Raw genomic sequence first — 109,478 nt, 5'->3', positions numbered from 1 at the left:
CCAAGAAAGGGTCACTTCCATGCGTAAAAAAATCAGAATCATTGTGGTGGCAGGCGTCATCGCAGCCGTCGGGGGGATAGCGATCGCTGCCCGCGACGCCAAGGACGAGGGCAAGGCCGCGGCGCCCCCGGCGGGCGCGCCGATGGCGCCGCAGGTGCCCGTGGCCGAGGTCATTACCCGCACGGTCGCCGGGATAAGGGCTATGCGCAACGGCGGCGTTCCCCATCGTTGCGCACGGAGAACCGGATGAGGATCGGTGAACTTGCGCGCTTGACGGGCACCCCCCCGGAGAACATTCGGTTCTACGAGCGGGAGGGCCTGTTGCAAGCCCCGGAGCGGTCACGCAACAACTATCGGCGCTATGGCCCGGCCCATGTCGAACGGCTTCACCTGATTCGCAACTACCGTGCCTCGGGAATCGGCCTGGATGACGTGCGCCGCCTACTGGGTTGGGCACATGAGGGGTTCCTGGAACCTGAGCTGCTAAGGCAGGCTGTCCAAGGCCATCTCGCCTGTGTTGAGGAACGCATGGAGCAACTGATCCAGGTGAAAGAGCACCTGCTCGCATTGGCCCTGCACGGTGCTGCTTCCGCCGGGGCTTCCGAGGATGGACCGGCTCGCGATGGTTCGTGAGCATCGCATGTCCATATAACTGAATATATATTCATGCGTGTAATATTTCCGGCCAGACAAACGAATAAGAAAGACGCCCATGACCGACCAGAGCATCACGCGCCGAAACATCGGCGTTCTCACCGCCGCGCAGGCGCTCGGCGGCGCCAGCGCGCCCATCGTGATGTCGCTGGGTGGGCTGGTCGGCCAGCAGCTTGCCAAGAATTCGGCCTGGATCACCTTGCCCGTGAGTCTGTTCGGCCTGGGTCTTGCCATCGGCACCTTGCCTGCCGCCTTCATCATGCGGCACCATGGCCGCCGCAACGGATACGTGGTGGGGGTCGGCTTCGGCGTGGCCTCGGGCCTGATCGCCGCGTTGGGCATCATGCTGGCCTCGTTCTGGATCTTCTGCGCCGGCACCTTCCTGGCGGGCTTCTACGGCGCGTATGTGCAGAGCTACCGCTTCGCAGCCGCCGACACCGCCGAGGACGCGCTTAAGGCCAAGGCCATTTCCTGGGTCATGGTGGGCGGTCTCGCGGGCGCCATCATCGGGCCGCAGTTGGTGATCTTCACGCGCGATGCGGTAGCGGGCACGCCCTACGTTGGCAGCTTCCTCAGCCAGGCGCTGCTGCCGCTGATCGCCTTGCCGATCCTGCTGATGCTGCGCACGCCGAGCCAGACCCAGGCCGAAGCAGTCGCCGATAGCGGTCGGACGGTGCTGCAGCTCTTGGCGATGCCGCGCTATCTGCTGGCCGTGGCTGCGGGCGTGGTGTCCTATGGGGTGATGGCGTTCGTGATGACGGCCGCGCCGGTGGCGATGGTCAACCACGGGCATTCGGTGGACAACGCCGCCCTAGGAATACAGTGGCACCTGCTGGCGATGTTCGGGCCGAGCTTCTTCACCGGGCGACTGATGGTGCGCTACGGCAAGGAGCGCGTGACCGCCGTCGGCATGGTGCTGCTCGCCGCCTCCGGGGTGGTGGCCCTGGGCGGGCTCGGCCTGTCCCACTTCTGGGGCTCGCTGGCGCTGTTGGGCATCGGCTGGAATTTGAGTTTCATCGGCGCCACGGCGATGGTCACCGACTGCCACACCCCGGCCGAGCGGGGCAAGGCGCAGGGCATGAACGACTTCTTCGTCTTCGCCGCCACGGCGGCCGTGTCGTTCCTCGCGGGGTCGATCCTGCACAGCTCGGGCTGGCAAGCGGTCAACTGGATGATCTTCCCGGCCTTGGCGCTGATCTTGGTGCCGCTGCTGTGGCAGGGGCGGTACGGTTGCAACTGACTTGACTTGGGGCATTGATCGAGGACTGGAAGCCGATAAGTGGCCCGTTCCGGCACTACACGACTTGTCTCCACTGCTGAAACTTCGGAAAGCTACTTTGCCGTTCCACCTTTATTGATGGTCAAAGAGTTGTATGGACAGATGAATTTAGTTAGTTAGTTAGTTAGTTAGATTTATCAAGAAGCAGTTTAACCACGGCTTTGGCTTTGCGAGCAGCGTGCAGATCTCCAAGAACGTGAGCCTGAATAATCGCCCCTTCAAGCAACATAGCAATTGTTTCAGAGATTTGAACTATCGATTCTCTGGACGTTATGACAAGTGAAGTGTGGTGTGTGATCCATCGCAGCATAGCCTCTTTGTTTCGGGCGCAAAGCTTATGTATATCATGATCCGGATTGCTGAATTCGGCGCTGACATTAATGAAATAACAACCCAAGAAAAGTGGCTTGGATTGATCGAGACCCTGAAACAGATCGTCAAAAGCATCAAGCATGGCATACAAGGCGTCCCTACCTGGCGTCGCTTCGTGCAAACGCAAATCGAGCCAAGAGAAATACTGCTGATCACAATATTCGACGGTCGCAGCAATTAGATCTTCCTTGCTGGAGAAATGGTTATATAGCGTTTTCTTGGCAATGCCGGACTCTTCAAGTACCCGATTGATGCCAACAGCATGAATGCCGTACTTATAAAAAAGGTTAAAGGCAGTTGCGACTAACTGTTCTTTTTTGTCCATGATGTTATTCATCGTTGTGAGGATTCATACGCGACATGTTGACACAAGGAGACAGGGTTGTCTACAATCCCTCAAGGAGACCGATCTGTCTCTTTCTTTGCAATTTCCTTGAGGCTTCTTTTATGAACACGACAACAGCGGCTTCCGCACAACAGCCCTCCGTCATCTATGATCTAGTCACGATAGGTTCCGGTTCGGCGGCTAGAGCCGCAGCGAACGAAGCACGTAGGCTCGACAAAACAGTCGCCATGATCGAACAGGGGTTGGCAGGAGGGACCTGTCTCAATGTAGGATGCGTTCCTTCAAAGACGTTGCTTGCGGCGGCTTCTGCTCGCATGTCTGCTGCGCATGGGAAGTTCCCAGGTATAGCGACCTCGGCCGGGCCTGTCGACTTGTCTTTGCTTGTCAGAGATAAAGATCAAATGATCGGGCACTTCCGGCAGTCTTTCCATGTACAAGCACCCAAGGATGCAGGTATTGCGGTATTTCGCGGCAAGGCGACCTTTGTAGCGTCAGATGAGCCAGATATCGTAGCGCTCGTCGTCGCGGACTCAGACGGAAACACAAACCTGGTGTACGCCAAGCAGGTACTGATCGCCAGTGGGGCAGCGCCATTCATTCCTTCCATTCCTGGCCTCAGTGAGGTGGACTTTCTCACTTCCGGCTCGGCCATGTCCCTTGAGCAGGTGCCTGAGTCCATGCTGGTCGTCGGCGGCAATGCGATCGGTCTGGAGCAAGGTCAATTGTTCGCTCGACTGGGCAGCAAGGTTGAAGTGGTCGAGATAGCTCCTCGAATTGCACCGTTCGAGGATCCCGCGATTTCTGCGGCACTGGAGCAGGCGCTGTCAGCGGAGGGCATCATGTTCCATACTGGCGCCAATCTGACAAACGTCGTACCACACGAGAGCGGGGTGCTTGCAACTGTCGTCGCCGAAGGACGTACTCAGCAAATTTTCGCCCATAAGATTCTCATAGCGACGGGGCGCCGTCCGGCAACTGAAGGACTCAACTTGGATGCTGTCAATGTGTCCAGGGGCGATCGAGGCGAAATAATTGTGGACGAACATCTGCGAACCTCAAATCCTCGCATCTGGGCAGCGGGCGATGTCACTGGTATGGCTCAATTAGTGTATGTCGCTAGTGCGCAGGGGACCGTGGCCGCGAGCAATGCTCTGGGCAACGAGCCTCGGTCCCTAGACTACACCGCCTTGCCCCGCGTCATTTTCACGTCGCCCGAGATGGCTGCTGTCGGCATGACTCCTATGCAGGCTGAGGCGGCCCAAATTGCCTATGATGTTCGTGAAATTCCGGTTTCCTTTGTTCTACGTGCTATTGTAAGTCGTCACGACAAAGGGATAATCAAGATGATATCCGAGCGTGAGACAGGAAGGATTCTGGGTATTCATATGGTAGGCGAATCTGCTGGAGAGGTTATTGCAGCTGCAACCTATATTATCTCCGCAGGACTTACGGTTGACCAACTTGCAAAACAGTGGTCTCCGTACTTCACTATGGCGGAGTCGCTTAAAAACGTAGCAAGCAGTGCGCCAACTTTGGAAGATTCGGCTAATGGCTAAATCTTATTATTACTATGCGCTTAAATTTCAAGGGATCGTTTCAGGGTAAAGTTTCCTGATGTGAGCATGTTTGAGTTTTTTGCTATGGCGGGATCGCTCAATGGGCTTCCCGCCTTTTTTGTGGTGAATCATTAAAGAATTTGCCGATCTTGAATATATGCATAAAAACTCAGGGGGTGCCGTTCAGTCTGTTGACGAGAAAGATAGGATTCTTTTACTGAGAAATTCCCGTCAGAACTTCAATTTATCTTCTCTAAATTTGAAAGGTTGTCAGGCAATTCATGCGCGATGAGTAGACACGCTGGCCTGCTTCAGTGCCCCCGAGTACTGCGACCAGAAGGAAAGGGGTTATTCGTTTCATAGTTCGATTTCCTGCTGTGGGCTACTGCTTCGCAGCCGCCGTCACTGACCTGCTCCCCCCAGGCCGTACCAGTGATTAGGTTGGGGTCCTGGGGTTGAAGGTTAATGGATTTGGGCAGGGATCTCATGACGAGCTGCGTCGCCTGCGTGCTGACGCAGTTGCTGGGCATACCTGGCTGGCGGTATGCGGCCAATGCTGCTGTGAGGCCGAACCTCGTTGTAGTCCCGACGCCATGCGGCAATCTCGGTGCGTGCCTGGCGCATGCTCTGGAACCAGTGCTCATTGAGGCACTCGTCGCGGAACTTGCCGTTGAAGCTCTCGATGTAGCCGTTCTGCATGGGCCGACCTGGCTCGATCAGGATGTGCCGGATGTGGTGTTCCTGCGTCCAGGCGATGAAGGCCCGGCTGGTGAACTCCGGGCCGTTGTCGGTTCTGACGGCGGCCGGGTAGCCCCTGAAGCGCGCCGCCTGATCCAGCAGCCGGGTGACGTACAGGCCGCTGATGCCGTAGTCCACAGCGATCTCCACGCATTCGTGGCTGAAGTCATCGGCCACGGTCAGGCACTTGATGCGCCGGCCACTGGCCAGGCTGTCGCTGACGAAGTCCATGCTCCACACCTCGTTGATGCGTTGGGCGATGTTTAGGGGCGTGCGCTCCATCACGGGGCGCTTGGCCTTCTTGCGCTTGCGAACCGCCAGATTGGCCGCTCTGTAGAGCCGGTACACCCGCTTGTGATTGACGCCAGGGAAGTCGTTGCGCAGCAGGTCGTGCACGCGCCGGTAGCCGAAGCGCCGACGCACATGCGCGATCTCGACGATCTTGTCCTTCAGGGCCTGGGTCTGTGCGCTGGGCACCGGTGGGTGCCGGTAGCTGTCTCGGCTTAGCCCCACAAGCCCGCACGCGCGACGCTCGGACAGTTGGTGCTCCTGCACCAGCTGCGTGATCAGCTCGCGCCGGGCTTGTGGGGCTACCTTTTTACCCCGAGCACGCTCTTGAGCGCATGCAGATCCAGGTGCGCCTCGGCCAGCAGGTGCTTGAGCTTGGCGTTCTCCGCCTCCAGCTCGCGCAGCCGTCTGGCCTCTGACACCTGCATGCCGCCGAACTTGGCGCGCCACTTGTAGAACGTGGCGTCGGAGAAGCCGCCCTTGCGGCAAATCTCCGCCACCGCCATGCCGACCTCGGCCTGTTGGAGGAACCCGATGATCTGTTCCTCTGTGAACTTGCTCTTCCTCATGTCTGCGATTCTCCTGAATGGCGGACCCCTTGCTACTTCACATTGGTACGGCCTGGGGGGAGCAGGTCACTGGCGCTGATCCTGGTGCCGCTGCTGTGGCAGGCCGCGCGAAAGCCGGCGCTGCCAGCTCCGGTCTGATCGGAGCGGTGCAAGAGGCGCTCCGCGCAGTGGGTCGCCTCGGCCGCTACAGCACCTGCTTCCACTGGCGCAGCCTCGACAGCGCGTCGTCGTAGGCGGTGGAGGTGAAGAACTGGATCTTGCGCCCGAGGGTCTTCATCGGGCTCAACGCGGGATCGAAAAGCGAGGCGTTCGAATGGTGCGCCACGCAGTCGAGCACCCGGTCCTGTCCCTCCGTGAGCATGGCTTCCAGCTCGCGAAGGTCTCTGCCCGCGAAACGGCGCTGGAAGCCGGCAGAAAGACGCTCGGCCCGCTGCGCCATCGCACTCGGCGAGTAAAAGGACGCCGAAGGTCCAGGCGTCCGATCATGCGCGAACTGCAGGATCATCGTGTTCCAGACGATGACGTCCACCAGGACCATCGCAGCGTTGGTATGCAGGCGCGGCTCCTGCCAGATCATGGCCGTGTGCCGGTAGTGGCTGGCGGGAATGGTGGCAGCTTCTACCCCGAGCTTTCGGTGGCTGGCGCGAACCTTGTCAAGGAGTTCCTGCTTCGTGGTTGGTAGTTTCATTCGGGATTTCTATTTCATCGAGACAAGGCTCGATAACCGGCGTGTCAGATATTCATCAAGTCACCAGCGCAATTACCTTGGATTGAGGAAAAGCGCTTGCCTCACCGCTGCGCTGGCGGCGCCGAGGGCTTGTGCATGATGAAGCGGGACATGTCGGTGATTTCCTGTTTGCGGATTTACGTTACTGCTGAAGCTGCTTCTGCATGGTGTTGTGGTTGTAGTAGTCGCTGGCATAGACAATCTTTCCGTTCGAAACACGGAAGAAGCTCGCGCCGAAATAACTGATGGTCGAACTGGAGGGCGACGTCCCGCCATTGCTGTTCTTGGTGGCGGTGAATTCCCACTCGATCGCCACACCATCGCCGGAGGCAACCGGCTGCGAACGGATTTTCATTTTTCGGTCGGGCAGGATTTTCATCAGAAACTGCGAGACTTCGGTAATGGCTTGAGGCCCAGTGCGGGACGCTTCATTGCTGGTATTGAAATAGACGACGTTGGAATCGAGCACTTTTTCCATCGCGTCGGTTCGCCCGCCATTCCAGGCGTCAAGGTATTGCCGGACCACCTTCACGTTCTCTGGCTCATCTGCCGCCTGCGACGTGACGCTATAGGCGAGTGAAGCCAGCCCGAGGAATATCGCTCCCAAAGCCTGCACCGGACGGCAGCGCAAGCCGTCTGAAGAACGAAGGGGCCTGAATGACAGGGCGTGCTGCATGTTGTTCATGGTCGAAATACTCCAAAAGGTGTTGAAAAAAATCCCGCTCGCACGGGCGTGGTGGAAAATCGCATGTCGCGCGCAACGAAGCACAGGCCGTCGGCAATTGCTCTTTTGTCAAATACATAGAATCATCCTATGTATAAGGCCTGAGTTGCTACAATCGAGGTCCGATGGGCTCCCGTCTCTACGTCATTTGAGAACCGCGATGAATAACCGCTTCACACTCCCACAGGCGCCGCGGCGTTCGCTCGTCGATTCGACGATTGAGCTGATCCGCGGCCAGATCGAGGGAGGCGCCTGGAAGGTCGGCGAGCGCATCCCCAGGGAGCAGGAACTGGCCGAGATGCTGGAGGTTGGCCGCAACACGGTGCGGGAAGCCATTCGCGTGCTCTCGCACGGCCAGGTCCTGGAAGTCCGCCAGGGTGATGGCACCTACGTGCGAACCAATATCGATCCGGCCGAGGTCATGCGCCGTGTCGGGCGTTCCGGCTTGCGAGAGCACTTCGCGTTGCGCTGCATGCTGGAAACCGAGGCGGCCAGGTTGGCCGCGGTGCATCGGTCCAAGGCGGACGTTGGGCTGCTGCGCCGACTGTTGAAGGCCCGCGGCGAGCAGGAGCAACACGCATCGAGCGCGGCCTTTGCCGAGGCCGATACGGCTTTCCACTGCGCGATCGCCGGGATGTGCGGCAACGGCGCGCTGGCTGAGCTGTACCGCTACTTCGCGAACTCGGTCCGCATGAACACGCTGACTGCGCTGAAGGACAAGGAACTGCCCGAGCCGGGTCTCGCGACCCATGAGGCGATCGTGGATGCTATCGAGCGCCAGGATGGAGAAGCAGCTGCGGCGGCTGTGCGGAACGTGGTCGCTCCGCTGATTGCGGCACTTGAGAAATCGGGTTGATCCGAGCGCGACTCCCGCGCTGGCAATGCCGCTTTCCATCGAGCAGCCGGTCGCCGGCCCCGTTGATCGGAACGCGGGTTGTTTCCCGGAGAGCACGCGGTAGCCGGTCCTCATGGATAGGCCCTTGGTGCGCTACAGCGACCGGACGGTGCTGTTCATATCGAATCTTCGACGCGACCACCCGCCAGGACATACCGGGCCAGCGCCTCGGCATCGGCGTGGGTGGCCCGGGTGGACTGCGGTGTACCGAAAGCCTGGACGAGCTTTGGCAGCATGGCCTCCAACTGGGCTCGCTTATCCGAATCCGGTTCGACGTGGATGAGCGCGAGCAATGTGCCGCCAAGCGTCTCCTTGTGAGTCTTCAGCCAGACGCCGCGCTGAGCGCGATCGTCGAGAGTCTCTTCTGGCCCTCCCGCGACGTAGATAAGCACGAAGGGCTTTCCGCAGGCGACGAGTTCATCCATTTCCGCGCACCAGGCGCTGCTGTATCCGTTGTAGATGCTTGCGCCGTCGAAGCGGACGATGGGGAAATCGCTGGTGTCGTGAACTTTCGGTTGCTGGGACATGATCCTGGACTCTCGCTATTAACGTCCTAACATCCTACCTTTGTTGAGAATTACTTGCAACTGAAATGGGCATGGGCACACCGCCGTGCAGCGCCAAGTGACGGGCGAAATAAGGGCTTGACCTTCCAACAATGGGAGGCCCTACAGTGAACCCATCAACCTCATTCAAGGAGTTTTTTCATGAAGGTCAACAAGTTCAGCCTCTTGTTCATTGCGGGCGCCGTCGTGGTCGCCGCCGGCCTGATGGCCGTCCAGAAGAAGGTGGTCGTCCCGTCGGGTGAAGCGATGCAGGCCAGTGCGGGCGGAGGTCACCAAGGGCACGCGATGCCCTCCAGCGCCTCGGCCAATGACAGTCCTTCCACGACCGCGTATCGCGCCGTGAACGACCAGATGCACGCCGGGATGGGAGCGCAGTTCACTGGCAACGCCGACGTCGATTTCATGCGTGGCATGATCCCGCACCACCAGGGCGCGATCGACATGGCCAAGGTGGCGCTGCAGTACGGCAAGGACCCGGAGGTTCACAAGCTGGCCCAGGAGGTCATCACCGTGCAGGAAGGCGAGATCGCCATGATGAACAAGTGGCTGGGCGACAACGGCCAGCAGGCGGCGGCCGGCAGCTCGGGCGATGCCTCGACGGCCGCCTACCGTGCCGGCAACGACCGCATGCATGCGGACATGATGATCGACTTCAGCGGCGACGCCGATGTGGACTTCATGCGCGGCATGATCCCGCACCACCAGGGTGCGATCGACATGGCCAAGGTGGCGCTGCAGTACGGCAAGAACCCGGAGGTCCGCAAGTTGGCTCAGGAGGTCATCTCCGCGCAGGAAGGCGAGATCGCCATGATGAAGAGTTGGCTTGTCGCTCGGGGCAAGTGAAGGCACGACCATGAACCAAGCCAACACCCCGCGCATCCTCATCTATAGCACTCCAACTTGCCCGGACTGCCGGGCACTAAAGGAGTGGTTGTCCCAGCAGGGCATCGCGTTTGAAGAGCGCGACCTGACCGACCCGAAGATTTCCGCGGAGGCCAAGTCACGAACCGGCGTGCGCGTGGCCCCGATCACGATCGTCGGCGACGAGGTCTTCTATGGCACCTTCGCGAGCCAGAAGCCGAGGCTGATGAAGGCGCTCGGTCTTCAGTGAGCCGCTGAAGGAAGACCGTGGTCACGGGCGGAGTCGCCGGTGCGGACCCCGGTCGGACCCTGTAAGCGCTGTTGTGGACGCGTCTGCACGCAAAGCTCAAGACCGTGAGGCATTCTTCGCCGACGACGCTCGGCGCTTTCGCCTGCGGTCGTTGACATCACGAGAGGAATTTTTATGCGATCGACATCATCAGCCACCTCCCTGCACGTCGCCATTTCCGAGGGCATCACAGTCGCCAACGACCTGCCGTTCGTGCTGTTCGGCGGCATCAACGTCATCGAGGATCTCGATACGACCCTGGCTGCGGCTGAGCACTTCGCGGAGGTGACGCGCAAGCTGGGGATACCCTTCGTTTTCAAGGCGTCGTTCGACAAGGCCAATCGCTCGTCGATCCATTCTTTCCGAGGTGTCGGCCTGGAGGAAGGGCTGCGGGTCCTCGATGCGGTCAAGTCGCGGTTCGGATGCCCAGTCTTGACCGACGTGCATGAGGTTGAGCAGGCCATGCAGGTCGCTGCCGTTGCCGACGTACTGCAAGTTCCGGCCTTCCTGGCCCGGCAGACCGATCTGGTGGCCGCCATTGCCCGCACCGGTCGGGTAGTGAATGTCAAGAAGCCGCAGTTCCTCAGCCCGGGCCAGATCAGGCATGTCGTCCACAAACTGCACGAGGCTGGCAACCCGCGCGTCCTGCTGTGCGAGCGTGGCACGCAGTTCGGCTACGACAATCTCGTCGTGGACATGTTGGGCTTCCGCGAAATGAGCGTTGCCAGCAGTGGCCTGCCACTGGTGTTCGACGTAACCCATAGCCTGCAGCGGCGAGAAGCGGATGCGTTGGCTTCGGGTGGGCGTCGCCAACAGTTGCCCGAACTCGCGCGGGCCGGCATGGCGGTCGGCATTGGCGGTTTGTTCCTCGAAGCACACGCCGACCCGGCGCATGCACGTTGTGACGGACCCAGCGCTCTGCCACTGGACACGCTCGAACCGCTGCTGCGGCAGGTCAAGGCGGTGGACCAACTCGTCAAGTCGTTCGAGCCTCTTCGGATCGACTGAAGCCTGCCACCCGTTCAAACAGAACGTGTGGCACTTCCCCTCTTAGTCGGCTATTTGAGCGACAGATAAGGATTGTTCGGTGGAACGGCATCGAATATGTGCGATGGGTCTTCGAGCAAATAGCCATGCACCTGGCGCGTTTTGCGCGGTCCCATGACCTCGCACGTCCTGATGTTCAGACCCGATGGCTGTTTCCTGTGGAGTCCGAGTTTTTCAAAGCGCTTCTGCACCCACTGCCAGTCCTGCAGGGCCGCGTCCTTCGCAAGCGGCCCAATGGTTGGATGCTCTTGTGCGTAGCGCTGGAAAACACCAGGGCTGATCAGGTAAACCGTGTCGGACACGGTATGTACCAGGGCCTTGGCGTCATTGATGATGAGCTTGCGGGTCTGGACGGCCTGTTTCAGCCAGGCCATGAAATGCTCGCCCGATGGCCGCCCGGTAAATGAGGCGAAATCGTGCGGCGCAGGCGCGGCGGTCGGCGCCGAAGGACCTGGGGCCGATGCGGGAGGGTCGAGCGGCACCGCTGCATCGTCGGCACCCTCTGGCGGGGCTTCGACGGACTGCTCCGGCTCAGGCGTTGTCTCGAACATCGCCAGCATGCTTTCCAGTGGGTCGGCCGGATTGCGCTGCGTGCTGGGAGGTATGGCGTGACTTCCGCCCGACTGATCTGGACGGCTGCTTGCTGCGGGCTCCTTCTCCGTTGCCACCGCTGCTCCAGGTAGCAATGCAGCGTCGGGTGCGGACGGGCGCGGCCCGTCCTCGGCCTCGCCGGCGTTGTCCACGGTCACGGTTCCCGCAAATGGGCTGGGTCGCTCCGAGGGCTCCCAGATCAGCGCCGGGGCCAGGCGCAGGAGCGTGAAGGCATGGGACCAGCCACTCTCACTGGTAATAGTTGCGCGCCAGATGGCCTTGCCGGAGGCGGTGGGCTGCAACATGGCATGATCCTGTAGCACGTTGAACACGGCCGTGTTGTTCGCGGGGATGCCATCGACCCCCTGGGACAGCAGGTGCGCGCGCAGCTTGTCCGAGACTGTCTTGCTCACCAGCCACAGCGCGTCCTCGGTGAGCCAGCCATCGGAGGCCTCCGGCTGGTTCAGTTTCAGCTCTTCCTTGAGCAGGTAGCGCAGCCCGTTGACCAGCTTGCGTTGGAGCGAGTGCTTGGGCGCGGCCATGGCGCGCGCGGGATCGCCGCCCAGCTCCTGGGCGACGGAGGCGCGGTCGGCCTGCACGACAAGCTCGCCCAGAACCCCGGCGTGCTCGTACTGCCCAGCCAAGACGTAGAGCAGCGGCGCCCACAAGGATGGATAGCCACTGAGCCAGTCCAGCAGATCGCGATTGAGCAATTGCTGGTACAGCAAGCCTGTCGCGGCGCTATGAAGCCGGTACTCGCGGTCGTCGCGGTAGCGGAAGCGGTACGGTTGGCGCAGCGGGCCGTGCCATGGGTGCCAGGTGCTGCCGTCGGCCAGCTCGACGTGCAGATCGACGGCCACCTTGCCGATGTCATGGAGCAGTGCGGCATAGGCGACGGCCGCAGTCCAGGCTTCGGCCTGCGCCGCCTGGTCTTCGGGGCTGGCCCCGATGGGCAGCAGATGGGACTGCCGCAGCTTTAGGCTGTAGGCGACGATTTCGAGGCCATGGTCGAGCATGCCGCCCGGGTAGGCATGGTGATGCGCTTCGGAAGCCGGGAAGGCCTGGACCAGCTCGGCGTAGCGCTCCAGCGGCGCGCGGTACAGGGAGGCGAACTGCTTGCGCGAAAGCGAGGTGCGCTGCCAGATGTGTTCCAGCAGCTTCTGCCGGCGCGGGGTGGCGAGCAACGATGCGGCCGACTCCGGCCGCATCAACCCTTTCGGGAGGTCGGTGGCGGGTGCTGGCGACGGCGCGGCAGCGACCGGGGGCCGTTTTCGCTGGAACAGGGAGAGCATGTCGGTGTCCTGATGGCGGGCCGGGCGGGAGGCCTTTTGGCCTTTTCAAGGTAGGGCCTTTCCCCTTGCACCCCATTCCCTTGCCGTTTCGACCCTTTGGCCTTTAACCGTTTCGGTATAGCGGGGCCTGGGCTGCGGCTCCAGCGTCAATGCGGAACCCGCACGAATGGATTAGACGGCGACCTGGCGCTGGGCCCCGGCCTATGCTGCCGGGGCGCTACACCGCCAGGTAGGCTCCCACCCGGGCGACTAAGTTGACAAATGCGACAAAGGAGACTAGAGTGAATCCTGTCTCAAACCTACCTGGGAGCTGACCATGCCCACTGCGATCGAATTCATTGCCGACCGGCTGCCGCGAGTCACGGTGGAGGATGTGCGACGCTTCGCCGATACCGTCGAAATCCGGGATGCACCGGCGTTCGCGGCTGAGTTGCAGGCGTTCATCCACGAGCGCGTGGAGGCGGTGACGCTGCCCGCCAACCTGGAAGGTGAAACGGTGGCGCAGGCCTTGCAGCGCAAGGCGGCCGCGTTGCGCTCCGACACGCGCTGGACACCGGCTGAAACCGATGTCCAGCGAGGCCGCGCCTTGCTGCTGGAAGCCTTCAACCAGCCGGACAACCTGCCGCCTGCCGAGTTCGCCAAGCTGGCGGACAAGTCGCGCCAGCAAATCTACAAGGACATCCTCGCCCGTCGGCTGCTGGCGCTGAACGTGGGGCCGCGCGGCCAGAAGCTGCCCGACTGGCAGCTCGACCCGGTGAAGCAGCAGTTGACCCAAACCGTGCTCCAGGAGGTCGAGGGCATCGACCACTGGACGATCTACCGCGCGCTGTCCGAACCCCTCGAAGGCCTGGGTGGTCGCTCGCCCGTGGATGCGGTGACGCATGGCACGATCGATGACGTGGCCGAGGCCGTGTTCAACGTGCTGGGCGTCCAGGTGCATTGAAGCGAGACCGCCATGAGCCACGAGCTGCCTTCGTTCCTGATCGATGCCGGTGAACTGCTCCAGCATGTGAGCCGCGTCGTCTATCGGGGCAGCCCGCTGTACTATGGCCGCAGCAGCACGAATCGCTACGATGACCCAGCGGGGGCCTACGGCGTGCTCTACCTGGGGCGCGACCTGCCCACGGCGCTGATGGAGTCGGTGTTTCACAAGCACCAGTGGCTTGCGGACACGCAACGCTCGATCGCGCTGAAAGAAGTCCAAGCCCGGATGGTGCGCGCAGTAGGCGTGATGGACGACGTGTTTCTGGCCGATCTCACGGCGCAGGGCGTCATGGCGGGCTACTTCGGCCTGAACCTGGAGCAGTTGGCCAGCCGCGACTACACGCACACGCAGCGGGTGTCCGCCCAGGTGCATGCGATGCTCGGAGATGATGGCCAGGCGCTGTTCGACGGGGTGCTCTATCCGTCGCGCAACAACTATCCCGCCAAGAGCATCGCCCTGTTCGAGCGTGCGGGAGCGAAGGTTGGCGTCATCGAGGACATCGACCTGGTGGACCATGTGGACTGGCCGCGTTTCGTTGTTACCTACCGCATCGGCGTTGAACCCGACCCCGGCCCGGTGGGGCCGGATGACGAAGCGTCCTGAAGCAGCAAGAAAACACATTGAAGCCGCAAACCGAATGAAGTGGAGCAAACTGGAATAGGCATTCCTCAACAGCAGGAGACGACCATGAACACGACGACCCGCACCAGCACCGCAGAACGCCTCGGCCGCGCCTTTGGCCGCGGATGGCGTGCCTATGCGCGACGCGAACGGCGGGCGTCGAACTGGTTGGTGTCCAAGGGCATGCCGCGAGCTGGCGCTACCGCGCTCGTGTGGGTAGCCAAGCTGGCTGTACTGGGGGTGCTGCTCTACGTTGCGTTTTGGTTTGCACTCGTGATGCTGGGCGTTGCGGCGGCGGGATGGGCTGCTGCTGCAAATACTTCGGATGAGGACGAGTGGCCTTTCACCGACCTCACCGAGCTGCGCAAGACGCCGGGCTACGATCCCAACCTGTACAACGACACGTCGCACGAGTTGTACACCGACGACTGACCGGCCTCGCGCTATTTCAGTTTTCCTCCGGTGAGCGCCCCGGCACCCTTGCCGCCAGCTTGGCCGGCGCTCTTGCTGCCATCGGAAAGTCCCTGGATGACGTGCCCGGCCCGAATCCCAACCCAGGTAAGGCTCGCCAGCCAGAATCCCGGCAGAACCAGGAACATCGTGCCCATGACGAACATCAGGAGCATGTCGCCGAAGGCGTTGTTCAACCCTACCAGCGGGTCAAAGTTGGTGTGCGGCCGGTTCCAGCCAAAGCCCCAGCCATAAAGCGCGTCCAGAATCGTTGAATCGATCCAGCGTGCGAGCTGGAACCAGAAGTCCGTGAAGAACAGCGCGAACTGCACGACGCTGACGGTGACGACCGTCTTCAGGTCGTAGGTGCCCACAACCAGCACGAGCGGGATGCAGATGACCAGCGCCATCTTCAGTAAGGCGAGGATCATGGGCAGGGATTGGCGCACGACATCCATGGCAGGAAACGCGGCAATCGCGCCGACTGCCATCCCCACGTCGCCCGTGGCGCGCGTCACGATGTTCGGCAGGGTCTTGTCGATCTGGCCGCCGTAGTCCGTATAGACGCTGCCCTGGTTCAGTTTCTGCTGCCGCGGTGACGCGATGGCGCGGATCACCGAATCGTCCACCTCGGCCCGGCTGAGGAACCCGGCCCAGCCCGCCAGGCGATTCAGCAGGGTCGGGTCCACTTGCCCCAGCAGCCGCGCGCGCAGGCCGTTGCTGCCGTCTGACCACCACTGCCTGCAGGTCGGGTAGCCGCCACCATTGGCAACCTGCGCGAGGCCTGCATCGCGGGTGTCGTCATAGGGCCATGCCTCGCGCGCCGTGCTGGAGCGGTAGCTGTCGTAGTAGCCACCCGTGTCCGTGAAAAAGCGCGAGCCGATCCAGGTTACGTCGTGCATCTGCTGCTCATCGAGATCCGGGCGCTGCATGAACAATTTGGCCCGCGCAGGCCCATAGCAATCCCGCGAGAAGTCCGCGACCTCCTGAGCCAGTACCGGGTCGTCAATGCGGGTCGCGTCGATCTCCATCCTCATCTGCCGCAGGTCCGTACCGCACGGGATCGCCGCTACCGAGGCGCTCGTGACGGCGCGCGAGAGCGCGTGCATGAAAGCCCACCAGACCGGCACCTTCGCCGACTGGTTGTTGATGGTGCTGAAGGACTGCGACCAGCCGGTTTCCGTGGGCTGCGGCACGCTGACCTGGCACTGCGCCGAGCGCGAGCTGTCGTACTGGATGGTGCTGAGGTCCACGTCGATGAACGGAATGCCCGCGAACATCACCACCACGATCGCGACGAACACCCGGTTCTCGATACGGGCGGCACTCAGAACGCCTTTGTTGCCCTCGTCAGCGCCTTCCGCGCGGGCCTTCAGCCACTCCTGCACGACGATGGCGACGAAAGGCAGCGCGAACACCCCGCTGGACACCAGCACGGCCCAGATACCGTTGTTGACGATCCAGGACACGAGGGTGAGGTAGTACTCCAGATAGTCGGTCGTGAAGAGCGTCATGGCCCCGATCTCCCCTCAAGCGGCCTGCATCAACAGGCTGGCTTCCAGCGCGACGATGGCGACGACGCCGGCGACCTCGGTACGGATCAGCCGGCGCCGCGCCTGCCCATCTGTCCCGCTTTGGTCTTCGCGGGCCAGCACCCGGCGGCGCATCCAGAACCATCCATAGGCCGTTGCCGCGTACACGCACAGCCGCCAGATGAAGAAATACCCTGCGGAGGCCGCCAGCCACCGTTCCCAGCCTGCAACGCTGCCGACCAGGTTGATGCCCGCGACGTTCGCCCCCACTGCGGCGGCAACGATAAGCACCAGCCACAGCAGCGTCTTCGCCGCGCGCCGGCTGAACAACCAGCGCAGCGGCCGCCAGGCCATGCGCGCCGGGCTCATGGCCGACTCCCCGGATTGCCCTTCTGGAGCTGGTCGAGACGGTCCGGCACAGGATCGCCCTCGTAGATGCCGCGCGAACCGGCCGCGCGCGCGCCGTGGCGCTGGATGATCGCCATGGGCGAGTTGTTCGCCAGTTCGCGCCGCAGCTCCAGTTCGGTCTTGAGGTTGCGAATCTCACGGTCGAGCGTGTCGCTCTCGTGGTTCACCGCCTCCACGGCAAGTTCGTTCGCCGCGACGTTGGGCTCCTTCTTGCCCGTGAGCAGCGTGCGCTGCAGCAGCAGCGCTTTCTCCAGCACGGATGCCAGCGCGACCTCGGACGCGAGGCGCTGCGACAGCAGGTGCTGGTCGGGCTCGTCGCGCAGCGCCTCGATCACGCCGCGCGTGATCGGCAGCGACGCACTGCCAGCTTCGCGCAGGTTCTCCGGCGTCGTGTTCTTGGCCTTGGTTACCAGGTCCTGGAGCGCCTGCAGCTTGGCGTCGTACTCCTCCTGGATCAGCGGCGTGAGCCCGACGCCCGGCGTCGTCTCGGTCTTGGTGCAGGCATCGCACGTGCGCTGCTCCTTCTCGCCGAGCACGCGCGTGGCCCACTCGACGGCAGCCTGCGGCGAGGTCCAGGTCTGGCACGAGAGACTGCTGCAACTGGCCGGCGCAATGGACGAGGTGTCGGTCACGCCGCGGCCGTTGACCAGGTTGTAGCCAGCGCGGGTGACATCGCCGACGACCTTGATCGCGGGCTGGCCGGAGCCGCCCGCGTTGCTGCCCCCGACCCACGGCACGCCGTCATTGCCGCGGCGCGTCTCGGCCTGCTCGATGGCCGAGACCGCATCCGTGCTCGACACGGCATCGCGCAGCGCCAGCCCTTCGGCCATCTGGCTCCAGCCGAGTTGGCCGCCCGCCGTTTCGGCCATCTTCTCGGCCATGGCACGGCACGTCAGCTTGCTGCGGTCGAAATCCAGCCGCGCCTGCAGCACGCCATTGGTGAGCAGGTTGTACAGACCGGGATCGGCCCGCTGGATGATCAGTGCGGGCAACGATGCCACCGCACTGGTGGCACTCTGGATCACCGACGACATGATTTGCTGGAAGCCGTTGGTAATGCCGTTAAGTTGGTTCTTCAACGTGGTCTGGATGCTCATGTCGCCGCAGATCAAGTTGCTGTTCCAACCCACGCCGACACCGATGGAGCGCATGCCGGCTGCACGTCCCATCGACACGGCGTTGCCGCCACCGATCGAGTACATGACGTCATCGCCGATGACGCTGCCGCTGGTCTGGTATCCCAGTTGACCCCAGGCCACGCCGCTGCCCAGCGCGAGCGCGCCGGCCAGTGCCAGGACGATCTCCGTGCGACGTACCCGGCGGGAGAACGGATTGAATGCAGGACGGAACTTCATGGCACCCCCTCAGAGGAAATCGACGCTGCCCAGGAACACCTGGCCCCGGCGCTCGCAGCAGGCATACGGCCGCCACAGCGCCCATGCGTAGTCGCCTTGCTGGGCCTGGGTAAGGAAGCCGCTGCGCGGGAAGACCGTGCAGGACGAGGACAGGACGGGCGTGAGTTCTTGCCACTTGCCGGTCGAGGCATCGCCCTCCATCAGCGCGCCGGCCGGCCAGTAGCCGTCACGGGAGTTGGCAAGCAACGGCTGATAGACGTGGATCTGCCCGCGGCGCGTGACCACATCGCCCGCACGCTGGGCCACCACTGCGCCGGCCTTGAAGTCGTCGGTCTGGTGCAGGAAGCCGCCACGGGGATACACGTTGCCCCAGAGATTCATCGTGGTACGGGCACCGACTTCGCGCCGGCCCGGAATCAGCGCTTCCGGGTAGGCCATCTCGGGCACGTTGTAGCGCCAGGCCAGCGTATCCAGGGTGCTGAGCAAGTACGGCATAAACGCCGTGCCCGCGCCCTCACAGAAGTAGCCTGACGAAGAGACGAACTGGTTGAACACCTCTGCGCCGGGGTGACCGATGACATCCGCGTTCTTGAATTTGGCGAGGCTGTTTTCGTGATCCTCGTTCGTCGTTCCGTCGCCGCCAGCTTGGGCGGACGGGTTGGGCGTGCTCATTGCCTGGACTTCGACCCAGGGGTTTTCTCCGGTATTCGAGTACGACGACACCACTGCATCGGGGATGTAGTGGCGCACCTTGATCGACGTGCGCACGGTGCAGCCCGTCCATGTGCAGTAGAGCCAGTAGCAGATGCCGACGACGCGGTATTCGAGGCAATCGGGCGATGCCACCGAGCCGATGATGGTCGCTGTATTGAGGGCGTAGCTGCCCGTGGCGCTGAGCAGCAGCAACGAAGCCACGCCAGCGCGCAGGCGGCGCATCAGGTCGAATGGTCGGGTCACGGCTGGGTCCTCCGGTGCTGCTCGATGCGCGCGACAGCGCGAGCCACATCCGGCTCGCCATAGACCACATAGCGCCTGTCCACCACCACGGCCGGGAGGCTGGTGATGCCGAGGCTCCATGCGTCGGTAACGCCTTGGTATGCGGAAGCGATGCGTCGCTGCAGATCGGCACCGCCGCCATTCAGCCGGCGCTTGACGATGGCCGTCGCCTGTTCGGGGTCGGTGGGCAGTCCCGCGGAAAGCTCCGCTTCAATCCTGTGGGCTTCGTCCAGCTCGATCAGCCGCTCGCCGCCCATGGTCTTGACCGGGTGGCGGCTGTCGGTGACGACCACCACGTCGGCGGCGAAGGTGGCCGGGCTGAAAACGGCCAGGGCTGCCGGCAGCGCCACGGCCCGGCCGAGGGTTCGCCAGCCCGGCGCGAACCTGGAAAGGGATGCTGTCATGTCGCGTGCCCTTGAAGTTGATCAGAGCAGTAGTCAAACGCGAAGCCGACGCGGCCCCAACAAACAATGCGCATCGCGCACTGCCCGCATACCTGCTTGTCTCGCGCCCATGAAAAAGCGGAGGCCGAAGCCTCCGCGTGGATCAGGGAGCCGATGCCGTCGCTACAGCAGGCCGGATTCCGCGAACGAGTACGGCGTGCCCTGGCCGACGATGAGGTGATCCAGCACCCTCACGTCGATCAGCGACAACGCGGCCCTCAGCGTTTGGGTCAACGCACGGTCCGCGCTCGACGGCTCCGTGCAGCCCGAAGGGTGTTGGTGAGAAAAAATGACCGCTGCCGCATTCAGTTCCAAGGCACGCTGCACGATCGGACGCGCATGCACCGAGGTCGAATGGATCGTGCCTCTGAACATCGGCTCGTAGGCCAGCACCTCGTGCATGCTGTTGAGGAACACGATGGCGAAGACTTCATTGGGCTCGGCGGCCAGTTTCAGGCGCAGGTAGTCCTTGACGGCGGCAGGCCTCTCCAGGGATGGCCCCTTCTTGAAGACCCGCTGCTCCAGCAGCGCGATGGCTTGCCGGATGATCCAGTCATCGGATTGGGACATGGGGGCAAAACGTGGCTCCACGCAGGAGTCGTTGGCGACGAGAGACATGGCGGACCTCCAGAAAGTGAGCGGAGGGCGCCACCCTGGGAGGGCAAGCCCTCCTGGGGATGGAAACAGCGGAACAAGGTGCATCCATCACCGCGCGGCGGTGATTGTTCGCGGCCAGGATGCGAAAGCGAACGGGTAGCGGTCAGCGCGGCGAGCCGCGCCGTAGCCTTCAAGACCGAGGGCTACCTGGGCATGTCGCCGACAACGTCGGCAGGCATTTCGGATGTGGGGGTGGCGGGCGAACCCGGCGCGTCGCTGGCCATTTCCCCGGCCGCCAGCAGGTCCATGGCCGAGAGCAAGGCATCGCCCTCGATCGGCCCCTGCAACAGGATGGCCTGGCCCGTCTGGCGATCGAGCAGTCGCAGCGACGGCGTGGCGGTCACGCCGCTCTTGGTGGCTTCCGCGGCCTGCGCGCGGATGGCCACGTTGGGGCGCTCGCTAGCCATGCACTGTTCGATGGCTGACGTTGTTTCGGGGTAACGCAAGCCATCGGGCAAGCCCTGGCCGTCGCTGCGCGTGTGGGCATAGACCCATTCGACCGCCTGCCAGAACGCCGCATGCCCGCCCGCTTCGGCGGCGCACTCGGCCAGACGTGCCTCGGCCGACGCGGCAGGCTCGTGCGCGGCCAGCGGCTGGTGATGCCATTGCAGCGCCACGTCGGTGTTGTTGCCGACCCAGCGCTTGAGCTGCGGGAAATACTCCCGGCAGAACGGGCATTCCAGGTCGGCATAGAGCGTCAGCGTGAAACGGCCTTCCGGGTTGCCCATCTGCCAGGGTGGCCCAGCGACCTGCGCCGTGCTGACCGGCGCGCGCGACGGCGCTGAGGATTCGCCGGGCGTCCGGGACACCAGCCAGATCAGCAGCAGCGCGACCAGCGCAGCAGCCAATACCCAGGGCCAGCGAGGCCGCCAGCGGCGACGGCGGAACGCCTGGACCTGCATCGGAATGGAAGGACGTTTCTGTTCCATGGCGTTCTCCGGTTTACGACAGTTCCAGGGCCGGCGACTCGATGCCGCGGGCCTGGTCGATCTTCTCGGCCACCTTGAAAGCCGCTTCCAGTTCGGTGCAGCCGTACTGCTGCATGAGCTGGTAGCGTTCGGCCTTCTCCTCGGGTTCTGTCTGCGCGAGGGCGAGGTACAGGGACGGCGGCACGGCGCGGAACAGCACTTCCATGCTCTTGGAGAGGATGACGCCTTCGGTGAATTTCCCCGCTTCCTTGCGCGCCGAAAGCATCAGCGCCTTCTGCGCGGGCGAGAGTTCGCGGAACCGCGCGATCTTCTCAACTTCATCGGGCGGCATGCTGAGACAGATCCACCACTCGATCATGTTGAGCATGGGCTCCGCGGCGCGCGGCAGGTCGTCGATGTTCTGCGTCGCGAGCCAGAACCAGGCCCCCAATTTCCTCCACATCTTTGTAATTTTCACGACGTAGGGCGCGAGCAGCGGGTTCTTCGTGATGATGTGGCCTTCGTCGGTGACGTTGATGATCGGGCGTCCCAGGTATTGGTCGCGCTCGGCGATGTTGTTCACCGTGCTGATCAGGCTGATGTAAGCGATGGAGAGCTGCGCGTTGTAGCCCTCGCGGGCGTATGTCGCGAGGTCAACCAAGGTGATGTCGGCTTCGGGCCACGGCGTGCCGTCGCGGTCGAACATTTCGCCGTCCGTGCCTTGACAGAACATGTCCATCGCATCCGCCATCTCCAGCAGCCGCACGCGGCGCATTTCGGGCAGCGTCGGGTCCTGGCCGCGGGCGCGCAGCGCGTTGCGCACGTCGCGAGTGAGCACCGTGCGTTTGTCGGCCACGCAGTGCTCGGCGGCGTCGAGGATGCACTGACGGATCAGCGAGCGGTCAGCCCGCGTCATCCGGGCTTCCTCCTTGTCCTCGCCGCCGGTGATCATCAGCCGTGCCGTGATCTCCAACTCGCCCAACACGTCGCGCTGCTCGTCCGCCTCCATGGCCGAGGCATCTGGTGGCGGGTCTTCATCCAGCGCGTCGGCGTCGAGCGTCTGCACGTCGCTGGGCGTCTCGATCAGCCGACGCGCGTCTGCGAATGGCGCGAGGCTGATGCCCGAACCTGGGGCCAGCTTGACCCGGTTTACCGTCAGCCCGAGCATGCGTGCGAAGTCGCTGAACAGGCCGAAGCTGTTGCCAGCCTCCACGATGAACAGCCGCGGTCGGTAGATGGCCGTGACCTGGTTCAGCAGGTTGTTGAGCGTGGCGCTCTTGCCCGAGCCGGTGGGGCCGAACAGGAATAGATGGGCATTCATCTGCCTGTCTAAGCGGTTCAGCGGATCAAACGTGATCGGCCCGCCACCGCGGTTGAAGAACGTGTTGCCCGGATGGCCCGTACCCTGGCTGCGACCCCACGCCGGCGAGAGATTCGCCACATGCTGGGCGAACATCAGTTGGGTGAACCAGTTTCGCCGATCCTGCGCGGGGTTGTAGCAGCACGGTAGCCAGCGCAGATAGCTGTTGAGCGGCGCGACTTCATCGTCCTCGCGAACGGGCTGCAACCCCGCGTTGAGCATCACGTTGGCGAGGTCCAGACCGCGCCGGTCAAGCTCGGCTTCGTCGCGTCCGCGCAGATAGAAGGCCAGCGTGCCGCGGTAGAGTTTGTGCGCGCTGCCGATGAGCGAGCGCGCCTCCTGCACGTCCTTGAGCGTCTGCTCCGATGCCAGTGTTTCGCCGACTGCCTTCTTCGCCAGGTGGTTCAGGTGCGATTCGAGAATGTCCTGGGGCGTCGCCACCATGGTCAGACACATCGTCGTGTCCTCGGGCATCTGATCGAACAGCGTGTTGATCGCATCGCCCTTGCGGGTTTCGCCAGTCAGGTGTCCCGTTCCGGGCGGCATGCGCAGCCGGTCAGTGACCAACACACGGTGCGGTATGCCGTCGAAGTGCCAGGTGCCATGCTCCACGTCCGAGCGTGGCTGGCTGAAGAAAAGCCGCTGGCTAAAATCCCGCCCGCTCGCCAGTTCGATCTCGCCAGCCTCGGTGTCGGCGGGGTAGCGCGCGAACGCATAGAAGCGCTCCCGGTCCTCGACCCCAGGCCCGAGCAGCGTCGGACGCGGGTTGAACCAGCGCAGCAGCCAGTCATGGACGTCTGCCGCACCCAGGCGGCGAGCCTGGATGCCGGCGTTCGCCAGCCCGCCGCACAGGCGGTCGCAGACGATGTTCAGCATCTGCTCGGGTGTCTGGCCCCGGCGGTTTGCCTGGCCCTGTCCTTGTCCGGTCACGCGGCGATAGACGACCATGCGCACACGCCTCGTCTGGCCGCGCCAGCGCAAGCGTGTGACCACCGTGTCCTGGAACAAGCCACCGGGCTTGGCCACCGCGCGCAGATGGTGGGCAAAGAACCGCAGGTAGAACTCCGTGAACACCGTGCCACGGGCGCGCGGCTGCACGTAGTCGCGCAACGTCTGCATGTACTGGTCGAAGCTCGGTTCGTCCTGGGCGTAGAGCTGCAACACCCAGGGGTTCTCGTCCAGTTCATCGAAGCTGTCCTGGAGCGCGTTTTCTAAGGCGTCGCGGGCGTGCGCGAGCCAGCCGGGTTCCCGGCCCTCGGTCCCCAGCGGCACCAGCTCGAAGAAGGCGGCCACCGATTGGCCGTCCTCCAGGAGCATCGATTTCGACTCGGGCAAGAACTCCACCCAGGGCAGCAGTTCCACGAAGGACGGTGCGACGTCGTACAGCGCCTGCTCGTCGGCCTCCGTCGCCGGCTTGCGGCCCCGGACTGCCGAGCCGGGTTCGGGGATGCCGACCTGCCGCAAGGCCTCGACGTGGCGCTGCCAGCCGTCCGGCTGCTCATCATCACCAGCGCCGGATGCGGCCAGCTTCGGCGCGGCCGGCTTAGGCCAGGGAAGTTTCCACCGCATCAGTAGGCCTCCACGCGCTCGCCTGGCATGGCGTACTGGATGCGCTGGTTGAGCGGGAAGACCGTCGTGTAGCCCGGCACCGGCACGGGGTCCGTGCCCGCCAGGTGCGGATACACGTACATGACGAGATCGGGATTGGGCAGACGCTGGAACTGGCGGTGGACCTCATTGCGCGCGGTGCGCGTGTAGCGCATCTGCTCGACGGGTGCGACCTGCACGTCGGCGTCGGTCAGGGGCCGACGCAGGCTCTGGCGCGCATCGAGCAGCTGGCGGCCGGCGTTCCGTCCGGCTGCGCCACCGCCGTCGCCGGCCTCCTGCTGCCAGATGTCCATCATCGTGCGGTCACCGTGGGTCAGCAGCTTTTCCTTGCTGGTGGCGCAGCCGCCAAGCACCGCGACGGCGAGGGCCAGTGCCAGGCCACGGGCCAGGTTAGTCAAGTTCGAGTGCATGGCTTTCTCCTGCGCGGTGATCGACCTTGCGGCCTTCGGGATCGAAGTCGATGGCGAGCGGCTTTTCGAGGTGGACGGCAACCTTGGCGCCGGGCTGCACATAGACGGCGGCGAAAGCCTGTCCGTAGAGCTTGTTGACCCAGGTCGACATGTCCCGGACGCCGCCCGCGAGGATCTGGCCGACTGCTTCCTTGCCGCTGATGCCCACGGTGCCGATGGCGCCGTCCGAGCCGACGTAGGACATGCGGCCGCTGTCGCTCTCGATGAGCGAGGCCACGCCGGCTCCGGCCGCGGTGATCAGAGCTTGCGACCCGAGGTACTGCTGGGCGTTGCTGCGCCGTTCGCCGCTGACGCACGGGATGCCGTGCGGGTCGCTGATCCAGCCCAGGCCGTCGCGCTGCTGGTTGTTCTGCTGGTTGCCTTCGCGGTCTTCGGGAATCGTGCGGATCGTGCCGTCGTTGAAGACGAAGGTGATGCTGCGAACCTGGCCGCGCACGCACGAGAGCGTCCAGTCGCCCGATGCGGTTCCGGAGAACACCGCGCCGGCCACGTCGGGAATGTCGATGCCGTTGGCAGTCAGATTGTCCGGCCCGACCAGCACCTTGAAGGGGTACGGATCGTTCACCGTCCCGTCGATCGGCACGCGCCCAATCAGCGCCGTCATCGCCACGGAGCCCATCAGTGTCGAGTTGGTCGGCACGGTATAGACCGGCTTGGCGCTCTTGACGCCTGCCGCACCTGCGCCGGCGTTCGCCACGGTTTCCGCGGTGGTTTCCAGTGTGCTTTGTGCCGGGCCGAAGCTCGTCGGGAAGCTCATGCCGCTGCCTGCGCCACGACTGCCATTGCGGCCCTCGGCCTTCTTCGCGTCGTCCGGTTCGACCCAGCGCATGCCGCCTTCCATGCCGGCCTCGTCGCCGCCGCGCAGCCCCAGGCCCACCGGCAGATCAGCGTGACCGCCGCCGCGCCCGCCAATGCTGTCCAGGCGCCGCTGCAGGTCGGCGAGCAGCCCCTCGGTCTGCTGGCGCGCGCTGGCCGCCTGTTCCTGGTCGCGGCGCAGGTTGGAGCGCTCGGATTCGAGGGCCGAATTGATGCGCTGATCAATGGAGTTCTCCCGCTGGCGCAGCCGCTGGTTTTCCTCGCGCTGCGACTTGTTGTCGGTCAGCGCGGTCTGAAGCTCGGTGCGCAACTGTTTCACCTGGGCGACGAGCGTTGCCACGGTATCGCGCGGGGTATCGCCTTCGATGCCCAACGCCTTCATTTCCTCGGGCGTGAGCTTGGAGCCAGCATCCGCGGCGGGCGGTGCCGACGTGCTTCCACCGGAGAACAGCCGGATGGCAACGAACAGCACCAGCAAGGCGACCGGGATCATCAGCCACTTGAGCAAGCCGTTACTGCGCATGGCGGGCCTCCTTGCCATCGTCGGCTTCAGCTTCCCGCTGCGGCAGATGCACGGCCGGGTCGAAGCGGTGGATCGCCGGCAGCAGCGATTGCGCGAGGCCGTGCCCGCGCGTCACCAGGTACAGGACGGTCGTGTCCTCGGGCGTCCCGCGCGGTCCGAGCGCTTCGTGCTGGAAGGTGGCGGTGAGGAAATCGCCTTGCAGCACGCGCGGGTCGAGCGTGACCCAGCCGCTGCTGCTGTTGGTCAGGCGCACGGCAGTGACCCACTGGTCCTCCAGGCGCCACGACGCGAGTGCGACCGCGCGCACGGGCAGCGTTGGCATCAGTGTGTCCAGGTCGAGGTCACGGCGCAGGTTCACCCGCATGACGCCAGGCAGCGACTCCACAGTGCGCAGCGGCGCGTAGAGGTTCTGCGCGGCGAAGCGCGTCAGGACGACCGGAACCGGGGTTTCGCGCCGGGTCGCCCGCGTACCTGCTTGGTCCTGGGCGCGTGCCGGGGCCTCATCGGCACCGCCTGGCTGATCGCCGTAGCGCGCAGGGGTGCTGCTGCCCTCGACGATGCGCACCGGCTCCAGCTCGGCTTCGCCGTCTTTGGGCGGCTCGGCCGCAATGTCGAGCAGGATCAGCGCGCCCGTGTCGGCGTCCTGCAATTGCAGCCGCGTGGGCTCGATCGGCTCGCTGGCGCGCAGGTACACCGCGCCACCTGCGCTCTGCACGCGCAGGCGTTCGCCCACGCCTGCGGGCACGCCCACGCGGACGTTCCGGTCGATGAACACGATGCGCTCCTGGCCGACCTTCAGCGGCACCGCCAGCGGCATGCGTTCCCACCGCAGAATCTCCACAGCATGGGAGACGGGTGCCGCGGCCACGGCCAGCAGCCCCAGCAGCACGAGTACAGGATGCTTCATGGGGTGTTTCCTCCTTGGGGCGCTTGCGGAGACAGGCCGCCAGGTGCCGGGCGAGTCGGCTCCGGTGCGCTGATGCGCTGGGGCGCGCCGTCGTAGCAGTCCAGCGCCAGGCCGAAGGGGTTGCGGGCGGGATCGACGTCCACCCGCGTGACCTTCACCGGGTAGCGCACGAGCGCGCGCTTGACCTGCTCGGCGCCGTAGTACTCGTCGGCGGTGATGTCGAGCGTCACCACCCAGTCGCGGTCGGAGACCACGCGCACGCGCGCCGTGGGGTCGTCGCCGTAGCCGCGGCCGGGGATCTCATAAATCCCGCGCACGCGCTGGCGCAGCTCGCCCGTGGAACGGCGGTAGTCGTAGTCCGCGCGCAGGAAGGCCTGGCAGGACGGGGTAAGGTACGGCGAGAGCGTGTGGAGGTTGCGCGAGTAGTCTTCCTCGCCATTGGTTGGCCAGCGGTTCAGCGTCTGGAACACGTAGAACGTGAACGCATAGACCGATTCGGGCGGCACTTCCCACCACTTGCGGGTACTGCCAGAGCGCAGGTCGGGCGGGACGTGGATGGTCAGGTCGCGCGGCGCGCTCCACCAGCCGCCGCCCATGACCAGGGCGACGACGACCAGCGCGCCCGCGGCCAGCCGCAAGGTCTTGATGTGCGCCTGCAGGTGGGTGATCTCGTTTTTGAAGCGGCTCATCGCATGCTCCTGCGGGTGGACCAGAAGCCCGAGCGCGAGATCAGCACATGGCCACCCACCCAGCCGGCCATCAGCGGATGGCGCGTGGCGATGCGCCATTGCAGTTGCCGATACAGCCAGGTGTCGGGACGCCCACGCTTGAGGCGGCGCAGGATGCCGCCGCCGATGAAGACGCCGAGCGCCACGCCCAGGACGACGAAGGTCGGCGCCAGCGCGATCGTGCGGAACACCCAGGACAGCGGCGCGCCGACCAGCAGGCCGGCGGCACCGGACAGGCCGCAGCAAATCCAGAGTTCGTCAGCGGTGAGGCCGCGCACCACAACGGGATGGCGGTTGAGCCGGTGCGGAAGGAAGGTGACCGTTCCGTCCGCACGGACGTGCTGCTGCTCGGACATACCGGCCTCGCTTACAGGATGCCGGTGGCTTCGGTGAGCAGCCAGATGCCGATCACAAGCAGCACGGCGCCGATAGCGACCGTGAGGCCGAACTGGCCCCACGTCTTGCGGCCGGTGTGGATCTCCGCGTAGGTCCCGTAGGCGTGGTAGCAGACGCCGATGAACATCGACGCCACCACCAGCAGGGCCACGAGCATGATGATGTCGTAGCCGTAGTTGCGGATCGTCTCCATGATGCCGTTGCCGGTGCCGCGCGTGGGGTTCTCCAATTGCGGCAGACCTTGCGCGAACGACAGCGCCGGCAGCGCGGCGGCGCCCAGGGCCACGGCGGCGCGCTGGGCAAAACGGGAAGTGAGGTTGCGGTTGTGCATGGTCGGGCCTTTCAGGTCAGGACAGAAGGAAGAAACTCAGGACGAGGTACATCGCGACGAAGCGGATGCAGACGCCGAGGAACTGGCGCTGGTTGAGGCGGCTCTCGGACCACCCCACGTAGGCCGTTCGGATGGCCCAGACGCCCCACACGAGCAGGACCGCGAACACGACGCCGACCAGAACGGTCGCCATCGCGGAAGGCGCGATACCGCTGTTGGCTTGAAATGCCGAGACCTGGGCGCCGTTCATTGCTTGCCCTCCGCAGTCGTCGCCGGCAGCGGCTCGGTCGCCCGTTCGGTGCGGTATTCGCCGGCCAGTTCGGAGGGGGCGCGCGGTTGAGCGCGCGATGGCGTCAGGTGAAATTGGATGCCGGCGCGCACGCGCGCCAAGTCAGCCTGGAGCCGCGGGTAATCGAAGTGGTAGCGCTCGCCCGGTGTGATGGGGGTATGCGCGGCGCTGTCCGCGACGGTGCGTTCCAGCGCGTCGAGCTGGCGCAGCGCGGCGACCAACTCCTGGCGCTGCGCCGGGGACTCGGCCAAGGCCATCGGGGACCGGCCCAGCACGAGGGCCGTCACGAGAAAAGTGGGCACGCCGCGATGCGCGGCGCGCAGCCAGATCGAAGCCAACATCGCGCCATTCCTGTGTGATCAGCAATGGGTTGATCGTGGAGATCAGGGCTGTTTCAGGCCGCAAACAATAGGAACCCGGAAGCGACCGGATTGATGGCCTAGAGGTACTTTTTGAAGCTGCCCGCGGTCAGGCTCACGGCCAGTCCCAGCAAGGCTGCGCTGGGCAGCAGGATCAGCAGCGGATGCACCGAGATCGGCAGCGCGAGGTAGGTGATCCAGGGCAGCACGGCCAGCGGCATCAGGCTCGCTTTCGCGCGGTGGTAGATGAAGCCGGATTCCCGGCCCGCGCCGAACCGCCGCACGTCCCGCCGCACCAGGCCGTCGATCAGGCCGACGAATGCCGCAGTGAGGATCAGCGGCAGCGTGAGCACCAGGACCAGCAGGCGCACGAGGAACGTGAGCGTCGTGAAGGCCGCGGCGATCAGGTAGCTCTCGGCCCAGACATAGGCCTGGCTGATGTAATAGCGGAAGTTGCGCGTCGGCTCGCGGCTGGGCGCACGGGCGCGCTCGGCGGTCTGGCTCATGCGCTCCAGCAACCCCGAGCGCACGAACACCCACCCGTACCCGGTATCCACCAGCTCGTGCGCCGTGCGCCCGGGCTCCTGCACCACCACGCTGCGCGTGAAGTGGTTCGACAGGTGCCCGAGTTCGTACTGCAGCATCTGCTGGGAGTGGCGCCAGCCCTGGTCCTTCCAGAACAGGTGCATGCCGACGCACTCCACCACGATCGAGAACAGCAGCGAACCGATCAGCACCCCGAGCAGCCTGAACGGCAAGGTGATGGTGCCGACGATCAGCCCCTGGCGCTGGTTCTGCTCCCGCTGCGCGGTCGAGGCGGCATCCTTCATGGTGCGGCCTCGCCGGTGCTGTCGTCGGCGCCGGTGGCCACCGCGTCAGGCTTGGCCGGAGCGGCGTCATCCAGCAGGTCGTCGGGCAAGGCAGCCTCCTGCAAGGCTGGGGAACTGGTGAACTCCCACCATTGCGTGGCCTCGCTGTAGCTCTGACGCATGTACCCAGCCAGTTGCTGCAAGTCCGCCGGCATCACTTCATCGGGGTCAGGCGCTGGCAGTGGCATCCGGACCTTCCAGAGCTGACCACCCTGCAGCAGCGCGAAGCATTGGCCTTTGGGCAGGCCGACGACGTGGGATGGCTCGATCATCGGCACGCTCGACATGCTGATGCGGTCTTGCGTGTTGCTGGTGAAGTCCGTCGTCCCGCGGATGTCCGAGGCATCGGTCGCGCCGGAGACGATGGTGGTGGTATAGACCTCCACCTTGGGCAATTGACGGGTCAACAATTCCGCGGTGGCGGTTTCCCGAACCCGCAGCATGAACAGGTTGTTGAAGTTGCCGATCACCTGGCCGGCCTTCGCGCGGTTGCCGATGCGGGCCTCGATGTCCGAGAGCGTCTGCGTATACGCGGTCACCTGCAGCCCGGCACCGCCGCCCTTGTTGATAAGGGGGATGAACTCGTCGCCCATCAGTTCGTTGAACTCGTCGGCATGGACGTTGATGGGAATGCGCGTGCCAGCCGAGGCACCCGGCAGGCCGTCGTCGATCCCGTGCTTGTAGATGTGCCCGGCTACCGACACCAGGTCGGAGAACATGGAGTTGCCGACCGCCGCGGCGACTTCAGCATCCGACAGCGCATCCAGGCCGACATAGACCACGGCGCGCTTCCTGATGACTTGCATCCAGTCGAAGATCGGGCGCGCGTCAGACAGGTCGGAGTAATTCGGCGCCAGGAGTTGGGCGATCTTGCCGCTGGTGAGCTTTTCCAGCAGCGGCAGCAGCGATGCAACGATCTTGTCGAAGTAGGTCTTGTCGTAGCGCACCGCCGAGCGCAGGCCATCGAGCACAGGGTCGTAGTTGCGCGCCTGGGAGAGGTATTGCTCCAGCGCCACCACACGCTTCTCGCGCCCGATCATGTTCCTTGGGATGTTCTTCTCGTTGAGCTTGGCCTCGATCTGGACGATCACCTCCCAGGTCTTGGGCTCGGTCTTGGCGAAGTAGTGTTGGGCGTACTCCATGAACAGCGCGTCGATGTTGATTACGTGCCGCTGGATCAGCATGTAGTCCGGGCGCTGCCCCAGTTCCACCAATGCGCGCGCAATGATGTTGACGAAGCGCCATGCGAACTCGCGGAACGCTGCACTGTTGCCCTCGCCGGAGAGTTGCCCGGCAATGCGCGTGGCGACTTCACTGATGCGTCCGAAGCGCCCCACCGCGTTGTAGCGTGCAGAGAACTCGGGCCAGCCGAGGTGAAAGACGTAGAACTCGCCCTCGCGACCCGCTCGCTTGGCTTCGACGTACATGCGTTTCAAGAGATCCGCGTCGCCCTTGGGGTCGATGACGATCACGACCTCATGCTCACCGTCTGCATTCGTGCGACGGATGTCCTGGGTGACGAACAACTCGGCCAGCCGCGTCTTCCCCACGCGCGTGGTGCCCAGCACCAGCGAATGGCCGACGCGCTCACCCAGTGGCAGGCTGACGTCGACCTCGTCGGGTTCGATGCCGTGCAATCGCGGCAGGCCGCCTACCGGTGGCAGTGGCCGCACGGGGTTGAATGACACATCCCAGCCCGTGAGCCGTACGAGGCGAGACAGTGGAAACGGTGCGAACTCCAGCCGCTCCTCCAGGCGTCGCGCCAGCCGGTATGCCGGTGTTGGCTCGACGTAGCGGCGAAATTCCGGCCGGTACGTCTGCATCAGCCTGTGGGTGTGCTTCTGTTCCCACAGGAAACCGCGCCCCACGAACAGGCGCTGCTGGCTGACCGGCACGTCCCTGCTCGTCATCACGTAGCGCGGCAGGCGCCGGATGTTGCGGCGGTAGCGCAGGATCACCCGCGCATCGCGGTAGCGGATCGCGCCATAGGCGCCGAACGCCAGTGCGGCACCGACGCCCATGGCTGGGCTCAGCGCGAGCGACCACGGGGCCACCAGGGACAGAAACGCGGCGCCCGCACATGCCGCGACGGTGTATAGCTCCACCGCTGGGCGCAACAGGACTTCGACGGGCTGTTTCCCCGACATGGCCTCATTGCTCGATGCCGGTCGCCGTGATCAGCGCCGGGTAGTGCCGCAGGCCCAGGCGTTCGGCCAGATCATCGCCGGCCACGGGGGCCATCGGCACGCCAGGCGCCAGTGCGCGCAACCGCGCCAAAGCCTGCGCGGTCTCGACATTGACCACCAGGCCGACCGCGCCGCGGTCGTGCAGCGACGCCGCGTGACGGCGCAGCCAGGCTTGCGAGGTCTCATCGTCGCCGATGACCACGAAAGGCCGCAGGCCCGGTGCCTCGATCACGCGCCGCGCGACGAAGCCGGGCATCAGCTTCGCGCTGCGTACCGGCAGCATCGCTGCCTCGTCAGCGGGGGTGGCGGGAATCTGCGGCGTCGGAATGGGAGGCCGCAACGCGCTGTTGGCGCGTGGCTGCAGGTTAAGCGCTTCGTAGTACGGCAGCGCCGACGCGCCGCCGCGGTCCTCGACCACGATCAGCGGTTCGGCGGCATGCGCGACCAACGGCAGCGCCGCCAGCAGCGCGAGCAGGCCCCGCAGGGTCCAGAGCGGTTTCGTCATGGGGTCGACTCCTGACGCACGGCTCGCGCCGTGGCGATTGAGTGCGTGCCCTGCACGCGGGCGAGGTGTCGGGATACGCTGCGTCGATAGCGGGCGGCAGGCTCACCGCCCGCGGGCCGGTGGTAGCGGCCCATGGCCAGCAGCCAGTCTTCACCGGGGGTGTACTGCTCCTTGAGGATCTCGGCGGCGCTGGCGAGATTGCGGTACGGGTCCAACAAGTCGCAGGCATGGGTGTAGCGGTGCGGGTGGTAGCCCAGGTTGATCTGGCCCAGGCCCGCGTCGATGCGCGTGGGTGGCGTAGATCGCATCGCCTGCTGCAAACCGGCGCAGGCATCGGCACGGGTGGCGAAGCGCCGCGACTGGCCGGCGACATTCAGGGTCCACGGCCATGGGACGATGCGTCCATTGCGTCGCATGCCGCTCTCCTGCAAGGCCACGGCGTAGAGCACCGTCGAGGGAATGCCCGCGCGCTGTGCGGCAAGCTGGTAGGCCGGTGGCGGAACCTCCTGGGCATGGGCGGCGCAGGCGAACAGGCCCGCAGTGAGCGCCAGTGCGCGCAGCAGCGCCGTTACGGCTGGCGTTGCCATTGGCCGTTCACTTCGCGCACAACCGCAGGCAAATCGCCGGGCAGGCTCAGCGACAGCCAGCGGCCGCCGTCGTGGTTGAGCGTGATGCCGCCGCTGCGCACCCGGGCCGGGTCGATCTGGGCGCGCTTGGCCCAGTCGCGGATGCGCGCATCGTCCTGGCGGCTGCCGACCATGTAAAGGTCGAACTCGGCACCCGAGGATTGCAGGCGTTGGACGAGTTGCCCGCAAGCCGCGCAGCCGTCCTTGATGAACACTGCCGTGCGACCGCTGCCCCGCGCAGCGGCGGCGCCTGGCCTCTCGTCAGACAGGTTCACCCGCTGCATGCCGGGGTTCAGGCGCTGCCAGGCCTCGTCGTAGGCGCGCTGGTACGCGAGCAGCTTCTCCACGCGGCGCGCTTCGACTTGCACCTGCAGCTCTGCGTAGCGCCGCCGTTCTTCGTCGGTGCGCGCCTCGATGCCCAGGGCGGACAGCGGGTCCAGATTTGGCGAGTAGATGCCCAGCGGCCCATCCATCAAGTCGCGATAGCGCGCCCATTCCTGCGGTTGCAGGCCCCATTCGCCTGCCACCCGGTCGTCCAGGATGCGGGCGGCCAGCGGGCGCTCCTGGCTCTGCGCATTGCGGGCGGGGGTCGTGGCGGGCTGCTGCGCCCAGGCGGGCAACTGCATGGAGCCCAGCAGGAACGCGTACAGGATGATCGACGGCTTCATGTGGTGGGCTCCGGTCAAGGAATCGCCACGCGACGGGTCTGGTCGCCGGCCTGGAACACCGCGGCAGTGCCCTCGATCGCCTGCAGGCGCCACGGACCCAGCGCATCACCCGGCAGCAGCACCTGGAGCTGATCGGGCGTGAAATCTCCGGCACTCGGGGCGACGGACACGCTGCGCTGACCCGCGCGCAGCTCAGCGCCGACGACACGAAATGGCAGCGGCGGCGGTTCGGACTTGGCGGTGGCCGGTTGGCTCGGGGTGCGCCGCTGGGTAGGCGCCGCTGCACGCGCAGTCGCTTGGCGCACCTTGATCTGCTCGACTTCGGTACGCAGCGCCTGAACGTCCTCGGCGGTGGCATAGCCACCCAGCGCCTGTTCGGCTTGAACGATGCGCGCCTCCATTGCCTGCCGAGCGTCTTGCAGGCCTGCGGCGGTGGCGGCTGCGGGCTGCTGCTGCAAGGCCCGCGTGGTCTCGGCCAGCCCGGTCACCTGGGCTTCGAGGCGCTGCAACCGGACATCGAGCTGCTGCTGGTCGGCCTGATCGGTCATCGTCTGGTGGCCCAGGATCGCGAAGACACTGAGACCCAGCAGCCAAAGCCAGAGCAGGCTTTGCAACACCACGGCGGCGGTCGGGCGCCGGAGCGGCTGTGCCGCGTTCATGGCTGGCCTCCCGCAAAGGGGAACGTCTGCACGGCCTCGGCAGCAGGCGGCTCGGACACCGGCTCGGCACCGGTGTCGCGACCAGGCCGCTCGAAGCAGACCTGCCGCGTCCGGTCATCGGCGTGCAGTTCCCAAGCCGGACCGGCCAGGGTGAGCAGTGCATCGCGCAAGGTCATGGGGCCGAGATGCAAGTGCGCCGCCGGCAGCGGCAGCGCGTACAGCTCGATCACCGCATGCGGGGTCTCGCAAAGCTGGTAGCCGCTGCGTTTGAGCACATGCCGCAGCCCGTCGCCGACCGTGGCGCGGACCTCCTCGGGCATGGACACGTCGATGGTCTGCACCAGCAGATCGCGCTGCGCCGCCATCGGCGCCAGCTCCACCAGGGTGTAGCGGCCATAGCGCACGACGGGAATGAACTCGGGCGGTGCAGCCTCGGGCGCGGGTGGGACGTCCTCGACGGTGCTGGCGGCCAGCGGCGGTGGCGTGGTCGCGCAGCCGCTGGCCAAGGCTGCGGCCAGGAGGCTGGTACCGACCAGACACCGGGATACATGGATTGCAGGCATGGCATCGGCTCTTCTGTTGCGATGCCGATACCTTGGCTGCGCGCGGCTGCGCGGTCAGTCAGAAATGCGAACTGGGGGGTGCCCGCTTTTGCAGTCCAACACATAGCGCAACCCGCAAATCCAACTGTGGTTTGCACATTAATTCTATAAATGTTGTATTATCGAATCATGAAAGAGGATCAAGCCATTTCCGCCTTAAACGCCCTGGCTCACACCCAGCGCCTGCGCGTGTTCCGCGCCTTGGTCGTTGCTGGCCCGGGCGGACTGACGCCGAGCACGCTAGCTGACCAGCTCGACGTGGCCCGCAACACCTTGTCCTTCCACTTGAAGGAACTGGCCCATGCTGGCCTCGTCAGCATCGAGCAGCAGGGCCGCAACCTGATTTATCGCGCCGAGTACGGCCGCATGGACGGTCTGATCGGTTACCTGACCGAGCATTGCTGCCAAGGTGGCGTATGCGAGGTTTCTCCATCCAAGACCTGCTGCTGACCATGACCGATACCACTTACAACGCCTTGTTCATCTGTACGGGCAATTCGGCCCGCTCCATCCTCGCCGAAGGCATCCTCAACGACATGGGCCAAGGGCGGTTTCACGCCTGGTCGGCAGGTAGCCATCCGAAAGGCGAAGTTCACCCGCTGGCACTCGCCACGCTGGAGCGGCTGCACCTTCCGACAACGGGCTACCGCAGCAAGAGCTGGGACGAGTTCGTGAAGCCCGATGCGCCGGTGTTCGATTTCATCTTCACCGTCTGCGACAACGCAGCCGGCGAGGCGTGTCCGCTGTGGCCGGGCAAGCCGGTGTCGGCGCATTGGGGCGTGCCTGACCCGGCAGCCGTGGAAGGCACCCTGGAACGACAAAGCAAGGCGTTCTTCGATACCGCCATGACGCTGCGCCGACGTATCGAGTTGTTCCTGTCGCTTCCGATCAAGAGTCTCGATGCCATGTCGTTGCAGCGTGAACTGCGCGACATCGGCCGCCAGTGAGGCCCGCCCGATGAGCGCAACCGATACTGCCGGCCCCGCGCCAGCAAACTCCGCCATGAGCGGCTTTGAGCGTTACCTGACGCTATGGGTGGCGGTGTGCATCATCGCGGGGATCGCTCTGGGCCAGTTCGCGCCCGCCCCATTCCAGGCCATCGGCCGCATGGAGATTGCCAAGGTCAACCTGCCGGTCGGCCTGCTGATCTGGGTAATGATCATCCCCATGCTGCTGAAGGTGGACTTCGCCGCGCTTGGCCAGGTGCGCCAGCATTGGCGGGGCATGGGGGTCACGCTGTTCATCAATTGGGCCGTCAAGCCGTTCTCAATGGCGTTGCTGGCGTGGATCTTCATCCGCCACGTCTTTGCCGACTGGCTGCCCGCCGATCAGCTCGACAGCTATATCGCCGGCCTGATCCTGCTGGCTGCTGCACCGTGTACCGCAATGGTTTTCGTTTGGAGTCGGCTGACTGGCGGTGATCCGGTATTTACGCTGTCGCAAGTGGCCTTGAACGACACCATCATGGTGTTCGCCTTCGCACCCATCGTCGGCCTGCTGCTGGGCCTGTCGTCGATCACGGTGCCGTGGGACACCTTGCTGGTGTCGGTGGGTTTGTACATCGTCATTCCGGTCATCCTGGCCCAGCTCTGGCGCCGGGCGCTGCTGCGCAAGGGGCAGGCCGTGTTCGACAGGGCACTGGAACGCATCGGCCCATTGTCCATCGCCGCGCTGTTGCTGACGCTGGTGCTGCTGTTCGCCTTCCAGGGCGAGGCCATCATCCGGCAGCCGCTGGTGATCGCCATGCTGGCGGTGCCGATCCTGATCCAGGTGTTCTTCAATTCCGGTCTGGCGTACTGGCTCAACCGCCAGGTGGGCGAAAAGCACTGCGTCGCTGGGCCATCCGCGTTGATTGGTGCCAGCAACTTCTTCGAGCTGGCCGTGGCCGCCGCCATCAGCCTGTTCGGCTTCCATTCCGGCGCAGCACTCGCAACAGTGGTCGGCGTGCTCATCGAGGTGCCGGTCATGCTGCTGGTGGTGCGCGTGGTCAATCGCTCACGCGGCTGGTACGAACGCCGCGCGACCACTTCGTAACCTCCAAGAGGCATCCATGAGCACCATCACGATCTACCACAACCCAGCCTGCGGCACCTCGCGCAACGTGCTGGGCCTGATCCGCAACAGCGGCGAGGAACCGACCATCATCGAGTACCTGAAAACGCCGCCCGACCGCGACACGCTCCAGGCGCTGATCGCGGCGATGGGCGTGCCGGTGCGAGACGTGCTGCGCGAGAAAGGCACGCCCTATGCCGACCTCGACCTGGGCAACCCGAAGTGGAGCGACGACGACCTGATCGGCTTCATGCTCCAGCATCCCATCCTCATCAACCGGCCTATCGTGGTCACGCCGCTAGGCACGCGCCTGTGCCGGCCTTCGGAAGCCGTGCTCGACCTGCTGCCGCAGCCGCAGCGCGGCGCGTTCAACAAGGAAGACGGCGAGCCGGTGGTCGATCAGGACGGCCGCCGTGTCTGAATCTCGTCTCGACCTGCCGAACATCGACACGGCGCTGTTCCAGCAACCGGACACCGAACATCTGTTCGCGCCGGCACGGGCCACGCACGCGCCGCGCTTCCTGCTGCTCTATGGTTCGCTGCGCGAACGCTCGTTCAGCCGCCTCGCAGCCGAAGAAGCCGCACGCATCTTGCGGGCGCTGGGCGGCGAGACCCGATTGTTCAATCCGTCCGGGCTGCCTCTGGTGGACGATGCGCCGGCCGATCACCCGAAGGTCAAGGAACTGCACGAACTGGTGCAATGGGCCGAGGGCATGGTGTGGAGTTCGCCGGAGCGCCACGGCGCGATGACCGGCCTGATGAAGACCCAAATCGACTGGATTCCGCTGTCGGTCGGCGCGGTGCGCCCGACCCAGGGCAAGACGCTGGCGGTGATGCAGGTATCGGGCGGCTCGCAGTCGTTCAACGCCGTCAACCAGATGCGCGTGCTGGGCCGCTGGATGCGGATGCTGACCATCCCGAACCAGTCCTCGGTCGCCAAGGCGTACCAGGAGTTCGACGAGGCCGGACGCATGAAGCCCTCGGCCTACTACGACCGCGTGGTGGACGTGATGGAAGAACTGATGAAGTTCACGCTGCTCACGCGCGACGTGGCGCCGTATCTGGTGGATCGTTACAGCGAGCGCAAGGAAAGCGCTGAATCACTGTCCAGGCGTGTACGGCAAGGTGCAATTTGACGCTGCGAGGCGCTGAAAAAAGAGCCGACGACCTCTCGGTCGTCGGCATTGCGTGAAGTTCAGGCGGCGACCAGTTGCCGGGCCAGTGCGACCTCGACGGAATCACCATCCTGGTTCAGGACATCCAGCCCCGATTCGGGCACGTCGCCCGAGGTGGACTGCGAGACCATGATCTTCTTGGCCATCAGTTCCAGGCAGGTCATCTGCGAAGAACCGGCGTAGCCGAGGTAGATCACGCGCACCGGCAACTTCTGCCCGATGCGCCAGGAGCGGCGTGCCGCCTGCTGGAGCGAGTACACGTTGTAGCCCGACTGCATGAACACGATCGTCGGAAACTCCAGCAAGTCCAATCCCGTCTTGACCAGCTCGGGATTGGTGATGAGCACGTCGATGCCACGATCCAGTTGCTCAGCGATCCAGTCTTCGCGGCGGCTGGCATCCACGCTTGCGCGCAGCACCGCCACCTTGAAGCCTTCTTGCTCCAGCAGCACCTTCAGGCGCGACGTGGTGTCCCGCGTGCCGGTATAGACCGTGTAGGCCAGAACCTTGCGGCCCTGCGCCTTCTCCGCTTTGCAGATGTCGATCAGCTCACGCTCCTTGGGGCTGATCTCGAACTCGTTGAACTGAGCCGGGACAAACGCCAAGGTGTTGCGCGTGCGCGGATGCACCACGGTCTCCGACCGGAAGCAGCAATCCGGCCAGGCCAGCAGCACGTTGAGGACCACACCCAGCAAGGTCGTATCGCGTCGCGCCAGAGCCTGTTTCAGCTCCGCGGTCAGCCGACCCGCCAGATCGCGGTAGGCCGCGGCTTGCGCCGTGTCCATCGCGACTTCACGGAACTCCTCGTCATACGGCGGCAGGACGTTGCCACCGATGTCCTTGAGCTTGAGAAAGATCGTGAACGGCAGGATGCAGCGCAGCACGCCCTTGGGGCCAAACCCCGGGGCCTTGACCGTGCGCACCGATACCTTGGTGCCCTTGGCCGTCTTGTGCGCCGTGCCGGTGCTCTCGGAGTAGATGTCCTTCAACACCCCGTGATCGCGCATGAACGCCATCGCAGCCGAGGTCATGCTGCCGCTCGTGGTCGGGCGGTAGCCGTCTTCGATCATCCGCCCCGGAAGGGCTCGGAACAGCAGGTGGAACAGGTCGTCCCCGTAGCCGCCCATCAACGTGCCGGTCAGCAGCAAGGTCTTGCGAGCCTTCGCCGCCAGCACGCCCATGGCCTGGCCCTGGGCACTGCCCCCGTTCTTGTACTCATGTGCCTCATTGGCGATGAGCAGGTCGAACGTGCCTTGCGGCAGGTAGCGTTTGATGAACTCGGACGGCTGATAGCCGCCCTCGCCAAAGCCGAACTCCATGTTGGCCATCGCACGTTCCATGCGCGTGGCCTGACGGTCGGAAAACACCAGCTCGCCGTTGCCATCCATGAGGTTGATGAACTCATGGATGTTGTCGCCGAGCATCGACGCCAGGAACCCGTCACCGAACTTTTGCATCAGCTTCTGCGCGGTGACCTCTCCGATGGTCGGTATGCGCTTTAAGGCTTTGAGCACGGCCGAGGACTGGTCGCTGCCGGACAGACTGCGCGGGCGGATCAGTGTCCACAGGGGCGCGGCGCAGTGGCCGCACTTCCTGCGGCACTCCTCGGCTTGGAGCGCGATCGGGTTGACCGGCTCGCCGTCGAGGTCGGTGATGACCGTGCCGCAGTCCGGGCAGGCCGCCACGTCGCCGTGGCGGGTGCGCCGCGTGGTGAAGACAGGCTTCCAGTGAAAGCCCATCCGCATCCTGACGCGCCCCAGGACGAAGAACTCCTGGCCCGTGGGCTGCACGCCCAACTGCTCGCGCAGCTTGATGAGCTTGACGAGCGTATCCGGCCCGTTGAGTACCCACACCTTGGCACCGGCCACCGTCTCCTGGATCTCGCGCCGCCACTTGTAAACCAGGTGGGGCGGCGACAGCACCAGAGTGCGGCGATAGCCTTCGGCGTTGAGCACGGCGGCCGTGGCAATGCCGACGGTCGTCTTGCCGCAGCCCATCTCGCCATTGACGATCGCAGCACGTTCGCCACGGTCGATCAGCAGCTCGGCGGCGGCGTGGACGACTTCGGCCTGGGCTGGGAACAGCTTGCGCTTGAGGCTGGCGACCACCAGTTGCCGGTGCGCCTGCGGTTGGCCGGTATAGACCGGCGGATTAGCGCTGTTGAGGGCGTCGAGTAGTTCGTCGCCGAACTCGCCGACAAAATCCTGAAGGCTCAGGGTCAGAGGGGAAGATTCCGCGTCGAGCAGTTCGCCCTGTACGGGCGCGGATTCAGCGGCAGTGGTTTCGAGATCGAGGGACATGGTGATGCTCCAAAGAAAAATGGGGCATGCACCACCCCCAGCGGGGCAATGGCATGCCCCGTGGTGGGAAGAGAATCGACGCGTGGCTGAGGGTGGTTGAAGGTGCTGGCCTGGGCGGCCCGCAGGTGAACCGTGCTCAGTCTTCGGACGGAAGCACGATGACGGTTGCGCAGCGCTGCGAATCGGTGACGATGCGAATGGCGAGCCCCGGATGGATCACGTAGTGCGATTCCAGCGACGCGCCCGATTGAAGCGCGCTGCTGTTCGTCTGCCATTGCTGGATGTTGACGTCGCCCCAGTCGCCACGGGTGTGGCGCCTGAAGTACGGGATCGGGTCCAGGCGACCCGCGCGGACCAGGCGGTCTACACCTCTGCTGAAGATGAGCGCCCCGATGGGGAACGCCAGCCGCTGGCAGTAGGTTTCGATGCGATGCGATGCCATGGGCTCCTCCTTGATGAGTCATTGAGCCACGACACCCCTGCCGGAGTGAAGTGGCTCCGTCAGGTGGATGAGGATGACGATGTGGGGCCTCAGATCAGGTCCCGCTCTTCGGGAAGCTGGACCACCGTGGTCTGGTGGTCCTCGCTGGTCTTGACGATCAGCGCCAGGTCCGGCGTGATCCTGAACTGCGAGATCATTAGGTTGTCCTGTTGGATCGCCACGTCGTTGGCTTGGCGTGTGGCCTCATCGATCTCGCCCCAGTCCCCGCGCACATGGCGCTGGACATAGGCCAAGGGGTCGATCAGGCCTCGCCGGGCCAGCCAATGCACCTTCTCGCTCAACTTCAACGTACTCGGTGCGAACAACGGTTGCTTGTGCGGCGCAGGCCGCTTGAACGGATTGGGGATCATGGTGTTTCTCCTTCGAGTTGGTACAGCAGGACGGCAGCGCGTCCGGTGGATCAGCGAATGGTCAACACCTCGCCCCGTGTCGCGGAGCCAGGTGTCATGTCCCACGCGCGGATGACGGGAACGAACTTGTCGGTGAGGATGCGGGTCTCGGCGATGGAGCCGTCTTCGCGTTCGGTGAACTCCCGCTGGAGCGTCTTGTCCTTGTGGGTGTCACCTTTGACGACGAGCACGCGCCCGGTCTTGGAGCGCACAACCCCCGAGATCGCACCCGCGGCCAGAGCCAGGGCGAGATGCCAGCGGGACAAGGCCCGCGCCGGTGGACGCAGCGATTGCTGCGCAGCCCCCAGGTGCGTGTCCTGCGATGGCCACAAGCCTTGCAGCCTGCCAACCTCATCGGCGAACTGCTCGGGCTCCATCGTCACGCGGAAGAAATGCTCTGGCTCGGCCGGGCTGGCGGGGACGATGTACGGCAGGAACGGCCACTCGCTCGGCAGTTCCTCGGCTTCGACTTCGCCTTGCCCTACCTGCAACAGCAGATTGCGCACGGCCTTGACGCCATCGGGCACCTGCTCGCGCTGGCGCACCCGGCGTCCGAAGATCACCACCTGCTTGAACTGCGTCTCCACCGCTCGGTAGATGCGCAGGTCCGTGTAGTGGCGCGTCAGCCAGCCGACCAACTCCGCGTCGAGCACGTAGCCGGGGACGATGAAAACCAGCACGCCGCCGTATTGCAGCAGCGAGAGCGTGCGCTGGTAGAACAGCTTTTCAAGGCGGGCACGGCCCTGGCCCTGATAGCCGATGTTGCCGTTGACGTCCTTGGACAGGTCCCCATACGGCGGGTTGAGCCAGAGCAGCCCGAAGGACTGCTTGGAGACCATCGTGTCCATCAGGTCCGCGTGCAGGCAGTGATCGACCAGGCCGCGGGCATGGCGCGCCCGCTCCGCGTCGAACTCGACGGCGAACGCCTTTGCCTGCTCGCGCCCGAGGGCATGGGCGGCTTCGGCGATCGCCACGCCTTCGCCGGCGCAGGGATCGAGGATGCACATCGGCCCGTCGCTGGGCATCAGTGCGTTGAGCGCTCTTTCGAGCGTGGGTTCGTCGGTCGGGAAATATCCGTTCTTGACGAAATTGCGGGCGAGCCGCGGGAACATGAGGGCCATGGAAGTCTCCTGGTTGGCGGGGATGAAACACGGAAGTACGCCAAGGCGTGCCTCCGAGGGTGGGTCAAGCCGCTACCGCTTCCGGCGTCCAAATCTTGGCCGGATACGGATAGGCGGTGAGCGCGTCGCTGCGGATCAGGGAGCCGAGCGCCAGGGTCAGCGCCGGCACGTCGATGGCGAGCCGATGGCCTTCCAGCGGCCCGAGGGCGAACGGAAGGCGGGCCAGCATCTCGCGGGTTTGCAGCAGTTCCAGCACGGTCTCGCGCCAGTGATCGAGCAGCGGCAACGGGCAGGTGTCCCGCACCAGCATCCACAGGCGGTCAAGCCTGTGGGCGCTGTCGCGTGGCAGCAGTGCCAATGCGCTGGCGTTGGCCTTGTCGGGCTTGACGCAGCGCCGGTCGAACAGCCACACGTTGGACAGCGAGCCGAACAGCGTCCGCCGGTACGCGCGCGTGATGCGCTTTTCCAGGCGATCGACGTTGCCGATGAATACCGGGACGCTGCCGCCCTGGTCGGTGATGACGTGGAACTGGTCCAGTCCCTGCTCGTCGCGCCCGAGGGTCAGGCGAGCGAGGAACTGCTGGACGGCGGTGTCCCGCGCCCAGATGGACAGGAAGATCAGGTTGCCCTGGTCATCGCCGACGCAGGCGTCGGCCATCACGTCCGGGCATTCGTCGATGCGGTACAGCGTGGAAGAAGTGTTTGCGGGCATGGTGGTGTCCTCGGATGAACGGGAACAGCACCGCCCGCTGGGGCAAGTACTGCCCCAGGGGGTGGAAGAAAACCGCTCAGTCCGGCTCGAACTGCCGGGTGTGCGGGTTGAAGTGAAGCGGCTCGTCCGCCGAAGTGATCGGCGTGAAGCCTTCCAGGTAGATGTTGTTGAGGTACTGGTCGCGGTAGGTCAGTGCCTGCCGTGCCTGGTCCTCGGTGAGGCCGTTGTCGATGAAGTACGCCAGCATTTCCTCGTCGGAGGACACTTCGTCGTTGGACAAACTCCCTTCAACGAGTGCCAGCAACGAGGGCGGAAGCGTTGCCAGGATCGGGTCCATGTCGGTTCCTCCTGGCTCAGGCCATCGACGCCGCGGCGGATGCCGCGGATGCCGTGGGTGTGCGCCGCCGGGCGTGGTAGGCGCGAACGCCTGCACGCCAGTCGGCGGACTGCTCCGGTGCGAGGTCCAGATAGGACAGCGGGCACGTGTAGTAGTACGGGTGCATGGACTCGTCCAAGGACTTGTAGCCCCACTGGCCGCCGCTTCGTTCAAGCAGATCGCAGCGGATGTAGCGCAGGGACTGGCCCGGTGCGAGATCACGATGCACGCCTTCGACCTTGGCGGTCACTTCGGCGACGGACCACAGCACGTTGCCGCGCAGGGTGTGAGCGATGACCTTGACGCTGGCGCGCTCGGTCTCTTGCGGTGCGATCAGTTCCGCGATCAGTTCGGACCGCGATTGGTTTGAGAAATACCAGCCCATGAGAGGCCTCCTCGAAAAGTTGAGCTGAAGGCCTCCCCGTGGGGAAGAACCCCCAGCGGGTGATGGAATGCCGCATCTGCGGCGAAGGAACCTATGCGTCGCCCTCAATCCCAGTCGTCATCGTCTCGATCACAACCGGCCGGGCAGTAGCCGAACTCGATCCCGTGCGAGCAATAGCCATGCTCCGCATTCCAGTCCTGGGTTTCCTGCCGTTCGGCAGGTGTTGCGTAGTCCCATTCCTGGGCCGCGATTTCGAGAGCCTGAGCACGTTGCTCATCCGGCAAACGATTGGCCTGTGCGTCGATCGCCGAACTGAAGAGCGTCACGTAGTGGTCGTAGGACAAGCCGCAACCGCGCTGGGCGTGTGCGGCGGCCGCTTTGCAAAGGTCCCGCCACGCGGGTTCATCCAGCGTTGAACGCGGGGTATCGCAAGCGATGGTGGACATGATGGAGACCTCCAGAAAATGGCCAGGGCCTCCCCCGCATGGGAAAGGAACCCCGGCGGGTGGATGAAGAACACCGCGCATGCGGCGTCTGCGATCACGCAGGTTTTGGTTCGGCCTGGCGGCTCCACTCCTGCGTCTTGAAGTCCAGCGCGTAGCCCAGCTCGCCCAGGCGGGCGATCTGCGCGCGCAGGGTGCGGCGGTCGATGGTCGAATCCAGTTTCACGGACTCGCCCAGCGGCCACAGCAGGCCGAAGAGCGCGGCGTCACCGTCTTCGGTGCTGCCGGGGGCAGCGGCCGTAGCAGGCGGTGGCGCATCCACGCCGAAGGGCGTGGTATCGACCAGCGGGTCCGCGGACGCCTGCACGGGTGCGGGCTTGGCGGGCCTGGACGCTTTGGTGGGCTTGGCCGGCGTTGCCGCAGGCTGCGCCCCTTGCTCTTCATCGAGCGGATCGACGTCCTGGGTGGCGAAGCTGCGGGCTTCGTCGCGGCTGAGTTTGTCGATGCCGTTGAGCGTCATGCCGTCGAGGCTGGCACGGATCTCGAACCGCATGCCGCCGCCGACCGGATAGGACTTCGGGAAGATGTACCTGATGATGAATTCCCCGTCGTACTTGCCTTCGGGGTACTGCTCCAGCTCCGGGTCTTTGACCTCGAAAGTACCGAGGTGCGTCGCGAGGCGGCCAACCGTGAACGGGCCGTTCTTGCCGCGGATGGTACGCAGCGTGAGCTGGCCGGGGACGACGATGGGCGCAACAGATTTCTCGGAAGCCGATGGGGTTGCCATGATGGTTCTCCTGATGATGAATGACGGGCCGCCGACGGCACCCGGTGGATGAGAGGAAATGGCCTCGCCCGAGGTGGGCGAGGTCCGCGTGGCATCACGCCTTGAGCTGGCGCATGCCTTCGGCCAGCAGCCACAACGCCCGGTTCAGGCGCAGGTTCTGGTCGATGCCTTGCACCGGACGGGTGCGCTGATTGCGGCCGTTGGCCGTGCGTCCGTTCAGGCCCCCTTTGACTAGGTTCTCCTGGACGCGGTTGAAGACGGCCCACAGGTCGTTCTTGCGGTCGTCCCATCGCCGAGGGGCCAGCAGTTGGCTCTCGGTGACAGGCGTGGACTTGGCCGGATCGTCGTACTTGAGTGCGAGCGCAGAGTTCGCAAAGACCTCCGCTTCGCCCTCATCGAGGGTGATGGTGCGCATCGCATCGCGCGCGTTCTGCACGCGCTCGAAACCTTCGAGGACTCCGTAGGCACCTTCGATCACCTGGCTGGCCACGTCGCCCTTGTGGGGAACGCGGATGTCTGCGGTGGTGTCACCGCAAACCAGGCCGTTGTGGCAGACGAACCGGAACATGCCGGCGAGCATCTGATAGCTGCTCGTGCCGTCATGGCTGTTGAGCAGGATGATCTCGTTCGCCTCGTCGCCGTTGATCTGGCTTGCATGGCGAAGTCGGATGAGGTGCTTCGTGTACTCGCGCCGGTCTTCGTTGCGCACGCGCGTCTGACACACCATGAAGGGCTCGAAGCCCTCCTGGCGCAGCTTGGTCAGCACGGTCGAGGTCGGTATGTAGGCATACCGATCGGACCGGCTCCCATGTGGAGCGTCGGCGAAGATCGACGGAACGACGGCACGAATGCGGTCGTCCGAGAGTGGGCGATCAGAGCGCAGGATCGGGGATTGCGGAGCAAAGCGGGATACCAGAGACATGGCTGATCTCCTTTGAGAAATTCGACAACCGCGTGGCCGTGAGACCACGCGGAACTCGGGGGATGAAATGCGCAAGCACGCGTCCTGGGGACGCGGCGTACGTGGGGAGGAAAAGCGACAAGGCCCCGTGAGAGGCCGTGCCGGATCAGAACGAAGCAGCCAATGCCGGCTCCTGCTCCTGGACTTGCGCCTCGGGCTCGCGCTCGGCGGGCTCGGTGGCCGTGTCGATGGCATCGTCGGCTTCGGACGCGGATGCGTCTTCGGCCGGCGGCGCCTCGGCTTGCGCCTGGCTCGTCGGATAGACCTGGGTGCCGTCGATCTTGATGAGACCGATGTGGACCAGCGTCGATTCCAGGCTGGCGGCCGGTTCCCCGGCGTGCTCACCCTTGGTGCGGATGTACGGATCGATCTTCATGTCGTTCAGACGGAAGGCGATCAGCACCTTGCGGTCACCCTCGACGGCCTGAACGCACCGGCGAACCAGGTGCTCGGCTTCCGGGGTGGCGACGATGGTGTCGAAGTACCGATACTCCGGTTCATCGACAGGCCCGGCCAGTGCCGCGACGGTGCAAGAGAGGAACGAGTCGCCAGCTTTTGGGGTGACGTCCTTCACACGATTGAGATAGCCGATGCCGCGGGTGATCAACTCGTGCTGCTCGATCGAAGCCAGTTCGGCCCGGTCGATCAGTTCGGCCTTGAGCAGTCGCGCCTTGAGGGACGCGGCGGCCTGACCCTTCTGCTCACCCTTGTCGCGGATGTACACATCGCCCCACAGGTCACCGAGGCGAAAGCGCACCAGCGGGCGCTGCTTGGGATCGTCAACGCCGATGTAGCGCTGAACGAGCTTCTTGGCCTCGGCACCCGAGACCTTGACGTCGAAGTAGCGGTAGCTGGGGTCCCGGGCGGGGCCGACCAGCGCGGCGATGGTGCATGCCAGGAAAGGCTGCGCACGGCGGCCGCCCCGGACGGGCACTTCACGGACACGCTGGATGTAGCCGATGCCCGAGGTGTGGAGGTCGAAATACGATTTCTCGTTGGACGTGGTGTTCATGGTGAATCTCCATTGGGATGAAGCGGAGACACACCGGCCCACGCATGCGGGGAAGGTGCGTGACCCCGCGGTGGGTTGATAAGGCGAAAGCATCCGCCACCAGAGGCTGGTGGCCGCTCGCGGAAGGATGCGGTGCGAGCTGGCTCGGTCACGCAGTGGGAACTGCGCCGCAACCTCGAAGACCGATGGTTGCCTGGCATGTCGCTGACGACGTCAGCAGGCATGGGGCCAGCATGGCGGGGCCTCGCGCGCGCGGCAGCAATCAATCGGCACCCGGGCGCTTCCCTTTGTCCGCGCCACCCGGCGCCTGTCACAGGCACTTGGCGCCGCGCAGGTGCTCGGGGGTATCGGCGCGCGGACGGCCGGGACGGCTCCAGGCGCCGCCACCGCGCGCGCCGATCAGCCGCCAGCCGGCGGCGCGCAGGCTGGCGCCACCTTCGTCGGGCATGGTGTAGGTGAGCAGGCGTATGTAGCCCAGCGCCCTTGCCGCCTGCCAGGCCGCGCCGTAGAGCTTGCTGCAGGCGCTGGGTGTGCCGTCGGTGCACAGCCGCGTGACTTCCAGCGTCCAGGTGCCGCGCGACCGGGCGGCCGACAATGGCCACGCCGTGGATCAGGTCGCTGTCGCTCAGCGTGACGGCCAGGGCGAACTTCGCGCCCTGGACCGGGCGGTGGTGGCGATGGTGCGACAGAACGAATGCATTGGCCGTGCGCAGCGACACCGGTAGGAGGTGCAGCCTCGGCGAGGTCGATGGCGTGTTCATGCGGTTGTCTCCGGTGGCATGCCGGCGTTGTGGCCGGCGGGGCGTGCCTCGGCGGCTGGAGACAAACGCGCACGCGCGGCGATGGCGGCGGTGCGAACAAAAGAAGGCCCCCGATGCGGGGGCTGCGAGGCGGTTGCCGCGTCAGGCGGGAGGCACCACTGCTAAGGACAGGTGCGTGGCGGTGGCGGAAAGCACGAGATCGTCCGCCGAGTGCTGGAGGCGCGTGAACAGGCCGTCCTTCGGGTCGAAATACTCCGCGAAGTCATCGCCGCCCAGCTCGCGGCCGGCGAGGTGCCACCAGTCATCGAACGGGTCGGTGTCCGGGTTGCATCCGACGGCGTAGGCGAGCAGTGCCTGGCGCCCATCCGGGCGACGCTCCCCACGCTCGGCGAGGAAGTACACGCCCTGATCCTTGACCAGGACAATGCGGCACTGATTGGGGACGTCTCAGAAAACGGAAAAAATCGTACGCTAAGCCGGTTGCAGCGGTCGTAGCGGCCTGAACTTGCCCGCGCCGATCTTGGCGCTGCTGCGCCAGAGGTAATCGCCGGTCAGGTTGATGTGCTCCCAGCCCAGCGGCGACAGGTACTGCAACAGGGCGTCATCGACAGTCTGGCCGTGACCGCGTAAGGCGTTTGAGGCCCGTTCCAGATAGACCGTGTTCCACAACACTATGGCCGCCGTCACCAGGTTGAGGCCGCTGGCCCGGTAGCGCTGCTGCTCGAAACTGCGGTCGCGGATTTCGCCCAGCCGGTTGAAGAACACGGCGCGGGCTAGCGCGTTGCGGGCTTCGCCCTTGTTCAGTCCGGCATGCACGCGGCGGCGCAGCTCGACGCTTTGCAGCCAGTCCAGGATGAACAGCGTTCGCTCGATGCGGCCCAGCTCGCGCAGCGCCACGGCCAGGCCGTTCTGGCGCGGGTAGCTGCCGAGTTTCCTGAGCATCAGCGAGGCCGTCACCGTGCCCTGCTTGATCGAGGTGGCCAGCCGCACCTTGGCGTTGATCGCCTTGCCGGACGCCTGGAACTGCTGCTGATGCTTGTGCTTGGCAGCGTTGAACAGCTTGCCCAGGATGCGGTCGTGCAGGTCGATGATTTCGTCGGTGACGGTGGCCATGCCCTCGATGGCGAGCGCACCAGGGTCGCGTAGCGGCGCTGTGCCTCGAACTTGGCCAGATCGGCGGGCGTCATCTGGCCGCCTTCGCGGGCGATCTTGAGCAGGCGGTTCTGGTGCACCGACCGCTCGATGCCGGAAGGCAGGTCGAGCGCCTGCCAGGCTTTGAGGCGCTCGATGTGTTCGAGTATGTGGCGCGAGTTCGGCTTGACGGGCGACTGGCGCAGCCAGGCCAGCCAGGTCGTCTTGCCGTTGTCGTGGCGCTTGAGCAGATCGTCGAGGCGGTGCCGGTGGGTGGCCGACAGGGGATCGGACAAGGCCGCGTAGATGCGGCGGTTGGCGCGGCTGTAGGCGTTCATCGAACACCTCCCTTTTCCTCATCCGGCGCAACAGGACAGTTGCTTCACGTCCTTGTTGAAGGTCTGCGCCGCGAGCTTCAGTCCCTCGACCATGGTCAGGTAGGGGAACAACTGGTCGGCCAGCTCCTGCACGGTCATCCGGTGGCGGATCGCCAGCGCGGCCGTCTGGATCAGTTCGCCCGCTTCCGGCGCGACCGCCTGTACGCCGATCAGCCGCCCTGAGCCAGCTTCCGCCACCAGCTTGATGAAGCCGCGCGTGTCGAAGTTGGCGAGCGCCCTCGGCACGTTGTCGAGCGTCAGCAGCCGGCTGTCGGTCTCGATGCCGTCGTGGTGCGCTTCCGCCTCGCTGTAGCCCACGGTCGCCACCTGCGGATCGGTGAACACCACCGCCGGCATCGCCGTCAGGTCCAGCGCCGCGTCGCCGCCGGTCATGTTGATCGCGGCGCGCGTGCCGGCCGCCGCCGCCACATAGACGAACTGCGGCTGGTCGGTGCAGTCGCCGGCAGCAAAGATGTGCGGTGCGCTCGTGCGCATGGCGCGGTCGATGACGATGGCTCCCTGCGCATTGACTTCGACGCCTGCCGCTTCAAGGTTCAGGCTGCGCGTGTTCGGCGCGCGACCGGTGGCGACCAGCAGCTTGTCGGCGCGCACTTCCCCCTGCCCGGTGGTGAGCACGAATTCCCCGCCCGCATAGGCAACGTGGCTCGCCTGGGTGTGGTCCAGCACCTCGATGCCCTCGGCGCGGAAGGCGTCTGTTACGGCTTCCCCGATGGCCGGGTCTTCTCGGAAGAACAGCGTGCTGCGCGCCAGGATCGTGACCTGGCTGCCCAGCCGGGCGAAGGCTTGCGCCAACTCGACCGCCACCACGGAGGAACCAATCACGGCCAGCCGCTCGGGGAGCGAGCTGCTTTCCAGCGCCTCGGTGGAGGTCCAGTGGGGTGTGTCCGCAAGGCCCGGGATTGGCGGAAGCGCCGGGCTCGCGCCGGTGGCAATCAGGCAGCGGTCGAAGTTCACCTCGTGCGTGCCGCCGTCAGCGGTCGCCACGGTCAGCGTGCGCGTGTCCCTGAACCGGGCCTCGCCGCGCAGCACGGTGATGGCCGGAGTGCTTGCCAGGATGCCTTCGTACTTGGCATGGCGCAGCTCCTCGACGCGGCCTTGTTGCTGGGCCAGCAGCCGCTCGCGCAGTACAGCGGGCGCTGCGGCCGGCAGGCCAGCATCGAACGGGCTTTCGCGGCGCAGGTGGACGATGTGCGCGGCGCGGATCATGATCTTGGACGGCACGCAGCCGACATTGACGCAGGTGCCGCCGATGGTGCCGCGCTCGATCAGCGTGACGCGGGCGCCTTGCTCCACGGCCTTCAAGGCAGCCGCCATCGCCGCGCCGCCGCTGCCTATCACAGCCACGTGCAGCGCTTGTTCACCGCCAACATGCTTCGTTTCGCCACCGAGCCAGCCCAGCGCCTTGTCTAGCAGGCCGGCAGGCTTGTTCGGCGTGTCGGTAAGCCGTGCGCGATAGCCGAGCGTGGCCACTGCGGCAACCAGCGGGGCCACGCTCACGCCTGCATCCGCCTCGATTTCGGCCTGCCGCTGCGGATAGGACACCGAGGCCGCGCGCACGCCGGGCACGTTCGTCAAAGCCTGCTGGACGTGCTCGGCGCACGACGTGCAGGTCATGCCTTCGATGTGGAGGGTGATCGCCTCGGCCATGATTACGCCCTCACTGCTTGACGCTGGACGGGTAACCCGCGTTTGCGGTGGCCTTGGTCAAGGCGTCGGCATTGGTCTTGGCCTCGTCGAAGGTGACGACGGCCTCCCGCTTCTCGAAGCTGACTTCGGCCTTCTCGACGCCGGCGACCTTGGACAGAGCCGTCTTGACCGTGATCGGGCACGCGGCGCAGGTCATGCCGGGCACCGACAGGGTGACGGTCTTGGTGGCAGCCCAGGCGGGCGCGCTTAGAGCGGCGGCCAGGGCGATGAGGGTGGTGAGGGTGGTGAGTTTCTTCATGGTGATCTCCTTTCAGTAGAACAGCGGCAGGACGTAGGGAAACGCGAGGGCAACCAGAACCAGGGCGGCCACGATCCAGAAGATCACCTTGTAGGCAGTCCGCACTTGGGGCACGGCGCAAACGTCGCCGGGCTTGCAGGCATGGGCTGGTCGGAAGATGCTGCGCCAGGCGAAGAACAGCGCGATGAGCGCTGCGCCGATGAAGATCGGCCGATACGGCTCCAGCACGGTCAGGTTGCCGATCCACGCGCCAGAGAAGCCGAGCGCGACCAGGACAAGGGGGCCGAGGCAGCAGGCCGAGGCGAGGACGGCCGCGACGCCGCCGGTCGCCAGTGCGCCGCAGCCGTTCTTGGGTTCCGACATAAGGTTCTCCTTCCGGGACTTCGCTTGATGCTGTAACGTTACTTCCGTAGTCAACTACGGAGTCAAGCGCCATGGAGAACGCTCAAGAGAATCTGACCATCGGGGCCTTCGCCAAGGCAGCCCGGGTCAACGTGGAGACGATCCGCTTCTATCAGCTCAAGGGCTTGCTACCCCAGCCGGAGCGGCCCTACGGTCGCATCCGCCGCTACGGGCAGGCGGACGTGGCGCGGGTGAAGTTCGTGAAGTCAGCCCAGCGCCTGGGATTCAGCCTGGATGAAGTCGGCCAGCTCCTGAAACTGGAGGACGGCACCCATTGCAGCGAGGCGGCCGAACTGGCTGCTCACCGGCTGGCCGATGTGCGCGCACGCATGGCGGACCTCACGCGGATGGAAGAGGCCCTGTCGACGCTAGTGAGAGAGTGCAACGCGCACCATGGCAATGTTTCCTGCCCGTTGATCGCAGCTTTGCATTGCTGCTAAAGGGCCCACTTCGGCTCTTAGCGTACGATTTTTTTCCGTTTTCTGAGACGACCCCTGATTGGCGATGGCTTCGGTCAGCACGGGGCGCAGGTCAGCGCCTTTGAATCGCAGTGACATGGATGAAATCTCCTGTGTGGAAGAATGAGAAAGGCCTCCATCCGATGGGATGAAGGGCCTGTAGTGCACGCGGCCGGAACGGCTGGAACGCCGTGGCGGATGCCTCGGGTCAGCCGCAGGACCGCCCGGTTTCGCTGCGGGGCGTCATGCCGGGACGGCCTGGCGCTTGCGGGCCGCTTTCGCGTCGAGGATGCTCACGTCGATCTGGCGCCAGCGCCCGTCGTCGATGAGCCTCTCCAGCACTTCGCCGAGCATGTCGAAATACACCTCGTCGTGCCGATCGACCAGTTCGACCGATTCACCGTTCTGACGGTGCAGTTCCACCACGTAGGTGTCTCCGCCGCGGTCGTAGAGGATCGTCACCCGGCCCTCGAACTTCGCGGTCGAGACCGTGAAGCTGATCGCCGGCGGGGTCTCGATGATCTTGGAGGGCGTGGGATCGACCCAGGTGAAGTCGCGGGCACCGGCATCCACCAGCATGTGGGTGATGCGCCGGAAGCGATCGGGGGCCGGCATCTCCTCCAACTGCTCGATGAGCTGGCCCAACTCCATGCACTGCGGCGTGGGAATGGGCAGCTTGGCCGGCGCCGAGCCGAGGATGTGCCTCGTGATGGTGTACGGCGTGCCGTCCGAAGTCTCCTCGGTGATGACCTCCGGCGTGTCCGCGCGCAGTCCGTCGAAGCGACGACGGGCATAGGGTTGGACATGCACCTTGGCGCCTTCGGCAGGAACCGTGGTCACCAGGCTGGGATCGAGCACCGCGAACTCGGAAGGCTTGAGCTTGACGACGATGGCATCGTCGGTCGCGGCGACCACCTTGCCGTCGAAGGGTTGGGGGTCGATGGCGAAGCCCAGCGTTGAGGACAGCGGCTGATCATCGAACACGCGGTACTTGAACGACCGCACGTTGCGGGGCACATGGCCTGCGACCAGCGAAGGCATCATGGATTTGATGAGGGAACGATCCATGGGGAAACTCCTTGAGGAAAAACAAGGGATTCCCCGCCCGCAAGGGAGAGGTCCCTTGTGGGTGGCGTGGATGGACGCGGTAGGTCCGTAGGAAGAAACGACCAGCACGGTTTCCCGCGCTTGCAGCCTCGAAGGTCTCGACTGCCTGGGCATGTGCCGGCAACGCCGACGAACATGGGGCAAGCATGGCCCTGGGGCGGTCTGCCTGCCCGCAGGAAACGGCACCGCACCACAACCGTTTTCCTGTGCTGCGGGCAAGAAAAAGCCCCTCGAAAGGGGCTGGAGGAATCAGGCTTGGTACACGAAGTAGTGCTCGCGCTGACGCGGAAAGAACACGTGTTTCCACGTGTCGCCGCTTGTGTTGCCACCGTCGAAGACGACCATTTCGTAGTCGTCCACGTCGGTGTCCACCAGGTCGGCGCTGGCGATATGGCGCATGTGCAGCGTGCCGCTCATGCGCTCGAATACCAGGATCTGGCCGATGGCATCTTCCTGGCTCATGGCGTTGACGCAGGCTCCGAGTTGGTGCTCGAAGTCGGATGCGGGTGTGATGAGGTCGGGGAACATGGGATCGCTCCTGTGAAAGTGCGCCGGCCCGGCTCTCTGGCGGGAGACCGGGCCGGCATGCGGTGAGGACAAGGAAGGCCGGGGATGTGTGTGGCAGCTATTCGCCGGCCAGCGATAGGCCCGGCAACACGGGTGCGTCGGCATCGAGGATGAGGATGCGCACGTCGGCCTGGCCGGCCAGTTCAAGGATCTGTGCCAGCTCGTCCGGCATGCCCTTGCTGCGGTGCTCCTGCCGAAGCTGCTCGGCGGCGATCCCCTCGACGTCCTGCAGGTGCTGGTCCGTCCAGGGCGTGGAGATCAGCTTGACGCCGATCGCCGGGCTGTAGGGAATCCGGAACGCGATGAACAAAAAGGCCTCCGGCGTCGCGAGGTCAGCCAGGTTGGCCAGGTACTGGCCGGTTTCGCGGCTGATGTGCGCGCTGCTGATTTCCCAGCACCGGCTGTAGTAGCCGGTCTCGAAGCTCAACCGCTGCACGACTTCCCGTGCGGCCTCGGCCGAATAGGTGTCGCCAATGTGGACGGGGCGGCCGTCGAAGTCGTCGCCGTGGATCGCGTACACCACGGCACCCACCATGCCTTCGCCGCTGCCCCCTTCAGCCGCGTCGCATTCGGCGATCAGTGCGGCGCCGACAGGTTCGGTGCCAGTCCTGACCACCGCGAAGTCGCTGGTGATGATGCAAGGAGAAGAAACCAGCGCCGCGTCGCAGAGGTGCTGCTGGCTCGGGTGGATGTTTCGCCAAACATGCGGGCTTCCGTCCTCGTAGCTGATGGACAGCGTGCGGACGATTTTCAGATTCCAGTAGCCGCGTAGAAAGGGATTGGGATTCTGGGACATGGGATTTCTCCAACAGAATAATGATGGAGCAAATCCCCGCCACCGGGAATTGACCCCGGTGGGTGGAAAGAAAGGAAACAGCGTCAGGTGACGCTGATCGTTGGCGTTTGGGCCAATCGCTCGGCGACGCGCCGGCGCAAATTCATGCGGAATGGCTCGTCGCTGACGCCCGCCAGCAGATTGATGGTCTCCAGCGCGATCAGGGCCGAAGCCTCTTCGATGTCGGCGGCCACAATGGTCTTGCGCAATTGGTCGCCGAGCTGGAGGGCCTGGGAGGAGGAGCTGATGAAGCGGACCTCGCGGCTCAGGTAGCAGCCGTTGCCGCCGAACTCGAACAGCCGCGGCTTGCTGCAGTACCAGCAGCCCTCGAACTGGATGGCGGTCAGGTGGTGCCCGTCATCGAACCGGGTGGCGATCAGAAACAATGCGTCGAGATCGGCGGTGTCCTCGAACGAATGACGGTCGATCAAGTTCCCCAGCTCTTCGTCCTCATCGGCACGGAAGTGCACGGCGAGCAGTTCGAGCAGCGGCGGGATCGACAGCCCTTCGTCGTCCGGCATCGGAATACCGAGTTGCGTGGCCAGGTCTTCCAGGCCATCGAGCACGTCCGGCCATTGCGGATTGGTGGTCTCGGCGATCTGGGCGATGTAGGCCTGCCCGTTGCCGGGGTGGCTCTCGTCCAGCGCGAAGGCGCCGAACAGCGCCTGGATGACGGGCGTCACACGGTCGAGCACGAGAACGCCGGTGGCTTCGTAGTAGTTGTTGGCCATGAAGGCTCCTTTCGATGAATGAACGGAGCCAGCCCTTGCGGACGATGGCATCCGCAGGGGAAACCGCCTGATGCCGGATGGCGCTGGGCGGGGAGAAAACGCGAGGGACATGGCCTCGAACGAGGCGCATGTCCCTCATGGGGTCCCGTGAACGCAGTGATGAAGGTGTGCCAGGGACCGGCTCACCAACCGCTGTAGTTCAGCAGCAGGTCGGCGATCACCTGGCGACGTTGCAGATCGAGACCATCGAAGTCCGACAGTCCTTGGAAGTGGCAGCGCTTGAGCATGGCACCGCCCTCGCGCGCGTTGTAGAAGCTGAACATGGCGGACAGGAACATGCGTTCCCCGCTGCTCAGGACGCCGAGTGCGTCGTTGGCACGCAGCATGTCGGGACGCAGATCCCACTTGCTCTTTGCCTGGTTCAGGCCTTCGCGCGTGCCGTCGCCAAACCATTGCGGGCCTGCGATCTCGACGCCGCGCTTCCAGACCTCGAAGAAGGCTTGGGGCGCGGCGGCGAAATGCTGCTCTTCCCGCATGATCTGATCGACGACTTCCTGGGGCAAAAGCTGGTTCATGACGTGGTTCCTCCAGTTGGATCAGGGTGTGGCGAGCTGGGACCAGCCGCCTCTTTCGAGGGCACGTTGAGCCGCGGCATAGCTGCGGAAGTACTGGCAGGATTCCCGCGAAACGGGACCTTCTGTATCGCGCGTGCCGATGTAGTGGCCGGCGGCGCTATGCAGGATTTCGAGCGGCAGGAACTTGCCGCAATGGATCAAGGCCAACTGGCCGAAAGAGGCTTGCTGGGACATGGATGGGCTCCTTGGAAAAAGCGGGGCCTCGTCCCTCACGGGATGGCAGCTCCCGCACGCGGTTGAGAAAAAAGCATCGGCGTCACGGGTGACGCGCGTCCGCAGACTCGATGCGATGGCGGACTGGCGGGTAGCGCGGAAAGAATCCGCGGCAGCCTGGAAACTCTGGCTGCTGGCATGGTGCTGACGAATCAGCGACACATGCGGGCAGCTTCATGCGCGAGGCGAGCCGCGTCAGCCGGAAATCGGCATTTGCAACAGCCCCGATTGGCGAACGCGGAAAAAAGAAAGCCCCGCAATAAGTGCGGGGCTGTCAGGAGGATGAGGCGAAACTGGGTCAGCGAGGCCTGTCGCCCAGTACATGCTGCTTCCACAGGGCGAATGCCTCGTCCGGTCCCAGCTCTGCGAGGATGACGATGGGCTGGCCCCGACGGGCACGCAGCGATGCGAAATACGCTGGCCGGTCGGCGATGGCGTTGAGCTTGATGCCCTTTAGGAACAGCAACTGGCGGGGGCGAACTTTGGTGGTAACGCAGGCATGATTGCGCTTGTTTGGGGCAAAAGGGCCAGCGAAGCGGGCGGACACGGCCAGAAAACCGCGACGAACTACTTGTACTTGCCAGGCGAGGCGAACGGGTGACATCAGCATATCGCTATGCGGTAAAGAAGACCGTCCTAAAGCTTGCAGGATCCCGGCATAGCTTCATCATCACCTCTCCGTGACGGCTCATTGGAACGAAAAAGGCCAGCATCGCCGTGATGGACTTTCATAATTGCCAGGTCAACTGGCTTGCGTGCTGTTTATTCACAGCAAGGCATTGCGACGTCGTTGCAGCAATCGCCGCCATCGCAACAGGGCGTTGCAGCAAAAGCGGCGGTGGGCGCTAGCATGAGGGCCAAGCCGCGGCCGCTCATGCTGGGGGCCGTTCTCTTCAGATTGGTGTCCTGCACCGTGTGCATTGCGAATTTCCGGATCGTCCCAATGTCACTGGGACTCCTTTGTGGCGGCCGGGTTCTCCACGCTCATGAACGACTGGGCCACCAGCGCGATCGCCCCGCCCACGATGGCCATGTCAGCGATGTTGAAGGCGGGCCAGTGCCAGCCGTGCAGGTGAAAGTCGATGTAGTCGATAACGTGCCCGCGCGTGGCGCGGTCGAACGCGTTGCCCAATGCGCCGCCCAGAATGAGGCTGTACGAAAGGCCTTCCGTTTTGCGCAGCGGCCGGGAGAGCAGCCATGCGAGCCATGCCGATATTGCGAACGCGATCGCCAGAAAAAACCACCGCTGCCAGCCGCCCGCGCCAGCAAGGAAGCTGAACGCCGCGCCGGGATTGAGAGCGTGAACTAGGTTGAAGAATGACGCCACCTCGTGCGACCAACCCAAGGGAGTTGTCGCGTCAATGTAGCTCTTAGCTGCCTGATCGCCGGCGAATATAACGATCGCGAGTGAGTACCACTGCGTCTTGCGAAGAGATGGTTCATCCATTGTTCATGCCGCCTTGAACTTCAGGAGGCGCAGCCCATTGACGACAACCAAAAGACTTGCCCCCATGTCAGCGAACACAGCCATCCACATGGTGGCATGCCCTGTGAACGTCAACGCAAGGAACACCGCCTTGATGCCAAGGGCCAGAACGATGTTCTGCGTGAGGATCGCCGCAGTGCTACGCGACAGCCGGATGAAGGCGGGGATCTTGCGCAGGTCGTCGTCCATCAGGGCGACGTCGGCTGTTTCGATCGCGGTGTCGGTGCCGGCCGCGCCCATGGCGAAGCCGATGTCGGCACGGGCGAGCGCGGGCGAATCGTTGATGCCGTCGCCCACCATGCCCACCTGGCCCTCGCCGCCGACCAGGCTTTCGATGGTCTTGAGCTTGTCTTCGGGCAGTTGGTCACCACGGGCTTCAGAGATTCCGACCTGGGCAGCGATGGCCGCGGCCGTGTGCTGGTTGTCCCCCGTCAGCATCAGCGTGCGCACACCCAGCGCCTGCAGGTCGGCCACCGCCTCACGGCTGGTTTCCTTCACGGTGTCGGCCACTGCAAAAATGCCGAGCACGGTCGCATCGTCCATCAGCAGGATCGCTGTCTTGCCTTGGCGCTCCAGGGTCTCCAGCCGAGCCTGGAGCGTCGCTTCGCTCAGGCCCAGCTCCTGGGCGAGCCTGTGGTTGCCCATGTGCAACATGCGCCCGGCGACGCGGCCGCGCACGCCGCGGCCAGGCAGCGCCGCGAAGTCGTCGACCTCGTGCAGCGCGATGCCGTCACGGTTCGCCTTGCGGGCGATGGCCTGAGACACAGGATGGTCCGAGCGTGCCGCGAGGCTTGCGGCCCAGGCGGCAACTTCCTGCGCCTCGCCGATCAGCGGCACGAAGTCGGTCTGCTCGGGCTTGCCATGTGTGAGTGTGCCGGTCTTGTCCAGGGCCAACGCCTTGAGCTTGCGCCCGCCCTCCAGGTAGACGCCACCCTTGATCAGGATGCCGCGTCGGGCGGCAGCGGCCAAGCCGCTGACGATGGTGACCGGCGTGGAGATGACCAGAGCGCAGGGGCAGGCGATCACCAGCAGTACCAGGGCCTTGTAGACCCAGTCAAACCATGCGCCGCCGAAGGCGAGCGGCGGCACGACGGCAACCAGCACGGACACCGCGAACACCGCCGGCGTGTAGACGCGGGCGAACTGGTCGACGAAGCGCTGCGTGGGCGCACGGCTGCCCTGCGCGGACTCCACGGCATGGATGATGCGCGCGAGCGTCGAGTCGCTGGCGCCTGCGGTCACCTTGTATTCGAAAGAGCCGGTCTCATTGATGGTTCCGGCGAAGACCTGGTCACCTTCGGCCTTCTCGACGGGCAGGCTCTCGCCGGTGATGGGCGCCTGGTTGATGGCCGATCGACCCGAGGTGATCAGGCCGTCCAGTGCGATGCGCTCGCCAGGACGCACGCGGACCACCGCGCCCTTTGCGACCTCCTTGGCCGGCAGCTCTGTCCATGAGCCATCGGCCTGCCGCACGGTCGCGGTCTCGGGCGCCAAGTCCATCAGCCCCCGAATGGCGTTGCGGGCGCGGTCCAGCGACTTCGCCTCGATCACTTCCGCCAACGCGAACAGGAACATGACCATGGCGGCCTCCGGCCAGTGGCCGATCGCCATGCCGCCGGTGACCGCGATGGCCATCAGGGCGTTCATGTTCAGGTTGAGGTTCTTCAGCGCGATCCAGCCCTTCTTGTAGGTGCTGAGGCCGCCGGTGAAGATCGAAACCAGTGCCAGCACGATCACGGCCCAATGATTGCCGTCGTTGACCCAGTACACGCCTTCGGCGGCCACCGCCGCAACGCCCGAAACCGCCATCGGCCACCAATTGGTCTTGTGCGCGGCCACCGGGGCATCGCGCGGCTCATCAGTCCTCTGGACCTCGGCTTCCATGCCCAGCGATTCGATGGCTTCGACTGCCGGCTTGATCGCGTCGGGTGTGTGCCGAACCGTGAGCGTGCGCTGCATCAGGTTGAAATCCATTCCCTGCACGCCCGGCATGCCTTGCAGCTTGCCGCGGATCAGACTTTCCTCGGTCGGACAGTCCATCTTCGCGATGCGAAGTACCGTGGTGGCTGTCTGCATGTCCTGCCGCGCAGCCTGCATTCCAATGGAAGCAAGCGCCTTCTCGATCGGCGCTGAGGTCGCCAGCGTGTGCTGGACTCCCAGCACACGCTGCATCAGATTGAAGTCGAGCGCGGTCACACCCGGCAGCTTGCCCAGCCGGTCGCGGATCAGCGCTTCTTCCGTCGGGCAATCCATGTTCTCGATCCGGTACGTCACCCGCTCGCCGATCGGCGGCGCGGAAACGGCAGCGGTTGGTTGCTGCTGCAGGGCCGAGGATGGGATCACAGCCGCGGCTTCGATCGGCCCCGTGTGGCCGAAGGTCTGCTCCTTGGCGCGCATGCCGATCGAGGCCAGGACCTGCTCCATCTGCGCGCGTGCCTGAGCGAGGTGTTTCACCGACAGGGTGCGCTCAGCGAGGTCGAAGTCGAGGTCCTGAATTCCCTCGACTGCCCCGAGGTGCGAGCGGATGAGTTTCTCCTCGCTCGGGCAGTCCATGTTCTCGATGCGGTAGGTGGTCGACACGGCGGCGTCTCGGACAGCCTGAGCCTTCATGCCCACCGAATTCAGCGCTTGCTCCAAGGCATCGGCCGAGACTTCGCGGTGCGAAATGGTCAACAAACGCTGCGGAAGATCGAACAGGAGCCGCTCGACACCGGGCATGCCCTCCAGCGTTCGCCGCACCAGTGCTTCCTCATTGCGGCAATCCATGTTGCTCACGTGGAAAACGGTGGTTTCAGTGCTGGCCTGCTCACTGGCGCACGCCGTCTGTTGGCCATTGCCGCCGGAGCAGGCGCATGGGCTGGAAGGTTCTTTGTTCATAGATCGCTCTTCATTGACAAGGTTTTCCCCGGATGCCATCATTAGAAAACCTCTAGTAGATATAGAGTCAAGTTTTTTATAGGAAGCAACCATGATGCGGATCGGTGAACTGGGCAAGAAGGCAGATTGCTTGGTGCAGACCGTGCGCTTTTACGAGTCAGAAGGCTTGCTGCCCGAGCCTGCACGTAGCGAGGGCAACTTCAGGCTCTATGACGAAGTCCATTTGCAGCGCTTGCTGTTCATCCGCCGCTGCCGGGCGAAGGACATGACGCTGGATGAGATCCGTCAACTGCTGAACTTACGGGATCGGCCAGAGTTGGGCTGCGGCGAGGTGAACGCGCTGGTCGACGCTCATATCGCGCAAGTGCGGACCAAGATGAAGGAATTGCGCGCCTTGGAGCGCGAGTTAATGGATCTGCGACGCTCCTGCGATAGCGCCCGAACCTCGCGCGAGTGCGGCATTCTCAACAGCTTGGCCGAGCCCGCCTGAAGCTCGAGCGTGTCATCGGTGCTGGAAGTGATCGGGTCCAGTTCTGAGAGCCACGTGCCGCGCTCCATCATGCGAAAGCGCGCGATTCTGACGTTTTGAGACGGCGTGCGACCGAGGGCGTGGCCCACAGGAGCCAGCGCGAGCCGGACGACCTGCGCGCCGCAATCTCCGCCACCTTACGGGTTCTCCAGGCCAGACCGAGCATCGCGGCGTGGCTGCGCAGGTGCAGGTGCAGGCCAAGGTAGCAGTGCGCCACGACGCGGCCCGACTCATGGGCACGCCACGCAACTCGCGATCGCTTCGCAAGAAGCCGCAAGGCCCGACTCGCGCAAGAATGCGACGTGGGCAAGATCGTATAGCCAGCAGCGCAAGCGTTTGCCGCTGCTGGCCGGCTCCGGAAGGGATAGACAAGCTGCGGGCCGTAGTCCATTGGAAAGTCCATCTTTCTTGAGTGTCACTCTTTGGCGCCCAGCGTGTGCTTTTGCGACCGGAAAGCGCTGAACAAGTGGCCCCCGGGCATCCAGAAATCGCCGTAGTTGACTTGGGCGTCTTCGTGCTCACGCTTGTGATGCCAGCGATGGGCTTCAGCCACCCCGATCAACAATCCCAACGGCCCGACCCGGTATCCCAGATTGGAGTGCTGGAAGGCCAGATGCACGACCAAGAAGCCGAGCCATGCGCCGACGGCCAACCACAGCTTGGAACGCCGCTACTGGCTCAACGGGGAGTGGAAAGGCCGCCCGCCCTCTAGCAAGGCGGCACAAGCGAGCGCGACGATCACTGTGAGTAGCTCCGTCGGAAAAGACGGCCGGCCGGTCGCGAGCTCGCCGAAGAGCACAACCGCAGTGGCGCCACGGATCAGTGGATAGCAGCCATACCGGATGACAGTCGCAATGAAGGGGGCGCATTGGTGCTCATCTGTTCTGTCCTAAAGCTCTGACTGGATTGGAAAACCTTCTAGCTACGGTAGAGTCAAGGGCGTCCGGGAAGACCCTGTGGCAAGTTCGTTGCATCTGCGCCTTGACTCTCCAGCCGCTACAGGCTTCAGCATCCATCGATTTGGAAGGAACAATGCATGGCTGAAAACCACAGAAATCACGAAAACGACGAGTTGGGCCGCCTAGATGCGAGCGATGCGAAGGACCGAAAGATTCTTCTGACTGTGTTGCTGATCAACCTGACGCAGTCCGCCGCCGGCATTGCCCTTGGCATCTGGGCTGGCTCTACGGCGCTGATGGGCGCCGGGTTGGACAACCTCGCCGATGCGTCGGTCTATGCGGTTAGCCTGTATGCCGTCGGTCGTGCGGCAACGGTCAAGGTGGGCGCGGCCCGCTTGTCGGGTTTCTTGCTAATCGGCCTGGCCGCGCTGCTGCTGTTGGAAGTCCTACGCCGCTTCGCTGGAGGGGAAGAGCCTGTCGGCCCAGCCATGATGGCCATGGCCGCGCTGAACGCGGCTTTGAACCTAGTGTGCCTCAGACTACTGCGCCGCCATCGCGGGGAAGATGTGAACTTCAAGGCGTCAGCGATCTTTACCAGCAACGACTCCATCGTCAATGGTGCGATTGTGCTGTCCGGGGTGCTGGTGATGGGGTTCGGGTCGAACATCCCGGATCTGGTGCTGGGCGTCATCGTGGCCGCAATCGCAGCGAATGGGGGGCGGGAAATCCTGCGCGAAGCATCGGAAACAGCTCGCCGTAAGGCGGGCACATAAGGCATGTTTTCGCCCAGTTCATCCCGAGGTTTACCTCTGCAAAAGAGGTAGTCCAGCCTTTGGGCTACGGCCTCGGCTGCAGCCGAGCGTACCATTGGCGATGGCCGCGCGATAGGCGGGCATGCCGTTCTCGACCTCCGTCTGCCGTACAGCAGCGGTGCGCAAGGTTGAGGGTGCATGTCGTCTCTCCTGTTCGTGTGGCCCAGGCCAATGGCCGGGCCGGGACGTTGATGGGCAGGAGAATGGCGCCGAAGGCCCAACGGCCTTCGGCTCGGGAGAAAAGAGGAACCACCCGTGGGCTGATTGGCAGGCCCGGTCGTCGCTAGAACCGTCTGCTCATCAAGCAATCACACCCGGCCCATGTCGTGGCTGGGGCCGGCATCGTCTGGCGCACATCCGCGCACAAAGGGAGCCCGTTTTTGCACCGGCGGGCACCGGCACCGATTACCGCTGACCACGAAGGGTCTCCCGGTGGCTCGTGCAGCCTGGCAAGCCACCGGGAGACCCTTCGCAGAGGGCGGAAGAAACGCAGATCAACAGAACGCGCGTGGTGCGGCTCGCAGAGAAGCTACCTTCAGGTCCCGCGGCCGGGGACGGCTGGGCGGGACGCGCACACGGATCAAGAAGGCGTTGCGCGCTGGGCGTCCCGCAGGGCATGCGGCGGAGTGCGGGACAGGGGCCACGCCGCCGAAGGCGGGCACGGCTCACGGGGAACGGGGGCGGTCAGGAGCCTTTGCGGCCGCTACGGCGCGGGCGCGAGGCGCCGCGCTTGGAGCTGCCGGATTCGACTGGCAGCGTGCCTTTGCAGTCCGGGTAGCGGCTGCACGACCAGAACGGGCCGCTCTTGCCGCTGCGCTGGCGCGTGGGTGCGCCGCACTGCGGGCATGCCGGCCCTTGGGGAACCTTGATGGACAGGGAGGCGCTGCCGTACTGCGCAATCAACTGCGAAATCCACGCGGCCTGCTTGCCGATGAACACGTCCAGGGTGAGCTGTCCGGCCTCGATCATGTCGAGCGCCTGTTCCCAGACGGCGGTGGTGCCAGGGTCGGCAATCGCCGCAGGCACGGCATCGATCAAAGTGAAAGCCGCATCCGAGGCGCGGATGGCGCGCCCCTTCTTCACGAGGTAGCCGCGAGCGATCAGGCCGCCGATGATGTTGGCCCGCGTCGCTTCGGTGCCGATGCCAACCGTATCCTTGAGCTTCTGCTTCAGGCGGGGATCGGACACCAGCTTGGCGACGCCTTTCATGGACTTGACCAACTCGCCTTGCGTGTACGGTTTGGGCGGCAGCGTCTTGAGTGCCTTGAGATCGACGTCGGCCACCTGGCATGCCAGGCCCTCATACAGTTTCGGCAGCGCGGGCAGCACCTGGGCGCGGACCGCAGTATCGCCCTCGCCATCACCGTCTTCGGCCTGCGGCTCGGCGAGCACCTGGCGCCAACCCGGGATGACAACCTGCTTGCCCGTGGCCGCCAGGTTCTGCCCCCCGCACGAAAACTTGGCCACAGTGCGGTCGAACTCGTGGTGAGGGAGGAACTGCGCCAGGTAATGCGACCGGATGAGCCTGTACACGGCCAGTTCCTTCTCGCTCATGGCGGAGAGCTTCGCCGGTTCGAGCGTCGGGATGATGCCGTGGTGCGCCGTGACCTTGCCATCGTTCCAGGCGCGCGAGCGCTGCGAGCGGTCGAGCTGGCCCATGATCGAGCGCAGCGAGGGATCGGTCTTGAGCAGGCTGTCGAGAACGGTGGGCACTTCGGCAAACATGCTCTCGGGCAGGTAGCCGGAGTCCGAGCGGGGGTACGTCGTGGCCTTGTGCGTCTCGTACAGGGCTTGGGCAATCTCCAAGGTTTCCTGCACGTCCAGCCCAAGCTGCTTGGAACACACTTCCTGCAAGGTGCCCAGGTCGAACGGCAGCGGCGGGCCTTCGCGGACACGCTCAGTCTCCACCGACACGACGTGGGCACTGCCCGCAGCGCGGATCTGCTGCATGGTCTGCTGTGCGACCGGCTGCCGCAGGCAGCGGCCTGCGTCGTCGGTGCACGCATCGGGTGGAACCCATTGCGCGGCGAAAGTCGAACCGCCTGCGAACAGGGACACGGCGATGGCCCAGTATGGTACGGACACGAAGCGCGCGATCTCGCGGTCGCGGTCCACAACGAGCTTGAGCGTCGGGGTCTGTACGCGGCCGACCGACAGCACGCCGTCGTAACCCGCCTGTCGCCCCAGCACCGTGAACAGCCGGCTCAGGTTCATGCCCACGAGCCAATCCGCACGGGAGCGCGCCAGCGCCGAGTGGTACATCGAAAGCGTCTCGGCCGAAGGCCGCAGCTTGCCCAGTGCCGCCCGAATGGACGCATCGTTGAGCGCCGACAGCCACAGGCGTTCGATGGGGCCGCGGTAGCCGCAAAGCTCCACGATCTCGCGGGCGATCAATTCGCCCTCGCGGTCGGCATCGGTGGCGATAACCAGGTGAGTCGCCTTCGCCAAGAGCGCCTTGACGACCTTGAATTGCGTGGCGGTCTTCGGTTTGACCTCGACCCGCCAGTGCTGGGGAATGATGGGCAACTGCTCAACGGACCATCGTTTGAGCTGCTCGTCGTAGGCCTCGGGCGGCGCCGCCTCCACGAGATGGCCGATGCACCAGGTGACCGTGACGCCGGAACCGTTGAGGCAGCCTTCACCGCGCTGCGTGGCGCCGAGAATCCGGCCAATGTCTTTGCCCTGGGAGGGCTTCTCGCACAAGAACAGCCGCATATCCGTCCATCCCGATTCCTGTTGTTCATGGAGTTGCTGGGATCGAGGATGCCGAGCGCAGCCCCTGGCAGCAGCAAACAAGCCGCATGCGGCAGCGACCGCTTTCACGCCGATGAAATGGCGAGTGCGGGGAAGGTGCGTGGCCGGAAGTGTGCGGGCCGAGAGCCGCGATTTCCGGGAGCGCGCGTGGAACTCGGTGGACGTTGGTGGAGCTATCCCCTGGGGATAATTCGCAGCGCATGGAGGGCGGCGAAGCACTGCGGCAGCCGCCCTCCATGCCCGATCACTTCCTGCGCTTGGTCTCTTTCGGCGCCGTCGATTCCTGGGTGGCCTGGGGCTTCGGCTCTGCCTCCTGTGGCTTCGGGCTGAGGGCCACAGACTCGATGCGGTACGGCAGGATGCCGACACTGCGCGCGTTGACCTGCCAAGTCTCACGCGGCTGATCTTCGTTGTCCGTCCAGGGGTCGCGCTCCATGCGGCCGACGACCAGCACCCGCATGCCCTTCTGGTAGAGCTGCTGCCAGCGGTCGGCGTCGTGGTGCCAGAGTTCCACCGGCGCCCAGAAGCCGCCGCGGTCCTCGAACTCGCCGCCCTTGGTGGGGACGGGGTTGTCGAAGTACACGTTCAGCCGGAGCAACCGGCGAGGATCGTCGTTGCCATTGGGGAATTCGCGGTACTCGGGAGGCGATCCGATGTTGCCCTCGCCGATGAATTGTGTGCTCATGTTGGAATCTCCGTGGTGGTTGAAATACCCGTGCCTCGTTGGGCTCGGGCGCGTGCTCGGATGGCAGGCGCAATCACCGATCGCGCACTGCGGCAGGAACGGACGCGAGCCGGCGCAGGTAGGTGTTGTCCGCCTGCGCGGCCTTGCTGGCGCATTCCTGTGCTTGCCTGCCCAGGGTGTGCAGCAGGCTGATCTGCATGTTCAGCATGACGCGCTGCAGTTCGATCTCGTGCAGGTCGTGCAGCAGGTTGACCGGCGTGCTGGGGCTCGCCATCAGCTCCTGCCACAACGCCACGCCCATGGCCGATCGATCGTGCTTGCGCCAGCGAAGAAAGGTCGTGCCTGCGCCAGTGGTCTGCTGGGCCAGCTCGACGGGAAGCAGGTGGAAGGGATGCCCGCACGCCTGTGGCAGCACCTGTCGCTGCGCCAGGGCAATCAACTCGTCGCGCATGGCGAAGCACTGGCTGGCCCAGGCCTCGAAGTCCCCTTTACCTTTAAAAGGCTTTAAAAGGCCTTTTAGAGAGGCCGCGTGTTCCAGCCGCATGAAGGCTGGCTGTTCCAGACGACGGAAGTAGCGCGGTTCGCGGTTCGGGTCGCTCATGCCGGTTCGTCCTCGCCGGCGGCTGTGGACTTGGCCTCGGCCGAATCGGCGGCAGCGCCTTCGTCGGTGGGAGATGCGGCTGCGGCAGCGCTATCACCACGCTGTTGCAGACCACGGCGCACGACGGGCGGCGCAAACTTCGAGCGGCGCATGCCTTCGAGCACGTCCTGCGGCAGTTCGCCGAACTTCTCCAATGCTGCCCGAGCTGCGGCGTTCTTGGCCGCGAAGTCGTCGCGGGTGCAGCCCGAGTAGCGGTATTGCTGGGCCAGGCTGAACAGGCTGCGCAGCGCGTGGGCACCTTCGTTGAGCCAGCGCTCCAACGTCGAGCGATCGATCAGCGCGGTGTGGTGGGCGAGGATCAGCTTGCGGGCGATGTCGTCGTAGTCGGCCAGCAGATAGACGGCGGCAAAGCCGAGCTGCGCGTTCACGAACAAGGGGAGCTTCACCGGCTGCACGTTGAGGTTCTCACCCAGGCTCAACGCCGCAGGCACGCCGGCCAGTGCCTGGTCAACCTGCTCGCGCAGCGATTGCAACGTGGTCCTGGTCTGGTCGAGCTTTTCCTCGATGCGCAACATCCACCAGTCGCTGTACGGGTCGTCCTGCTCCGAGCCGCGCTTCATCTTGTTCATCACGGCGATGTAGCCGTTCAGGCCGACGATGCCGGGTCGCCCCTCGGCGGCGGCGCGGCCATGCCAGATGCGCGAGGCGTGGTGGGTGTGAAGCGTCAGCGACATCGCGCTGCGCAAAGAGCCGAGATTGAGTTGCAGAGGTTCGTTGGTTGCCATGGCGTCCGCTCGCTTGGGAAAAGGAGCGGTCAGGATCGGCACGCAACGGAAGGCAGTCAGTCAACAAACCGAAATGAACCGGGACCCGGTTGTCGTGGCAGCGGTGGCCTGTGACACGAGCTATCCCCAGGGGATAGCTCCATCGAAAGCCATGGAGCGCTGCTCGCGCAAATGGTGCGTGCGCTCATGCAACCGACGCCATTACGGCCCCCCTGGACCGAAGTGCCATGCCGTGCCTGTCGGCGTTACAGCTTGTAGTACATCTATCCCCTGGGGATAGCTCTACTGACGGCCATCGACGTCTGCTTCACGCCCTTGTCGCTCGTCGCGCTCAGCTACTGCGCAGAAGGTCGCGCAGCCGGTCAATGTGCTGCCGGGCCACCTCGGGTGGAACCACATTGCGCGGTGGTTCAGGCGGTGCATCTCGTGCAGGGGCAGGTGGCGGTGCTGACCCGGCTTGCTTGGCCCAGGCGTTGAACTCGCCACGGATGGCGCGCTGGATGATGCCGAACAGGTAGCCTGCCGGGTTGCGGATGGTGCTGCCGCGACAGCGATCCGCCCATTCGTCCAGCACGGCCTGGCGTAGCGGAGCATCGACCTGCTGCAATGCCACGATGGCGGCGGCCTGCTGCTCTTCCTTCAAGCCGAGAAAGCGATCAGGCAGGCGAACTCCTGGCATCGCACGCGCCTGCCCACGCTCACGCGCGGTAGTACGTACTTCATTCATACGACTACTACGTACAGTACGGTCCTGCTTCGGATTCCGAAGAGCGCCGTCTGACGCGGGTTTCGGCCCTGCTTCGGAATCCGAAGAGGGGTCATCAGAATTCCGAAGAAGGCTCGGCGCCCCTTCTTCGGAATCGTGAACCCTATCCTTCTGTGGATAACTCTCCTGCGACCCAATGCCCTGGCTCGCGAGGCGTTCGGCAAGGACCTGCAGCCGCGAGGGCAACGTGCGGCCAGACAACAACGGGTCTTCGGCGATTTCCTTGAGGGTGTGCAAGCCCACGACCTGGACGGCCTTGGCCGAATGGCCCAGGGCTTGGCTGACGAGCTCCAAGTAGTCCGGGTCGAGCTGCATCGCCTCGAAAGGCGTCAGGGGCTCATCGTGCAGGACGTAGAGGTTGCCGAGGATGCGCCCGGTCTTGGGGTCACGCCTGCGGCGCACGAGACTCAACCAGCGAGTCAGGCGCAACAGCGTCAGCGCCCGTGCCACGGTCTCGTGAGAGGCCTGTCCGGCGCAGGGCATTGACGCGAGCCACGGGCGAAGTTGCTCATACGTCGGAAACGCCGTGACCCCATCCTCGTTGAGCATCATCCGAAAGACTTGCCAGGCATTGCGTTCCAGCGGCGTCAGGCGTCGGTCCAGGAACAGCCGTCGCGGCACGCTCTCGTGCCGATTGCCGCTGAACAGAAAACCGTCGCCGGTTGCGGAGACAGGAGATGTTGCGGATGCGGGAGCTGGCGCGGACGCGGGCGGGCGAGGTTTCGGTGCAAGGTCTTTCAGCGCGCTGTCGAACAGATCAGCGAGGGCGACCGGGCCTTGGCGTGGTGCTCGTGGTGCAGCGTCGTCCACGGCCATGACTCAACCCAATCCCTGATCGATCCAGTTCTTGATCGCAGCCCAGACCACCGACAGCGGCAGTTCCATGCCTTCGGCGAGGTCCATTGCCGCATCAAGAACCGAGGTCTCATCCTCCAGCTCGACATTCCTGCTGCTGGTCACGGCCTTCCAGCGTCGCCACAGCTCGGTGTCCTGCTCCTCGTCCAGAACCGGATGGCGCCCCTTGCGTTTGGGCAGGCCGAGAACTTCACGCCGTAGCGCGACTTCCTGGTGCGTCAGCCCATAAAAACGGCTCGCCATTTCCGTACTGGCCCCCAGGCGCAACATGCGATCGACGGTGGCGATCTCCTTCTCCACGTCCTGCGCCTGTTTGAGCAATCGCCGGAGCACTTCCCGGTTCACCGAGACAGAGCACCACGAGACGCTGGCATTGGCCAGTACGCTGATCAGCGCCGGATGCTTGAGCGCATCCAATTCTTCCTCACCGAATCCCATCGCCTTGCAGCGGCGCAGTTGCCCGTTGCGCAGATCGTAGAGCGCCTGCGCGATGACGGCCTGGTTGAGTGGGTTAGGTGCGGACATGCGGGCCTCCCTCGCTCAGGTCCCAGGACCGAGAGCGCCGGCTTCCAGATCCAGCAGGCGCCGGGCCAGCCGCAGCAGACGAAACAGCTTGACCAGCGCGGTGTCGCTCAATCGCCGGGCCCCGTCGGCATGACGTTGGCCTTGGCCGTGCAACAGCGCTGGCAGGTCGGTGACGAAGTGCCCGCCGTCCAAGCCCACGTCGGCCGACTGCTGACCGGCCAGGGAAACCAGCAGCGCGAGCACGGCACGTGCGAGCGGCGACGAAACCTGGGTCGGGGCACGACACGCGAACCCGATGCCATCTGAACGATCCTCGACACACGCGTCCAGGTCGACCTCGCCCGCGATCTCGCGCGCGAACTGCGCGATGTGGACGCGCAGGCGGCCGGGTGCGTCGAGACCTGGGTCGATATGCCAGATGTCCGAGATGGGATAGAGGCCACCGGCCTGCACGGGAATCGACTGCAGCACGTTGGCCGAGAAGTCGGGCGGAAGCGCATCGCCCAACTGGTCGGCGACCATGCGCTGGATGGACTGGAGCCGCTGCGTCGTGGGTGCCGGAGAGACGATGTGCTCGTCAAGTAGATCGCCAGCCGCTGCCGCAGGGGTGGCTGCGGATGCCTCACGCGGGGCCGCATCGTCCTGGGGCCTTGTCGGCGCGGCGGCAGAGTGGCCTGCAGAATGTGCTGCTGTGGCGGGGGACGGTGCCGGTTCAATCGGCGGCCGTGCGATGGCCCCAGGCTCAGGCAATGCCGGCGGCGCCGATGGCGGGGTTGGGTCGCTGACCAGGGCGCGGTGGCGGCTCTCGGATTCGGTCAGGTCCAGGGCAAGCACGTCGTAGTCGATGCCCAGCAGCTCGGACATCTGACCGATCAACTCGTCCTGCACACGCTGCGGCGAGAACTCGTCGGCCTGGGTATCGAACTGCGACAGCACTTCTTGGAAGAAACTGTCGAAGTCGAGCGGCAGGGAGCGGCCCTTGGCATAGTGCTCCCACGTGCGCTCACTGGCCTTGCGCATGACCGACAGCCGCTCGACCTGGTGGCGACCGAGGCCACCATACAGCACGGTCGGGATCGCAGGCAGCAGGTAGCGCACCGCATCGGCCATGCGGCTGATGTGTGACTGCTGCACGGGGAAGCCGTCGGCGCCCAAGCGACGGGCCAGCTCGGACTGGCTCAAGGTCGTGCTGCTTTCCGCTTCATAGAACTCGCGCGCCTTCTCGACGCCGAGGGCGCGCTCGATGAACGTCAAGCCGCCACGCAGTTCGTTCTCGGCGAGGTGCCCGGTCAGCGCGACGATCTCCCCGCGCGCAGGCCACGGCCGGAACAGGCACGATATGCGGAAGAAGCGCTCGTCCTTCGTTTCTGTCCAGAGTTCGCGCAGGATCGCCAGCCTGGTGTTGCCGCCGTTGCGGATGATGTAGTGCGCCTCGCCAGGACGGCGTGTGATGGCTGGCGCCGCATCCAGGCCGCGCTCGCGGATGGAGGCCTTGATTTCATCGTAGGCCGAGTTGCGCTTTTTGCGGGGATCGTGGTCGTAGGGCCGCAACTGGTCCAGCGTCACGACCATCGGCGTGTCGGCGATGGGGTCACTCAAAGCCGTGGCCGATGGCCCACTGCGCTCGAACCCGGCGGCAAGCAGCTTGCCGGCCATGTCCTGGGAGGTCATCTCAGCCATGGCCGCATCCCTCGGCGTTGGCGGGCCGGGCCATGCGGGCCTCGCGCTCGGCTCGGCGGATCTGCGCACGGGCATTGAGGTCTGCCCGGTAATCGCTCGCTGTCGAGCTGGTGTAGATGGCGGCGCAGCCGGTCTTGGTGAATTTGAGGTGTCCACCCCGAGTACGTTTGACGTGCCAGCCTTCGCTCACCGCAAACTCGATCAGGGCGCGCAGTCGCTTGTGGCCACGGGACAGTTCATGTGCGCTCGCCACGGGACCTCCCGGTTTCAATAGAACGTGGAGGACGGCCGGACACGCGGGCGAATCTGTCTTGCCACTGCGGGAACAGTTCGCCGGCGAGCGTGCGCATGGTGTCGAGCGCAGCGGGCGCAACTCTGCCTGGTGGCTGTCGATACTCGACGCGATGCACCGGCATGCCGCGGGTTGCAGCGCGCGGATAGGCTTCGATGGCCGGCACGTCGGTGCCCAGCACGCGGATGCCCGTGTGATCCTGAAATAGGTCGTGCAGCGCCTGCTGGATCATGCGTGCGTTGGCGGACACGGGGTGGACACGATTGATGAGTAGGTGCAGCGGTGGCGGTTCGATGCCAAGGTGCCGATACGGCGCGATGTCCTCCAGCAACTGCATGGTGCCGCGCCGCAGTTCGCGGGCCGCAAGGATTTCCGGGGTCACGGGTGACAGCGCCAGGCCGGAGGCGAGCACCGCCATCTCCAACAGCACCGAGCGCGCGCCTTGGGTGTCGATTAGCACCAGGTCATAGAGCGGCGCCAGCGCCGGCAGCAGGTGGCGCAACCGCAGGCGCCCGTCTGGCGCGTGCAGCAGCAAGGTGTTCAGTTCACCCCGGTGGTCGTTCGAGAGCACCAGGTCCAGGCCCGCGATGATGGTGCGGGACACGAGCTGGTCGAGACCGCGCTCGTTGAACGCCAGCAGCTCATAGATGCCGCCGGGCGCGCGGTGAGCCAGATCGTAGTAGGAGGACAAGGTGGGCTGCACGTCGAGATCGAGCAGCAGCACGCGCAGCCCCGCGTCCGCGGCGAGCCCGCCGAGGTTGGCGGCCGTGGTCGTCTTGCCGACGCCACCTTTCGTTGAAATGATGGATACGACCTGCATGGCGCTCTCCGTTTGGCGATGGGAAGTCCGAGGGGGAGCGAGTCAGGTGCGGTTGTTAAGGCGTTCGGCGATCCACTGATCGATCTCGACCGAATCCCAGCCCACCGCGCGCACGCCAAGGCGCAACGCCTGTGGAAACTGGCGCTTCTTCATCAGGTTGTAGATGTGGGCGCGTTTGAAGCCGGACTTCGCTTCAACTTCATCGAGCCGCAGGATGCGGCGCTCGTGCGGTGGCAGTACAGGTACTTGCGACATGGCGGTCACTCCTGAACGCTCAGTGGCGTTTGTTGGCGTGACCTCTATTCAATAGACATGGCTGCAAAAAGACATTGCAAATGCAATCTCCGAGACTGCACATACAAGATGGAAGAATTCACGCGGCTGCGCTACGCACATTCTTCCTGGCGTTGGCGAACTTGCCGTTCAAGGTTCGCTCCGTGATGCCCATGGTGCCGCCATAGTGGGCGAGCAATGCGGTGACGATTGCCTCCTGCGTCTTGAAGCTGGAGTACGGCACACCCGATGGGGATTGACCCAGCATCAGCGTCAGCATGCCACCGATGATGTTCAGGTACGTGGTCTCCGCTCGATCACTGATCGCGCACTGCTTGGATGCCAACAGCACCGCGGACTGCTTGAGCAAGGCTTCGTGTTGCGCTTGAAGTTTGCGCATCTCACGCCGGCTATGGTCCAGCGCGGCCTGCAGAGCCTGCCGTTCCAGCAGGATTGCCTGTCCTGTTTCCAGGGTGATGGAGGGATGCGCCATGCGCTCGCTGCGGCTGAACAGGAATCCGGGTCGATGCTCAGGATAGTGAGTGCGCATCCAGCGTTTCAGATCGACGTGGCGGATGGTCAGATCGGGTGAACTCACCAACTCTGGGTCATTGAGCGTGATCCCGTTCTTGCCAAAGGGCAGTTCCGAGTTGAGGATGCCGTCGTAGATGCGTTCCGAGTACAGCCGACACTCGTTCCATCGCGGGCAGTCCAATGTCTGCGGCAGGCACCGCGGTGATGCGATCGAGGCGAGGATCGACGCCTTGTACCGCAACAACCCAGCCCACCGTATGGCAGCTTCGATGGGACGATAGAACACCTTTGATAATGGTGGCTCCTTGTGCATGTTTTCGTCTCCTTTCGGAAGCGCTACATCACCGGCTCCTTTCTCGCCCTGCCAAGGGCTGTTGTGTCGTTATGCCTGTGGCGGATGCCAGGGACGAATGCCCCGGAACGTGGGCGGACGAGATCATGGCATCCGCCACAGGTGGCCCTCTCTTGCTCAATGTGCAAGAATCGACCAGTTGCCGGCCCGTCGAGTAACAAGGAAGAAGCACGCTCGACAATGGCGCTCACGGTGCCAGCGTCATGGGGTGCGTCAGGCGTATCAAGACCGATTCGCTATGGTCTGATATCCCTACGGTTTCACAAGTCGCGCTGGGGCGCAGTCGTTGCTCAACGTCCAGAGGGACGCAGAGAAAACCGCGCGTGTGATGCTTGTTCTGGCATCCTGATATATCGACATAGCATCCAGCGATCCTGGGCTGTGGCCAGTTTGAGGCTGTTGCGCGCCGCTCCCACACGGTCGCCAGCTGACCAGGTGATGTGAACATGCGCCCCATCTTTCCTTGCTCGCCGCTTGGCCTTCATCACGAACAGCCTTGGGCTGTGGTGCGCACGGCATCAAACCAAGCGCGGTCTCAACGTTCGATGCTGATGCCATTCCTGACGCAAGGAGACCTGAGTGTCGAGCGGCGTTGCAGGGGCGGGCCTCTGGTAGCCGTGTATTCTGCGTCGGTTGTCAGGGGATGAAATGGCAGTCCTTGGACGCTGATGGAAGTTGTTGGATGAGTTTTGTTGCCGAGGGCGAAGAACAAGGCTATAATTCAGGCCTTCGCTGCTCACGGCGGCGAAGAATGTGATTGGGAAACAAGGATTTAGCGCCCTAGTGCCTGTCTCGTTTCCCGCTCCAGGTTTCGGTTAAGTCTGGAAGTCCGCAGTGCTTTTTTGTGGTTCCAGGTTGGCACGCAGAGTAGTCGAAGTAGTAAATGCGGGAGTAGCTCAGTTGGTAGAGCGCAACCTTGCCAAGGTTGAGGTCGCGAGTTCGAGCCTCGTCTCCCGCTCCAATCCCAAAGGGAAGCACCGCTTCCCTTTTTGTTTGTGATGGTAGTGCGCAAGCGCGGCCCGGCAGGGTCTGGCAAATGCGGCTACAATCCAGCAGCCGTCACCCGGCGGGGTGGCAGAGTGGTCATGCAGCGGCCTGCAAAGCCGTGTACGCCGGTTCGATTCCGACCCCCGCCTCCAGTATCTTCAAGCACTTAGCGCTACCCTAACCGGTGGCGCTTTTTGCTTTCTGGCGATCCGATCACCGGCGCCATCCGCACCGACTATTTCCCACTCCTTTCCCCTCCTCCTTCCCCCTCTTTTTTTCCCTCAAATTTCCGACAGATTGCGCGTCCCGGCTCGTTTTTGTCGTTTATCCTCGTCGATTTTTAGGACAAGTCCTAATATCGTCGCTTATTTTTGTTTGATTTCACAATTCTGCTTCAGCTATGCCGGCGGCTGCCGTAAAGGCGGATGAGGGTCGTCCAAAAGACGGCTCGCCGGATTCCGAGAGTGTTGCAAGCGCGCTTCCAAAACAGACTGCCTGACCCCGTTCCCGTTGCCCACGGGCGTCATTTCATCGTCCACCTCTATGGAGAATCGGCGTCGCTCCCGCGCGCGCCGACATTGCGTCATGAACATCACTCAACGTCTCTTAGCCACCTTGTCGCTGGCCCTGCTGGCCTTGCTTGCCGTCGGAGTCGGCGGCCTCTGGCAGCTCCGCGAGTCGCAGGAGCGTTTTACCTACTTCAATGACAACACGCTCACCAGCGTTCGCATGCTGAGCGAGCTGCGCGATACCGTCAGCACGATGCGCGTGTCGCTCTACCGCTATGCCTTGTCGCCGGATGCAGGCAGCCGCTCGGACGCCATGAATAGTTTGGCGAAGGCGGACGAGATCTTCGACAGCACGGTCGCAACTTACGAGCGCAGCGATATTTCCGATGAGACCGACCGCCAGATGCTGGAGGCGGACCGCGCCGCGGCGAGGCAATATCGCGCGGAGCGGGAGCGCTTCCTGGAGCGCTTCAACGCCAACGACGATGAAGGTGCGCGTGGCATGCTGATGGGGGGCTCGCTCTTTGTCGCGGTCTCGGCGCTGCACACCGTCATCAACAAGCACGTGGCGTACAACGCGGGTCTGGGCGAGCAAGTGGTGGCGACCAACGGCAAGGCGTACGGACTGGCCTTGACAGTCTTCTCGGCAATCATTGCCTGCGGCTTTCTGGTCACCGGAGCACTCGGCTATTCGCTCTACCGCCGCATTCACAGCAGCCTGGCCGAGATCGAGCAGACCCTGCGCTATGTGAGCGAGTCGCTCGACCTCGATCGCCGCGCTTTGGTGTGCCATGAGGATGAGATCGGGCGCACGGCGATTGCTTTCAACCAGTTGATCGAGCGCGTGGCGTCGGCGCTGCGTGAAGTCCGCTCGTCGACCGACTCGGTCAGCACGGCCGCCCACCAGATTGCGGCGGGCAACGTAGATCTGTCCACGCGTACCGAGCAGCAAGCGGCATCGCTGGAGCAGTCTGCCGCCAGCATGGAAGAGTTGACCGCGACCGTACGCCAGAATGCCGACAATGCGCGCCAGGCCAGTGGCCTGGCGGACAATGCCGCCGAGGTGGCGGAGCAAGGCAGCACGGCCGTGCAGCAGATGGTGGAAACCATGGGCGCAATCAGCACCAGTTCCACTCGTATCGCGGAGATCACGAACTTGATCGAAGGTATCGCCTTCCAGACCAATATCCTCGCGCTCAATGCGGCGGTAGAGGCGGCACGCGCCGGCGAGCAGGGCCGCGGCTTTGCGGTCGTGGCAGGTGAGGTACGCAGCCTGGCCCAGCGTTCGTCCAGCGCGGCGAAGGAGATCAAGGACTTGATCGACACCTCGGTGGACACGGTTCGCCAGGGCTCGACGCAGGCCGAGGGAGCAGGCAAGACCATGAGCGAGATTCGCCAGGCCGTGCGGCGCGTCTCCGACATCATCGGGGAGATCGCCGCGGCGTCGAGCGAGCAGAGTACCGGGATCGAGCAGATCAACCAGGCCGTCGGGCAGATGGACCAGGTCACGCAGCAGAACGCAGCCTTGGTGGAGCAGGCGGCAGCGGCTGCGCAATCGCTGGAAGAGCAGGCCGACAAGCTGCGCGAAACCGTGGCGACGTTCCAGCTGGCCGGGCGCTAGGGCTTGTTCAGGGCGGCGGGATGGCAGGGCGGCGGTGCATTTCTGCGGTGATGGGGGCACATCCTGCCCCGATTCCGCGCTTTGCCATTGTGGTGATCGTGTTACATTCCATCTTGTAGTCTTCACGGGGCGTTCAGGGGATATCCGACCTGAACAGCGTGCCATCGTCGTCCGCTTGGACTCATGCTGCGCTTTTCGCCTCCAGGCTGCCGTAAAACTCCTGTTCCCGTTTTCCCTCAATCAGTGCGGTACCTCTCGGCCTGTGTCCGGCATTCAACGCCGCAGCGCGGCCCAGAGGTCGCTTTGTGGTCCCCGCCTTACGGTCCCTGGGGGCGGGCGGGTTGTCCAGTCACCGCCGCCATGGCCAAGCACGAGGAACCCAGAACGCATGCATCACGCTACCCCGCTCATCAGCACCATCGTCGGCGGTCTCGTCCTGGCGTTTATATTGGGTGCGCTGGCCAACCGGCTAAAGCTCCCGCCGCTGATCGGATACTTGTGCGCGGGCATCGTGGTCGGCCCATATACGCCGGGCTACACAGCGGACCAGGCGCTGGCCCCGGAACTGGCGGAGCTTGGCGTGATTCTGCTGATGTTCGGGGTTGGCTTGCATTTCTCGCTCAAAGACCTGATGGCGGTGAAAACGATCGCCATTCCTGGGGCGGTGGTACAGATCGGCATTGCTACCTTGCTCGGGATGGGCGCGGCCTGGGGCTTTGGCTGGGATTGGGGTCCAGGCCTGGTCTTCGGGCTGGCACTTTCGGTGGCTAGCACCGTGGTGTTGCTCAAGGCTTTGCAGGAGCGCGAGCTGGTGGAGTCGCCGCAGGGCCGGATCGCGGTGGGCTGGCTGATCGTGGAAGACCTGGCCATGGTGCTGACGCTGGTGCTGCTGCCGGCGCTGGCGGGCCTGCTCACGCCGTCCACAGATGCCACGGCGTCAGGCGCGGTCGCACCGGACTCGGGCGACATCGTGTTCGCTGTGTTCGCTACCCTGGGCAAGGTGGCCGCCTTCGTCGCCGTGATGCTGGTGATCGGTCGTCGCTTTATTCCCTGGATGCTGGAGCGCATCGTCTGGACCGGGAGCCGGGAACTGTTCCGGCTGGCGGTGTTGGCAACGGCGCTCGGCGTGGCCTTTGGCGCGTACTCGCTGTTCGGTGTGTCGTTTGCGCTCGGTGCATTCTTTGCCGGCATGGTGCTGGCGGAGTCGGAGTTCAGTCACCGCGCGGCGGAGGAGTCGCTGCCCTTGCGTGATGCGTTCGCCGTGCTGTTCTTTGTTTCGGTCGGCATGCTGTTCAACCCGATGGTGCTGATCAACGACCCCTGGGGCGTGCTGGCCACGCTGTTCATCATCGTGGTGGGCAAATCGCTCGCTGCGCTTTGCATCGTTCGGGTGTTCGGGCATTCCACCCGTACCGGCATGACCATCGCGGTCAGTCTGGCCCAGATCGGCGAGTTTTCCTTCATCCTCGCGGGTCTCGGCGTTTATCTGAAGATCCTGCCTGAGCGGGGCCACGCCCTGATCCTGGCTGGCGCGCTGCTGTCCATCGTGCTGAACCCGTTGCTGTTCCACCTGCTCGATCGCTATACCGCCAAGCATGCGGGCGAAGCAGATCCCCACCCCGCATGAGTGCGGGCATGCTGCGCTCTGTGCAGCTCACTGGCTGGCCGCAGCGGCATCGCGGCGAAGATACTCCGTAAAGGCCAGCAGGCCCTGCGTAGGGTACTTATCCTGGTGAACCACGAGGTGCAGTGGCCTCACCACGTCGGGCAGGCCATCGCGCAGCGCCACCAGTGTGCCGCGCTGCAATTCGTCTTCCACCACCTGCAGCGACAGGCAACTCACTCCATAGCCGCTCATCACGGCACGCTTGATCGCTTCGGAGTTGCCCAGTTCCAGCGCGAAGCGCAATTCGCCCAGCAGTGGTGCCAGCCGTTGTTCGATGATCTCGCGCGTGCCCGAGCCGGGTTCGCGCACGACCCAGTCGGCATCGCGCAAGGCGGCCAGATTGCCTGGGTCGCTTGCCAGCGGGTGTGACGGGCTGACCACCACCACCATCACATCGTCCCGCCAGTGGGCGCTGCGCAGGTCGCGCTCGTGGCATGTGCCCTCGATCAGCCCGATATCCGCCTCGAAATGCAGCAGCGCTTGCAGGACCTCGCGCGTGTTGCCGATGCGCATGTCGAGCGCGCAGGGCCCGCTCTGTGCATGTCGAAAACCCGCTAGCAGGCCCGGCAGGATGTAGCTGCCGATGGTGTTGCTGGCGGCAATGCGCAGTTGCACCCCGGGTTGCACGGTGAAGCGCTCGAGTTCTTGCGCCTGGTCCAGCAGCGACAGCGCGCGCGGGAAAAACAGCCGGCCGGTCTCATTGATGCTCAGGCGACGCGCGACCCGGTCAAAGAGGGCACCGCCCAGCGTGGCCTCCAGATCCGCCAGCGCGGCGCTCACCGCGGATTGCGACATGGCCAGCGCATCGGCTGCTGCCACGGTGCTTCCGTGCTGCGCCACCGCGACGAAAACGGAGAGCTGGCGCAGGGTCAGGCGGAGAGGGCGATGGATCATAGCTGTAAAACAGGTAATGTATAACGATATTACCTGTTTTACAGATTTCTGCCTGGTAAGTACGCTTCGGACATATTCAATATGCGCCCCGAAGCCCTCCGGCGTTACGGGCAGGACCCCCGCCATGTCTTCCATTCAATCGTCCGCAGTTGCCAATCTCGGCACCGAACCTCCTTCGTGGCCGACCCGGGTCTTGACGCTGGTGCCGCTGGGTTTCATCGCCTGGCTGGCCATGGTGTTCTCGGCGCACCCGGTGGTCTCGCACCTCGGCATGAGTGCGCTGACGCTGGCCATGTTCGCCGGCATGGTGGCGGGCAATACGCTGCCGCAACGCTGGCTCACCCCGCTTGCGCCGGGCATGCAGCTGGCGCGCCAGCAACTGCTGCGCCTCGGCGTGGCGTTGTACGGCCTGCGCCTCACCTTCGGTGCTATCGCCGACCTGGGCCTGGCAGGCGTGCTGGTGCCGCTGGCCATGCTGGTCTCGACCATGCTGCTGGGGATCTGGATCGGTTCTTCGCTGCTGGGACTAAGCCGCCGGGAAGCCATCCTCGTCAGCGCGGGCAGCGCCGTATGTGGCGCCGCGGCGGCCATCGCGGTGGCTTCGGTAGTGCGCACCGACGACCGCCAGACGGCCGTGGCCGTGGCCACGGTGGTGCTGTTCGGCACGGCTGGCATGCTGCTGTATCCCTATCTGTTTGAGCTGGCCACGCAGCACTGGCACCTTGCCATCAGCGAGCGCACATTTGGCATCTACACTGGCGCCACGCTGCACGAAGTGGCACAGGTCATCGCCTCGGGCAAGATGGTCAGCGATGCCACCGCGGATGCCGCTGTGGTGACCAAGATGGTGCGCGTGCTGGCGCTGGGCCCGCTGTTGCTGGTGCTGGCGTTGTGGCCGAAGGCCGGCATCGGGCTGGAGGAAGAAGGTAACGGCGAGAAGGGGGCAGGCGGGCGTCCGTGGGGTGCCATCCTGAAGGCGATCCCTTGGTTTGCAGTGGGTTTTGTGGCGGTGATGGCCGTGCATTCGGCGGGCCTTGTGCCCCAGGACTGGAAGCCCGCCCTGCTTGCCTTCGATAACTGGCTGCTTGCCTGCGCGATGCTCGCAATTGGCTTACACACCCGCATCGGCACCTTGCTGCGCGCCGGGCGCAAGCCCCTGGTGCTGGCAGGCCTGCTGTTTGTGTTCCTGGTGTGCGGTGGCGCGCTGTTGTGTGCGGCGGTGGCCTGAGCGCGCAAAGCCGGGGCAGGGGAGCGTGGATGCTGGGAGGGTGGTGCTGGTGCGGCCGACGGGGGTCGAACCCGTAAGCCCGTAAAGGCGGCAGATTTTAAGTCTGCTGAGTCTACCAATTTCTCCACGGCCGCACGGCAAGCCCGATATTGTGGTCGGTTGGGCGCGGTGATGCAAGCTCCGCGCGGGATTTGCGCCGCAGGCTGCCAAGTCGGCGAGGCAACGTGTTTATGTGCTGGTTGTTACTCCTGGTAACAATGTAACGTTCTCGGTTTCACCTGCAATTTCCCAGGAACCTACAATACCTCTTATCGAATAACGCATTGCAAGAGGCAAGGATCATGAAACGTTGGTGGCTCGCAGGACTCGCTTTGCTTGGGGCGCTGGCATCCGGTGCGGCTATGGCCCATGTGAGCGTTGGTGTGGCGATCGGGGTGCCTGGCGTCGTGGTCGGCGGCCCGGCGTACTATCCGCCGCAAGCCTATATTGCCGCGCCGCCCGTGGTCATGGCGCCTGCCCCTGTCTACTATGGCCCGCCGCCCGTCATCGTGCGGCCGGCTCCGGTCTACTACGGTCCGGGACCGGGCTATTACGGCCCGCGCTACTACGGCCGCGGCTATTATGGGCGGGGCTACTACGGCCCGGGACATGGACGCCACTGGCGATAAGCATGAACGACCTGCCTTGCGCAGGTTGGTGAAAGGGGCCCTGCGGGGCCCTTTCGTTTTTCAGATGCAGCCTTGGGAGGCACACTGTAGGCGGCAGTCCGGACAAGGTTCCATAGTTATCAGTGGGGTCAAAAAATTTGAAGAGACAGGTCAAACCGGCTCTCATATCGTTATTAGGGTTTCCACCTATACTGCTGCAGTGACGCCGTGATGACAAGATTCCGCAATGCTTCATCATCCAGCGCCCCTCCAGCACGACCTAATTCCCAAGAGGATCCGCCCATGAAGATCAAAAACAGCCTGGTGGCGATCGCAGCCCTGACCGCCCTCTCCGCACTCTCCGCCTCCGCCTTCGCAGCCGGTATCGCCAAGGCAGACCCTTACACCGATGGCGCCAAGATCGGCAAGGTTGATCCCTACACCGATGGCGCCAAGCTTGGCAAGGTTGACCCGTACACCGACGGCGCACGCAAGGTGGATCCGTTCACCGACGGCGCCAAGGTTGGCGATCGCCGCGACCAGTTCAGCGACGGAGCCTGAGTTTGCCGGACATTAGCCTGCGGCCCTGAGGGCTTCGGCCGTCCGCATCCAGCAACGCCGTGAATCATCGAAAGACCCGCCTCGAGCGGGTCTTTTGCTTTTTGCGGGCAGGTGCCAGGACAGTGGAGGCATGGTCATGCCAAGGGCCGTGGCGCTATACTTCCGGCTCACTGAAATGATCTTCGAGGAGAGTGGTATGCAGCAAAAAACCGTGCTGACGGCAGATGATGTGAAGAAGGTACTGGCCGCAGCCGAGCTGGAAGCCAAGAATCACCAATGGGCAGTTTCAATTGCCATCGTGGACGACGGTGGTCACCTGCTGGCATTGCAACGCCTGGATGGCGCTGCACCGATTTCGAGCTACATCGCCACCGAAAAGGCGCGCACGTCGTCGCTGGGCCGTCGCGAGTCCAAGGTTTACGAAGACATGATCAACAACGGCCGCCACTCTTTCATGACCGCGCCGGTGCTGCAAGGCATGCTGGAAGGTGGTGTGCCTATCGTGGTCAATGACCAGGTCGTGGGTGCAGTTGGCGTGTCGGGCGTGAAGTCGACCGAAGACGCGCAGATCGCGCGTGCGGGCATCGCCGCCCTGGGCGTCTGATACTCGCCTGCAAACAGAGGCGGCCGTGCTGGGCAGTGAGCGTGGCTCACTGCCCAGCACCTCCTGCTGACTGCGGAGCAAATCGCTTGTGCTCCCTATGCTGATGCCTGTCGACGGCTTTGGCATCGGGCTGCCGGTTCCGGTAGCCCTTCTTGCATCGAAATCCCGTACCGCGTTACATGGTTGCCACGATGGTTTCCCACTGCATGGCTTGGGCTGGCGCGTGCGCGCCCGGGCACGGGTCACTTCGTCAGGATCAGCTTGCCATAGCGCGTGATGCGCAGCGTGTAGACCTCGCCGTTATGCAGGATCGGCAGCAGGTTGGCGCCACGCATCAACGAATCCAGGGGCACCGCATCCCCTGCGGGCGCAGCGGGCAGGCTGTCGCGCACCAGCGCTTCGAGCCGGGCGGGCAGGGCAGCTACAGCAGATTTCATTGATTCGATCGCTGCGCTGGCGGGGCTCTCGCGCCGCGCCTGCGCAGCCTTGTTGGGATTGACTTCGACCCGGCGCAGAGAAAGGCGGCGACGGGTGACTTCATGCGGTTGCGACAGCGGCAGGGTCAGGGTGCTCATGGGCGGGCTCCGGTCCGGTGGTCCGTGGCGGCTACGCGGGACTGCGAGCGGTCACGACCGGGTTCAAGTTGGCTAGATATTAAATGAGAATTGTTATCATTACAATAGTGATTTTCAATCGTGCAGGATGGGTCAGCGCAAACAAAAAGGGCACTCCATGGAGTGCCCTTTTTGTCGATGCCACGTTGCCGGCCCAAAGCGCACGGCACGAACAACACTAATGCTTGGGTTCCGTGATGAACCCGATCTTGCCCAACCCGCCGTGCTGCGCGGCTGCCATGACTTGCGCCACACGCTCATAGCGCACGTCGCGATCGGCCCGCAGATGCAGCTCAGGCTGCGGCTGCTGCTGCGCGGCCTGGGCTATGTTGGCTTCGAGCGTGGGCTCGTCCACCTCAGCCTGGTTCCAGAAGATCTTGCCGCTGGCGTCGATCGACAGGTTGATGTTCTGCGGCTTGGGATCGTTGGGCGTGTTGGTTGCACGCGGAAGGTCGATCTTGACCGTGTGGTTGATCACGGGAATGGTGATGATGAAGATGATCAGCAGCACCAGCATGACGTCGACCAGCGGCGTCATGTTGATTTCGCTCATTACTTCGTCATCGTCCGAGTCGAGGGTGCCGAATGCCATGATGACTTCCTTGTTGCCTTGCTGCGGCCTTACTGATTCTTGACTGCGAGGCGCACACCGTTGTCATCGGTGGCACGCGCGCTGGCGCTGGTCGGGCGCACACGGGCGCCGGTGACGAAGTAGGCGTGCAGGTCGTGGGCGAAGCGGTTGAGTTTCGAGATCACGCCCTTGTTGCCGCGGGTCAGCGCGTTGTAGCCCAGCACGGCGGGGATCGCAACGGCCAGGCCGAAGGCGGTCATGATCAGTGCCTCGCCCACCGGGCCTGCCACCTTGTCGATGGTCGGCACGCCGGAGGCACCGATGTTGATCAGCGCGTGATAGATGCCCCACACGGTGCCGAACAGGCCAACGAACGGCGCGGTGGAGCCGACGGACGCCAGCACGGCCAGGCCCGATTGCATGCGTGCAACGGCCTCGTCGATGGCGCTCTTGAGCGAGCGGGTGATCCAGTCCGAGATGTCCATCACGTCGTGCAGCTGCGGCTGGCTGGCGCGGTGGTGCTGCGCAGCTTCCTTGCCGGTCATGGCCAGCGTGCGGAACGGGTTGGCTTCGCTGCTGCCGAGGGTTTCGAGGGCGTGGTCGAAATCGTCGGAGTGCCAGAACTGTTTTTCAGCGCCGTGCGCCATCTTCTTCAGCCGGAAGAGGTCCCACGCCTTCGTGAGAATCACGATCCACGAAGCCAGCGACATGATGAGCAGAATGATGGCGGTGGCACGCATGACGAAATCGCCTTGCGTCCAGAGGTGAGAAAGTCCGAGGTCCTGCATGTTGGTTCCTGGTGAGGTCGGTATTGAAATCAGTTGAGTTCGAACCCGATCGGCTGCTGGGCGGTAACCGCCACGGCACGACCGTTGTCCAGATAGGGCTTGCAGCGCATGCGTCGCACCGCCTCCTCGGCGGCTTGGTCCAGCCTGGAGGATCCGCTCGAGGTCACGACCGCGGTCTTGACCACCTTGCCGGTATCGTCTGTAGTCAGACGCACCACGGCCTTGCCAGTTTCACCCATGCGCCGCGATTGCGACGGATAGGTGGGTTGCGGCGGGCTGCACTGGATCTCCCCAATGCCGACCGCGCGTGGCGCCGCCGACACAGGAGCGGCCGGCTCGGGGGCAGGGGCAGGCGGTGCCGGCGGGGCGGGTGGCGCGGGCGGTGCTTCCACGGCATTGGGCGTAGGCGGCAGCGATGCCACCGGCGTCGGCGTGGGGCGCGGTTGCGGCGGTGCAGGCTTGGGTGTGGTGACCTTCACCTGCTTGGGCGGGGTCTCCGGTTTGGGCTTTGGCGTCTCGACGGCGGGTTTTTGGGGTGGCTCGAGCGGGATGATGCGGGCGACGACTTCCGGCGAGATCACGGCCTCCGTGATCTTGCGCCCCAGCCCGCTCTGGATCAGGTAAAGCAGGCCGACGTGGAACAGCAGGACGGCAAGCGTGATCTTGAAAAAACGTTGATCGAACATGAGAAAACAGCAGATGTCGGCGAATTGGCGCGGCGCCGGCTTTATTAGCGATAGGGCCTATTTGCGATAGAACAGGATCAGCGAGATGCCACAACCGACCAGCAAGCTAAGCAGCAATTCCATGATAAACGCTCCTTCAACAGTGATGCCGGTGGGAGCGCCGCTCTCGAGGCAGCGTGTCAGGCTGCCAGTATAAACGATAATGATTCTTATTTGGTGGCATTTTGTGCGATGCGTTGAATCGCTGCCGCGCAGCCGTCTTTATACGCCGATTTGGCGATACCTTCCCGTGGCTGCGACAAAATGCGCGCTCTCGCACGGCACAGGGTTGCCGGCAATGCCCGATCTGCCACAAAGCGCGCTAGCATAGGAAAAAGACGATTCATTCGAGCCAATCGAGCCGTTCGAGCATTTCGCCGCGCCGGCCGCGGCGCCCCCCGTGCGAGAGGACCAGGCCATGGATTTCACCCGTTTCGCCGAAGACGACCGCTCGACCCTCCTGCGTGCCGCGACCGGCTCGCCATGTACCTCCGCGCTCGACTGGATGTGCGCCCAGTTCGCCCTGCGGGTCGTGTGCTCGCTGGGGCCCAGATTCAACCTGCGCAGCAATATCAATGACATCCTGACGGTCAGCGCACAGGAGATGGTGTGGCCGTACGGCGTGGTGTTGCGCGTCCAGCGCTTCCTTGCCGCACGCTGCGCCGATATGCCGGCCTGGAAAGGCGCGGCGCGCCTCACGCCCGAAGAATTCCTGGAGCGGCACGGGCAATGGAACAGCGCGTTCGACGAGAGCGCGCTGTTCTACTACCTGGATGAGTACGTCAAGCATCACGCCAAGGATATGTTCGCCGTGTTCGATGCGTCGGCGGCAGCGCTGGCAGCGCGGCTGGATGGCGAGCGCGTGCTGCTGGTGCGTAACATCGACATGCTCAGCCATGTGCTGGATTTGCCCGAGCACGAGCGCAAGCTGTTGCTGTATGCGGCGCTCGCAAAATACAAGCGCGACCTGCGTGCGGTGATGGTGGACTGTAAGGTGGCGCATAGTCAGGAAGCCTTCCAGATCCTCGCCGGCCTGACCGGCGCAAGTCCGGCCGCGGTGGCGGCCTCGCTGCGGCCCGGCTCGCGCCTGGAGACGCTTAACCTGATCGAGCAGCCCCTGCCCGAGAACAGCGTGACCGACCTGGGCGACCTGATGCGCCTGTCGGACCGGCTGCTGCATGTCCTGCTGGGCAACTACGCGAACGAAGCCGAGATGATGGCGGTGTTCACGCGCCCGGCGGCAGCTCCCACGCTTGGCACCGGCGACTATCCGCACGTCGAGACCGATGCGCGCTACCTGTCGGCACTGCTGGCCAACGCCACGCAGCAGCATGCCTGCGGCGTCAACGTGTTGATCTACGGCCCACCCGGCACCGGCAAGACCGAGTTCGCGCGGCTGCTGGCGCGCGAGGCTGGCTGCGAGTTGTACGAAGTGGACTGCCTGGACCGCGACGGCAACAGCTTGTCAGGCAAGGATCGCTATCGCTCGCTGCAGGTGTCGCAGGCGTTCCTGCGTGGCCGCCCGCGCACGGCTTTGCTGTTCGATGAAGTCGAGGATGTGTTCCCGGGCAGCGCGCGCGAGCTCACCAGCCTGTTCGGCCAGGAAGACCCGCGCGGCTCGGTGAACGGCAAGGCCTGGGTCAACCAGACATTGGAGCAGAACCCGGTCCCGGTGATCTGGATCTCCAACTCGATTCGCCAGATCGATCCGGCCTATCTGCGCCGTTTCCAGTTTCACCTGGAGCTGAAGATCCCGCCCCCGCTGGTGCGCGAGAACATCATTCGCAAGCACCTGGGCACGCTGGACGTGAGCGACGCCTTTATCGCATCGCTGGCCGCGCGCAAGACCTTGACGCCGGCGCAGGTGCAATCGGCCGCGCGCTTCGTGCAACTGGCGGGCTCGGGCGTGGCCGAGCCGGTGGAGGCGCTGATCTTGCGGCAGCTGGACCATGCCGACCGTGCCATGGGCTTGCGCCCGGAAGTGGAAGGGCGCCCGGTGGTGACGCACTACCGCCTGGATTACCTGAACCTGGAGACGCGCTACGAGGTCGGCAAGATCGTGCAGGCGCTCAAGGCACGGCAGCGCGGCACCTTGTGTTTCTATGGTCCCCCTGGCACCGGCAAGACCGCGCTGGCCGAGCACATCGCGGCCGCGCTCGAGCAGCCGCTGATGATCCGGCGCGCCTCCGACCTGATGAGCAAGTATGTGGGGGAAACCGAGCAGCAGATCGCGGCGATGTTCGCGCGCGCGGAGGAAGACGGCGCCATCCTGTTGCTCGACGAGGCCGACAGCTTCATGCAAAGCCGGCAGAACGCCGTGCGCAATTACGAGGTGTCCGAGGTCAACGAGATGCTTCAGGGCATGGAGCGCTTCAACGGCATCTTCGTTTGCACCACCAACCTGTTCGAGCGGATCGACGAGGCGGCGCTGCGCCGCTTCTCGTTCAAGATCCGTTTCCTGCCGCTCAAGCCGGAGCAACGCACGGCGATGTTCGTCGAGGAAGCGCTGGATGCCGATCCGCGGCGCATGGACGCCACCATGCGCGAGGAACTGGCGAAGATGGATTGCCTGACGCCGGGCGACTTTGCCACGGTCAAGCGTCAGTGCGTGCTGCTCGGCGAGACGCTGACGCCAGACGAGTTCCTGGCGCAGTTGCGCCAGGAACATGCCGTCAAGCCGGACGTGCGGCAGCGCCGGCCGCTGGGGTTCCTGCAGTGACCTGAAGCGGGAGCCGATGCCTCAGTCGAATGCCGGCGCGGGCTCGATCACCAGGGTTTCCGCGGGCGCGTCCACATGCAGCAGCGCCGCGGCCATGGCACGCAGATGGGCGGCATCCTTGGTCGAGGTGTAGCGGTCGTTGGGTACCGCGTCGGCGTTTGCGGCCATGCCGTGCTCGGCCAGCTTGCGCCGAAGTTGCCGCGCGATCGCGTCACCGGTATCGACCAGCGTCAATCGGTCGCCCACCAGTTCACGCACGGTGTCCGACAGGAAGGGGTAATGGGTGCAGCCAAGTACCAGCGTATCGGCGCCGGCCTCGAGCATGGGCGACAGGTAGGTGGTGAGTTTCTCGCGCACGGCCGGGCCATCCACATCGCCTTGCTCGATCAGCGGCACCAGCCCGACGCCAGCCTCGCAGAGGAAGCGGCTCTCGCCTTCCAGGGAGGCAAGCAGCCGGCCGAACTTTGCGCTCTTCAATGTGTTGCCCGTGGCCAGCACGCCAACCACTTTGCTGCGGCTGGCGGCGGCGGCGGGTTTCAGGCCAGGCTCGACGCCGACGATCGGCAACGCCAGCTTTTCGCGCAGCGTTTGCACCGCATGCATGGTCGCCGTGTTGCAGGCGATCACCAGGGCCTTGCAGCCCTGCGCCACCAGCCATTCGCAAACCTGCAGCGTGCGCGCCTCGACAAATTGCTCTGGCTTCTCGCCATAGGGTGCGTACTTCGAGTCGGCCACGTAGATCAGCGACTCCTGCGGGAGCAGGGCGCGGATTTCGCGCAATACGGACAGGCCGCCGAGGCCGGAATCAAAGATGCCGATGGGTGCGTTGTTCACAGGAAGGATCGAGGCAATCAAGAGTTTAGGTAGCAAAAAGCCGGGTCGGATGACCCGGCTTTTGCGCACAGCATCGCTGTCACGGCGTGGCGCGTGTTACAGCGCAGCGACCGGGATCTTGCCGATCTTGGCTTGCCATTCGGCGGGGCCGGTCTTGTGCACCGAGGTGCCTTCGCTGTCCACGGCCACCGTCACGGGCATGTCCTTGACGTCGAACTCGTAGATGGCTTCCATGCCCAGGTCTTCGAAGCCGACCACCTTGGCGTGCCGGATAGCCTTGGCCACCAGGTAGGCCGCGCCGCCGACAGCCATCAGGTAGGCAGACTTGTGCTTCTTGATGGCCTCGATCGCCACCGGGCCGCGCTCGGCCTTGCCGATCATCGAGATCAGGCCGGTTTCGGCCAGCATCATCTCGGTGAACTTGTCCATGCGGGTGGCGGTGGTGGGACCTGCCGGGCCCACGGCCTCGTCGCGCACCGGATCGACCGGGCCCACGTAGTAGATCACGCGGTTGGTGAAGTCCACCGGCAGCTTCTCGCCCTTGGCCAGCATGTCGGCGATGCGCTTGTGCGCGGCGTCGCGGCCGGTCAGCATCTTGCCGTTGAGCAGCAGGGTCTGGCCCGGCTTCCACGAGGCGACTTCTGCCGGCGTCAGCGTGTTCAGGTCGACGCGCTTGGAAGTCTCGGTGTTCGGTGCCCACTCGACCTTCGGCCAGGCCGACAGGTCAGGCGCTTCGAGCTTGGCCGGGCCGCTGCCGTCCAGCGTGAAGTGCACATGGCGGGTGGCCGCGCAGTTCGGGATCATCGCGACCGGCTTGGAGGCAGCGTGGGTGGGGTAGCCCATGATCTTGACGTCCAGCACGGTAGCCAGGCCGCCCAGGCCTTGCGCGCCGATGCCCAGCGCATTGACCTTCTCGTACAGCTCGACGCGCATTTCCTCGACCCAGTCCTGCGGGCCGCGAGCGATCACGTCCTGGATGTCGATCGGGTCCATCAGCGATTCCTTGGCCATGACCATGGCCTTCTCGGCGGTGCCGCCGATGCCGATGCCCAGCATGCCCGGCGGGCACCAGCCAGCGCCCATGGTCGGCACCGTCTTGAGCACCCAGTCGACGATGGAGTCGGACGGGTTGAGCATGACGAACTTCGACTTGTTCTCCGAGCCGCCGCCCTTGGCCGCCACCTGGATGTCCACGGTATTGCCCGGCACCACTTCGTAGTGGATCACGGCAGGGGTGTTGTCCTTGGTGTTCTTGCGGCCACCTTCGGGCGGGCTCACGATGGATGCGCGCAGCACGTTGTCCGGGTTGGTGTAGCCGCGGCGCACGCCTTCGTTGATCATGTCCGACAGGCCCATGGTGGCGCCATCCCAGCGCACATCCATGCCGACCTTGACGAAGATCGTCACGATGCCGGTGTCCTGGCAGATCGGGCGCTTGCCTTCAGCGCACATGCGGCTGTTGGTCAGGATCTGCGCGATCGCATCCTTGGCCGCGGGACTCTGCTCCAGCTCATAGGCACGGCCCAGGCTGGTGATGTAGTCCATCGGGTGGTAATAGCTGATGTATTGCAGGGAGTCGGCGACGCTCTGGATGAGGTCTTCTTGTTTGATGACAGTCATTTTTGTGGGGAGGACAGTCGAGGGGAAATTCAGCCCGAAATCATACACCTAGCGAGGGGTAGGTGCCTGACTGCATGCGGCTGTCGACAGAGTTGCAGGTGCGCTTTCCTACGCACGGCTGGCCGATGCGCGCTTCCTGCCGCGAAGTTCTTCGCCTGCTTGCGACGCTTGCCTTACAGGGCCTTACGGGCGGGTGAAAAGGCCCCGATTCCGTTTTCTCCTTGGCGCATGTTCACGGTGGGCCGGCGGTTATCTTGGCATCTCCTCAATAACGGAGATGTGACCATGACCTTGAGCGCAATTGGCAGCAACACGTCGCTGTCCAGCCTCTTTCAGACGCAGTCCAGCGGCAAAAGCTGCGGTAGCCAGGATGCGTCCAGTGGCAGCGACACCAGCAACTCGGCCAGCAATCCGGCCGATGCGCTGATGCAGGCACTTCAGCAAACGCTGGCGCAGTTGGGCATCACGACCTCGTCGTCCAGCACGGACAGTTCGACGACCGCGGCTTCCGCCTCGTCTGCCACTTCCGCCAGCACCGCTTCGGGCACCGCCGCCGGCACCACCACCGCGTCCAGCGCAACGGATAGCGCGGATGCGTCCGGCAACGCGGTGCAGGCGTTCGTCGGCGCGCTGTTCCAGGCACTTGCCTCCCAGGCTGCCGGCACCACCGCGAGCCAAGGCACGAGCGCTGCTACCACCGCTACCACCGCCGCCAGCACGACCGACAGCACCGTAGCCAGCGCGACCGGCACCGATGCGACGCAGGCGACCCAATCGCCGGCTGCCGCCACCGGCCATCACCACCACCATCACCACTACCAGAGCGTCAGCGCGGATCTGTCCAGCCTGGCGCAAGAAGCTGGCGCCAGCAGCACTTCATCGAGTGGTGCCAGTTCGGATAGCGCCAGCAACCCGGCCTCGGCAACGCTCGCGACCCTCCAGACGGATTTTTCCGCGCTTCAGCAATCCGGTAGCTCGGGATCGACGGTATCCTTGCAGTCGTTCCTGCAGACGCTCTCGGCCAACCTGAGCAGCGGCAACGGTACGATGAGCACCGTTGGCAACTTCGTTACCACGCAGGCATAAAGAACCACCCGCAAGGGCGTGCTGCTGTTCCCGGCACGCCCTGCGCACGCTGCCCAGGCAGCGTGCGCGCGCCTTCACATTCATGACTCCTCACGTGCTTCTCGTCGACGACGACCCCGTCGCCTGTGACCTGCTGTCACGCATCCTGCTATCCAGCGGCATGACGGTGTCGGTGCTGCATGACGGCTACGATTTGTCGCGCCGCCTCACGCAAGAGCGGCCATCGGTGGTGCTGCTCGATATCATGATGCCGCGCAAGGATGGGCTGAGCGCGTTGCAGGAAGTGCGCGCTGCCGGTGATGATGTGCCCATGATTTTCCTGTCGGCGCGTGGCGAGGCCGCCGACCGTGCCGCGGGCCTGGAGCTTGGCGCCGACGATTACCTGCCCAAGCCATTTTGCTCGCGCGAATTGCTGGCGCGGATCCACGCGGTGCTGCGCCGCCGCCCGCAGGCCCCGGGGAGCGCGCCGGAGCAGCGTCACTCTTACAGTTTTGGTCCGTTCGACGTCGATTTTTCCGCCCGCATCCTGACGCGCGACGGCGAGCGCCTGCCCTTGCGCGATACGGAATTCGCCATGCTCAAGGTCTTTACCGGCCACCCGATGAAGGTACTTTCGCGCGCCCGGCTGCATGACCGTCTCTATGGCTCCGACATGCATTTCCGCGACCGCAGCCTGGATGTGCCGGTCTGGCGCTTGCGCCGCGTGATCGAGGAGGATCCATCCGTGCCTCGTTACATCCAGACCGTGCGGGGCCGCGGCTACGTCTTCGTCCCCGGGCTCGACGCGTTCTGCGCCGACGAAGCCGACGACCTCGACGAAGCGCCGGACACATGAAGAATCCGTTCAATACGCTGTTTGGGCGCATGGCGGTGCTATCGGTCTCCGTGCTCGTCATTGTCCATCTGGGCTGGACCGCGCTGATGTTCCACCTGCGCCCGCATGGCCAGGCGGACGGCATGGCCCGGGGCATCGTGCTGGCGCTGGGCACGCTCGACGCGAGGCCGGGTGCCGGCGGGGAGCGCAAGCCAGGCGCCGCCATCCGGCTTGCCGCCCTTGGTACCGAGCCCGCCGCCGGCCAGTTGCCAGAGCATGGGCCCTTGCGCCATCTGCTGCGCGACCTCCGGCAAGGGCTCCCAGCAGGGTCGGAGCTGCGCGTGGACCAGGCGTGGCCGCCGCACCTGTGGGCGCGCCTGCCCGGGCAGTCCCGCTGGGCGGTCATGGCACTGGACATGCGGCCGCCGCCACTGCCGCCGTTCGTCTTTGAAACCACGGGCATGCTGGTCGCGGCGATCCTGCTGTCCCTGTTCGTCGCATGGCAGATGCAGCGCCCGATCGCCCGCGTGGCCGGCGCCGCGCGCGAGCTTGGCAGTAGCGGGAGCGCGGCGCTGATTCCGGTGACGGGCCCGTCAGAGTTGCGCTATCTGGCCGAGTCCTTCAACGACATGATGCGCAGGCAGGCGGAGAGCCGCGAGAACCAGGCGGTCATGCTTGCCGGCGTGGCGCACGACCTGAAGTCGCCGCTGACCCGGCTGCGCCTGCGCGCCGACGTGCTCGCGGATACCGCTGAGCGCGGTGGCTTTGTGCAGGACATCGACTCGATCACGCATATCGTCAATCAGTTCCTGGAGTACGCGAACGAGAGTCCCGATCCCGGTCCGGCCATCGAAGTCGATGCCTTCCTGCGCCAGCAGTTTTCCGGCGCGTTGTTTCAGTTGCGCCTGGACGCCGGGCCGCGGTTCGTGTTGCCGCGCACGCTGGTGGACCGGATGGTCACCAACCTGGTGGACAACGCGCTGGAGTATGGCATGCCGCCGATCCAGATCGAGACCCGGCTGGACGGCGAGCACTGGCATATCGTGATACGCGACCATGGCGAGGGCATGCCGGATGGGCAGGTCGAGGTGGCGATGCGTCCATTCGCGCGGCTAGACACCTCGCGCGGCGGCGACGGCCATTGTGGCCTTGGGCTGGCGATCGTCAGTCGCCTGGTGGAACGCATGGGGGGGAAATGCCTCGCTCGCAATGCGCCCGGGGGCGGTTTCCAGGTTTGTCTCGTGCTGCCCGTGCTGCAACCGCCAGGGCATCCGGTGGCATGAAGCGCTGGCTGCTAACGAAAAAAAACGGCAGCCCTGGCTGCGGTTTCGTGATGCCGGCATAGGGCCGAAGCCCCTCAATGGGCAGGCTCTTGCCTGTTCTGCTGGCCGCCGGGATGTGCGGGATGTGAAACCAGCTTGTCCACATAGGCCATGGCCACCGCAGACAGCAGGAACGACACATGGATGATGACCTGCCACATGATGACGTGCGGGGCGCGCTGGTCGGCATCGATGAAGGTCTTGAGCAGGTGAATCGATGAAATGCTGATCAGCGCCATCGACAGCTTGACCTTGAGCACGCCGGCATTCACATGGTCCAGCCACTCCGGCTCGTCCGGATGGTTGTCCAGCCCAAGCTTGGAGACGAAGGTCTCGTAGCCGCCCACGATCACCATGATCAGCAGGTTGGAGATCATCACCACATCGATCAGGCCAAGCACCACCAGCATGAACTTGGTTTCGTCGTACTCGGTGGCGTGGGCCACCAGGTGCCAGACCTCAACACCAAAGTGATAGACGTAGACCGCTTGCGCGATGATCAGGCCGAGATACAGCGGCACCTGCAGCCAGCGCGATGCGAAGATCAGGTTGGGGAGCGGGCTGAGCCGCTTTGGCGGGCTCGGCTGGTTCGACAGGGGTTGCGATGCCATGGTCGGTAGAAAGCTAGCTGAAAGAGAGGGGCCGCGATTGTACATGGTGCAGATTTCGCCAATCCGTGGCTTTGCCCGCGTGCGGCTAGTCGGTGTTGCTCGCCTCTGTCCTGCTGGCGCGCCATGCGCGCCGGGCCAGCGGTCCGGGCCAGCTCGCCAGCGCGATGCCGGCCAGCACACAGGCGAGCGCCACGCCGTGTGGCCAGCCCGGCGTCTCCCCGAGGAACACGATGCCGTAGGTGGCGGCCGCGATCGGCAGCACCGCAGTGAACACGCCCGCCATCTGTGCCGGCACGTGGCGCACGCCTTTCATCCACAGCCAGAACGAGAAGATGCTGGCCGACAGCGCGTACCAGAGCACCATCCACCATATGCTCGCCGGAACCGACGCCATGTCGAAATGCAGCAGCGGCATCAGGCCCAGCGGCAGCATCAGCAGCCCGCCGATCAAGTGCGTATAGGCGCAGATCTCGATGGCCGCCAGGGTTTGCGCCAGGCGCCGTGAGAGGATCACGTAGATCGATTCGCAGATCACCGCGCCCATGATCATCAGGTTGCCGAGCAGCGCATGCTCGCCGCCGGCGTCGGCACTGCCGCCGCCGCCGTGGTCCGTGCCCCGCGCCACGTTCAGCACCGCGATGCCCGCCACCGCCAGCAAGACCGAGAACACGGTGCGCCGCGATAGCCGCTCGCGCAGGATCAGCCACGAGAGCAGGGCCACGGTCGCAGGTATGGTGCTGGTGATCACGCCTGCGGCCATGGCGCTGGTCAGCCGCACGCCGCCCAGCATCAGCAGCGTGAACAGGAACGTGCCGAAAAAGGCTTGCAGGAAGAGGTTGAGCCATTCGCCGCGCGAGACGGCGCGCATGCGCGCGGGGCGGTACCAGGGCGCCAGGCACACAATGGCGATGGCGAAGCGCAGCAGCGCGAACAGCAGGATGGGTACGTAGGCGACGATGGCCTTGCCCAGCCCGACATTGCTGCCGACGAGGGCCATTGAGGCAATCAGGAAGAGGGCGTGGATGGGCACGGGGTCTGGGTGGCGGCGCTGTTTGGTCGGGATCCGGCCGGCTTGTGGCCTGGTTTGGGCACGGCACTGGCCGCGCTTTGGCGACGGTTTGGCGCGGATTTGGCGAGCAATGGCCGGCGGCTCGCGGTGGCGCGTTGCGCTGAGCATGTCTGCCGGCGAAGGTCCGCAATGCCGCAGCGCCGTGTTCGGGATAGGGCTCGCGGCATTATAGCTGTGCTAGCCTAATGGAGAAGGCTGCACATCCGTACCCGTGTCCTGCCGTTATCCATGGTGCGCTGCAGCAGCCGGCGCACGGGTGCCGGCATGCGAGCGGGTCGGGTTTGGCAGCGTCAGGTTTAAGTAAGCCGTCGAGCGTAAGTTCGCAGCCAGGCAGCCACGCTATATCAGGAGACAAACAAATGTCCGCCATCGAGTCCGTGATGCAGGAGCATCGTATTTTCAATCCCCCGGCGTCGTTCGCCAAGAATGCCGCGATCCCCAGCATGGAGGCCTACCAGGCCTTGTGCGACGAAGCCGGGCGCGACTACGAGGGTTTCTGGGCGCGCCACGCCCGCGAGCAACTGCACTGGACCAAGCCCTTCACCAAGGTGCTGGACGAGAGCAATGCGCCGTTTTACAAGTGGTTCGAGGACGGCGAGCTCAATGCCTCTTTTAACTGCCTGGACCGCAACCTGGACAACGGCAATGCCGAGAAGGTGGCCATTGTCTTCGAGGCCGACGACGGCACCGTTACCAAGGTCACCTATCGCCAGTTGCATGCCAAGGTGTGCCAGTTTGCCAACGGCCTCAAGGCGCTGGGCATCAGGAAGGGCGACCGCGTTGTCATCTACATGCCCATGTCCGTCGAGGGCGTCGTAGCCATGCAAGCCTGCGCGCGCCTTGGCGCCACGCACTCGGTAGTGTTCGGTGGCTTCTCCGCCAAGTCGCTGCAAGAGCGGCTGGTCGACGTGGGCGCGGTGGCGCTGATCACCGCCGACGAGCAGATGCGCGGCGGCAAGGCGCTGCCGCTCAAGGCCATCGCCGATGAAGCGCTGGCGCTGGGTGGCTGCGAAGCCGTGAAGAGCGTGATCGTGTACCGCCGCACGGGTGGCAAGGTCAACTGGGCCGAAGGCCGCGACCGCTGGATGGACGATGTCGCCGCCGGCCAGCCGCAGACCTGCGAGGCTGAACCCGTCAGCGCCGAGCATCCGCTGTTCGTGCTCTACACCTCGGGCTCAACCGGCAAGCCCAAGGGCGTGCAGCACAGCACCGGCGGCTACCTGCTGTGGGCGCTGATGACGATGAAATGGAGCTTCGACATCAAGCCCGACGACATGTTCTGGTGTACCGCCGATATCGGCTGGGTCACCGGGCACACCTACATCGCCTACGGCCCGCTGGCCGCTGGCGCCACGCAGGTGGTGTTCGAAGGGGTGCCCACTTATCCCAACGCCGGCCGCTTCTGGGACATGATCGCGCGCCACAAGGTCAGCATCTTCTACACCGCGCCGACCGCGATCCGCTCGCTGATCAAGGCGGCCGAGGCCGACGAGAAGATCCATCCCAAGCAATACGACCTGTCCAGCCTGCGCCTGCTGGGCACGGTGGGCGAGCCCATCAACCCCGAAGCGTGGATGTGGTACTACCAGAATATCGGCGGCGAGCGCTGCCCGGTGGTCGACACCTTCTGGCAGACCGAGACCGGCGGCCACATGATCACGCCGCTGCCGGGCGCCACGCCGCTGGTGCCGGGCTCGTGCACCTTGCCGCTGCCGGGCATCATCGCGGCCATCGTTGACGAGACAGGGCAGGACGTGCCGAATGGCAGCGGTGGCATCCTGGTGGTCAAGCGGCCCTGGCCTTCGATGATTCGCACCATCTGGGGCGACCCGGAGCGCTTCAAGAAGAGCTACTTCCCGGAAGAACTCGGCGGCAAGCTGTACCTTGCCGGCGACGGCTCGATCCGCGACAAGGAGACCGGCTACTTCACCATCATGGGCCGTATCGACGACGTGCTCAACGTGTCGGGCCACCGCATGGGCACGATGGAAATCGAGTCCGCGCTGGTCTCCAACCCGATGGTGGCGGAAGCCGCCGTGGTGGGCCGCCCGGACGACATGACCGGCGAGGCCATCTGCGCCTTCGTGGTGCTCAAGCGCTCCCGCCCGAACGAGGAAGAAGCCAAGCAGATCGCCACCGAACTGCGCAACTGGGTGGGCAAGGAGATTGGCCCGATCGCCAAGCCCCGCGACATCCGCTTTGGCGACAACCTGCCCAAGACGCGTTCCGGCAAGATCATGCGGCGCCTGTTGCGCTCGCTGGCCAAGAACGAAGAAATCACCCAGGACACGTCCACCCTGGAAAACCCCGCCATCCTGGAGCAGTTGAAGCAGGCACAATAGCGCGGTCATCCGCCCCTGCCGGCACGCCTCGCGCGTGCCGGCAGGTTGCTTGCTCGCCCACCCCGGCTGCCCAACCACTGCTCCCATGCCTGATGAACAGTCGCGCTTTCGCCGACGGCTGCTGCTGTACTACGGCTTGTTCACGATAGGCCTGTTTGTCTTTATCGGCATGATGGGCCTGCTGGAGCGTTCCAGCGGCGATGCCCTCTGGCTTGGTTACGTCTTCCTGTTCGTCACCATCGCCATCTATGCGTGCATCGGGCTGATCTGCCGCACCTCCGACCTCAACGAATACTATGTAGCTGGCCGGCGCGTGCCCGCGCTGTTCAACGGCATGGCGATCGCGGCCGACTGGATGAGCGCGGCATCCTTCATCGGCCTGGCCGGCATCCTGTTCGCGTCGGGCTACGAAGGCCTGGCCTACGTGATGGGCTGGACCGGTGGCTATTGCCTGGTCGCGTTCCTGCTCGCGCCCTACCTGCGCAAGTACGGCGGCTACACCATTCCCGACTTCCTCGCCGCGCGCTATGGCAATGGCAAGCCCGGCGGCAACATGCCGGTGCGCGCGATCGCCGTGCTGGCGGCATCGCTATGTTCCTTCGTCTATCTGGTGGCACAGATCCAGGGGGTAGGGCTGATCGTCACGCGCTTTATCGGCGTGGAGTTCGCCGTCGGCGTGTTCTTCGGCCTGGCCGGCATCCTGGTGTGCTCCTTCCTTGGCGGCATGCGCGCGGTGACCTGGACCCAGGTCGCGCAATACATCATGCTGATCGCGGCTTTCCTGGTCACGGTCTCGATGATCGCGTGGAAGCACCATCACCAGGCGCTGCCGCAACTGAGCTATGGCACGCTGCTGCAGCAGCTTGACACGCGCGAGCGCAGCATCGAGCGCGACCCGGCCGAGCAGGCCGTGCGCGAGTACTACCGCCAGCAGGCCGTACAGATGCAGGACCGCATCTCGCGGCTGCCGCAATCGTTCGATGAGGAGCGCAATGCGCTGTCCGCGCGCTTGCAGGAGCTGCGCTTGCGTAATGCACCGCTGCGCGAGATCAAGACGGTGGAGCGCGAGCGGGTCGAGTTTCCGCGTGACGTTGCGGCGGCCCAGCAGCAATGGAACCAGCAGCGCGAAGAAGCCCTGGCGCGCAGCCAGCCTTCCACGCCGTCGACCGAGCCCTATCCGTCGCCCTCGGAAGCGGAGCGCAAAACCAAACGGCTGAACTTCGTGTTGCTGGTGTTCTGCCTGATGCTGGGCACCGCCAGCCTGCCACACATCCTGACGCGGCTCTACACCACGCCCTCGGTGAAGGAGTCGCGCAACTCGGTGGCTTGGGCGGTGTTCTTCATCGCGCTGCTCTACGTCTCAGCCCCCGCGCTGGCGGCGCTGGTCAAGTACGAGTTCTTCCAGCACCTGGTTGGCACGCCATACGCGGAACTGCCGCAGTGGGTAGTGCAATGGCGCAAGGTCGATCCGCCGGTGTTCGGCATTCGCGATGTGAACGGCGACGGCATCGTGCAATGGGCGGAGATCCTCATCCAGCCCGACATGATCGTGCTGGCCGCACCGGAAATCGCGGGCTTGCCTTACGTGATCTCTGGCCTGGTTGCCGCGGGCGCGCTGGCGGCCGCGCTATCCACCGCCGACGGCTTGCTGCTTACCATTGCCAACGCGCTGTCGCACGACGTTTTCTATCACATGGTCGACCGCACCGCGAGTCACCAGCGGCGCGTCACCACGGCCAAGATCGTGCTGCTGGGCGTGGCCCTGTTTGCCTCTTACGTCACCTCGCTGCGCCCCGGCAATATTCTCTTTCTCGTTGGCGCGGCCTTCTCGCTAGCCGCGTCCAGTTTCTTCCCGGTGCTGGTGCTGGCGATCTTCTGGCGTCGCACCACGGCCGCGGGCGCGGTGGCAGGCATGGTGGCCGGACTCGGTGTGGCGGTCTACTATATCTTCGTCAACTACCCGTTCTTTACCCGCATGACCGGCATTTTCGGCAATCGCTGGTTCGGCGTGGACCCGATCGCTTCAGGCGCATTCGGCGTGCCCGCCGGCTTTGCCGTGGCTATCCTGGTCAGCCTGCTGACGCCGCGCAACGCCCCGGTGATCGACCGTCTCGTGACGTACTTGCGACGCGGATAGTGCCTTCGATCACGAAACACTAGATTTGCGAAACAACACTCTGATATACTCGCGGACTTGCTGGAGAGATGGATGAGTGGTTTAAGTCGCACGCCTGGAAAGCGTGTATAGGTTAATACCTATCCGGGGTTCGAATCCCCGTCTCTCCGCCAGAACAACGAAAAAGCCCTTGATATTCAAGGGCTTTTTCTATTTTCGGGGCAGATTCAGGCGCAGTGCACGGGTCTTGCGCGCTGGCATGGGCGAACTCTCCACACATAAAAAAAGCACCTGTAGCAGGTGCTTTTTTATTTCCCGCGGTTGAAAGGGGGAGGGGACCGAACCGGGTCGGCAAACGCATTGGGATCCGGTTCGGACTTGCAAGCCTAATCGGCTTGCTCGATCTCACTGCCATGTTGGCCAGAGGATCATCTGCCACTTACCTTCGCTTTGCTACGGCGTGTCTCAGTCGACAGGACTCAAGTATAGGTCAGCAGAAGTCGGGGTCAACCTGAGTTTAATCGCGGGTTGCTGGTGGCTCTCATGGACGGTTTTTGCCGGCGGGTCATCGTGCTTGTGAATTCTGCTGCACGTGGCGATCCATGGGTATTCCCAATGCCGTCGCGGCAAACGCGCCGTGCTACGATCGATAAAAACCGGGATGAGACACAGAGTGAGCCAAGACATTGCAGCGCGTTTCAATGCGGAGTTCGCCCCGCGGATTGCGCAGACGATCGCGGATTTGTTCAAGCGCCACATTCACGTCGAGGTGGTGCCGGACGAGAGGCCTGGCCGCGCAGCGCGCGTGCGCCTGTGCGGCGAGCCGTTCGATGCGCCGCGGCGGTTCACGCAGCCATTGAACGTCTACCTGTCGTGGGACGGTCTCGAGGTGGAAGCGCTGTTCGCTGCCGGTGGCGCGGAAAAATTCGAGCTCTATCTCGCGGCCCTGCCGGGCAAGATGCGCGCGTGGCAAACGCCCCGGCAGATCGATTTCGGGACGCGCTCGCAGGCAGACCCTGCCGTGCTGCTTGGCGGGCTGGATTTCGAGCATTGAGGCTGAGCTTGAGTTGTTCGGGCGTTCTCACCGCATCCCCAGCAGCCTCTCCACGTTTCGCACCAGGTCCATCAGCCCCGGCGCAACTTCCCGCTCGCGCGCCGCGAATGGCCTGGCTTGCGCCGATACCCCGCAGTTGAAGATCAGCCATTGCGAATCCACCGGCCGGAACAGCGGCACGGCAACGGCATGGACATCGTTGCGCCATTCGCGACGGTTCACGAGTAGCCCTTGGCCTCGAAATCCTGCCGCAGGCGCAAGAGCTGTGGCTGGAAGCGCACGAAGGCATCAGGGTCTTGGAGGCGCAGGCGATTGAGCACGCTTTCGCGCTCTTCGGCGGGCACCTTGCATAGCCAGGCCTTGCCGATGGCGGTGGTGAGCATGGGCAGCGCGGCGCCGATGTCCGGCGCCGCGACAAGGCTGTCGGTGGAGCGGGCGGTCTCCACATAGATCATCTGCGTGCGGTCGCGCATGCCTGGCGAGAAACGCTGCGCGAACTGCAGTGGGTCTGACGAGCGCGGCGTGCCGGCGCTGCGGCAGCCTAATGCGCAACTCGTGCTACAGTGGCCTGATCCGATTCTCCGGAGGAGCATCATGGCTAAGGATTCCACGCCGCATCTTCAGGCAATTGTCCAGACAGCACCGCAGGCAGGGCGCTATGTGTGGGTGATTACGCTGGTCGACTTCGCTGCGCAGATGGTCAAGCGCACCATTGTTTCGGACGATACCTTTACCACCTCGGACGCGGCGCGCGTGGCTGGCGACGCGCAGCTCAAGGCGATGGCGGCGGATAAGTAACCGCTACGCGCGCCATGGGAGAGCGCAGCATTGACACTGCCGGCGCGCAGCGGCCCGCTCGCTGACTGCATGCGCAAGGCGCGGGAGCGATGATGAGCATGTGCGAGGCCTGTGCGCAGATACGGCCCGGCTCGACCGGTGGCACGGGGCATCCCCGGCTGCTTCTGACGGATACGCAGCGCATCAAGCCGCGTGGCCAGCCCGCGATCACCTTTGCCACCTACACCTGTGCCGATTGCGGCTGCCGCTGGCGCCATGAGAGCGACAAGAACGGCAAGGGGCCGGGTTGGTCGATACAGTCCGCAGACTGACGCGGCCCGATTTGCCCGAAAAGCATTCCCGCCACCGCCTGGCAACAGGGCGGGGCGAATCCGTGGCGGTGCGGCGCCGGCCGCATCCACCCATCCATCATCGACAGGGGAGCGCAAGTTGGACACAGGACCTTTCACCCGCTACAAAGGCTTCGATCTCTACCCGCTGATCTATCGTCACCAGGCGGAACGTACCTGGCCCGAGCGCCGGCCGGATCGCAGCTTCAACGCGTCGGTGGTGATCTGCCGCGAGGGGCATGAGCCGGGGACCGAGCGCTCGCGCGTGTTTCGCCTCAGCGCCGCGCCCTGGGACAATATCGGCACCGCGCGCCGCGGCGCCGTGAAGTTCGGCGAGGACATCATCAACGGCCTGGTGCCGGGCGAGTCCGTTGCTGCGCTGTAGGACGCTGTAGGGGGCTGCAAGGCGCCTGGCGGGGGCGCTCAGGCACGGGCAGGCACGCCAGCCGCGGTGGCAGCGGGCGGCCACCGCGGCGCTTCATCATGGCGTCATGACGTCATGGGATCATCGCGCTGTACACCGTGTTCCTGAACCACGCGCGGTAATACTCGCGCTGCCCCGGCGCCTGCATCATCCAGATCGCCACGGTCTTCTCCTTCGGGTCGACCCAGAAGTAGGTGCCCCCGACCCCGCCCCAGTAGTAGTCCCCGACGGAACCCGGCGTGGCTGATTCGCCGATGCCCGTGCGCGTGCCGAAACCCAGGCCAAAGCCATAGCCGGGCCCCGGCAGGTAGGCCGCGCCGCGCGCCAGGGAACGGGCACCCACGACGCCGAGGTGGTCGGCCGTCATGTAGGCGACCGTCCTGGGCGATAGCAGGCGCACCCCGTCGATCTCGCCGCCATTGAGCAGCATCTGGGCAAAGCGGAAGTAGTCGGCCGCGGTCGATACCAGGCCACCGCCGCCCGATTCAAGCTTCGGAGCGCGGCGTACGTCGATCAGCGCGACCGGCACCTTGCTGTCGGGATCGACCGCAAAGGGCTCCGCAATGCGGCCTTGCTGTGCCGGCGGAACCCAGAAACCGGTGTCTTTCATCTGCAATGGCGTAAAGATCCGCTGCTGCAGATGCGTGGCCAGCGTCTGGCCCGACACGCGTTCGAGCAAGGCGCCCAAGACATCGGTGGAGCGGCTGTATTCCCAAGTGGTGCCGGGCTGGAACTGCAGCGGCACCTTGGCCAGACGCGCAATGAACTCGGTATTGCTTTGCTCGGTGGCATCCACGTCCAGCCGCTTGTATTCCTCCTTGACCAGCGACTTGCCGAACACGCCGTAGGTCAGGCCAGACGTGTGGCGCAGCAGGTCCTGCACGGTCATTTCGCGCTGGGCGGGCACCAGTTCCAGCACGGGCTTGCCGGCAGCGTCGGTCTTCTCCACACCAACGCGCAGGTCCTTGAGCTCGGGCAGGTACTTCGACACCGGGTCGGCCAGCTGGATGCGGCCGTCCTCGACCATCATCATGACTGCCACCGAGACGATCGGCTTGCTCATCGAGTAGATGCGGAAAATCGAGTCCGGGCGCATCGGCACCTTGCCCGCCGCATCCTGCCAGCCGATGGTCTGCGTGTTGACGATGCTGCCGTTGCGGGCCACCAGGTAGACGGCGCCGGGAATGCGCCCCTGCGCGACATCGGCACGCACGCGTGCGCTCATGCTGTCTAGTTGCGTGGCGGAGAAGCCGGTCGTGAGCGCTGCGGTATTTTGCGTGTTGGCCGGGGCCGCGCAGGCGGCCAGCAGAGCGACCGCCAGCGCAGGCAAAGTGCTACGTATCATTTGTCTCATCCTTTGTCTTATCGTTGTCTTGGCAATGTCTTATCGATGCAGCCTCGGTGTGGCACCGATGTGGCATCGGGAAGGGCTCGATTGCTGCAAATGCAAGGTGATCATCGCATGCGGGTTGGCGCGCGTGAATCAAGGCTCACCCGAATCGGGCCGCGCGCCATGCTACGATCCCGACAAATTATCGGAGGTGAAGATGTCAAAACACGTGTTCACTCGCAGCCAGTACCTGGCCATCCTCAATGAAAGCCTGAAGAACGACCCGAGGTGGAAGCCAGGCATGGCCTTTGTCTTTCATCCGCTGGGCGCGGACGAAGCCAGCGCGACCGGTGTCGGGTGCACTGGCCCCGACGAGGCGCTTCCTGTCTACGCGGAGATCGAGCGGGTGGCGGCGGATTTGATCGAGGTGAGGCAGGCGCGGTAGGGGGCTGGCGTGGTGACGCCATGCAGTGCCGGCAGGCATGCATCGCGTCATATGCGCGACGCAAAGGCGGGCTCTCCCGCCGACCTGCGTACAATACCGCCCCAGACAGACTCTAGCGGAACAAGCCGTGAAAAAGACCGACCTCGAAAAGAACAAAGCTCTGAAGCTCGCAAACAGCCTGAAGCTGTCCGCCGCAGTCCGTGCCGGCCGTGATACCGGCCCGGCCAAGGTCGATCGCCGCGAACAGCGCCGGCTCGACCAGGAGCAAGGCCTGGTGCCGTTTGCGTGCAAGCTGGATGCCGAGTTGGTGAAGCGCCTGCAGGCACTGGCACCGGCACATGCCGGTGGCATGAGCGGCCTGCTGAAAGAAGCGTTGGAACGCGGCCTGCCGCAGGAAGACGCGGCAGCCTGATCGCAGCGCGCTGGGCCGGGTGGGCATGAAGCACTGGTTTGTGCCTTTTTGTCCGCGCGAACGGTGTGATGCGCAGGGCCAAAGCAAACAGAAGCAAGCAAAACGCCCGCTGGGTTTCAGCGGGCGTTTTGCTTTTGTCATTGCTTTTAAGTGGGGGATATTCAGGGGGTGGTTTCCCGGATGCGGTTCGGTTCTTGTGTGAGCGAGGGCAAAACTTCATTCAATGCACGAACAGCCAGATCAGCAGCAATACAAAGGCAGGGACACCGAGCAGCCAGGCAAGAATGTAGGGCATGATTTCCTTCCTTTCCTATCTGTTTTCCACGGTTCCACTATAGGCATGGCCGTTTTCGCACGGTGTCCGGCGGTTTCCGCTTGCGGTGTAGGACTGGGCTGACGGGGGCGGGGGGAGGGAAAGACTCGGGCAGTGTGGTTGCCCGCGGCGAGGCACGCCAGGGCGGAGGGAACGGAGCGGCCGCGGGGACCGCTCCAGGGGATCACAACCTTCTGGTCGTCATCCCCACGGGGTGGAGCAAAGGGCGCTCAGTCCTCTTCGCCTTCTTCCGAATCGAGGAAATCGCGGCGAAGCATCCAGTTTTCGATGGCTTCGTCGCAGATCTTCTTGAGCTTTTGCTTCTCCGGCACTTTGTCGAACAGCTCAAAGTTCACCAGCGCGATGCCGGCGTCGGAGATGTAGAACAGGCGGCCGGGCTCATCGTAATGCACGATGCGCCCGTCGATGCCGCTTTCCTCGCTGTCGACCGGCATGTCTTCCAGTTCGACCACCCGGCAGGTGAAGCGGGGTGCGCGGGTGTGGGTCAGATATTCAAATTCGTCATGCATGACCTCGCCGCCCTTGGGCGTAAAGATCGCGAAGCCCCAGATAAAGCGGGGCATCGGCAGATCGGACAGATCATCAATCTCGTCCATGGTGTTCTCCCTGATTCGATAACCCGCATTATCGCTCGGCCAGGGCGCAAGCACCAAAATGTTCTGGCGATGACCTGCTCGGGCGCTGCCCAGGCACCGCTCCCGAGCCCTATTTCGCCGCGTGGCAGTTAGCGTAGGCCGGTGGTGCGCTCTCGCCCCTGGTCAGGTCCTGCAGCATGCCTTCGTCGCCCTTGGTGATCCACAGATAGGCACCATGCGCATAGCGGGCGCCCGAGCCGGCCAGCACGCTGACAAAGAGCAGCGGCTTCCCATCCAGCCGCAGGATGGCGATCTGGTTGTCGGTGCTGTTGAAATAGCGCGCCGTGACCTGCTTGCCGTCGTCGCACTGGTAGCGCACGGTACGGGGCGGGTCGAAGCGCACGCCGTCGATGCCGGGCTTGGCCATGGCGGGGGCAACGGCCAGGCCGATGGCGGCGGCGATGGCGCAGGTCGTGAAGCGATGCACGGGCGAACGAAGAGGCATCTGGTTTCCTTGTTAGCAAGCTTGGTAGCAAGACGTCGATGAGGTGGCCCAGGTCCTGGCTGGCGTATTTCCAGCGGGATGCGAGGCCAGGTGGCATCCCTGCACCGGGGGTCAGGCCAGCATATAGCCGCTTGCAAGCTCCCGGAAGCTGGCTACCTCGGACGCTTGCCAGGCGGCGTCGTGCCCATGCTCCTCGGCCAGGATCTCGGCCACCCGCGGCGCTGCCGCGCTCGCGGCGCTGGCTTCCAGGAACAAGGCGCGATTGCGGCGCGCCAGCACGTCCTCGACTCGCCGAGCCAGTTCGAAGCGCGCGGCAAAGCGCACATGGGCGGCGGTCAACCCGGCGCCGGGCATCAGCATTTCGTCGTTGCCGGGCAGCGTGTGCAGCATGCCGACCTCGTTGCCGTAGTAACGGTCCGGCGAGCCGCTGCCGGGCGCGGGCAGGTTAGCGGGCAAGCCTTGCGCGCCGTGCAGCGGCAGATCCGCCGTCACGCAGGGCGCGGCCGGCAGCATCTGGCGCTGGATGGCCGTGCCTACCACGTCCTCGGCCATCTTGCGGTAGGTGGTCCACTTGCCGCCGGTGACGGTGATCAGGCCGGCCTTGGACACCAGGATGGTGTGCTCGCGCGAGAGCGAGGCGGTGGAGGCTTCGCCGGTGGCCTTGACCAGTGGGCGCAGGCCTGCCCAGACGCTGGTCACGTCGGCGCGGGTTGGCGCGCGCGACAGGTAGCGCGTGGCGGTTTCCAGGATGAAGTCGACATCGTCGGCGCCCGCGCGAGGCTCCAGCGGCAGGTCCTTGCGCGGCGTATCGGTGGTGCCGATGATGGTGTGGCCGTTCCAGGGCACGACGAAGAGCACACGGCCGTCATCGGTCTTGGGGATCAGGATGGCACGGTCGCCGGGCAGGAAGCTGCGCGGCAAGGTCAGGTGCACGCCCTGGCTGGGGGCCACCATGCTGCGGGCCTGGCCGTCTTCCATCTGGCGCACGGCATCGACCCACACGCCGGTGGCGTTGATCACGCAGGACGCCTTCAGGTCGAAGCTGGCGTCGCCCAGCACGTCCTTCACGGTGACGCCGTCGATTACCCCGTTGCGCTGCGACAGCCCGCTCACGCGCAGGTAGTTGATGGCCGTGCCGCCCACGTCGAACAGCGTGCGCATCAGGGCGATGGCCAGGCGGGCATCGTCGAACTGCCCGTCGAAATACAGGTTGCCGCCGCGCAGGGGCCGCCCGCCCACGTGCTCGGCCAGGGTCGGCGCCGCCGCCAGGGTTTCGCGGTGGTTGAGCCAGCGGCTGCCGGACAGGTTGAGGCCGCCGGCCAGCATGTCGTATAGCTTCAGGCCGATGCCGTAGAAGGGCTGGTCGAACAACTGGTAGGCCGGCACCACGAAGCCAAGCGGCCACACCAGGTGCGGCGCGTTGCGGGCCAGCAGGCCACGCTCATGCAGCGCCTCGCGCACCAGGCTGATATTGCCCTGCGCGAGGTAGCGCACGCCGCCGTGAACCAGCTTGGTGGCCTTGCTGGAGGTGCCCTTGGCGAAGTCGGCGGCCTCCACCAGCAGCGTGCGGTAGCCGCGCGAGGCGGCATCCACCGCCGTGCCCAGGCCGGTGGCGCCGCCGCCGATGACGATGACATCCCACTTCGGCTCGCGCTCGAGGGTGGCGAGCAGGGTGGCGCGGTCGGGCGGCAGGATGGGGGTGTGCAGTGTCTGCATGATTCCTTGTTTGGTGCGAATGCGTGTCGCGGTGCTGCTGGTCCGTACTTTTGTACTGGCCTTGTGTGGCTCGTGCGCTCTGCTCGCGTTCAGTTTGTCGGGTGCGCAGGCGCGCCATCTTCCCGCGCCCAGTCGCGTGCGCGCTCAACCGCGCGATGCCAGCGCCAGAGCCGGTACGCGCGCGCGTCGGCGCTAAGGTTGGGCTCGAAGCGATGCTCCACCTGCCACTGGCTGGCGATCTCGTCCTCGCCGCTCCAGTAGCCGGTGGCCAGTCCCGCCAGGTAGGCCGCGCCAAGCGCGGTGGTCTCGGTCACGCGCGGGCGAACCACGGCCGTGCCAAGCAGGTCGGCCTGCATCTGCATCAGCAGGTCGCTGCGCGATGCGCCACCGTCCACACGCAGTTCGGCCAGCGAGATGCCGGCATCCTTCTGCATGGCGTCCAGCACGTCCACGCTCTGCAGCGCGATCGACTCCAGCGCGGCGCGGGCAATGTGCGCTCGTCCGGTGCCGCGGGTCAGGCCGACCAGCGTGCCGCGCGCGAACGGATCCCAGTGCGGCGCGCCCAGGCCGGCAAAGGCCGGCACCAGCACCACGCCTTCGGTGTCGTCGCACTGGCGCGCCAGCGGCTCCACCTCGGGCGCGCTGTTGATGATCTGCAGCCCGTCGCGCAGCCACTGGATGGTGGCGCCGCCCATGAACACGCCGCCTTCCAGGCAATACTGCGTGCGGCTGGCGGGCGGCGTGGTGCCGCCCAGTTGCCAGCCAATGGTGGTGAGCAGGCGATTGTGCGAAGTGACCGGCTGCGATCCCGTGTTCATCAGCAGGAAGCAGCCCGTGCCGTAGGTATTCTTGGCCATGCCCGGGGACAGGCAGGCCTGGCCGTAGGTGGCGGCCTGCTGGTCCCCGGCGATGCCGGCAATGGGGATTTCCGCGCCGAACAGCCGCAACGCCGTGCGCGCCACCTCGCCGCTGGAGGGCACCACCTCGGGCAACAAGCTGCGCGGGATGTCCAGCAGGTCGAGCAGGTCATCATCCCACTGGAAGGTGTGGATGTTGAACAGCATCGTGCGCGACGCGTTGGAGACATCGGTGACATGGCGCTTGCCGTCCGTCAGCTGCCAGATCAGCCAGCTGTCGACCGTGCCGAACGCCAGCTCGCCGCGCGCCGCGCGTTCGCGCGCGCCCTCGGTGTTGTCGAGCATCCAGCGCAGCTTGGTGCCGGAGAAGTAGGCGTCGATGATCAGGCCGGTCTTGTCGCGGAACAGCTCGCCGTGGCCGTCGGCCTGCAGCGCCTCGCACATCGGCGCGGTGCGGCGGTCCTGCCAGACCAGCGCGCGGCCGATGGGCTCACCGGTCTGGCGGTCCCACAGCACGGTGGTCTCGCGCTGGTTGGTGATGCCGATGGCGCTCACCTGGCTGGCCGCGACGCCGGCGTCGTTCAGCACCTCGTGTGCCACCGCCAGCTGCGACTGCCAGATCTCGTAGGGATCGTGCTCGACGTGGCCGGGGTGCGGGTAATATTGGCGGAATTCGCGCTGCGCGACCCGCGCCACGTTGCCGGCGTGATCGAACAGGATCGCGCGCGAGCTGCTGGTGCCCTGGTCGAGCGCCAGCACGAATTGCGGCAGGCCCGA

The 109,478-nt window shown here is 64.6% G+C and carries 119 protein-coding genes, 4 tRNA genes and 3 pseudogenes (1 of these 126 only partly in view); 40 read left to right on the top strand and 86 right to left on the bottom strand.

What is annotated here, in order from left to right; genetic code table 11:
- Window positions 1-19 precede the first annotated feature (19 nt).
- The 3 genes from F7R26_RS13540 (at window position 20) to F7R26_RS13530 (ending at window position 1,894) form a co-directional block, all read left to right on the top strand.
- Window positions 20-250 (top strand): hypothetical protein, encoded by a 231-nt coding sequence (locus F7R26_RS13540; RefSeq protein WP_236044107.1) that lies wholly within the window; start codon window positions 20-22, stop codon window positions 248-250.
- Window positions 247-633, top strand: coding sequence for a MerR family transcriptional regulator (locus F7R26_RS13535; RefSeq protein ID WP_015912830.1), 387 nt, complete (start codon window positions 247-249; stop codon window positions 631-633). Before F7R26_RS13540 ends, F7R26_RS13535 begins: the two co-directional genes overlap by 4 nt.
- A 79-nt stretch (window positions 634-712) precedes the next feature.
- Window positions 713-1,894 (top strand): MFS transporter, encoded by a 1,182-nt coding sequence (locus F7R26_RS13530; RefSeq protein WP_012614063.1) that lies wholly within the window; start codon window positions 713-715, stop codon window positions 1,892-1,894.
- 163 nt (window positions 1,895-2,057) lie between these two features.
- Here the strand turns inward: F7R26_RS13530 and F7R26_RS13525 are convergent, their stop codons facing one another.
- Window positions 2,058-2,630, bottom strand: a complete 573-nt coding sequence (locus F7R26_RS13525; RefSeq protein ID WP_017638772.1) for a TetR/AcrR family transcriptional regulator — start codon at window positions 2,628-2,630, stop codon at window positions 2,058-2,060.
- Window positions 2,631-2,752: 122 nt separating this feature from the next.
- On the opposite strand from F7R26_RS13525, the gene merA (F7R26_RS13520) reads away from it, so the two are divergent.
- The gene (gene merA / locus F7R26_RS13520; protein ID WP_003821139.1) at window positions 2,753-4,207 is read left to right on the top strand and encodes a mercury(II) reductase; all 1,455 of its coding nucleotides are present in this window, start codon (window positions 2,753-2,755) and stop codon (window positions 4,205-4,207) included.
- A 462-nt stretch (window positions 4,208-4,669) separates the two neighbouring features.
- Here merA (F7R26_RS13520) and F7R26_RS13515 read toward each other — a convergent pair.
- From F7R26_RS13515 to F7R26_RS13505, 3 genes are all read right to left on the bottom strand, one after another.
- Window positions 4,670-5,802 (bottom strand): IS3 family transposase gene (locus F7R26_RS13515; protein WP_122975108.1). Its coding sequence is split into 2 segments (ribosomal slippage): window positions 4,670-5,547 and window positions 5,547-5,802, totalling 1,134 coding nucleotides; the frame shifts between segments, so codons are not numbered across the junction.
- A 184-nt stretch (window positions 5,803-5,986) separates the two neighbouring features.
- Window positions 5,987-6,490 carry a ClbS/DfsB family four-helix bundle protein gene (locus F7R26_RS13510; protein ID WP_003821138.1) on the bottom strand — a complete coding sequence of 168 codons (504 nt, stop codon included), beginning with the start codon at window positions 6,488-6,490 and terminating at the stop codon, window positions 5,987-5,989.
- 181 nt (window positions 6,491-6,671) lie between these two features.
- The gene (locus tag F7R26_RS13505) at window positions 6,672-7,214 is read right to left on the bottom strand and encodes a nuclear transport factor 2 family protein (RefSeq protein WP_015912832.1); all 543 of its coding nucleotides are present in this window, start codon (window positions 7,212-7,214) and stop codon (window positions 6,672-6,674) included.
- 199 nt (window positions 7,215-7,413) lie between these two features.
- On the opposite strand from F7R26_RS13505, the gene F7R26_RS13500 reads away from it, so the two are divergent.
- The gene (locus tag F7R26_RS13500) at window positions 7,414-8,109 is read left to right on the top strand and encodes a FadR/GntR family transcriptional regulator (protein ID WP_003821135.1); all 696 of its coding nucleotides are present in this window, start codon (window positions 7,414-7,416) and stop codon (window positions 8,107-8,109) included.
- 155 nt (window positions 8,110-8,264) lie between these two features.
- On the opposite strand, the gene F7R26_RS13495 is transcribed toward F7R26_RS13500, so the two are convergent.
- Entirely contained in the window at window positions 8,265-8,675 is a 411-nt protein-coding gene (locus F7R26_RS13495) for a hypothetical protein (RefSeq protein WP_012614065.1), read from the bottom strand.
- A 180-nt stretch (window positions 8,676-8,855) separates the two neighbouring features.
- Between F7R26_RS13495 and copM the strand changes: the two genes are divergently transcribed.
- The 3 genes from copM to kdsA all read left to right on the top strand — a co-directional run bounded on the left by copM (window position 8,856) and on the right by kdsA (window position 10,872).
- Window positions 8,856-9,557, top strand: coding sequence for a CopM family metallochaperone (copM, locus tag F7R26_RS13490; protein ID WP_003821133.1), 702 nt, complete (start codon window positions 8,856-8,858; stop codon window positions 9,555-9,557).
- Between the two features lie 10 nt (window positions 9,558-9,567).
- Window positions 9,568-9,825: a glutaredoxin family protein gene (locus tag F7R26_RS13485; protein ID WP_003821132.1), complete on the top strand. Its 258-nt coding sequence runs from the start codon at window positions 9,568-9,570 to the stop codon at window positions 9,823-9,825.
- Window positions 9,826-10,026: 201 nt separating this feature from the next.
- Window positions 10,027-10,872, top strand: a complete 846-nt coding sequence (gene kdsA / locus F7R26_RS13480; protein WP_024082531.1) for a 3-deoxy-8-phosphooctulonate synthase — start codon at window positions 10,027-10,029, stop codon at window positions 10,870-10,872.
- A gap of 50 nt (window positions 10,873-10,922) precedes the next feature.
- Here the strand turns inward: kdsA and mobH are convergent, their stop codons facing one another.
- Window positions 10,923-12,794: a MobH family relaxase gene (gene mobH / locus F7R26_RS13475; protein WP_003821130.1), complete on the bottom strand. Its 1,872-nt coding sequence runs from the start codon at window positions 12,792-12,794 to the stop codon at window positions 10,923-10,925.
- 316 nt (window positions 12,795-13,110) lie between these two features.
- Between mobH and F7R26_RS13470 the strand changes: the two genes are divergently transcribed.
- From F7R26_RS13470 to F7R26_RS13460, 3 genes are all read left to right on the top strand, one after another.
- Window positions 13,111-13,737 carry an integrase gene (locus tag F7R26_RS13470; protein WP_003821129.1) on the top strand — a complete coding sequence of 209 codons (627 nt, stop codon included), beginning with the start codon at window positions 13,111-13,113 and terminating at the stop codon, window positions 13,735-13,737.
- Between the two features lie 12 nt (window positions 13,738-13,749).
- The gene (locus F7R26_RS13465) at window positions 13,750-14,382 is read left to right on the top strand and encodes an RES family NAD+ phosphorylase (RefSeq protein WP_012614066.1); all 633 of its coding nucleotides are present in this window, start codon (window positions 13,750-13,752) and stop codon (window positions 14,380-14,382) included.
- Window positions 14,383-14,466: 84 nt separating this feature from the next.
- Entirely contained in the window at window positions 14,467-14,832 is a 366-nt protein-coding gene (locus tag F7R26_RS13460; protein WP_003821127.1) for a DUF3742 family protein, read from the top strand.
- An 11-nt stretch (window positions 14,833-14,843) separates the two neighbouring features.
- Here the strand turns inward: F7R26_RS13460 and F7R26_RS13455 are convergent, their stop codons facing one another.
- From F7R26_RS13455 to pilL2, 23 genes are all read right to left on the bottom strand, one after another.
- Entirely contained in the window at window positions 14,844-16,364 is a 1,521-nt protein-coding gene (locus F7R26_RS13455; RefSeq protein ID WP_003821126.1) for a conjugal transfer protein TraG N-terminal domain-containing protein, read from the bottom strand.
- A gap of 15 nt (window positions 16,365-16,379) precedes the next feature.
- Complete coding sequence (locus F7R26_RS13450; RefSeq protein WP_003821125.1) at window positions 16,380-16,751, bottom strand: hypothetical protein; 372 nt, start codon at window positions 16,749-16,751, stop codon at window positions 16,380-16,382.
- Window positions 16,748-18,145, bottom strand: a complete 1,398-nt coding sequence (locus tag F7R26_RS13445) for an integrating conjugative element protein (protein ID WP_003821123.1) — start codon at window positions 18,143-18,145, stop codon at window positions 16,748-16,750. Before F7R26_RS13445 ends, F7R26_RS13450 begins: the two co-directional genes overlap by 4 nt.
- A 9-nt stretch (window positions 18,146-18,154) precedes the next feature.
- Window positions 18,155-19,102 (bottom strand): TIGR03756 family integrating conjugative element protein, encoded by a 948-nt coding sequence (locus F7R26_RS13440; RefSeq protein ID WP_012614067.1) that lies wholly within the window; start codon window positions 19,100-19,102, stop codon window positions 18,155-18,157.
- Window positions 19,099-19,545, bottom strand: coding sequence for a TIGR03757 family integrating conjugative element protein (locus tag F7R26_RS13435; RefSeq protein ID WP_003821119.1), 447 nt, complete (start codon window positions 19,543-19,545; stop codon window positions 19,099-19,101). The genes F7R26_RS13440 and F7R26_RS13435 overlap by 4 nt, the downstream gene beginning before the upstream one ends.
- 162 nt (window positions 19,546-19,707) lie before the next feature.
- Entirely contained in the window at window positions 19,708-20,202 is a 495-nt protein-coding gene (locus tag F7R26_RS13430; protein WP_003821118.1) for a JAB domain-containing protein, read from the bottom strand.
- A 182-nt stretch (window positions 20,203-20,384) separates the two neighbouring features.
- A complete protein-coding gene (locus F7R26_RS13425; protein ID WP_012614069.1) occupies window positions 20,385-21,170 on the bottom strand; it encodes a DsbA family protein in 786 nt (261 codons plus the stop codon).
- Window positions 21,171-21,183: 13 nt separating this feature from the next.
- On the bottom strand, window positions 21,184-24,078 hold the full coding sequence (locus F7R26_RS13420) for a conjugative transfer ATPase (protein WP_150983180.1): 2,895 nt from the start codon (window positions 24,076-24,078) through the stop codon (window positions 21,184-21,186).
- Window positions 24,078-24,527 carry a TIGR03751 family conjugal transfer lipoprotein gene (locus F7R26_RS13415; RefSeq protein ID WP_003116807.1) on the bottom strand — a complete coding sequence of 150 codons (450 nt, stop codon included), beginning with the start codon at window positions 24,525-24,527 and terminating at the stop codon, window positions 24,078-24,080. The genes F7R26_RS13420 and F7R26_RS13415 overlap by 1 nt, the downstream gene beginning before the upstream one ends.
- Window positions 24,508-25,926, bottom strand: a complete 1,419-nt coding sequence (locus F7R26_RS13410) for a TIGR03752 family integrating conjugative element protein (protein ID WP_150983181.1) — start codon at window positions 25,924-25,926, stop codon at window positions 24,508-24,510. Before F7R26_RS13410 ends, F7R26_RS13415 begins: the two co-directional genes overlap by 20 nt.
- On the bottom strand, window positions 25,916-26,833 hold the full coding sequence (locus F7R26_RS13405; protein ID WP_150983182.1) for a TIGR03749 family integrating conjugative element protein: 918 nt from the start codon (window positions 26,831-26,833) through the stop codon (window positions 25,916-25,918). Before F7R26_RS13405 ends, F7R26_RS13410 begins: the two co-directional genes overlap by 11 nt.
- Window positions 26,830-27,522 carry a PFL_4703 family integrating conjugative element protein gene (locus F7R26_RS13400; protein ID WP_150983183.1) on the bottom strand — a complete coding sequence of 231 codons (693 nt, stop codon included), beginning with the start codon at window positions 27,520-27,522 and terminating at the stop codon, window positions 26,830-26,832. Before F7R26_RS13400 ends, F7R26_RS13405 begins: the two co-directional genes overlap by 4 nt.
- Complete coding sequence (locus F7R26_RS13395; RefSeq protein ID WP_003050133.1) at window positions 27,519-27,917, bottom strand: TIGR03750 family conjugal transfer protein; 399 nt, start codon at window positions 27,915-27,917, stop codon at window positions 27,519-27,521. Before F7R26_RS13395 ends, F7R26_RS13400 begins: the two co-directional genes overlap by 4 nt.
- 11 nt (window positions 27,918-27,928) lie before the next feature.
- A complete protein-coding gene (locus tag F7R26_RS13390) occupies window positions 27,929-28,288 on the bottom strand; it encodes a TIGR03745 family integrating conjugative element membrane protein (protein WP_003090173.1) in 360 nt (119 codons plus the stop codon).
- A gap of 16 nt (window positions 28,289-28,304) precedes the next feature.
- On the bottom strand, window positions 28,305-28,538 hold the full coding sequence (locus F7R26_RS13385) for a TIGR03758 family integrating conjugative element protein (protein WP_003050225.1): 234 nt from the start codon (window positions 28,536-28,538) through the stop codon (window positions 28,305-28,307).
- Entirely contained in the window at window positions 28,535-28,918 is a 384-nt protein-coding gene (locus tag F7R26_RS13380) for an integrative conjugative element protein, RAQPRD family (protein ID WP_013391806.1), read from the bottom strand. Before F7R26_RS13380 ends, F7R26_RS13385 begins: the two co-directional genes overlap by 4 nt.
- A 98-nt stretch (window positions 28,919-29,016) precedes the next feature.
- On the bottom strand, window positions 29,017-29,766 hold the full coding sequence (locus F7R26_RS13375) for a TIGR03747 family integrating conjugative element membrane protein (RefSeq protein ID WP_013391805.1): 750 nt from the start codon (window positions 29,764-29,766) through the stop codon (window positions 29,017-29,019).
- Window positions 29,763-31,952, bottom strand: a complete 2,190-nt coding sequence (gene traD / locus F7R26_RS13370; RefSeq protein WP_124122780.1) for a type IV conjugative transfer system coupling protein TraD — start codon at window positions 31,950-31,952, stop codon at window positions 29,763-29,765. Before traD ends, F7R26_RS13375 begins: the two co-directional genes overlap by 4 nt.
- A gap of 4 nt (window positions 31,953-31,956) precedes the next feature.
- Window positions 31,957-32,496, bottom strand: a complete 540-nt coding sequence (locus F7R26_RS13365; protein ID WP_013391803.1) for an integrating conjugative element protein — start codon at window positions 32,494-32,496, stop codon at window positions 31,957-31,959.
- Entirely contained in the window at window positions 32,493-33,083 is a 591-nt protein-coding gene (locus F7R26_RS13360) for a transglycosylase SLT domain-containing protein (RefSeq protein WP_013391802.1), read from the bottom strand. The genes F7R26_RS13365 and F7R26_RS13360 overlap by 4 nt, the downstream gene beginning before the upstream one ends.
- A complete protein-coding gene (locus F7R26_RS13355) occupies window positions 33,065-33,790 on the bottom strand; it encodes a TIGR03759 family integrating conjugative element protein (RefSeq protein WP_013391801.1) in 726 nt (241 codons plus the stop codon). Before F7R26_RS13355 ends, F7R26_RS13360 begins: the two co-directional genes overlap by 19 nt.
- Before the next feature lie 14 nt (window positions 33,791-33,804).
- The gene (locus F7R26_RS13350; RefSeq protein ID WP_124122779.1) at window positions 33,805-34,449 is read right to left on the bottom strand and encodes a hypothetical protein; all 645 of its coding nucleotides are present in this window, start codon (window positions 34,447-34,449) and stop codon (window positions 33,805-33,807) included.
- Window positions 34,446-35,012, bottom strand: coding sequence for a PFGI-1 class ICE element type IV pilus protein PilL2 (gene pilL2, locus F7R26_RS13345; RefSeq protein WP_013391799.1), 567 nt, complete (start codon window positions 35,010-35,012; stop codon window positions 34,446-34,448). The genes F7R26_RS13350 and pilL2 overlap by 4 nt, the downstream gene beginning before the upstream one ends.
- A gap of 168 nt (window positions 35,013-35,180) precedes the next feature.
- Between pilL2 and F7R26_RS13340 the strand changes: the two genes are divergently transcribed.
- The 5 genes from F7R26_RS13340 to arsH are packed head-to-tail and all read left to right on the top strand — an operon-like array spanning window position 35,181 to window position 38,239.
- The gene (locus F7R26_RS13340) at window positions 35,181-35,501 is read left to right on the top strand and encodes an ArsR/SmtB family transcription factor (protein WP_016445103.1); all 321 of its coding nucleotides are present in this window, start codon (window positions 35,181-35,183) and stop codon (window positions 35,499-35,501) included.
- Between the two features lie 2 nt (window positions 35,502-35,503).
- Complete coding sequence (locus F7R26_RS13335) at window positions 35,504-35,998, top strand: arsenate reductase ArsC (protein WP_013391797.1); 495 nt, start codon at window positions 35,504-35,506, stop codon at window positions 35,996-35,998.
- Window positions 35,999-36,008: 10 nt separating this feature from the next.
- A complete protein-coding gene (arsB, locus tag F7R26_RS13330) occupies window positions 36,009-37,085 on the top strand; it encodes an ACR3 family arsenite efflux transporter (RefSeq protein ID WP_038317538.1) in 1,077 nt (358 codons plus the stop codon).
- Between the two features lie 16 nt (window positions 37,086-37,101).
- Window positions 37,102-37,524: an arsenate reductase (glutaredoxin) gene (gene arsC, locus F7R26_RS13325; protein ID WP_013391795.1), complete on the top strand. Its 423-nt coding sequence runs from the start codon at window positions 37,102-37,104 to the stop codon at window positions 37,522-37,524.
- On the top strand, window positions 37,517-38,239 hold the full coding sequence (gene arsH / locus F7R26_RS13320) for an arsenical resistance protein ArsH (protein ID WP_013391794.1): 723 nt from the start codon (window positions 37,517-37,519) through the stop codon (window positions 38,237-38,239). The genes arsC and arsH overlap by 8 nt, the downstream gene beginning before the upstream one ends.
- A gap of 59 nt (window positions 38,240-38,298) precedes the next feature.
- Here arsH and F7R26_RS13315 read toward each other — a convergent pair whose 3' ends face one another.
- From F7R26_RS13315 to merT, 18 genes and pseudogenes are all read right to left on the bottom strand, one after another.
- Window positions 38,299-40,578: a helicase-related protein gene (locus F7R26_RS13315; protein WP_017514545.1), complete on the bottom strand. Its 2,280-nt coding sequence runs from the start codon at window positions 40,576-40,578 to the stop codon at window positions 38,299-38,301.
- A gap of 136 nt (window positions 40,579-40,714) precedes the next feature.
- On the bottom strand, window positions 40,715-41,020 hold the full coding sequence (locus tag F7R26_RS13310) for a hypothetical protein (protein ID WP_003116817.1): 306 nt from the start codon (window positions 41,018-41,020) through the stop codon (window positions 40,715-40,717).
- Between the two features lie 89 nt (window positions 41,021-41,109).
- The gene (locus F7R26_RS13305; RefSeq protein WP_003116818.1) at window positions 41,110-41,430 is read right to left on the bottom strand and encodes a hypothetical protein; all 321 of its coding nucleotides are present in this window, start codon (window positions 41,428-41,430) and stop codon (window positions 41,110-41,112) included.
- Between the two features lie 50 nt (window positions 41,431-41,480).
- Complete coding sequence (locus F7R26_RS13300) at window positions 41,481-42,614, bottom strand: DUF6094 domain-containing protein (RefSeq protein ID WP_223224654.1); 1,134 nt, start codon at window positions 42,612-42,614, stop codon at window positions 41,481-41,483.
- A gap of 40 nt (window positions 42,615-42,654) precedes the next feature.
- Window positions 42,655-43,302, bottom strand: a complete 648-nt coding sequence (locus F7R26_RS13295; RefSeq protein ID WP_003116820.1) for a hypothetical protein — start codon at window positions 43,300-43,302, stop codon at window positions 42,655-42,657.
- A gap of 76 nt (window positions 43,303-43,378) precedes the next feature.
- Window positions 43,379-43,639 carry a hypothetical protein gene (locus F7R26_RS13290; RefSeq protein WP_003090124.1) on the bottom strand — a complete coding sequence of 87 codons (261 nt, stop codon included), beginning with the start codon at window positions 43,637-43,639 and terminating at the stop codon, window positions 43,379-43,381.
- 16 nt (window positions 43,640-43,655) lie between these two features.
- On the bottom strand, window positions 43,656-44,063 hold the full coding sequence (locus F7R26_RS13285) for a hypothetical protein (protein ID WP_003116821.1): 408 nt from the start codon (window positions 44,061-44,063) through the stop codon (window positions 43,656-43,658).
- Window positions 44,064-44,167: 104 nt separating this feature from the next.
- Window positions 44,168-44,509: a hypothetical protein gene (locus F7R26_RS13280; RefSeq protein WP_003116822.1), complete on the bottom strand. Its 342-nt coding sequence runs from the start codon at window positions 44,507-44,509 to the stop codon at window positions 44,168-44,170.
- A 94-nt stretch (window positions 44,510-44,603) separates the two neighbouring features.
- Complete coding sequence (locus F7R26_RS13275) at window positions 44,604-45,293, bottom strand: DUF3275 family protein (protein ID WP_003116823.1); 690 nt, start codon at window positions 45,291-45,293, stop codon at window positions 44,604-44,606.
- A 94-nt stretch (window positions 45,294-45,387) separates the two neighbouring features.
- The gene (locus tag F7R26_RS13270) at window positions 45,388-46,215 is read right to left on the bottom strand and encodes a DUF932 domain-containing protein (RefSeq protein ID WP_013391792.1); all 828 of its coding nucleotides are present in this window, start codon (window positions 46,213-46,215) and stop codon (window positions 45,388-45,390) included.
- A 145-nt stretch (window positions 46,216-46,360) separates the two neighbouring features.
- Complete coding sequence (locus F7R26_RS13265; RefSeq protein WP_003116825.1) at window positions 46,361-47,266, bottom strand: DUF3577 domain-containing protein; 906 nt, start codon at window positions 47,264-47,266, stop codon at window positions 46,361-46,363.
- A 310-nt stretch (window positions 47,267-47,576) separates the two neighbouring features.
- Window positions 47,577-48,027: pseudogene (locus tag F7R26_RS40990) on the bottom strand (XF1762 family protein).
- A 141-nt stretch (window positions 48,028-48,168) separates the two neighbouring features.
- Window positions 48,169-48,465: pseudogene (locus F7R26_RS13255) on the bottom strand (DUF3085 domain-containing protein); the annotation flags it as partial.
- Window positions 48,466-48,498: 33 nt separating this feature from the next.
- Window positions 48,499-49,017 (bottom strand): annotated as a pseudogene (locus F7R26_RS41745) (Tn3 family transposase); the annotation flags it as partial.
- On the bottom strand, window positions 48,981-49,496 hold the full coding sequence (locus tag F7R26_RS41740; RefSeq protein WP_003098931.1) for a Tn3 family transposase: 516 nt from the start codon (window positions 49,494-49,496) through the stop codon (window positions 48,981-48,983). The gene F7R26_RS41740 and the pseudogene F7R26_RS41745, both read right to left, overlap by 37 nt.
- A gap of 18 nt (window positions 49,497-49,514) precedes the next feature.
- Entirely contained in the window at window positions 49,515-51,203 is a 1,689-nt protein-coding gene (gene merA / locus F7R26_RS13245) for a mercury(II) reductase (RefSeq protein WP_003098932.1), read from the bottom strand.
- A 10-nt stretch (window positions 51,204-51,213) separates the two neighbouring features.
- Window positions 51,214-51,501: a mercury resistance system periplasmic binding protein MerP gene (gene merP, locus F7R26_RS13240; RefSeq protein ID WP_003116826.1), complete on the bottom strand. Its 288-nt coding sequence runs from the start codon at window positions 51,499-51,501 to the stop codon at window positions 51,214-51,216.
- A gap of 12 nt (window positions 51,502-51,513) precedes the next feature.
- Window positions 51,514-51,864 (bottom strand): mercuric ion transporter MerT, encoded by a 351-nt coding sequence (gene merT / locus F7R26_RS13235; protein ID WP_003116827.1) that lies wholly within the window; start codon window positions 51,862-51,864, stop codon window positions 51,514-51,516.
- A 71-nt stretch (window positions 51,865-51,935) separates the two neighbouring features.
- Here merT and merR point away from each other — a divergent pair, with 71 nt between their 5' ends.
- Window positions 51,936-52,343: an Hg(II)-responsive transcriptional regulator gene (gene merR / locus F7R26_RS13230; protein ID WP_003098939.1), complete on the top strand. Its 408-nt coding sequence runs from the start codon at window positions 51,936-51,938 to the stop codon at window positions 52,341-52,343.
- Window positions 52,344-52,604: 261 nt separating this feature from the next.
- On the opposite strand, the gene F7R26_RS13220 is transcribed toward merR, so the two are convergent.
- From F7R26_RS13220 to F7R26_RS13180, 9 genes are all read right to left on the bottom strand, one after another.
- Complete coding sequence (locus F7R26_RS13220; protein ID WP_003098941.1) at window positions 52,605-53,429, bottom strand: hypothetical protein; 825 nt, start codon at window positions 53,427-53,429, stop codon at window positions 52,605-52,607.
- A gap of 288 nt (window positions 53,430-53,717) precedes the next feature.
- A complete protein-coding gene (locus F7R26_RS13215) occupies window positions 53,718-53,996 on the bottom strand; it encodes a hypothetical protein (RefSeq protein WP_003116828.1) in 279 nt (92 codons plus the stop codon).
- Between the two features lie 97 nt (window positions 53,997-54,093).
- Window positions 54,094-54,831 (bottom strand): DUF5983 family protein, encoded by a 738-nt coding sequence (locus tag F7R26_RS13210; protein ID WP_003116829.1) that lies wholly within the window; start codon window positions 54,829-54,831, stop codon window positions 54,094-54,096.
- Window positions 54,832-54,914: 83 nt separating this feature from the next.
- A complete protein-coding gene (locus F7R26_RS13205) occupies window positions 54,915-55,601 on the bottom strand; it encodes a hypothetical protein (protein WP_003116830.1) in 687 nt (228 codons plus the stop codon).
- Window positions 55,602-55,783: 182 nt separating this feature from the next.
- A complete protein-coding gene (locus tag F7R26_RS13200) occupies window positions 55,784-56,176 on the bottom strand; it encodes a hypothetical protein (protein ID WP_003116832.1) in 393 nt (130 codons plus the stop codon).
- A gap of 21 nt (window positions 56,177-56,197) precedes the next feature.
- The gene (locus F7R26_RS13195; RefSeq protein ID WP_003116833.1) at window positions 56,198-56,410 is read right to left on the bottom strand and encodes a hypothetical protein; all 213 of its coding nucleotides are present in this window, start codon (window positions 56,408-56,410) and stop codon (window positions 56,198-56,200) included.
- 337 nt (window positions 56,411-56,747) lie between these two features.
- On the bottom strand, window positions 56,748-57,059 hold the full coding sequence (locus F7R26_RS41735) for a hypothetical protein (RefSeq protein ID WP_003108988.1): 312 nt from the start codon (window positions 57,057-57,059) through the stop codon (window positions 56,748-56,750).
- Between the two features lie 336 nt (window positions 57,060-57,395).
- Window positions 57,396-57,896, bottom strand: coding sequence for a signal peptidase II (gene lspA, locus F7R26_RS13185; RefSeq protein WP_003098955.1), 501 nt, complete (start codon window positions 57,894-57,896; stop codon window positions 57,396-57,398).
- 3 nt (window positions 57,897-57,899) lie between these two features.
- A complete protein-coding gene (locus F7R26_RS13180; RefSeq protein ID WP_003098961.1) occupies window positions 57,900-60,812 on the bottom strand; it encodes a heavy metal translocating P-type ATPase in 2,913 nt (970 codons plus the stop codon).
- A 91-nt stretch (window positions 60,813-60,903) separates the two neighbouring features.
- Between F7R26_RS13180 and cadR the strand changes: the two genes are divergently transcribed.
- On the top strand, window positions 60,904-61,302 hold the full coding sequence (gene cadR / locus F7R26_RS13175; RefSeq protein ID WP_003098965.1) for a Cd(II)/Pb(II)-responsive transcriptional regulator: 399 nt from the start codon (window positions 60,904-60,906) through the stop codon (window positions 61,300-61,302).
- Between the two features lie 67 nt (window positions 61,303-61,369).
- On the opposite strand, the gene F7R26_RS40985 is transcribed toward cadR, so the two are convergent.
- Both F7R26_RS40985 and F7R26_RS40980 read right to left on the bottom strand, forming a co-directional pair.
- The gene (locus tag F7R26_RS40985) at window positions 61,370-61,732 is read right to left on the bottom strand and encodes a DUF3703 domain-containing protein (RefSeq protein WP_196495817.1); all 363 of its coding nucleotides are present in this window, start codon (window positions 61,730-61,732) and stop codon (window positions 61,370-61,372) included.
- 24 nt (window positions 61,733-61,756) lie between these two features.
- Window positions 61,757-61,993 (bottom strand): sterol desaturase family protein, encoded by a 237-nt coding sequence (locus F7R26_RS40980; protein WP_003098970.1) that lies wholly within the window; start codon window positions 61,991-61,993, stop codon window positions 61,757-61,759.
- A gap of 384 nt (window positions 61,994-62,377) precedes the next feature.
- Between F7R26_RS40980 and F7R26_RS13165 the strand changes: the two genes are divergently transcribed.
- Complete coding sequence (locus tag F7R26_RS13165) at window positions 62,378-63,013, top strand: cation efflux transmembrane domain-containing protein (protein WP_003098972.1); 636 nt, start codon at window positions 62,378-62,380, stop codon at window positions 63,011-63,013.
- Window positions 63,014-63,736: 723 nt separating this feature from the next.
- Here F7R26_RS13165 and F7R26_RS13160 read toward each other — a convergent pair.
- From F7R26_RS13160 to F7R26_RS13110, 11 genes are all read right to left on the bottom strand, one after another.
- On the bottom strand, window positions 63,737-65,767 hold the full coding sequence (locus tag F7R26_RS13160; RefSeq protein ID WP_003116834.1) for a DNA topoisomerase III: 2,031 nt from the start codon (window positions 65,765-65,767) through the stop codon (window positions 63,737-63,739).
- Window positions 65,768-66,050: 283 nt separating this feature from the next.
- Window positions 66,051-66,491 (bottom strand): single-stranded DNA-binding protein, encoded by a 441-nt coding sequence (locus F7R26_RS13155; RefSeq protein WP_003098976.1) that lies wholly within the window; start codon window positions 66,489-66,491, stop codon window positions 66,051-66,053.
- 73 nt (window positions 66,492-66,564) lie between these two features.
- On the bottom strand, window positions 66,565-67,092 hold the full coding sequence (locus tag F7R26_RS13150; protein WP_003098978.1) for a DUF3158 family protein: 528 nt from the start codon (window positions 67,090-67,092) through the stop codon (window positions 66,565-66,567).
- Complete coding sequence (locus F7R26_RS13145) at window positions 67,089-67,877, bottom strand: PFL_4669 family integrating conjugative element protein (RefSeq protein ID WP_012112316.1); 789 nt, start codon at window positions 67,875-67,877, stop codon at window positions 67,089-67,091. Before F7R26_RS13145 ends, F7R26_RS13150 begins: the two co-directional genes overlap by 4 nt.
- A 331-nt stretch (window positions 67,878-68,208) precedes the next feature.
- On the bottom strand, window positions 68,209-69,459 hold the full coding sequence (locus tag F7R26_RS13140) for an STY4528 family pathogenicity island replication protein (RefSeq protein ID WP_012112315.1): 1,251 nt from the start codon (window positions 69,457-69,459) through the stop codon (window positions 68,209-68,211).
- Between the two features lie 3 nt (window positions 69,460-69,462).
- Window positions 69,463-70,023, bottom strand: a complete 561-nt coding sequence (locus tag F7R26_RS13135) for a DUF2857 domain-containing protein (RefSeq protein ID WP_012112314.1) — start codon at window positions 70,021-70,023, stop codon at window positions 69,463-69,465.
- 15 nt (window positions 70,024-70,038) lie between these two features.
- Complete coding sequence (locus tag F7R26_RS13130) at window positions 70,039-71,703, bottom strand: ParB family protein (protein WP_012112313.1); 1,665 nt, start codon at window positions 71,701-71,703, stop codon at window positions 70,039-70,041.
- Window positions 71,696-71,956, bottom strand: coding sequence for a hypothetical protein (locus F7R26_RS13125; protein ID WP_012112312.1), 261 nt, complete (start codon window positions 71,954-71,956; stop codon window positions 71,696-71,698). The genes F7R26_RS13130 and F7R26_RS13125 overlap by 8 nt, the downstream gene beginning before the upstream one ends.
- Complete coding sequence (locus F7R26_RS13120) at window positions 71,940-72,815, bottom strand: ParA family protein (RefSeq protein WP_012112311.1); 876 nt, start codon at window positions 72,813-72,815, stop codon at window positions 71,940-71,942. Before F7R26_RS13120 ends, F7R26_RS13125 begins: the two co-directional genes overlap by 17 nt.
- Before the next feature lie 42 nt (window positions 72,816-72,857).
- Entirely contained in the window at window positions 72,858-73,070 is a 213-nt protein-coding gene (locus F7R26_RS13115; protein ID WP_012112310.1) for an AlpA family transcriptional regulator, read from the bottom strand.
- Window positions 73,071-73,188: 118 nt separating this feature from the next.
- The gene (locus F7R26_RS13110) at window positions 73,189-73,935 is read right to left on the bottom strand and encodes a hypothetical protein (protein ID WP_012112309.1); all 747 of its coding nucleotides are present in this window, start codon (window positions 73,933-73,935) and stop codon (window positions 73,189-73,191) included.
- A 924-nt stretch (window positions 73,936-74,859) separates the two neighbouring features.
- On the opposite strand from F7R26_RS13110, the gene F7R26_RS13105 reads away from it, so the two are divergent.
- The 4 genes from F7R26_RS13105 (at window position 74,860) to F7R26_RS13090 (ending at window position 78,718) form a co-directional block, all read left to right on the top strand.
- A tRNA-Gly gene (locus F7R26_RS13105) sits at window positions 74,860-74,935 on the top strand.
- Window positions 74,936-75,039: 104 nt separating this feature from the next.
- Window positions 75,040-75,113, top strand: a tRNA-Cys gene (locus F7R26_RS13100).
- 433 nt (window positions 75,114-75,546) lie between these two features.
- Window positions 75,547-77,091 carry a methyl-accepting chemotaxis protein gene (locus F7R26_RS13095; RefSeq protein ID WP_150983184.1) on the top strand — a complete coding sequence of 515 codons (1,545 nt, stop codon included), beginning with the start codon at window positions 75,547-75,549 and terminating at the stop codon, window positions 77,089-77,091.
- Between the two features lie 388 nt (window positions 77,092-77,479).
- Window positions 77,480-78,718 (top strand): cation:proton antiporter domain-containing protein, encoded by a 1,239-nt coding sequence (locus F7R26_RS13090; RefSeq protein ID WP_150983185.1) that lies wholly within the window; start codon window positions 77,480-77,482, stop codon window positions 78,716-78,718.
- Between the two features lie 27 nt (window positions 78,719-78,745).
- Here F7R26_RS13090 and F7R26_RS13085 read toward each other — a convergent pair whose 3' ends face one another.
- Window positions 78,746-79,651: a LysR family transcriptional regulator gene (locus F7R26_RS13085; RefSeq protein WP_150983186.1), complete on the bottom strand. Its 906-nt coding sequence runs from the start codon at window positions 79,649-79,651 to the stop codon at window positions 78,746-78,748.
- 124 nt (window positions 79,652-79,775) lie between these two features.
- Between F7R26_RS13085 and F7R26_RS13080 the strand changes: the two genes are divergently transcribed.
- Complete coding sequence (locus F7R26_RS13080; RefSeq protein ID WP_170301716.1) at window positions 79,776-80,879, top strand: YeiH family protein; 1,104 nt, start codon at window positions 79,776-79,778, stop codon at window positions 80,877-80,879.
- Window positions 80,880-80,926: 47 nt separating this feature from the next.
- Here F7R26_RS13080 and F7R26_RS13075 read toward each other — a convergent pair.
- Window positions 80,927-81,013: transfer RNA gene (locus F7R26_RS13075), tRNA-Leu, on the bottom strand.
- A gap of 207 nt (window positions 81,014-81,220) precedes the next feature.
- On the opposite strand from F7R26_RS13075, the gene F7R26_RS13070 reads away from it, so the two are divergent.
- The 3 genes from F7R26_RS13070 to F7R26_RS13060 all read left to right on the top strand — a co-directional run bounded on the left by F7R26_RS13070 (window position 81,221) and on the right by F7R26_RS13060 (window position 82,691).
- A complete protein-coding gene (locus F7R26_RS13070; protein ID WP_150983187.1) occupies window positions 81,221-81,547 on the top strand; it encodes a hypothetical protein in 327 nt (108 codons plus the stop codon).
- Window positions 81,548-81,829: 282 nt separating this feature from the next.
- On the top strand, window positions 81,830-82,087 hold the full coding sequence (locus tag F7R26_RS13065; protein WP_006158643.1) for a hypothetical protein: 258 nt from the start codon (window positions 81,830-81,832) through the stop codon (window positions 82,085-82,087).
- A gap of 196 nt (window positions 82,088-82,283) precedes the next feature.
- On the top strand, window positions 82,284-82,691 hold the full coding sequence (locus F7R26_RS13060; RefSeq protein ID WP_006158644.1) for a heme-binding protein: 408 nt from the start codon (window positions 82,284-82,286) through the stop codon (window positions 82,689-82,691).
- Between the two features lie 242 nt (window positions 82,692-82,933).
- On the opposite strand, the gene F7R26_RS13055 is transcribed toward F7R26_RS13060, so the two are convergent.
- The 4 genes from F7R26_RS13055 to F7R26_RS13040 all read right to left on the bottom strand — a co-directional run bounded on the left by F7R26_RS13055 (window position 82,934) and on the right by F7R26_RS13040 (window position 85,350).
- The gene (locus F7R26_RS13055; RefSeq protein WP_150983188.1) at window positions 82,934-83,266 is read right to left on the bottom strand and encodes a hemin uptake protein HemP; all 333 of its coding nucleotides are present in this window, start codon (window positions 83,264-83,266) and stop codon (window positions 82,934-82,936) included.
- Window positions 83,267-83,483: 217 nt separating this feature from the next.
- Entirely contained in the window at window positions 83,484-83,897 is a 414-nt protein-coding gene (locus F7R26_RS13050) for an ExbD/TolR family protein (protein WP_150983189.1), read from the bottom strand.
- Window positions 83,898-83,926: 29 nt separating this feature from the next.
- On the bottom strand, window positions 83,927-84,664 hold the full coding sequence (locus F7R26_RS13045; protein WP_150983190.1) for a MotA/TolQ/ExbB proton channel family protein: 738 nt from the start codon (window positions 84,662-84,664) through the stop codon (window positions 83,927-83,929).
- A 29-nt stretch (window positions 84,665-84,693) separates the two neighbouring features.
- Window positions 84,694-85,350: an energy transducer TonB gene (locus F7R26_RS13040; protein WP_150983191.1), complete on the bottom strand. Its 657-nt coding sequence runs from the start codon at window positions 85,348-85,350 to the stop codon at window positions 84,694-84,696.
- Window positions 85,351-85,807: 457 nt separating this feature from the next.
- On the opposite strand from F7R26_RS13040, the gene F7R26_RS13035 reads away from it, so the two are divergent.
- Complete coding sequence (locus F7R26_RS13035; protein ID WP_150983192.1) at window positions 85,808-88,108, top strand: AAA family ATPase; 2,301 nt, start codon at window positions 85,808-85,810, stop codon at window positions 88,106-88,108.
- A gap of 21 nt (window positions 88,109-88,129) precedes the next feature.
- Here F7R26_RS13035 and murI read toward each other — a convergent pair whose 3' ends face one another.
- Together murI and F7R26_RS13025 are read right to left on the bottom strand one after the other, a co-directional pair.
- Window positions 88,130-88,942 carry a glutamate racemase gene (murI, locus tag F7R26_RS13030; protein WP_150983193.1) on the bottom strand — a complete coding sequence of 271 codons (813 nt, stop codon included), beginning with the start codon at window positions 88,940-88,942 and terminating at the stop codon, window positions 88,130-88,132.
- 96 nt (window positions 88,943-89,038) lie between these two features.
- Window positions 89,039-90,562 carry a fumarate hydratase gene (locus tag F7R26_RS13025; protein ID WP_150983194.1) on the bottom strand — a complete coding sequence of 508 codons (1,524 nt, stop codon included), beginning with the start codon at window positions 90,560-90,562 and terminating at the stop codon, window positions 89,039-89,041.
- Between the two features lie 285 nt (window positions 90,563-90,847).
- Here F7R26_RS13025 and F7R26_RS13020 point away from each other — a divergent pair, with 285 nt between their 5' ends.
- The 3 genes from F7R26_RS13020 to F7R26_RS13010 all read left to right on the top strand — a co-directional run bounded on the left by F7R26_RS13020 (window position 90,848) and on the right by F7R26_RS13010 (window position 93,745).
- Window positions 90,848-91,648, top strand: coding sequence for a hypothetical protein (locus tag F7R26_RS13020; RefSeq protein ID WP_150983195.1), 801 nt, complete (start codon window positions 90,848-90,850; stop codon window positions 91,646-91,648).
- 82 nt (window positions 91,649-91,730) lie between these two features.
- A complete protein-coding gene (locus F7R26_RS13015; protein ID WP_150983196.1) occupies window positions 91,731-92,483 on the top strand; it encodes a response regulator in 753 nt (250 codons plus the stop codon).
- A complete protein-coding gene (locus F7R26_RS13010) occupies window positions 92,480-93,745 on the top strand; it encodes a sensor histidine kinase (RefSeq protein ID WP_150983197.1) in 1,266 nt (421 codons plus the stop codon). The genes F7R26_RS13015 and F7R26_RS13010 overlap by 4 nt, the downstream gene beginning before the upstream one ends.
- Before the next feature lie 74 nt (window positions 93,746-93,819).
- Here the strand turns inward: F7R26_RS13010 and F7R26_RS13005 are convergent, their stop codons facing one another.
- Complete coding sequence (locus tag F7R26_RS13005) at window positions 93,820-94,395, bottom strand: TIGR00645 family protein (protein ID WP_150983198.1); 576 nt, start codon at window positions 94,393-94,395, stop codon at window positions 93,820-93,822.
- A gap of 85 nt (window positions 94,396-94,480) precedes the next feature.
- Window positions 94,481-95,425 (bottom strand): DMT family transporter, encoded by a 945-nt coding sequence (locus F7R26_RS13000; protein ID WP_150983199.1) that lies wholly within the window; start codon window positions 95,423-95,425, stop codon window positions 94,481-94,483.
- A gap of 398 nt (window positions 95,426-95,823) precedes the next feature.
- Here F7R26_RS13000 and acs point away from each other — a divergent pair, with 398 nt between their 5' ends.
- The 4 genes from acs to F7R26_RS12980 all read left to right on the top strand — a co-directional run bounded on the left by acs (window position 95,824) and on the right by F7R26_RS12980 (window position 100,976).
- Window positions 95,824-97,806 (top strand): acetate--CoA ligase, encoded by a 1,983-nt coding sequence (gene acs, locus F7R26_RS12995; RefSeq protein ID WP_150983200.1) that lies wholly within the window; start codon window positions 95,824-95,826, stop codon window positions 97,804-97,806.
- A gap of 85 nt (window positions 97,807-97,891) precedes the next feature.
- Window positions 97,892-99,943: a VC_2705 family sodium/solute symporter gene (locus F7R26_RS12990; protein WP_150983201.1), complete on the top strand. Its 2,052-nt coding sequence runs from the start codon at window positions 97,892-97,894 to the stop codon at window positions 99,941-99,943.
- Window positions 99,944-100,005: 62 nt separating this feature from the next.
- Window positions 100,006-100,095, top strand: a tRNA-Ser gene (locus F7R26_RS12985).
- A gap of 500 nt (window positions 100,096-100,595) precedes the next feature.
- A complete protein-coding gene (locus F7R26_RS12980; RefSeq protein ID WP_150983202.1) occupies window positions 100,596-100,976 on the top strand; it encodes a DUF5594 family protein in 381 nt (126 codons plus the stop codon).
- A gap of 27 nt (window positions 100,977-101,003) precedes the next feature.
- On the opposite strand, the gene F7R26_RS12975 is transcribed toward F7R26_RS12980, so the two are convergent.
- Complete coding sequence (locus F7R26_RS12975) at window positions 101,004-101,198, bottom strand: hypothetical protein (protein ID WP_150983203.1); 195 nt, start codon at window positions 101,196-101,198, stop codon at window positions 101,004-101,006.
- Complete coding sequence (locus F7R26_RS12970; protein WP_150983204.1) at window positions 101,195-101,449, bottom strand: IclR family transcriptional regulator domain-containing protein; 255 nt, start codon at window positions 101,447-101,449, stop codon at window positions 101,195-101,197. The genes F7R26_RS12975 and F7R26_RS12970 overlap by 4 nt, the downstream gene beginning before the upstream one ends.
- Window positions 101,450-101,570: 121 nt before the next feature.
- On the opposite strand from F7R26_RS12970, the gene F7R26_RS12965 reads away from it, so the two are divergent.
- From F7R26_RS12965 to F7R26_RS12955, 3 genes are all read left to right on the top strand, one after another.
- Entirely contained in the window at window positions 101,571-101,774 is a 204-nt protein-coding gene (locus tag F7R26_RS12965; protein WP_043347764.1) for a hypothetical protein, read from the top strand.
- An 89-nt stretch (window positions 101,775-101,863) separates the two neighbouring features.
- The gene (locus F7R26_RS12960) at window positions 101,864-102,085 is read left to right on the top strand and encodes a hypothetical protein (protein WP_241754317.1); all 222 of its coding nucleotides are present in this window, start codon (window positions 101,864-101,866) and stop codon (window positions 102,083-102,085) included.
- Between the two features lie 118 nt (window positions 102,086-102,203).
- The gene (locus F7R26_RS12955) at window positions 102,204-102,488 is read left to right on the top strand and encodes a hypothetical protein (RefSeq protein WP_043347757.1); all 285 of its coding nucleotides are present in this window, start codon (window positions 102,204-102,206) and stop codon (window positions 102,486-102,488) included.
- Window positions 102,489-102,600: 112 nt separating this feature from the next.
- On the opposite strand, the gene F7R26_RS12950 is transcribed toward F7R26_RS12955, so the two are convergent.
- Complete coding sequence (locus tag F7R26_RS12950; protein WP_150983205.1) at window positions 102,601-103,872, bottom strand: serine hydrolase domain-containing protein; 1,272 nt, start codon at window positions 103,870-103,872, stop codon at window positions 102,601-102,603.
- A gap of 202 nt (window positions 103,873-104,074) precedes the next feature.
- On the opposite strand from F7R26_RS12950, the gene F7R26_RS12945 reads away from it, so the two are divergent.
- Together F7R26_RS12945 and F7R26_RS12940 are read left to right on the top strand one after the other, a co-directional pair.
- On the top strand, window positions 104,075-104,302 hold the full coding sequence (locus F7R26_RS12945) for a hypothetical protein (RefSeq protein WP_150983206.1): 228 nt from the start codon (window positions 104,075-104,077) through the stop codon (window positions 104,300-104,302).
- 127 nt (window positions 104,303-104,429) lie between these two features.
- Complete coding sequence (locus tag F7R26_RS12940; RefSeq protein WP_043347749.1) at window positions 104,430-104,714, top strand: hypothetical protein; 285 nt, start codon at window positions 104,430-104,432, stop codon at window positions 104,712-104,714.
- A 543-nt stretch (window positions 104,715-105,257) separates the two neighbouring features.
- Here the strand turns inward: F7R26_RS12940 and F7R26_RS12935 are convergent.
- The 4 genes from F7R26_RS12935 to glpK form a co-directional block, all read right to left on the bottom strand.
- Window positions 105,258-105,644, bottom strand: a complete 387-nt coding sequence (locus tag F7R26_RS12935; protein ID WP_043347745.1) for a hypothetical protein — start codon at window positions 105,642-105,644, stop codon at window positions 105,258-105,260.
- Window positions 105,645-105,753: 109 nt separating this feature from the next.
- Entirely contained in the window at window positions 105,754-106,128 is a 375-nt protein-coding gene (locus F7R26_RS12930; protein ID WP_150983207.1) for an MliC family protein, read from the bottom strand.
- Between the two features lie 111 nt (window positions 106,129-106,239).
- Complete coding sequence (locus tag F7R26_RS12925) at window positions 106,240-107,844, bottom strand: glycerol-3-phosphate dehydrogenase/oxidase (RefSeq protein ID WP_150983208.1); 1,605 nt, start codon at window positions 107,842-107,844, stop codon at window positions 106,240-106,242.
- Window positions 107,845-107,933: 89 nt separating this feature from the next.
- A protein-coding gene (gene glpK, locus F7R26_RS12920) for a glycerol kinase GlpK (RefSeq protein WP_150983209.1) crosses the window boundary here: on the bottom strand, window positions 107,934-109,478 show its 3' portion. It continues 18 nt past the right edge of the window; 1,545 of the gene's 1,563 nt are visible here — the last part of the coding sequence; its start codon lies beyond the right edge, outside the window — the gene reads right to left on this strand; the stop codon is at window positions 107,934-107,936.

It is taken from the genome of Cupriavidus basilensis (assembly GCF_008801925.2).
Taxonomy (GTDB): domain Bacteria; phylum Pseudomonadota; class Gammaproteobacteria; order Burkholderiales; family Burkholderiaceae; genus Cupriavidus; species Cupriavidus basilensis.
This window is presented reverse-complemented; position numbering and strand designations above follow the sequence as displayed.

Coding starts and splice junctions, on each gene's coding strand:
- F7R26_RS13290 (WP_003090124.1), bottom strand. CDS start 43,639: ATGGACCCGATCCTGGCAACGCTTCCGCCCTCGTTGCTGGCACTCGTT.
- F7R26_RS13155 (WP_003098976.1), bottom strand. CDS start 66,491: ATGAGCACACAATTCATCGGCGAGGGCAACATCGGATCGCCTCCCGAG.
- F7R26_RS13010 (WP_150983197.1), top strand. CDS start 92,480: ATGAAGAATCCGTTCAATACGCTGTTTGGGCGCATGGCGGTGCTATCG.
- F7R26_RS13395 (WP_003050133.1), bottom strand. CDS start 27,917: ATGTCCGAGCAGCAGCACGTCCGTGCGGACGGAACGGTCACCTTCCTT.
- F7R26_RS13130 (WP_012112313.1), bottom strand. CDS start 71,703: ATGGCTGAGATGACCTCCCAGGACATGGCCGGCAAGCTGCTTGCCGCC.
- pilL2 (WP_013391799.1), bottom strand. CDS start 35,012: ATGCCTGCAATCCATGTATCCCGGTGTCTGGTCGGTACCAGCCTCCTG.
- F7R26_RS13380 (WP_013391806.1), bottom strand. CDS start 28,918: ATGTTGGCTTCGATCTGGCTGCGCGCCGCGCATCGCGGCGTGCCCACT.
- F7R26_RS13310 (WP_003116817.1), bottom strand. CDS start 41,020: ATGGCATCGCATCGCATCGAAACCTACTGCCAGCGGCTGGCGTTCCCC.
- F7R26_RS13495 (WP_012614065.1), bottom strand. CDS start 8,675: ATGTCCCAGCAACCGAAAGTTCACGACACCAGCGATTTCCCCATCGTC.
- F7R26_RS13305 (WP_003116818.1), bottom strand. CDS start 41,430: ATGATCCCCAATCCGTTCAAGCGGCCTGCGCCGCACAAGCAACCGTTG.
- F7R26_RS12965 (WP_043347764.1), top strand. CDS start 101,571: ATGGCTAAGGATTCCACGCCGCATCTTCAGGCAATTGTCCAGACAGCA.
- F7R26_RS12950 (WP_150983205.1), bottom strand. CDS start 103,872: ATGATACGTAGCACTTTGCCTGCGCTGGCGGTCGCTCTGCTGGCCGCC.
- F7R26_RS13265 (WP_003116825.1), bottom strand. CDS start 47,266: ATGAACACCACGTCCAACGAGAAATCGTATTTCGACCTCCACACCTCG.
- F7R26_RS13470 (WP_003821129.1), top strand. CDS start 13,111: ATGCCCACTGCGATCGAATTCATTGCCGACCGGCTGCCGCGAGTCACG.
- F7R26_RS13415 (WP_003116807.1), bottom strand. CDS start 24,527: ATGCACTCGAACTTGACTAACCTGGCCCGTGGCCTGGCACTGGCCCTC.
- cadR (WP_003098965.1), top strand. CDS start 60,904: ATGATGCGGATCGGTGAACTGGGCAAGAAGGCAGATTGCTTGGTGCAG.
- F7R26_RS13535 (WP_015912830.1), top strand. CDS start 247: ATGAGGATCGGTGAACTTGCGCGCTTGACGGGCACCCCCCCGGAGAAC.
- F7R26_RS13280 (WP_003116822.1), bottom strand. CDS start 44,509: ATGTCCACCATCGCTTGCGATACCCCGCGTTCAACGCTGGATGAACCC.
- traD (WP_124122780.1), bottom strand. CDS start 31,952: ATGTCGGGGAAACAGCCCGTCGAAGTCCTGTTGCGCCCAGCGGTGGAG.
- F7R26_RS13420 (WP_150983180.1), bottom strand. CDS start 24,078: ATGCGGTGGAAACTTCCCTGGCCTAAGCCGGCCGCGCCGAAGCTGGCC.
- merT (WP_003116827.1), bottom strand. CDS start 51,864: ATGTCGGAACCCAAGAACGGCTGCGGCGCACTGGCGACCGGCGGCGTC.
- F7R26_RS13080 (WP_170301716.1), top strand. CDS start 79,776: ATGTCTTCCATTCAATCGTCCGCAGTTGCCAATCTCGGCACCGAACCT.
- F7R26_RS13335 (WP_013391797.1), top strand. CDS start 35,504: ATGACCGATACCACTTACAACGCCTTGTTCATCTGTACGGGCAATTCG.
- F7R26_RS13340 (WP_016445103.1), top strand. CDS start 35,181: ATGAAAGAGGATCAAGCCATTTCCGCCTTAAACGCCCTGGCTCACACC.
- F7R26_RS13365 (WP_013391803.1), bottom strand. CDS start 32,496: ATGACGAAACCGCTCTGGACCCTGCGGGGCCTGCTCGCGCTGCTGGCG.
- F7R26_RS13070 (WP_150983187.1), top strand. CDS start 81,221: ATGAAACGTTGGTGGCTCGCAGGACTCGCTTTGCTTGGGGCGCTGGCA.
- F7R26_RS13525 (WP_017638772.1), bottom strand. CDS start 2,630: ATGGACAAAAAAGAACAGTTAGTCGCAACTGCCTTTAACCTTTTTTAT.
- F7R26_RS13210 (WP_003116829.1), bottom strand. CDS start 54,831: ATGTCCCAGAATCCCAATCCCTTTCTACGCGGCTACTGGAATCTGAAA.
- F7R26_RS13045 (WP_150983190.1), bottom strand. CDS start 84,664: ATGCAGGACCTCGGACTTTCTCACCTCTGGACGCAAGGCGATTTCGTC.
- lspA (WP_003098955.1), bottom strand. CDS start 57,896: ATGGATGAACCATCTCTTCGCAAGACGCAGTGGTACTCACTCGCGATC.
- merR (WP_003098939.1), top strand. CDS start 51,936: ATGGAGAACGCTCAAGAGAATCTGACCATCGGGGCCTTCGCCAAGGCA.
- F7R26_RS13350 (WP_124122779.1), bottom strand. CDS start 34,449: ATGAACGCGGCACAGCCGCTCCGGCGCCCGACCGCCGCCGTGGTGTTG.
- merA (WP_003098932.1), bottom strand. CDS start 51,203: ATGGCCGAGGCGATCACCCTCCACATCGAAGGCATGACCTGCACGTCG.
- arsC (WP_013391795.1), top strand. CDS start 37,102: ATGAGCACCATCACGATCTACCACAACCCAGCCTGCGGCACCTCGCGC.
- F7R26_RS13275 (WP_003116823.1), bottom strand. CDS start 45,293: ATGGCAACCCCATCGGCTTCCGAGAAATCTGTTGCGCCCATCGTCGTC.
- F7R26_RS13180 (WP_003098961.1), bottom strand. CDS start 60,812: ATGAACAAAGAACCTTCCAGCCCATGCGCCTGCTCCGGCGGCAATGGC.
- F7R26_RS13505 (WP_015912832.1), bottom strand. CDS start 7,214: ATGAACAACATGCAGCACGCCCTGTCATTCAGGCCCCTTCGTTCTTCA.
- F7R26_RS12990 (WP_150983201.1), top strand. CDS start 97,892: ATGCCTGATGAACAGTCGCGCTTTCGCCGACGGCTGCTGCTGTACTAC.
- F7R26_RS13430 (WP_003821118.1), bottom strand. CDS start 20,202: ATGTCTCTCGTCGCCAACGACTCCTGCGTGGAGCCACGTTTTGCCCCC.
- F7R26_RS13385 (WP_003050225.1), bottom strand. CDS start 28,538: ATGAACGGCGCCCAGGTCTCGGCATTTCAAGCCAACAGCGGTATCGCG.
- F7R26_RS13400 (WP_150983183.1), bottom strand. CDS start 27,522: ATGAGCCGCTTCAAAAACGAGATCACCCACCTGCAGGCGCACATCAAG.
- F7R26_RS13095 (WP_150983184.1), top strand. CDS start 75,547: ATGAACATCACTCAACGTCTCTTAGCCACCTTGTCGCTGGCCCTGCTG.
- merA (WP_003821139.1), top strand. CDS start 2,753: ATGAACACGACAACAGCGGCTTCCGCACAACAGCCCTCCGTCATCTAT.
- F7R26_RS13540 (WP_236044107.1), top strand. CDS start 20: ATGCGTAAAAAAATCAGAATCATTGTGGTGGCAGGCGTCATCGCAGCC.
- F7R26_RS12925 (WP_150983208.1), bottom strand. CDS start 107,844: ATGCAGACACTGCACACCCCCATCCTGCCGCCCGACCGCGCCACCCTG.
- F7R26_RS13090 (WP_150983185.1), top strand. CDS start 77,480: ATGCATCACGCTACCCCGCTCATCAGCACCATCGTCGGCGGTCTCGTC.
- F7R26_RS13220 (WP_003098941.1), bottom strand. CDS start 53,429: ATGGATCGTTCCCTCATCAAATCCATGATGCCTTCGCTGGTCGCAGGC.
- F7R26_RS13040 (WP_150983191.1), bottom strand. CDS start 85,350: ATGTTCGATCAACGTTTTTTCAAGATCACGCTTGCCGTCCTGCTGTTC.
- F7R26_RS13460 (WP_003821127.1), top strand. CDS start 14,467: ATGAACACGACGACCCGCACCAGCACCGCAGAACGCCTCGGCCGCGCC.
- F7R26_RS13425 (WP_012614069.1), bottom strand. CDS start 21,170: ATGGAACAGAAACGTCCTTCCATTCCGATGCAGGTCCAGGCGTTCCGC.
- F7R26_RS13375 (WP_013391805.1), bottom strand. CDS start 29,766: ATGAAGGATGCCGCCTCGACCGCGCAGCGGGAGCAGAACCAGCGCCAG.
- F7R26_RS13200 (WP_003116832.1), bottom strand. CDS start 56,176: ATGAACCAGCTTTTGCCCCAGGAAGTCGTCGATCAGATCATGCGGGAA.
- F7R26_RS13120 (WP_012112311.1), bottom strand. CDS start 72,815: ATGCAGGTCGTATCCATCATTTCAACGAAAGGTGGCGTCGGCAAGACG.
- F7R26_RS13450 (WP_003821125.1), bottom strand. CDS start 16,751: ATGAGCCCGGCGCGCATGGCCTGGCGGCCGCTGCGCTGGTTGTTCAGC.
- F7R26_RS13160 (WP_003116834.1), bottom strand. CDS start 65,767: ATGCGGCTGTTCTTGTGCGAGAAGCCCTCCCAGGGCAAAGACATTGGC.
- F7R26_RS13025 (WP_150983194.1), bottom strand. CDS start 90,562: ATGACTGTCATCAAACAAGAAGACCTCATCCAGAGCGTCGCCGACTCC.
- F7R26_RS13110 (WP_012112309.1), bottom strand. CDS start 73,935: ATGCACAAGGAGCCACCATTATCAAAGGTGTTCTATCGTCCCATCGAA.
- F7R26_RS13410 (WP_150983181.1), bottom strand. CDS start 25,926: ATGCGCAGTAACGGCTTGCTCAAGTGGCTGATGATCCCGGTCGCCTTG.
- F7R26_RS13285 (WP_003116821.1), bottom strand. CDS start 44,063: ATGGGCTGGTATTTCTCAAACCAATCGCGGTCCGAACTGATCGCGGAA.
- F7R26_RS12970 (WP_150983204.1), bottom strand. CDS start 101,449: ATGCGCGACCGCACGCAGATGATCTATGTGGAGACCGCCCGCTCCACC.
- F7R26_RS13165 (WP_003098972.1), top strand. CDS start 62,378: ATGGCTGAAAACCACAGAAATCACGAAAACGACGAGTTGGGCCGCCTA.
- mobH (WP_003821130.1), bottom strand. CDS start 12,794: ATGCTCTCCCTGTTCCAGCGAAAACGGCCCCCGGTCGCTGCCGCGCCG.
- F7R26_RS13530 (WP_012614063.1), top strand. CDS start 713: ATGACCGACCAGAGCATCACGCGCCGAAACATCGGCGTTCTCACCGCC.
- arsB (WP_038317538.1), top strand. CDS start 36,009: ATGAGCGCAACCGATACTGCCGGCCCCGCGCCAGCAAACTCCGCCATG.
- acs (WP_150983200.1), top strand. CDS start 95,824: ATGTCCGCCATCGAGTCCGTGATGCAGGAGCATCGTATTTTCAATCCC.
- F7R26_RS13035 (WP_150983192.1), top strand. CDS start 85,808: ATGGATTTCACCCGTTTCGCCGAAGACGACCGCTCGACCCTCCTGCGT.
- F7R26_RS12930 (WP_150983207.1), bottom strand. CDS start 106,128: ATGCCTCTTCGTTCGCCCGTGCATCGCTTCACGACCTGCGCCATCGCC.
- F7R26_RS13465 (WP_012614066.1), top strand. CDS start 13,750: ATGAGCCACGAGCTGCCTTCGTTCCTGATCGATGCCGGTGAACTGCTC.
- F7R26_RS13215 (WP_003116828.1), bottom strand. CDS start 53,996: ATGTTCCCCGACCTCATCACACCCGCATCCGACTTCGAGCACCAACTC.
- F7R26_RS13510 (WP_003821138.1), bottom strand. CDS start 6,490: ATGAAACTACCAACCACGAAGCAGGAACTCCTTGACAAGGTTCGCGCC.
- F7R26_RS13355 (WP_013391801.1), bottom strand. CDS start 33,790: ATGAAGCCGTCGATCATCCTGTACGCGTTCCTGCTGGGCTCCATGCAG.
- F7R26_RS13115 (WP_012112310.1), bottom strand. CDS start 73,070: ATGTCGCAAGTACCTGTACTGCCACCGCACGAGCGCCGCATCCTGCGG.
- F7R26_RS13135 (WP_012112314.1), bottom strand. CDS start 70,023: ATGTCCGCACCTAACCCACTCAACCAGGCCGTCATCGCGCAGGCGCTC.
- F7R26_RS13455 (WP_003821126.1), bottom strand. CDS start 16,364: ATGACGCTCTTCACGACCGACTATCTGGAGTACTACCTCACCCTCGTG.
- F7R26_RS40985 (WP_196495817.1), bottom strand. CDS start 61,732: ATGGACTACGGCCCGCAGCTTGTCTATCCCTTCCGGAGCCGGCCAGCA.
- F7R26_RS13445 (WP_003821123.1), bottom strand. CDS start 18,145: ATGAAGTTCCGTCCTGCATTCAATCCGTTCTCCCGCCGGGTACGTCGC.
- F7R26_RS13485 (WP_003821132.1), top strand. CDS start 9,568: ATGAACCAAGCCAACACCCCGCGCATCCTCATCTATAGCACTCCAACT.
- F7R26_RS13050 (WP_150983189.1), bottom strand. CDS start 83,897: ATGGCATTCGGCACCCTCGACTCGGACGATGACGAAGTAATGAGCGAA.
- F7R26_RS41735 (WP_003108988.1), bottom strand. CDS start 57,059: ATGCTGATGTCACCCGTTCGCCTCGCCTGGCAAGTACAAGTAGTTCGT.
- F7R26_RS12960 (WP_241754317.1), top strand. CDS start 101,864: ATGATGAGCATGTGCGAGGCCTGTGCGCAGATACGGCCCGGCTCGACC.
- F7R26_RS12945 (WP_150983206.1), top strand. CDS start 104,075: ATGTCAAAACACGTGTTCACTCGCAGCCAGTACCTGGCCATCCTCAAT.
- F7R26_RS13140 (WP_012112315.1), bottom strand. CDS start 69,459: ATGGCCGTGGACGACGCTGCACCACGAGCACCACGCCAAGGCCCGGTC.
- F7R26_RS13295 (WP_003116820.1), bottom strand. CDS start 43,302: ATGCCCGCAAACACTTCTTCCACGCTGTACCGCATCGACGAATGCCCG.
- F7R26_RS13005 (WP_150983198.1), bottom strand. CDS start 94,395: ATGGCATCGCAACCCCTGTCGAACCAGCCGAGCCCGCCAAAGCGGCTC.
- merP (WP_003116826.1), bottom strand. CDS start 51,501: ATGAAGAAACTCACCACCCTCACCACCCTCATCGCCCTGGCCGCCGCT.
- F7R26_RS13270 (WP_013391792.1), bottom strand. CDS start 46,215: ATGTCTCTGGTATCCCGCTTTGCTCCGCAATCCCCGATCCTGCGCTCT.
- copM (WP_003821133.1), top strand. CDS start 8,856: ATGAAGGTCAACAAGTTCAGCCTCTTGTTCATTGCGGGCGCCGTCGTG.
- F7R26_RS13150 (WP_003098978.1), bottom strand. CDS start 67,092: ATGAGCGACCCGAACCGCGAACCGCGCTACTTCCGTCGTCTGGAACAG.
- F7R26_RS13405 (WP_150983182.1), bottom strand. CDS start 26,833: ATGAAGCATCCTGTACTCGTGCTGCTGGGGCTGCTGGCCGTGGCCGCG.
- F7R26_RS13435 (WP_003821119.1), bottom strand. CDS start 19,545: ATGACAGCATCCCTTTCCAGGTTCGCGCCGGGCTGGCGAACCCTCGGC.
- F7R26_RS13065 (WP_006158643.1), top strand. CDS start 81,830: ATGAAGATCAAAAACAGCCTGGTGGCGATCGCAGCCCTGACCGCCCTC.
- F7R26_RS13390 (WP_003090173.1), bottom strand. CDS start 28,288: ATGCACAACCGCAACCTCACTTCCCGTTTTGCCCAGCGCGCCGCCGTG.
- F7R26_RS13015 (WP_150983196.1), top strand. CDS start 91,731: ATGACTCCTCACGTGCTTCTCGTCGACGACGACCCCGTCGCCTGTGAC.
- F7R26_RS13315 (WP_017514545.1), bottom strand. CDS start 40,578: ATGTCCCTCGATCTCGAAACCACTGCCGCTGAATCCGCGCCCGTACAG.
- F7R26_RS13145 (WP_012112316.1), bottom strand. CDS start 67,877: ATGGCAACCAACGAACCTCTGCAACTCAATCTCGGCTCTTTGCGCAGC.
- F7R26_RS13205 (WP_003116830.1), bottom strand. CDS start 55,601: ATGGCCAACAACTACTACGAAGCCACCGGCGTTCTCGTGCTCGACCGT.
- F7R26_RS41740 (WP_003098931.1), bottom strand. CDS start 49,496: ATGAACGCCTACAGCCGCGCCAACCGCCGCATCTACGCGGCCTTGTCC.
- F7R26_RS13360 (WP_013391802.1), bottom strand. CDS start 33,083: ATGGCAACGCCAGCCGTAACGGCGCTGCTGCGCGCACTGGCGCTCACT.
- F7R26_RS12935 (WP_043347745.1), bottom strand. CDS start 105,644: ATGGACGAGATTGATGATCTGTCCGATCTGCCGATGCCCCGCTTTATC.
- F7R26_RS13195 (WP_003116833.1), bottom strand. CDS start 56,410: ATGTCCCAGCAAGCCTCTTTCGGCCAGTTGGCCTTGATCCATTGCGGC.
- F7R26_RS13020 (WP_150983195.1), top strand. CDS start 90,848: ATGACCTTGAGCGCAATTGGCAGCAACACGTCGCTGTCCAGCCTCTTT.
- F7R26_RS13085 (WP_150983186.1), bottom strand. CDS start 79,651: ATGATCCATCGCCCTCTCCGCCTGACCCTGCGCCAGCTCTCCGTTTTC.
- F7R26_RS13500 (WP_003821135.1), top strand. CDS start 7,414: ATGAATAACCGCTTCACACTCCCACAGGCGCCGCGGCGTTCGCTCGTC.
- F7R26_RS13060 (WP_006158644.1), top strand. CDS start 82,284: ATGCAGCAAAAAACCGTGCTGACGGCAGATGATGTGAAGAAGGTACTG.
- F7R26_RS13055 (WP_150983188.1), bottom strand. CDS start 83,266: ATGAGCACCCTGACCCTGCCGCTGTCGCAACCGCATGAAGTCACCCGT.